Raw genomic sequence first — 115,343 nt, 5'->3', positions numbered from 1 at the left:
GTCTGTGTATCCAATTCTGGTGTCCAGACCGCTCAACCATATGTTGTCCAGAGACAGTTCACTGACCAACTACCATCGGTCCTGTTTCAAATCAGAAACTACTTCTTCTTCATGTTCATCATGATGCTCTGATTCATCATCTTCGTGTTCATCAGAGTGACCGTGCCCGGGAATACCATTAACTCGCTCCAGGCGTCCATAGGCAAGGCCGATAGATCCATTATCTAAAAACCAGTTGCCACCAATATTGAACCCGTTGCTTTCTGAATCGCTGTTCTCTAATACTCCTCTGGAATGTTCGTCATGGTCGCCCGAGGTGGGAATTTCATAGTCGTCACCTTTGCGCCAGAAACTGTCCACGTGGTATGCCAGCTGGTCATTACCGCCGGTATGAGCCAGTGAAGCTTCGCGCTCATTTGCAACAGTATTGCTTCCCAGCGAATAAGCAGTCCTGTTTTCACCAGAGGTGGGTATTCTCTCGTCTACCACATTGACTACACCACCGATGGCTCCGGACCCATAAAACAGGGTGGCAGGGCCTCGCAGGATTTCTATCTGCTCTGCGGTAATTGTCTCTGTGGCGACGATATGATCTGGGCCAACTCGGGAGGCATCAGCGCTGTCGAGTCCATTTTGGGTAATCAGAACACGGGGGCCGTTGAGCCCCCGGATGATTGGACTACTGGCTACTGGTCCAAAGTAGCTGGAATGAACTCCCACTTCATTTTTGAGGGTTTCTCCCAGAGTGGAGGCTTGTTTTCTACGTAGCTCTTCGCCAGCTACTACGGTTACAGGTTGTGCCGATTCAATAGTGGAGGCATGTAATGGTGTGGCTGTTACATCGATTTGCTCGATAACGGTGTGTTGCAGGGTAACCATGAGGGGCTCATCCTGACCGGCCTTTAGAATTATTGTCTTGTGGCTGTGCCCTGGGGCATTGATGTGGATTTCGCGGAGTTGCGAAGTATTCACCTCAAGTAAAAATCGGCCCTGGGCATCTGTTTGGGTCTGTTGTCGACTTCCCGCGACTTCAATACTGGCGCCATAGATGGGCTCTCCAGAAGTATCTAATACCTGTCCGGAAATTCCATGGGCCAAGTTTGAAAGAGTCATCAGTGCGAAAAGGTTCGCGGTAAGTTTCATGAGTTATTCCTAATAGAATTTTTACGTCCCAGTAAGCGCTCGTCATTCGTCGGCGGATCCGAAATCGAATGTGAGTAGCAGTCGCAGTTGGCCGGGCTCGACACTGGGCGAGCGGTGGATTAGGCCAAAACCTTTATTGCCCTCCCAGAGTTCGCCCTTGAGTAGAGCAACTGAGCCGCATGTCAGGTGATTGATGGAAGTTGAGGGGAATTCCTGGTTAGCCTTTAAGTCGAGCGTATTTGGGTCAATAGAGTCTGGAGTCAGCCACTCAGTCCCCGTGCCTAAATAAGTCGTAATCAATCGGCAGGGCACCCGATCTACATGAAACTTGGGGCACATTGCACCGTTCAGGGTTGTTAAACGAATACCGACTCCGCTTAGCTCGAATAGGTAACTGAACATATCTGCCAGTAACTGGATATCAGCACACAAGTGCGGGTAGGGACCAAGCTCTGGCAATGCTTCACCGAGACGCTCGATCTTGGCGGTAGGTAATAGAATCCTACGGTTGGGATGGACACCACTACTTAAGAGGGTGCGGCAATCACTGGCTATGCTACTGGACAGTTCCCGTTGCCAGATGGCCATATTGATATCAGCTTGGAAAATATCTGCTAAAACTTCTCCATTATCTGCAGATACGGCCCGACGGGTATTTGGCAGGTCTGCCACTGACAGTCCTTCCTCTTTCGGAGCCAGTTCAGCACTTGGAGCTTGTGTGATAAGTGTCTCATGGCTTCTTTCTGTAAAGTCGGTCAGGCTCAAGCTAATCTCCAATTAAGTAACTTCGGCTAATAAACACTATTTTCAGAGGCTTTAATTGCTTTGCTCTCTGCTGTGGCGGGCGGTGCAATACCTAAATTCCTCACTCACACTACCCATCCTTTAAGTTTGGCTATGATATAACATATCAGATTGAGGATGGTCGGCCTAGGCAACCTCCAATATTGGGGAGAATCAAGCTTGAAGCCCGAATTCATCGGGAGTTCTGATAGCTGGAGGGAGCCCTGGTGAGGCGTATTGACCAGTGCCTGGCGCAAGTAGGTTATTCGGCGATATTCTTTTTAGCTGCAAAACTGTTTATCGCAGATTTCTTTCTTGCTGTCGTCGTAATTCACATTTTGTTCAGATTTGATTGGATCAAAATGATACAGTGTATCAATTGTGTATTTATGGTTTATCCCATTTGAGTGGAAAAGCCAGGGAAATAATGGCAATGATTGGCAGGGTTTAGCTAGGGGTGCAGCTTCGTGCCGGCCTGCAGCCGGGGAGGGTATGTTACTCTGTCAGCCTGCCGTGTTTATATGTGAATTTTCGGTGTACCGGAAAAGACAGGGTTAGCGTTGGGAATTAACCAAAATTAACCTGTTATTTTTTAAATATTGCTGAGTAAATATGAAAATCAATAATTCTATTGTTTACGGAGTTGCAACTGCTGCATTATTTGCTGGAGCGAGCTGCGCCAGCCTTGCCGCAGAGAAAGAGAGCGTTTCGACTGAAGGCATGTGGCAACCTCACCAGTTGCCTGAGCTGTCCAAAGAGCTTCGGACTCATGGCCTGGAGCTGGACCCAGCCAGCATGACCAAGCTTACCGAATTTCCAATGAACGCGGTGATCAGCCTGGGGGGATGTTCCGCTTCCTTTGTCTCTCCCACGGGATTGGTGATTACCAACCACCACTGCGCCTACGGTTCAATTTCATACAATTCAACTGAATCCAAGGATTTACTGGCTGAAGGTTTCCTGGCCGGAGATTTGTCTGAAGAGCTGCCTGCTGCACCGGGCTCCCGCGTCTACGTCACCGTTGCAATGAACGAAGTAACGGACAAGGTTAACGAACGCCTGACAGATGAGATGGATGGTGCTGCACGTTTTGCCGCTATCGAAGAAGCGGAGAAGGCGCTGGTTTCCGAGTGTGAAAAAGATCCGGGCCATCGTTGTGAGGTCTATAGCTACTACGGCGGTTTGAACTACTACCTGGTTAAGCAGCTGGAAATCCGCGATGTGCGCTTGGTTCATGCGCCGGCGTCTTCGATTGGCAAATTCGGCGGCGATATCGATAACTGGATGTGGCCTCGCCATACCGGCGATTACGCTTTCTACCGCGCCTATGTTGGCAAAGATGGTAAACCGGCTGATTATTCCAAAGATAATGTCCCTTACGAGCCCAAGCACTATTTGCCTGTAGCGGCAAAAGGGCCTAAAGAAGGTGATTTCGTGATGGTTGCCGGTTATCCGGGGCGTACCAACCGTTATCGCACTGCCCAGGAAGTGGAAAGCAACTTCAACTGGTATTACCCAAACATGCAGCGGGTACTGGGTGAATGGTCGGAAACGATTGGTGCGGCAACTGCCGACAATAAAGATGCAGAGTTAAAGTATGCAAGCCTCGTGGCAGGTTTGAATAATTACTCTAAAAACTTTACCGGTATGATGGAGGGTTACCAGCGCAGTGATCTATTGCAGCGTAAAGAAAAGCTGGAAAAAGATTTGCAAGCTTGGGTGGATTCAGACAAGGCCCGCGAGAAAAAATACCAGTCGACGATCGATGATCTTGAGGCGCTGGTTGTAGAAAAAGAATCAACCCGTGAACAGGACCTGGCCATCGATTATATGGATCGTTCAGCCATGCTGGGTGCCGCGAGCAAACTGTATCGATTGGCCAAAGAGAACGAAAAACCCGATGTTGAGCGCAAGCCGGGTTATCAGGAACGGGATCTAACCCGATTCAAAGAGGGCATGCGTCGTATAGAGCGCAGCTATCACCCATCAGTCGACAAACAGATCTGGCTTTACTTCCTGGACCGTTACCAGGCGCTCCCGAAGGAGCAGCGTATAGCCAGCTTTGATCGTTACTTGAATATCGGCAAAGGCAATACTGACTTAGAGGCAACTCTCGACAAAATGTATAAGGAAACAGAGCTTTCCGATGTCGAGGTACGTGAAGCGTGGATCGGTAAAAAGCCTGAAGACTTTAAAGAGAGCAAGGATCCGTTTATCCAGCTGGCAATGGCCATGTACGATGACATGCTTGCCCGTGAAGAGCATGAGGAATCCATGAAAGGGCGTTTCGCCCAATTGCGCCCACAGTATATGGAGATGCTGATAGATTATTACCACTCCTTAGGTAAGCCGGTCTACCCGGATGCAAATAGCTCCCTCCGCGTGACCTATGGCCTGGTTAAAGGCTATGAGCCACCAGCCGGAACGATTAAAAAGGCTGCCGATGGTAATGACGGTAAGCAAGGTTTTGTACCTTTTACAACCTTGCGTGGTATTAAGGCGAAGTACACAGGTGAGGACCCCTTTGATGCCCCCAAAGCTTTGATGGAAGCTATCGATAAGAAGAACTTTGGCCGTTACTATGAAAAGCAGCTGGATTCAGTGCCGGTTAATTTCTTAAGTACCGTAGATATTACGGGCGGTAACTCAGGATCTCCGACAATGAATGGTCGCGGTGAGCTGGTGGGTGTTGTGTTCGATGGAACCTACGATAGCATCAATGCTGATTGGGACTTTACCGATAGTACCCGGGCGATACATGTGGATATCGCTTATATCCTCTGGGTAATGGAGAATATTGACGGTGCCGGATACCTGGTTCGGGAGATGGGTCAATAGCCGACAATAGTTGAAATAGCGTCCTCGGGTGAGCAGCACTCCCCGGGGCGTTATTCTTTATAGGGATGAATACTATCCACCTCCATACTGTAAGCTGCAGTACCGAACTCGCTTTCTTTTTTCAGCGTTCTTAGCTTCCCTTCTATAGTGAAGGGTTCGTACAGAGCCTCAATTTGAACTCCCTCAGGAAATCTGCCATGGATAACCTGGTTTGGCGGTGGGGGTGGCAGATGAATACAGGCTCCGAAATAGGGCACAAAAAGGAAACGGGAGATCGTTAATTCGTCATTGAATTCTATTGGGACTATAAATCCGGCAATACGTATCTGTTGATTGTCAAACTCTGGTTTTATTCGGGTAGAGGTCAAAGCGGCTTGGTAACGACTTTCGTCTTCGCTTATTTCGGAAATAGTCGATGTTGTAGGCATTGAGTCGGCAGCCGAGCCTTCAACAATATCATCTATGTATTCTGGTGGGTTGAGTAACGCATCCAGGTCATCTTTTGGGATTAACTCTTCCCAGCTGACTTCGCGATAATTGATATTTATTTGTTTGACTTGAGTATGTTCTTGAACTGGGGGTGAAACTTGACTGGTTTCAACCCTAGTATCACAGGCAGCAACCAATAGCGCAGCGGCCAGGGTACAGGCTGTTGAGAGGGGGCATCTGTTCATAGCTAGGGGTTATTTACTGTATAAAATGATGTGATATATCATTATATATCTGTTTGCAAGAATCCATGCTGCAAATGAGGTGCAAGATGAATACTCTCACAACAAAATTGAAACTTGCGATTGAAGTGGAGCAGTTGCGCTTTGCCTATAGAACAGGCCCAGCAGTTTTAGAAGTCCCTTATTGGTCGCTGCCTGTTGGTGAGCAGGTATTTTTACGTGGTCGCTCCGGCAGTGGAAAGTCAACCTTCTTAAACTTATTGGCAGGTATACTGGATACAAAAATTGGAAGCCTTAAGGTTCTAGGTCTACCTCTGGGTGCACTGAGTGAACGCAAACGGGATCGTTTCAGGGCGAAACATATTGGTGTAGTTTTCCAGCAATTTAACCTGATTCCCTATTTGAGTGTGGAGGATAATATTCGTGTAGCTACTCACTTTGCCGGCTTCCGTGGCGATTTACGGGGTAGGGCGCGAGAGCTATTAACTGGGCTTTGTTTGGGAGAGGAAGTTCTTCCCAAGAAAGTGGTCCACTTGAGTGTCGGGCAGCAACAGAGAGTGGCAATTGTGCGGGCATTGATCAATGAACCGGAATTGTTACTGGTTGATGAGCCTACATCAGCTTTAGACCCCGAAGCGAGAGATGCATTTGTCCAGCTGTTGATGAATGCTTGTGAGCAAAAGAAATGCACACTGGTTTTTGTCAGTCACGATAGCTCCCTGGAACGACACTTCCCTTTGGTTGCGGATATGCGCGAAATAAATATTGCCTGGAAACTCAGGCCCGATTGGGATACTGCACCGGAGGCGTTGGCCGATGTTTATTAAGCTTGCCTGGCATAGCCTGATGCAGCGTAAGGGAAGTGTATCCCTGGCCGTTTTGTCTGTGGCAGTGAGTTTGATATTAGTGTTGGGTATCGAGCAGTTGCGAAGCCATACTAAAAGCAGCTTTGGTCGTACGGTGTCAGGGGTAGATCTTATTGTTGGAGCGCCCACTGGACAGTTAAATCTATTACTGTACAGCATATTCCATATCGGGAATGCCAGTAACCGTATTTCATGGGAGAGTTACCAGGAATTTGCTAAGCTCACGCAAGTTAATTGGGCTATTCCCCTATCCTTAGGAGATTCACATCAAGGTTATAGAGTGGTGGGAACCTCAACTGGATTTCTCGATCACTATCGGTATCGGAATAAGAGGCCATTGGAGCTTTCAAGTGGCCAGAATTTTGTCGATGCTTTTAGTGTGATATTGGGGGCGGAGGTTGCTCGTGAGCTAGACTACCAACTCGATGACTCCCTAACATTAGCGCACGGCTTGGTTGGAACTCATTTTACTGAGCACGATGAAAATTCATTTGTTGTTAGGGGGATACTCAAACCCACAGGTACTCCAGTAGATCGAGTTCTGTACGTAAGCTTGGCAGGGTTGGAAGCGGTCCACGGCGCTGATGTGGAGCATGATGATCTGGTGCCAGATAACATTACTGCCTTTTTGCTGGGGCTTAATTCCCCAATGGCTACATTCCAGGTGCAGAGAAAAATTAACGAATATTCCAAGGAGCCTCTATTGGCAATATTGCCGGGCATTGCATTATCGGAGCTCTGGCAGATACTGGGAGGTATTGAAAAGATATTATTTTTTGTCTCTGCGATGGTTGTTTTAGCTGCATTACTTGGCTTGTGTATCTTGCTACTTTCTACGATGCGTGAGCGAAGATCAGAGATAGCATTGCTGAGGACTATAGGATCGGGCCCATTGTTTCTATTTTTATTGATCCAGGCTGAGGCACTATTGGTTTTGCTTTTAGGTGCTGTAATCGCAGTTGCAGGGCTTATATTAGGAGTCTGGCTGGTTGAGCCGCTGTTGGCAGATCAGTTTGGAGTTTATCTTGATGGATTTAGTATGGGCGAACATACAATCATGCTTTTGGGGGCAGTGCTTGTTAGTACTTTGATAGTAGCTGCAATACCCGCTATTAGTGCATGTCGGCAGGGTTTAAGAGATAGCCACTGGGTAGGTTGAGCGGATAATTAGGCGCGGTATGGAGTATTTGCCCTCGTGTTTATTTAAAAAGTACGTCCTTTTTTGGCCAGTAGCATCACTAAACTAATCGAAATTGATTGTTCAGTGATGCATTAGGGCTAATCTACTCCCTACTGATTTTCTTGCTCCAAAAGCTTCTTCTTATCAATTTTACCTACGGGGGTAACTGGAAGGCGAGATAATACTTTAAGATGTTCTGGTAGCTTAAAGGTGGCCAGGCCTCTTTCGGTCAGGAAGTTGCGTAACATTTTTAGGGTGGGCGCATTATCTGCACATACAATAGCTGCTCCAACTTGCTCTCCTAGCACTTTATCCGGCAAGGGCATAACAGCTGCTTGTTGAATGCTGGGGTGGGCGAGTAGGTGCTCTTCAATTTCGTCGCATACAAATGTTTCCCCGCCCCGATTCACAACATCTTTGAGTCGCCCGGTAACTACAATATTGCCATTGTCCAGAATGCGTACACGATCCCCGCTGCGATAGAAGCCATCTGGGGTAAAAGCGCGTCGGTTATGTTCTTCTGCACGGTAATAGCCTCTCAGTGTATAGGGGCCGCGAGTGAGCAGCTCTCCTTCTTCTCCGGCTTGCACTTCCTGTCCGTACTCATCGACCACTTTTAGAGTATCGAGGGAGCTCATAGGTCTGCCTTGAGTATTGGTGATGGTTTCATCGTTATCTTCGTAGTGGGTGTAACATATCAAGCCTTCGGCCATACCGAATACCTGCTGTAGTGCACCGGGAAAAGCATCTATTGCAGCATTGGCGTCAGTTGGACTCAGCTTTGAGCCACCGACTTGCAGTAAGCGGAGAGAGCTTAAATCAGCATCTTCCCACTCTGTCGCTGCAGTCCAGACCTGAGCCAGTGCTGGGACCAGGGCTGTGGCGGTTACGCCGTAGCGCTCTATCAGCTCGAAGCAGTAGTCCGGGCTTGCATCTTTGGTGAATATTACTTGCCCACCCATGGATAGCGTGCCCAGAATGCCGGGGCAACCCAGTGGAAAATTATGGGCGGCGGGGAGTACTGCCAGGTAGATTTCATCTTTTCCTAAATTACAAGCGGCGGTAGCGCAGGTAATGTTGTAACGATAGTCATTGTGGGTGCGTGGAATAAGTTTCGGAAGTCCTGTAGTGCCACCGGAAACGAGGAATAAGGCTGGGGCGTTGGGGTCTACGGGAACTGGGGTGAAGCCTTGGCATTCTCTTCTGGGCAGGGGAGGGAATGTGTCATTTTCATCAGAGCTGTATATGCCTCGCAAGGTCGGAGATTGCGAAGCAATTTGTTCTATCATGCTGTGACGGCTTTCACCACTTTCCGCTCCTGAAGTGATATAGATACTGGCACCCGAGACCTGTGCAAAATGGCATATTTCATTTTGGCGATGTGCAGGCAAAGCTAGTACAGGAACCAGTCCCGCTCGAAATAAGCCGAGCAGGGCTGTAATAAAACTGACCTGGTTGCTCCACTGGAGTATTGCCCGCTCCCCAGCTTTGTAGCCTTGTACCACCAGGCCTGCGGCAATACTATCGGCCTCGTTAACCAATTCTGTGTAAGTTAATTGATCCGATAGATCCCGAACTGCGCATCGGTTGGGAAAGTTTTTCGCATTACGCGTGATCAGCTCCCAAATAGGTTGGTTATCCCAAATTCCTTGTTGCTGATAGAAAGCCTCTAGTTCCTTCGGGTGAGGCGTGTAACCATTAAGTAAATTATTTTCCATGCTGGTCTCCTGAAATGTTTGGGTGGAGCAGGCGAGTGATTTTTTGAATCTTCTTTGGATTTCTAAATTAAGAATTAACAGTTAGTATTCACGGCTTCAAATTTCTTATTGAGATAAATTTATGTCCGGCGCTTGGCTACAGATTCCTCGCCCTCAACCTAAAGCGGCTATCCGACTTTTGTGTTTGCCTCATGCTGGTGGTTCAGCATCACTTTACCGGCCCTGGGCGAAATTATTGCCAGCTTCCATAGAGTTGGTTCTCGTATGTTTACCGGGTAGGGAGCAACGCTGTAATGAAGCTATGCCCGCAGATATGCAAACTTTAATTGCTTTGTTAAGTAGGGCTATCAAACCTGTCATCGATAAACCTTGGGCAGTATTTGGGCACAGTATGGGAGCTACAGTTGCTCATGAATTGGCTCTCTCCTTGTATCGCGAAAAATTGCGCGGTCCTGAACACATATTTGTCTCTGCGCGCGAAGCGCCACAATTTCAAAAGAGTGGAAACGTACACCAGTTGAGTGATGAGTCTCTCTGCCAACAACTTATTGAACTTGGTGGTACTGCCCCTGAATTATTAGAGATTCCTGAGTTAAGAGCCCTGCTGCTTCCCACTATACGCCAGGATTATCGATTGATCGAAACCAGCAAGATGTCCTCGGACCAACTTTTAGATTGCCCCATCACCGCGATGCTAGGACGGGATGATCCTGAGTTGAGCACCGATGAAGCTCGGGGTTGGCAGCAGTGGACCAATGGTGAGTTCCAATTGAAAGAATACGCAGGTAACCATTTTTATCTGTCAGATTGTCCCGATCTGGTGGTTGGCCATATTGTTCAGAAGCTCCGCTTGGCCTAACTGCATGTAAAGTTAAGTTGGCCGTATAAAATCTTTCTGTTTCTTGTAACACTATCGAAATTAATTGCCGGGAGAATAGGGCTGTTGAGCGGCCCTATATTCTCCATCGTTCAATAGATAGCGGATCTCTGCCTCGATTAATCCGGGATCATTATTTTTGATGATGTTCGAATTATTTCTCTTTAGTAACAAGTAGCACACTCTCTCTCCACCCTGACGCCCAAATCCAAAACAAACATCCCGTTGATTTCGCAAATGATATGTTATAACGTTTCATTGTTGATGGGAAGATGAACTGCTTAGGTGATGGAGTTTCTATGCAAGCAATGAAGCTGCCAATGGAATGTGAAAACCTGAATGAAATCCGCGAGGGTATCGACTCCATTGATCGCGAGATCATCAGGCTGTTGCAGCAGCGTATGGGTTATGTTCTGTCCGCAGCACAGTTCAAGCCGGATGAGTCCAGTATTCCCGCTCCGGATCGGGTTGCGTCTATGTTGATCGATCGTCGTCGTTGGGCTGAGGAAGATCAGTTATCGGCCGATTATATAGAGCAGCTTTTTAGCGGCATTATCCAGTGGTTTATCAATCAGCAGAAGCTGCACTGGCGAGCCGAGCATGGCTTGCCTGTAGAGGACGATGTATGAAAGGCCGCTCTAAATATGCCGGCCTGGAGGCGTGTCTGCAGGAAGCCAAATCCAGGTTGAGTCTGGTACAGCCAGAAGTTTTGGCATCATTTTCATTTCCGTGTCATAGGCAGAATCCGATTGGATTGTTCGCCACAAATTATCGACATGAGCGGATCGCTTCCCTGTGGGGAGCCCCCTCCAGTGATAATTATTCTGTGAGCTTTGGCTCTGCCTTTGAATTTAGTTGTGCTCCTGGAGAGTCTTGGTCTGAAATCCAAACTAGTTGGCAAAAATTATTGTCTTCCTCCGTTGTAAGTGGGGGGCACCAACCAATTTTGTGTGGTGGGTTTGCTTTTGATTGCCAAAAAGACTCCTCATCCCTGTGGCAAGACTTCCCTTCTGGGGTGCTCACGCTGCCTGAGTTGGCCCTTTACTGTGATGAGGATCGCAGTTATCTGGTAATGAATTTTATTGTGACGAGCCAAACAGACTGTAACCGCGTCGCTGAGCAAGTGAAGGCGAGGTGGCAAGCTATTTTATCCCGTAACTCTGGCTCTTCCGCGAACGACAATTTATTGCTGGGCGAGTCTGACTTTAACAGTAGTAATGAGCATCAAACGGCTTGGCAGCAGCGCGTCGTTGGTGCGGTTGAATCAATCAAGCGTAACGAGTTTCAGAAAGTGGTTCTCGCGCGTTCGGAATCTTTGGACGCGGAATGTTGTCCAGGAAGTATTCTTGGATATTTGCGAGAGGCTTATCCCGATGCCTATTTGTTTGCCTTTTCCCGAGAGCGTAGTTGCTTTGTCGGAGCTTCACCTGAGCGCTTAGCCGCAGTTAAAGAAGGGCGTGTCAGTACAGTTGCTCTGGCCGGCAGCGCACCTCGGGGAAAAGATCCGGCAAGTGATTATCATCTGGGATTATCTCTGCTTAATAGTGATAAAGACCGCTTCGAACACGACCTGGTTGTCCAACATCTCCTTTCTATTTTGCGCAAATACTGCCACAGCGTAGCGGAACCAGAACCGCCCCAACTCTGTAAATTAAAGCAAATTCAGCATTTGCTGACGCCTCTAGAGGGATTGGTGAAAGATGGCGTAAATCTATTGGATATCTTATCTGGTTTACACCCAAGTGCTGCGGTGGGGGGGCTGCCAAGGAAAAAAGCACTGAAGTACATCCGTGAAAATGAGGGGCTGGACCGCGGTTGGTACGCCGGACCCATTGGTTGGATCAATGCTGAGGGGGAGGGGGAGTTTGCTGTTGCTCTGCGTTCTGCGCTTTTTACCTCGGGCAAGGTGACACTATTTGCCGGTTGCGGCCTGGTTGAAGCCTCCCTTCCTACTCACGAGTATCGTGAAAGTTGCATCAAAATGCGTGTTATCCGAGACGCAATAAGGAGCGTATCTCTTGTCGCCGAAGCCGCAGAATAAATCAGAGCCAATCAGCCCGGCCAGTTTGTTAAAGGATTTAGTTTGTCAGGCTATTGATGCCGATATTAATGACATTAATCCGCAGGATGACTTAATTGCACTGGGGCTCAACTCAGTGCAAATCATGAGGATAGCTGGCCAATTAAGGCAGAAAAAGATCAAGGTAAAGTTTGCTGATCTTATCGCGGTGCCTCGATTGGAAGCCTGGCTTTCACTACCTCAGTTGGCTATTGGAACTGAAGAAAGTACCAGTGAACATTTATCTGTGCCGGGCGCTTTTGATGAAATCACTCCCTTTGATTTGGCACCGATGCAACATGCCTATTGGATTGGGCGAGACCCGAATCAATATCTAGGGGGCGTTGCCGCACATTTTTATCATGAGTTTGATGGCCAGGATGTAGTACCTGATCGATTGGAACAGGCTGTGCGCTCCCTGTTCGAGCGACATGGGATGCTGCGTGTTCAAATCCTCGATGATGGCCGACAGCAGATTCCCGCTGAAGTGAGCTGGCCCGGTTTAAAGGTTCACGATTTCAGGCACCAAACTGCTGCAGAAGCGGAGCAGAGTCTTATCGCTGTTAGGGAGCAACTCTCCCATCGGCAGCTGGATATATTGCAGGGTGAGGTTTTTGATGTTCAGCTCTCATTGTTACCTGCGGAATTAAAAGCTGGCGGCACACGCCTGCATATTAATCTGGATATGGTAGCCGCAGATGCCTTTAGCCTGCGCGTGTTACTGAATGACCTGGCCAAGCTCTACCTGAAACCAGAGCAGTCACTGGTACCGCTGAGTTACAGTTATCCGCGCTACCAGGCTGACCGCAGCGCTCTTCACTCAAAGGAAGAGCGGCAGGCTGAGAAGCAGCAGGCCAAAGAACACTGGCAGGATCGCCTGGCAGATTTGCCCGGCGCTCCTCAATTACCCACTGCAATAGGTATTGAGTCTAAAGACACTCGTCGCGTTGTTCGTCGCCACTATAGTCTGTCTGCTGATCGGAAAAACCAGCTGGCGGAATTTGCGAGCCGTCACGGTATTACTTTGTCCATGACCCTGGCAGCGGCGCTTGCCGAAGTGCTTACGGTCTATAGCGAAGAGTCAGATTTCCTGCTGAATCTCCCCCTGTTCGACCGGGAATCCCTGCACCGGGATGTCAACTCCCTGGTAGGAGACTTTACTTCTTCAATCTTGCTTGCCTGGCAGGGCAGCCTGAGTGGAACCTTCGTTGAGCGTGCACAGCGTTTACAACACAACTTCCGTCAGGATGTAGCGCACGGGAGTTATTCCGGCGTAGAGGTGCTGCGTGACCTCAGCAGACAACAGGGACAAACGGTGTTTGCGCCGGTCGTTTTTACCAGTGCGCTTGGGCTGGGAGAATTATTTGGCGAGTCAGTTCGCAGTGCCTTTGGAGATGTCAATTGGATTATCTCCCAAGGGCCACAAGTGTGGCTGGACGTACAGGTTATGGAGCTCAAAGGCGGCCTGTCCGTAAACTGGGATGCGAGGGAAGCTGCTTTTGCTCCCGGCGTCCTGGATGGCATGTTTGCGGCCTTTACGCAGTTACTGGAATGCCTGATCGGCAGCCCGGAATTCTGGGCCCAGCCGATACCATCGCTGCTGCCAGCGGAGCAAAAGCAGCAGCGCCAGGAGGTAAATTCCACAGCCAAACCATACCAGCCTCACCAATTACACGAACATTTTTTTAGCAATGCTAAAAACTGCCCTGAAGCAGTGGCTCTCTATTGGAACGGTGATCAAATCCGTTACGGGGAGTTGGCCCACAGAGCTTTGGCGATGGCTGCGTATTTACAGCTTCAAGGTGTTGAGACCGGTGATTTGGTCGGTATTTTATTACCCAAGGGGCCGGAGCAGATTATTACAGCCTTGGGCGTATTAGCGGCAGGAGCGGCTTATCTGCCGCTGGGTATAGACCAGCCACCGTTGCGTAGAGAGCGCGTGATAAAGCTTGCCGGAGCCAAGCTGGTTATAGATAACTTGTCTGTGCTCTCTGGTGTTGCGCCTTTATCCCAGCCTGTTGTGGGAGAGGTAAAAGATCTCGCCTATACCATTTTCACCTCTGGTTCTACCGGTGAACCCAAGGGCGTAGAAATTAGTCACGGTAGTGCCTGGAATACCATAGCGGACATTAACGCGCGCTTTTCGGTTAACGAAAATGATCGAGTGCTCGCCGTATCAGCATTGGATTTCGACCTTTCCGTTTACGATATTTTTGGGCTCTTGTCCGCCGGCGGTGCACTGGTATTGGTTGAAGAGGAATCCCGGCGGGATGCTGAGCGCTGGCATCAGCTGGTGTGTCAGTATGGCGTTACTGTTTGGAATACGGTGCCGGCGCTGTTGGATATGCTGCTGACCACGGGTGGTGATACTCCAGCTGGCGAGCTGCGCCTGGTTTTAAATTCTGGCGACTGGGTCAGCCTCGACCTGCCGGAACGGTTAAAACGAGTTAACCCGGATTGCCGCTTTATCGCTTTGGGTGGCGCCACTGAAGCTTCTATTTGGTCGAACAATTTTGAAGTCAAAGAAGTTGATTCCTCTTGGCGATCTATTCCCTATGGTTACCCTTTGGCCAACCAGCAATTCAGAGTGGTGGATGCCCTGGGGCGCGATTGCCCTGACTGGGTGACAGGGGAGTTGTGGATCGGTGGTGCTGGCGTTGCTTTAGGGTATCGCGGTGCTCCCGGTATCACTGCAGCCCGTTTTGTGACAGACGAAGGTGAGCGCTGGTACCGCACCGGAGACTTGGGCCGCTACTGGCCGAATGGGTGCCTGGAGTTTTTGGGCCGCGTCGATAATCAGGTCAAGGTGCGTGGACACCGCATTGAACTCGGCGAGATTGAAGCGGCACTGACTGCGCACAAAGGGATTGCGCAAGCGGTGGCACTGCTGACTCAGCGAGGTGTGGTTGCGGTTGTCGTTCTGGAATCCAAATTATCGCAAGGGAATATCAATCCAGAAAAGTGCTTTGTTGATTTGCAGCAGTTGCAGGAACCCTTGAACGACCTGCGGGAGTTCCTGAACCAACGATTGACCAGCGCCATGCTGCCCAGTGAGCTTTGCTGTCTCGCTGAAATACCCCTTACCGCCAATGGCAAAATTGATCGCGGCGGTTTACAGCAGTTTGCGGATGAATCCATAGCGCAACACCAGGCAAAGCAGAACCCACCGCAGGGTAAATTAGAGCAGCAGGTGGCTACCGTCTGGTGCAAATTCCTCGATGTTGCTGATATAGCCCGGGACGATAATTTCTTCGCACTCGGTGGTGACTCCCTGTTAGCAACCCGTGTTGTGCGAGACCTGCGCGAGTCTGGCTTTGAAGGTGTCACACTGTCGGAATTATTTAGCCAGCCCAGCTTGGCCGACTTTGCTGCGACATTAGTTCAAGATCCAACTGAGAACCCACAGCGAAATAAAGGCACTACCGAAATTACTGTTACACCCTGGCAATCGGATAAGGCCAATCGGTACGCCGATTTTGAACCTACCGATGTCCAGCGGGCCTATTGGCTGGGAAGGGACCCGGAATTTGTTTTGGGTGGTATCGGTTGTCATTTTTATCGCGAATACGACGTTGTTGATCTCGATCTGGAGCGTTTGGAGTCTGCACTAAACGCGATGATTGCCCGCCATGAAATGCTGCGGGCTGTATTCGACAGCGAAGGTCGACAGCGCATCCTTGCCGATGTGCCGAGATTTTCCATCGATGTTACAGAGGTAGACCGCGATCCAGCTTCTGCTTTTGCGCAACTGCGACAGGAGTGCGCGGAGCAGGTGTTTGAGCCCAGCCGATGGCCACTGTTTGATGTCCGTGCGGTGCGCTGTGGGCGCAATACCCGATTGGCTATCGGTTTGGATAATTTGATTCTCGATGCCTTCAGTATTCTGCTGTTTTATCGTGAGTTAAATATTCTTTATCAGAGCCCTGAAACTCATCTACCTTCTATCGAACTCTCTTTCCGCGACTATGTGCGCAATGTATTGCCGCAAACTACCGCAGTATTTGATAGTGATCTTCCCCAAGGTCCCCTGGCTGCCGCAAAAACTTTTTGGCAGCACAAATTATCGGAGCTGCCTCCCGCGCCCCAGCTACCCATTGTACGGGAGCCGGCATCCATTGAGCGCCCGCACTTTGTGCGTCATCAACAGCATATTGATAAAGGGACCTGGCAAAACCTGGTTGCGCGCGCGGCTGAGCAGGGAATCACGCCTTCGAGCCTCCTTTTAACGGCTTTTGCCGAAGTGCTTAGTCGTTGGAGCAGTCGCCCCGACCTGAGCTTGAACCTTACCCTGTTCGACCGTCGTGAAGTTCACCCGGATATCTATCGAGTGATGGGGGATTTCACCTCCCTGACCCTGGTGGGTTACCAGCCAGAGGCCGGTGACAGCTGGTTGGTGCGAGCGAAAAAAATACAAGGGGAAGTTGGCGCGGCCCTGGAACATCGCGATATTTCCAGTGTTAGCCTGATGCGGGAATTAGCCCGCCGGCAGAGCGACGCAGAAGCCACAATGCCCGTTGTCTTCACCAGTGCACTGGGTATTCCCGGTGGCACAGCGGCACCGGAAAATGGGCCTCTGCGGGACCCCATCTGGGCCCTGACACAAACGCCGCAAGTCTGGCTGGATCACCAGGTGGTCGAAGTCGAGGGTGGCGTTTTCTTAAATTGGGATGTTGTCGAAGCGCTTTTCCCTGAGGGGATGTGCGCGGAAATGTTCCAGGCCTATATCGGCTTGCTCCAATGGGCGGGTGACGCTGAATGGGATTCCACACCGCCTGATTTATTACCCAAGTCTCAACGGGAATTGAGAACCCAGCTTGAAAAGCGTACCGCAATTGACCCAACGGATAATTTGTCGCAGCGATTTTTCCAGCAAGCAAAAGCGAATCCCGACAATATCGCCTTATATTGGGGTGACGATAATTCCCTGAGTTATGGCGTCCTGGCAGAGCGTGCTTTGCGCATCGCTGCCAGGTTATTGGAAAGCCAGGTTTCACCTGCCGAGGTGGTGGCCGTCAACCTGCCGAAAGGACCCGACCAGATTGCCGCTGTTCTTGGAGTACTCGCAGCGGGAGCTGCTTATTTACCTGTTGGTATCGATCAACCGCAGGCAAGGTGCGAGTCAATGTTGCGCCGTGCCGAGGTAAAAGTGGTACTCGACCAAAGTGCAATTCAACAGGCCGAACAGTTCGCTCCTATTGGTGAACCGATTTCTGAGCCTATTGCAACAGAACCTGAGCAACTGGCTTATATCATTTTCACTTCCGGCTCCACAGGTGAACCCAAGGGCGTCGAAATCAGTCACGGTGCTGCCTGGAATACCATTGCGGATATCAACGAACGTTTCTCTGTTGATGAAAATGATCGTGTACTGGCCATTTCAGCCCTGGATTTTGACCTCTCTGTTTACGATATCTTCGGACTGCTATCGGTTGGTGGTGCGCTGGTATTGATTGAGGAGGAGGACCGGCGGGATGCCGAGCGCTGGCATCAATGGGTATGTCACTACGGCATCACCATCTGGAATACGGTACCGGCGCTACTGGATATGTTACTCACTGTCGGTGCCGGTACACCGCCTGGCAAATTGCGTTTGGTATTAAATTCCGGCGATTGGATTGGCCTGGATTTACCCCAGCGCTTAAAACAAGTACAGCCCGAATGCCGTTTTATCGCACTGGGTGGCGCCACGGAAGCTTCTATTTGGTCCAACAGTTTTGAAGTTATAGACGTTGACCCAAGCTGGCACTCGATCCCGTACGGATACCCCCTGGCTAACCAGAAATTCAGGGTAATGGATACCCAGGGGCGCGACTGCCCTGACTGGACAACGGGTGAGCTGTGGATCGGTGGTGATGGTGTCGCCATGGGCTATCGCGGGGCGCCCGAGTTGACCGAAGCGCGCTTTGTTACGGTCGATGGTGAGCGCTGGTATCGCACAGGGGACCTTGGGCGCTACTGGCCGAATGGATGCCTGGAATTTTTGGGGCGCGCCGATAGCCAGGTCAAGGTCCGTGGCCATCGCATAGAGCTGGGTGAAATCGAAACCGTATTTAATCGTCAGATGTTTGTGCAGCGCGCGCTGGTGCTGACCACAGAAGAACAACAGCTGGTCGCTGCCGTTGTGCTTAAACCTGAATGTCCACCAACTTTTAGTACTGATGACTTGCGCGAGTACCTTCGCCACCACCTGCCGTCTTATATGATCCCGGATTTCATAGTGACTTTGCCGGAAATGCCCCTAAGTGCAAACGGCAAATTGGATCGGGCTTCAGTATTAAAGCTCGTGCATGCGGTGGAAAAACCGCAACAGGAAAAAGCGGCTGAACTGGTGACGGATAACGAGCGCCTGGTAGCCCAGATTTGGCAAGAGCTTCTTAGCCTGCCCGTAATAAACCGCGATCAAAATTTCTTTGAATTGGGTGGCGATAGTTTATTGGCAACCCGGTTTATCGACCGCCTAAAACAGCAACACCATTTGCTGCTTCCCCTCAGACGTTTATTTGCCTCTCCGAGACTGGCAGATGTTGCCGGTGCCCTAAGCGCAATGGAACCGCTAGTGGATGTTGATCCCGATACGGTGGAAGAGGGCGTGATATGAGCTTGTTGGCAATTTTATTTTTCAGCGATTGGACGGAGTTTTAACCCCATGACGGCTATGGAACTGATCGACGAATTACAAGGGCTTGGGGTGGAACTATGGACCGAGTCTGAACAACTGCGCTTTCGCGCAGCTAAAGGCCTGCTGACGGAGCAGCACAAGCAGAGGCTGCGGGAACACAAGTTACAAATTATCGAAATACTGAGCGCGGCTCAAACAGCCGCTGGCAACGACCAGGATCTGGGAGTGGTGGTTGAGGCCGATAGAGAAAATCGGCATGAACCATTCCCTTTAAGCGATGTGCAGACCGCCTACCTGTTGGGTCGACAAAATGCATTTGGCTACGGCGGTGTTGCTTGTCACGGTTACCTGGAGCTGGAATACCCGGGATTAAATCCAAAAGGTTTACAGGAAGCCTGGAACCAACTCATTGAACGTCACCCGATGTTGCGGGCGGTTATCGAGCAGGAGGGATACCAGCGGGTTCTCCCCCAAGTGCCGCACTACGAAATGAAAAGCCAGGACCTCACCGGTTTGGACGAGGAGGTTCTGGAGCTTGCCTTGGAATCGGTGAGAGATGAACTGGGCCACCGCAACTACACCATTGGTGAGTGGCCCATGTTCGAGCTGCGCCATAGCCGCACAGATAAAGGCCATATAGTGCATTTCTCTATGGATGCACTGATCGCGGACTGGGCCAGTGCGGGCATTTTATTTAATGAGCTCGATCTTCTGCTGTCTCACCCCGGCGCAGCCCTGCCACCACTGGAGATTGATTTTCGCGATTATCTCCTGGCCGAACGAAGTCTATTGGACAGCCAGGGCTACCAAAACGATCGCCGCTATTGGTTGGACCGCCTCGATCAACTGCCGACAGCACCTGAGCTACCGGTATTGCCGCCAGCCTCAGAAGTGGAATCTGTGCGCTTTAATCGCCATCACTACCGCCTGGATATTACCCATTGGCAGAAACTGAAGCAGCGAGCTGGTGCTGCTGGACTGACCGCATCAGTTGCCGTTCTGGCTGCCTACGCCGCGGTATTGCAGCGTTGGAGTCGTCAGCCACGCTTCAGCCTGAGTCTTACTTTATTGAATCGATTGCCCTTACACCCTCAGGTTAATCAGCTGATCGGGGATTTTACTTCGGTCAGTGTATTGGCGATTGGTGATTCCACAGGAAAGTCCTTTCGCGATTGGGCGGCCAGTATCGGCGAGCAGCTGTTCAGTGATATTGATCACCGCTTGTTCTCCGGTGTGGAAGTGCTGCGGGAAATGTCCCGAGCGCGAGGACCCGAGGCCGCATTGATGCCGGTGGTATTTACCAGTGCTATTGGCCTGGGTGATACCGAAAAACCTGATAGCGGTAGAAAGTCCGGCAGGGGAATCACCCAGACACCGCAAGTCACCCTGGATTGCCAGGTGAGAGATGATGCCGATGGCCTGGAAATTAACTGGGACGTGCGCCAGGGCGTTTTCCCATCGGGCCTGGTAGAGGATATGTTCGCGGCCTTTACCGGCTTGTTGAATGAGCTTGCCGCTGGTGGCGATGGACAATGGCTTAGCAAATCTCCAGTCTCCTTACCCGAGTGGCAGCAACAGGAGAGGCATCAGGTCAATCAAACCGATGGACCAGTTCCCTCAGACTTATTGCATCAGGGCGTATTTGCCCAGGCAGCGGCAACGCCGGAAGCTACTGCCATTATTGATAGCAATGGCAGTGTGAGTTATGGCGACCTGGCAAAAAAAGCGGCGGGTATCGCCAAATCGCTGAGCAAAGAAGGTTTCCAGCTGGGTGGCCGCGTGGCCATTGCAATGCCGAAAGGGCGAGAGCAGATAGCGGCGACCCTCGGTGTGCTCCTGGCTGGTGGTATCTATTTGCCACTGGACGTGGCACAACCGGAAATACGGCTCAATAAATTGTTGCTCAGTGCAGAGGCGGAATACGTCCTGACACTCAGCGACCTCGCCAGCCAAATTAAGTGGCCATCAGAAGTGCAGGTGATCAGTGTAGATACCCTGGCACCTGAAACCGAGATTCCGGTAGCCAGTAATGGCGACCCGGAGCAGCTGGCTTATGTAATTTACACCTCCGGCTCTACCGGCGAGCCCAAGGGTGTGATGATTAATCATCGGGCCGCGTTAAATACGGTGATGGATATTAATCGCCGCTTCGACGTGAGCCCGGGCGATCGTATTTTGGGTTTGGCCCAACTCAGTTTTGATTTATCGGTCTACGATATTTTTGGCCCCTTAGCGGCCGGTGCGATTTTGGTGTTGCCCGATCCGGCCCGTGGTGCAGACCCGTCACACTGGGCGGAGGTCATGGATGAGTACCGGGTGACATTGTGGAACTCTGTCCCCGCACAGCTGCAAATGCTGGCCACCTATCTGGATACAGAGCCTCGGCCGCTGTCTGAATGGCGATTAGCAATGCTATCGGGAGATTGGATTCCGGTTACTTTACCGGAACATATCAGGCGCCATGTGCCCGCACTCGACCTGATCGGCATGGGTGGGGCTACAGAAGCTGCAATCTGGTCCAACTACCACCGTATTGAGCGAGTCGATCCCGCCTGGAGCAGTATTCCCTATGGCGTGCCGCTGACGAACCAGGGTTTCAGGGTGCTGGATAGCCAGTTGCGCGATGCCCCTGTGTGGGTGGCGGGCGAGCTGATGATTACTGGCCTGGGGTTGGCCGATGGTTACCTCGGTGATGCGACCCTCTCTGAACAGAAATTCTTCTTTCACCCGACGGATGGCCAGCGCCTTTACCGCACCGGCGATTTGGGCCGCTATTTGCCCGGTGGTGAACTCGAATTCCTGGGCCGTGAAGACGGGCAGGTAAAAATTCGCGGACACCGTATCGAACTGGGAGAAGTGGAGTCTGCATTATTGGTCCACCCCGCAGTATCAACAGCAGCGGCGGTAATTGAGAGGAAAGAGGGCGACTCGAGAGCGGATTTAAATCTGTTGGGCTTTGTGGAAAGTCGCCGCTTGGATGATGCCGAGCCGGCGGTTATCGATCCCGAGCTGGTAAATTCAGTGCGTCAGTTTGCGCACTACCAGGCCGGTGAGCCGGAAGCTGTCAGTGTCGGCGACTATGTGCAGGCACTTGAAGAAGCGGCCCTGTTGTCGATGCTTCATGGTTTGATGGGCCTGGGAGCATTCACAGATTGCGAGCAGGGATACAGTGCAGAAGAAATTATTTCACTAGCGGAAGTCCACGAAAAGCATCACTGGCTGGTGCGTCGTTGGTTGGACCTTCTCGTTCAGGCAAAGCTGCTCAGTTTATCCACTATCAGCGCCGCTGCTGAGGAAAAATATACGCGTACCCGGGCAGTCGACATCTCTGCTGTTGATAAAGCGTGGAAGCGCGTTGAACAGGGAATTGAAAGTGGTTTTTGTAATCGGGAATTCCTGCAATATCATCGGGATCATGTCGAGTTATTACCCCAGTTACTAGCGAATCAACAAAATCCGTTTGAATTATTGTTCCCCCAAGGCGACCAGCAGGTGGCCTTGTCCCTTTATCGGGAAGATCTTATCGCCCGCTATAACAATGCCGCCGTTGCCGCATTAATTAACCGCATTGCCGCCCAGAGCGATAGAGGGTTAACGGTTCTTGAGTTGGGTGCTGGCACAGGGGCTACCAGTGCGTCGGTTATCCCCATGTTGGATGGATATGACGTTGACTATCTATTTACCGACATGACCGCATTTTTCCTGACTGAGGCTCGCCGTCAATTTAAAGAGTGGCCTTGGGTGCGTTTCGGGTTAATGGATCTCAATACAGACTATCGCGCCCAGGGTTTGGCACCCAATAGTGCAGATGTCATTTTATGTGCCGGGATGCTCAACAGTACCCGAGATCCAGAGGCGGCAACTGCCCGTGCTGTCGAATTGCTGGCGCCCGGAGGCTGGTTAATCCTGACTGAGCCAACGGTGGATCACGCCCATATCCTGCTCACCCAGGGTTTTATGATGGACCCTGCTGGTGATGATCGCGCTTGTGGGGCGACCAAGTTCCTGTCTATCGAAAAATGGCAATCGCTGCTAAAAGCCCATGGTGCTGGCCAAGTGCTCTGCCTGCCGGAAGATGAGCATCCTTTGTCTGCTTTTGGTATGAACTTATTGGCCGCGCAGATGAAAACTGATCGGCAATATTTAAGTGCCGGGAAACTGCGGGACTTCTTAGCGAATAGATTGCCCGCGCATATGGTGCCTGCCCATTTACAAGTTCTCGACCAGCTGCCGCTCACCGCCAATGGCAAAGTCGATCGCAAAATGCTCGCCGGTTGGCGCCCTGCGACTGGCGATGCACAAGAGGCTGCCCACTCAGAGCAGATGGACCCTGTGGAAACGGCTCTCTGCAAGCTCTGGGCTAATGCACTGGGTCTCGATAATGTGGGTCGGCAGGACAGCTTTTTCGATCTCGGTGGTGACTCGCTGATTATGGCGCGGGTTGCAGGGCGCTTGTTGGAAGAGATTCCCGAGGCAAAATCGTTCACTTACGACGCCTTGTTGCGCCACATGCTCAATGGACCGACGGTTGCGGCATTGGCCAGAGCACTGAGAGTTGAGCCGGGTGCCGTTGCCGAGGAACAGGCAGACACTGATAGCGAAAACCTGGTTGCAACTACCCGCGAGGGCAGCAACTCCTTGATGGTTTCTTTCAGTCGTAAGGGCCAGGGTAAAGAGGCATCCAAAGAAGGGGCGCCGGTGCGGATTATGTTCCATGCGGCCCTGGGTACCCTGGATTATTTCCAGCACTTGGGCAAAGCGCTTGCGGCCCAGGATCTGGGCCCGGTCATCGGAATTGCCGTCGCCAATACAGAAACGTATCTGTCCATTGATGCCAAAGAGTTAATCGAGCGCACCGCTGATGATTACGCCCAAAGAATCATCGACGAGGGCTATCAGCGTTGCCAGTTAATTGGCTACTGCCTGGGCGGCCTGCTGGCAACGGAAGTTTCGCGCAGACTGCTGGAGCGCGGTGTCGATGTGATTGACCTGAGCCTGATCGACAGTATCCCAATGTTTGTCGATACCGATGAAGAGCTGGCTTTCGAAGCGATTTTTGCCCCCAACCTGAATCTCGACCCGGTAAAAGCGGTATTTGGTGAGCATATCGAGAGCGAAGATATTTCCCGCGCGATCGAGACCTTAATGCAGAAACACAACGGTCGTGTTCCTGCCGGTGCAATGGCAGAACTCGATGGTGATGCCGGGCTTAAAGCGGTAGCGGAAGCCGTGCGGCAACGCTCTCAACTCACCCAGGAACAGCGCCTTGCCGGTTATACCGAGATGGCCTCTGCCCAGGCGGGTGTGCCGGTTGAAGCCGCGATGATACCGGGGCTTTTCCGGGTGTGCCGACACAGTATGCGCGCTGCCTGTTTTGATCTGCCTCCCTATATTGGCGATATGACCTACTTGCGCTGCCAGGAAGAGCAATCCTTCGGTGTCACCGCCGGCGTAGGCCATATGGCTGCGCCTTATTGGCAGGATGTTTGTCTGGGTGATTTTGAATTAATTGATGTGCCGGGCAATCACTTCAGCGTGATGGAGCCGCCGCAGGTTGCCACGGTAGTTGAGCACTTGGCAAAACCATTACAGCGCGGTAAAGCGGGCAAATAAATGGCTGAGTACATTTCGCCAAAGTCCAACCTGCGGGAACTGATGCGTCCATTTCGTGGCCTCGTGTGGCTGGGGGTGGCGCTCGGTGCCTGTGGTGCGCTCACTTCTTTGATCCCTTTTATCGGTATCGTTGAGCTGGCTCGCCTGTTCCTGGCGCCCGATATCAGTGATATTGCCGAGGCGATTATTCCCGTTGTCTTCGCGATAGTTGCCGGGCTGGCGATGGGTTGGATCTGCACCGTGATCGGTTTGTGGTTTACCCATATTGCCGACCAGCGTATGCAGGCGGAATTGCGACGGGCCCTGGTGCGAAAATTGGGACAGGTGCCCCTGGGTTGGTACAGAGAACACACCTCCGGCGCGGTGCGCAAAGCGGTGCAAGACGACCTCGATGATCTTCACCATATGGTTGCGCACCACCAGGTGGAGTTGGCTGCAGCGTTTGTACTGCCACTGGCGGGCCTGGGTTATTTAACCTGGCTCGACTGGCGCTTGGCCCTGTTGGCAGTACTTACCCTGCCAGTTTATCTGCTGTCCTACGCCTGGATGATGCGCGGTTTTGGGGAAAAAATGCAGCAGCTGGATAGGGACTTTGCTCGGGTCAGTGCTGCGATTGTCGAATTTGTTCACGGTATTGCGGTGGTCAAGGTTTTCTCACAAACCGGCCGCGCCCACAGAAATTACCAACAGGCCGTCGAGGATTTCAGTCGCCGTTACACGGGCTGGGTGACACCGCTTGTCCGTTTGGAGGCTGTTACCTCTTTGGCCTTATCTGTGCCAGTCATTATGTTGGTGAGTTTGTCTGGGGGCGCCTGGCTGGTGGTGAATACAGGCATTCAGCCGATTGATGTTCTCGCAACAACGCTGATCGCCGTGATGATTCCCCAGACCATTCTCACCTTGAGCCAGGGACTGACCGCTCAGCAAAAAGCCAAAGCGGCCGCAGGCAGGATCGATCAATTATTGGAGGTTGCGCCCCTGGCTGTTACCTCTGAACCCAAAGAGCCCAAAGATGCAGGGCTGCTCTTTAAGCAGGTCAGCTTTGCCTATACCCAGGATCGGCCGGTATTAAGCGATATTACTTTGCGCTGTCGCCCCGGTTCGATCACAGCTTTGGTGGGGAGTTCCGGTGCCGGGAAATCCACCCTGGCCAAGCTGGTGCCCCGTTTTTATGACGTGACCCAAGGTGCTGTGCTCCTGGGGGACGTCGATATCCGTGATATTGCTCCAGACAATTTATATCGACATGTGGGTTTTGTACTTCAGGAGACCCAGCTGTTGGCAGGTACCGTAGCAGATAACCTGCGTCTTGGACGACCGGATGCCAGTGACCAGGAGCTGATTGAAGCTGCGCGCAGTGCCTGCATTCATGAGCGAATTTTGCAGTTCACCCAGGGATACCAGGCGGTATTTGGCAAGGATGCCTTTTTTTCTGGTGGTGAAGCTCAGCGTTTAAGTATTGCACGCACGCTTTTAGCAGATGCCCCTGTGCTGATTCTGGATGAAGCCACGGCTCATGCTGATCCGGAATCTGAAGCCCTGGTTCAGCAGGCATTATCGCGTTTGGTGAGGAATCGTACGGTACTGGTGATAGCCCATAAGCTGCACACGATTACCGATGTGGATCAGATTGCGGTCCTGGACGGCGGCCGCTTGGTTGAATGTGGAAGTCACCGGCAATTGTTGGCTGAGGGCAAGCACTACGCGGAATTATGGCGTTTGTACAACAGTGCCGAACAGAATGAAAAAGCAATGAGTGGTGAGGCTCAGGTTATTAGTGGAGTCTCATCATGATTCGCAGCTTGCTCGCCATTCTCGGACCTGTGCATCGCCGTGAAGTTGGCATTTATGCAGTATGGCTTCTCGCCTATGGGGTTTTGCAGGGAATTGCGGTGACACTTCTGGTGCCTCTGCTCAGTGTACTGTTGGCCTCTGAGATGGAGGCGGTTGGGTTCTGGCTGATTGCCCTGTTTTCAGTTGTCGCATTTGCCTGTGTTGCCCGTTACCAGCAGACCGTTAAAGGGGCTGCGCTGGCCATCCTGGTGTTGAAAACCCTGCACAATCGGTTGGGTGAACACCTCTCTCAACTTCCCCTGGGTTGGTTCAATCCCGAAAAAGTGGGTCGTTTATCCCGTAGCGCAACTGGGGGAACCTTGATGGTGACCAACGTCTTTGCGCATCTGTTACCCCCTGTTGTCAGCGGTGTTGTCACTCCATTGACAGTGGGGGTGGCAATGTTGTGGTTTGACTGGCGCTTGGGGCTGACCGCTTTGTTGTTCGTGCCCTTGATTTATATCGGCCACCGCTGGTCCGCCCAGTGGATAGGCGCCATGGAAACGGAAGTGGATGCTGCCGGTGCCCGCGCCAGTAACCGGGTAGTGGAGTTTGCCCGCAATCAAGCGGTACTCAGGTCTTTTGGCAAAAATGTCAGCGGTTATCCCCCACTGGAAGAGGCGATTGCCGGGCAAAGCAGAGCCGCTGGTTCCATGTTACGGCAGACCTTCCCCCGTTTGTTTGCAGGGGGATTAATGGTGCAACTCGCCTTTGCCGCAATTATTGCCGTGGGCATTTGGCTCACGCTCAATCAACAACTTCCCCCTATCGAATTGGTGGCTTTGCTAGCTTTGGCGGCCCGATTTACCGGTCCTCTGGCGGAACTCGCCGGGCGCAGTGGTCTGCTGCGCATGGCCGGTAATGATTTACACAGACTGGCCGCTATCTTTTTTGAGCAGCCATTACCTGAGCCATCTACATCACAGCCTTTTACTGCACATGGAGGACTGGTTGAGTTTTCAAATGTGAAATTCAGTTACGAGCCGGGACAATCAGTATTGAGGGATCTTTCCTTTAAGGTTTCTCCGGGCACCACCACAGCAATTGTCGGTGCTTCAGGCTCTGGAAAAACCACCGTCACCCGTTTGTTGCTGCGTTTCTTCGATACCGATCAGGGCCAGGTAAAAGTGGGCGGGGTGGATGTGCGACAACTGCGCACAGAAGACCTGATGCGGCAGATCTCTATCGTTATGCAGGATGTGTATCTGTTCAGCGACACCCTGGAAGCGAATATTCGTTTGAGCTGTCCCGAAGCCAGTGAGGAAGAGCTGGAGCGTGTGGCGAAACTGGCTGGAGTAGATGAGATTATCGAGCGTTTGCCGCAGGGGTGGCTGACCCAGGTAGGTGAGGGGGGCGCTGCACTTTCCGGTGGCGAACGCCAGCGGGTTTCTATCGCCCGTGCCCTATTAAAGGCTGCACCAATCGTTGTGCTGGATGAAGCGACAGCGGCGCTGGACCCACGCAATGAAAAATACCTGAACAGGTCCTTGAGGCAGTTACAACAGGGTTCCACTCTTATTGTTATCGCCCATCAATTGTCCACCGTGATGAATGCGGACCAAATTATCGTGCTTGATGCAGGTGCTGTGGCTGAGACTGGAAATCACTGTGAATTGTTATCAAAGCAAGGCCTTTATGCACATTTTTGGTACCAGCGTAGCCGGGCAACTGGCTGGAGCCTGGTTGAGCCCGATAAGGAGTTGAGCCTATGACAATTGCAATTTTAGGTGGTTATGGCGATGTGGGCGCAGCTGTTACGGGTTATTTACAGTCCCTGGAATTGGGCCCTTTGCATATCGGTGGTCGCAATGCACATAAACAGCCGCTATCAAGTAATTCAACAATTTCATATAAGACCGTGGACTACCTGGATGCAGCCTCTCTGGATCAGTTTGTATCTGGCTGTAAGGTTCTGATTAATTGCGCAGGACCTTCACATTTAATTGGCGACAGGGTTGCCAAGGCTGCAGCACAAGTGGGAGCAGCCTATATCGATGTTGCTGGCGATGAGGCTCTTTATGAGCAGCTCGATTCATCCTATTACCAGAGCCGTGGATTGATCGCAGTCTTATCTGCTGGCCTACAGCCGGGGCTGAGCAGCTTGCTACCGCGTTGGCTGGCGGAGCAGGAATTTTCACAAGTAGAGAAGCTGACCAGTTATTTCGGCCTGCGCGACCGGTTTACCGATGTCGCTGCCGATGATTATTTGCAAGGCGCCAACGAACAGCACAGCAAGCCCTTGGCGGCCTGGCGTAATGGTCGCCGTTTGAACGGTGTACTGAAACGCCGCTCCGATGTGGAGCTGCCTTTTTTCCCAGACACAGCCTCTGTACTCCCTTATTTAAATAGCGAAAGTGAGCGCTTGGCCAGGGGCTTATCCCTCTCTGAAGGCGATTGGTATAACGCGATTACCGGTTCTCATATTTTGTCGGCCTTTAATAGAGCCCATGGTTTGAGCCGCGATGAAGCGCGGGCAGCACTGTGTCGGGCCAGTGCTCTGGATCTGGCGGGGCGCCACCCTTACGTGGTCATGCTTTTGCAGCTTACCGGTAAATACAACGGGCAAGAGCGCACTCGCACGGCGGTGTTGCGGGGCACTGGCAATGCCGATCTAACAGCAGCGGTAGCCGCAGTTACCACTTTGGCTGTACTTCGCGATGAAATCCCAGCGGGTTGTCATTACTGCGCCCAAATATTGCCACCGGCGTCAGCGATGGAACGCATGTCGGAGATTGGGGCATTCAGTTTTTTAACCACCCTGGAAACAAGTATTGAAAATATGGAGTGCCTTGAGGAGGGAGCCATTTGAAAAACCTAACACCTCCAACTGTCAATACCGCCCATGAGGCTGGGCTGGCAGCTCTACCCGCTGAGCTGACGGTAGACAGTGGTTTGGCACAACTGCCTGCTGCAATGCAGAGGCTGGAATTCATCAGCCTGCAGGCGATTATGGAGTTGCTTTCTTCCAGCGGCGCGTTGACCGCCGAAAATGCCGGGCGCAGCAGTGACGAAATTATTAATACGCTGGATGCCGCCTGCCGACACCACTGGTTGGTTCGCCGTTGGCTGGTGGCCTTAGTTGAGCGAGAGTTTTTGAAGCTCAGTAATGGCTACTACTCCTGGGAGCAAATTCCCGAGAGTGCAGCTGGGGCAGATAAATTACCGGAGGCCTACGATGCGTTGGGATTTCCCCCCGAAATGGCTCAGTCTCACCAAAAGCTTTTGGCACATTTGGCTGAACTGATTCGTGATGAAGCCTCCATTAATCAACTGCTGTTCGAGAATGGAGAAATACTAACCGCATTGGCCGCCTACCAGAACAACTGGTTTACGACTTATCTCAATTATGCGGCGGCAAGCATTGTAAAACAGGCTGTTAAACCCGGCCCTATGTTAAGAGTGCTCGAATTAGGCGGTGGAGCGGGTCTAACCACTGCTGCAATTTTAGATACTCTGGCTGGCAGGCCGATTAATTATCGTTTTACGGATATATCGCCTCTATTCACCACCGCTGCCCAAAAGAAATTCCGCAATCACATCGGTTTGCGTTGCAGCCTGCTCGATATCAATGCGGATTTCATTGCGCAGTCAATCCCAGCAGCCGGCACCGACATTGTTGTGGCTGGCAATGTTTTGCACAACGCCGCTCATATTGGTCAGACACTACAGTGTATTCGTCGTTCTCTGGTCACTGGTGGCTGGCTGTTGTTTAGCGAATCCACTCGGGAAAACCATGCCATGTTAACGGCAATGCAGTTTCTTCTTTCCCCCGCAGAATCGGAGTCGTTGCTGGGGAGTGAAGACCGGAGAGGAGGAACCGACCAGGTGTTTATCGACAACACAGCATGGCAGGAAGAACTGGTTGTGGCCGGCTTTGAAGTTAAGTGCTTCTTACCTTCATCGACATCGCCATTATCGGTCGCGGGTCAGACTCTATTTTTTGCAAAAGCTGTTTAAGGGGCTGTGATGAAAATCGAGGTAATAACAGCAGAAATCTTAAGTGGGTTAGAGCAGTTGGGGGAAGCACCGGCATTATCCTTTGATGGCCATAAGTGGAGTGGTAACCAGGTACTGGCCTGGACAAAAGCTGTGGCAGAAAACCTGAGTGAGCAGCTGGATATTTTGCAAGGTAAAGCACTGCTGTTACCTGCCAATAGTTGCGAAGAAGCAGTTCGACTGCTTTTGCACTTGGTGGCGCTAAGGTTGGGGATCGGGTTTGAAACTGAAGCCCCGACTAATGCAGAGGTTGAGCCCCTGGCAATTAAGGAGCCTCTGAATAACTCCGTGATGCCTCTGGCTTGCAGAGCGGTTCACAATCAAGGCGCGGCTTCGCAGGAATGTCTAGACCTTTCAAGAAGTCGCAACGCGGAGTGTGAATCGCTCTGCAAGCCCCGAAGGGCGGGCCTTGAAGGCCGCACCTGCTGCGTTGCAGCTCTTGCCAAGGGCTACGGCCATTCGCGGCGAGCTGCGCCTAACATCTGCAGCCTTCAAGACCCGCAGAGGTATTACGGAGTTATTCAGAGGCTCCTTCAAGTACAAACCCCAGATTTATTGGGAGTCGTTCAAGAAGAACTTTCCCTGTTGTTAACAGACAAGGGGATGATAGAGGCTGACACCGCTGAAGCAAATTTCACACTGTATAAATCCCAACAAGAGTCGCTAAGGGCTCTTCAGGGCAGGGTAGGGGTATTTTCCCCTCTCAATAAATTTGCCCGATTTGCCATTTTTGCGGCATGGAGTTGTGGGCTTGCTGTCTACTTGCAGTCGCCTGAAATCAATCCCGCAAAAGCACTGGTTATTTTGGAGCGCTCGGGGTGTAGCGGAGTAATACTGCTGGCAACCTTATTAAAGGGGTTGGTAGCACATCCCGCAATTGCCCTGACAAACCTGAAAAATCTGCAATGTCTGCTCTATGAAACTGAAGTATTGCTGCCACAACCCCTGTTGCAGAATGCTCGGCGCCTATTAGCCAGTGAGATAGCAGGTTGGGTCTGTAGCGAGACGAGTATAGAACCTGTTGCAAAGGCGGAGCAGGCGTTAACCCAAAAGCTTGAGGCCATTACTGAGAGCGTTGCGACACACCCCGCCGTCGCCAACTCTTTCACTGTGCCCTTAACCGGGGGCGACCGCTGGGCTGTGTTTGCACAAGCTAAGGTACAGGAGAAGATACGGGACAAGCCTGGCATGCCCGATATGGCTGGGTTATTTGAAGGAATTAATACCGAGCTGGATACAGAATTTGCCCATATTGACTTGGAACATGCGGTAAAGGTTACCGAACAGCTTAACGCTACCGCTTTGCTATCTATGCTGAATGCCTTTAGTCACCTGGGACTGTTTTGTGAGCAGCACTCAGTACACAGTTTGGCAGAGATACTCGAAACCCCACCGGTTGCCCAACAGCACCAAGCCTTGATTAAACGTTGGATCAGGGTTTTGCAAGAGCAACAGTTACTTAGTGCTGACGGTGACAGCTGGCGTGTCGAGGTTGATTCAGATAGCTACAGTGATACCTCTCTTGCCCAGGCCTGGGATCAATTGGAACAGGATTGGCGAGCACTCTCTGGAGCTAGCAAAACGATCGATTACGCCCGCGCTAATGCGGAGCAATTACCAGATCTGATTCGAGGCAAAGTCCAGGCTGTGCACCTGCTGTTCCCCCGTGGTAGCACTGAGTTGGCGAGTGCGCTTTACCGGGAGGGTATAGCTGCCAGGTATCAACAGCATGCAGTCAGTGCTTTATTGAAGTCCATTTTAAATAGCTGGGAAGAGCAGCCACAGCCCCTGAAAATTTTAGAGGTTGGTGCAGGCACTGGCGCGACAACCCAGGCTCTCTTACCCGTGTTGGACGATGCCAGTGACCATATTCAGTTTGATTACCAGTTCACGGATATATCTTCGGCTTTTCTCGATAGCTTTTTTGCGCAACATGGTGATCAGGAGCAACGCCCCTGGTTACACCGTGATTTGTTTGATATTGACCGTCCGTTGCGCAGCCAGGGATTTTCTCCAAATAGCTTCGACGTAATTATTGCCGGTGGTGTTTTTAATGCCGCCCATAACACAGATGCCTCACTGCGAAGAGTGGCTGAGTTATTGCGCCCGGGAGGTTGGTTCATTATGACCGAGCCAACCAGTGAGGAGTTCTGGGTGATGGCATCACAGGCGTTTATGTTGGTGGATGCCGTCGACGAACGTACGGATTCCGGTGCAACATTTCTGTCACTTTCCCAGTGGCACAATGCCCTGGAGGCTGCCGGATTAGAGTTGGCTATGGATTTGCCTGTATCTGAACACCCCCTATCCAGGCAGGGACATCGCTTCTTTGCCTGTAGAGCCAAGCAACATCAAATGCGACTGTCAGCAGATTGCCTGGCCGAATATATCGATCATTTTGATTCAGAAATTTATATCCAGGTTTTGGACCAATTGCCTTTGACTCTTGAGGGGCAGATAGATAAGGACCAATTAGAGAAATGGGCCGTGTCCATGGCTGAAAACCGAGGAGAGTCAAATGGGAATTGATAACCGCAAGCGAGTTGTCGTTGCAGGGACAGGCTTTGGCCGTATTTATCTCGAAGCCCTGACATCCACTAAATTACCCGGTCGGGATTATTTTGAATTGGCCGGTTTATTGGCTCGGGGTAGTGACTATTCTCGAAGTTGTGCCGAGCAATATGGAGTACCGCTCTATACCGAGGCAGAGCAGGTCCCCGATGATATCGATATTGTGTGTGTTGTTGTGCGTTCTGGTGCAACCGGGGGCGAGGGTTCTGAAATAGCACAATCGTTTCTTAAACGAGGCATTCATGTATTGCAGGAGCATCCGGTCCACACCAAGGAAATTACCGCCAACCTGCTAGCTGCAAAGCAGGGAAATGCGGCCTATGCCGTTAACACCCTCTACCCCAATTTGCGTCCTACCAGGCAGTTCCTGGCTGCGGCAGAATACTTGCGTCGGCATCAGCGCCTGGAAATGATCGATGCTATTTGCAACAGCCAGATGGCCTATCCGCTTTTGGATGTTATTGGTCGTGCAGTGGGAGGGCTTCGCCCCTGGTCTTTTAGCGAGCCGGTGCAACCAGAGGGCCATCCTTTTCAAAGTCTGTCGGCTACCTGTGGTGGTGTGCCCATGACTTTGCGTATTCAGAATCAGGTTCATCCACAGGACCCTGATAATCATTCCCTGCTACTACATCGGCTTGCTATAGGTGGCGAGGCTGGGGTTTTGACTTTGGCTGATACTCACGGCCCTGTGCTCTGGAATCCCAGGTTGCATTCACCAAGGGACCAAACCGGCCGGCTGATTTTAGAGGGCGAGGGTACAGAGCGGCTGGCCGTTCCCAGCATGGTTACCCTGGGCGATACGGAAATGCGTAGTTACCACGATATTTTTGCCCTCACTTGGCCGGAGGCGGTTATTGAGGCTCTGCATTCCCTTTGTACTGATATCGCACAACCCGAGAAGCGCAAGCAAAGTGGTCAATGGGCATTGAGTGTCTCAATGGCGTGGAGTGATTTAACGGCCCGAATCGGTATGCCGACTTTGATCCAGCCAGGGGAACCGGAGCCGGTATCAGTTCAGGCACTCGCGGATATTGTCGGTCAGGCTTGCGACTAGAGTTTTAAGAAAACACGAACAGCACAAAAAAAGTGATTACGGAATTTTTACTTATAAAACGGGGTTAGGAGGAGAGATGCAAAATCAATCAGGGTTGATCATCGAAGGGCTCTTTAAGACATATAAAAACGGGGTGAAGGCGTTAAACGGCGTCAACTTGGAAGTTGGCCCCGGCATGTACGGATTACTTGGGCCTAATGGTGCCGGGAAAAGTAGTTTGATGCGTACCTTGGCTACCCTGCAAACCCCGGACAGTGGTCGGATCATGCTGGATGGTGTGGATGTGCTGGCAAACCCGGACTTTATGCGCAGTAAACTGGGCTATTTGCCGCAACATATCGGCGCCTATCCTGGAATTGCAGCGCGGTCATTGCTGGAGCGTTTTGCCTGGCTCAAAGGCTTCACCGAAACAAGCGCAAGGCGCCATGAAGTGGATAGGCTATTGGAGCAGGTCAATTTGGCCGATGTAGCCGATCGAGCCGTATCAACCTATTCCGGCGGTATGCTGCGTCGTTTTGGTATTGCCATTGCATTGATTGGCGAGCCGCGCCTGATCATCGTTGACGAGCCAACCGCTGGCCTGGACCCGGCTGAACGCAATCGCTTTCACTGTGTTTTGGCGGATGTCGCGGCGGATGCCATTGTATTGCTCTCTACTCATATTGTTGAAGATATCGAAAACCTGTGCCAGCGCCTGGCCATATTGGCTTCTGGGCGTATTGTTGTTGAGGGTACAGCCCCAGAGGTAACAGACCCTCATATAGGCAAGATGTGGCAAGCACTGATTCCCCGTGGCGAATCACTTCCCGCATCCCTGCACAATATTGCCAGACCCGATGGTACCCAGGTAATCGTACACGGGGAAAAACCCGCAGACTCTCGTTTTACTGCCCACACGCCTCGCCTGGAAGATATTTATCATCTGGCTATTGAGCAGGTAAAAGACCAGCGGGAGGCTGCATGAACAAGCTGGCGCTTATTGCCCATGAGGCAAAGCTGGAGATAAGAGCTGGATTTAGCAGCGGCATCGTGGCTTTGGCCTTCTGGGGGCTGGTGATCTACCTGCTTCTGAATTTGGTCAATGCCGACTATATGCAGAAAATGGGGGCCACAGATATTCCCCGGAACTCACCGTCACTCATTTACCTGATGGGTGCGGGATGTATGTTCTTTCAGTTTTTTGCCTGGGCCTGGGTATTTTCACAACCGATTCTGCGCGATCGCAAAGCCAGTTTGCACGAAGTCATTTACACAACACCGAATTCCCTGAGCGTAATGCTTTGGGGGCGGTTTCTTGGCGCTGCGGTAATAGGAGCCATATTAAGTGCATCTGCGCTGGTAGGGTTTTTGGTCTCGCCGGTATTGGTGTGGATGGGCTTGCTGCCCGAAACAGCGATTGGCCCAGCGCCCTGGAAAGCCCTTGGATTTGCATGGATCTGGTTACAGATTCCCGCGAGCATCGGTATTGGCGCTCTGTATTTTGTCGCTACGCTGCGAACCCGCAGCCTGGCCGGTCCTTTTGGACTCGCAGCGGCTTTAATGATGTTGTGGATGTTTGCTGTGATCGTTCTTCGGGGTGGCAATATTAATCCGCAGCTGGCTGCGGTAATGGACCCCTCGCTATTTACTTTCGTTTATACGGAGGTTACTTCCTGGACTCCTCTGCAAAAATCAACCTCGCTACTGCCGTTTACTTTGGGTTCGGTACTGAATCGAATTCTATGGTGTCTTGTTCCTTTGCTTGCCTTGGCGGCTTGCCTGAAATACTTGCGAAGGGAAACACTGGTACTGGAAGGGGCTGCCAAACCTGCCCGGGCTAAGGCCGCTAAAAAGGCAGCCACTCGCAAGGTTAAAGATTTCTCTCCATCTAAGCCCGATACCGCATCGGTTGGCCGCTCCCTGCGTCAACTCATGCTGGAAGCCCGCTGGAGATTATTTCACGTATGGAGTAGTCGCGCTTGGTGGGTCGGTGTTGCGGTCCTGGTAATAATGGGGGTGGCTAGCTCGTTTACCCAGATCATCTGGCACGCTGAAGGGCCTATGGCACCGCGCTTGGAAATGCTATTGCCGCTTCTCAAGGATGTTATTTTCCTGGTTATTGCTTTTGTAATCGCCGCATTGACTGGCTTGGTGTGCCGCAGGGATCAAGTGCCTGGGTTTGACGACATGCTGTCTGCAACCCCCGCGCCCGACTACACACGATTATTTGGCGTTGCCCTTACCGTATTCGCCATGACGGTGCTGTTGGCCCTGTTGCCGGGTCTATCGGGCATTATTGCTGTGCTTCTCACCGCTCCGGCATCTGTCGATATCGTACAGGCGTTCACTTATCAATTGCTGATAGTGACAGCTCCTTTATTGGAGTTGTCGATGATGGTGCTTTTGGTGCATGCATTGTTCCGCCATGCGGGCTTTGCCTATTCCATGTCAATGTTTGTGACCTTTATTCTGGTCCTCAATCATGAGCTGGAGCTGGTGCATTACCCGCCCTATGAAGTGGGTATCACTGCTCATATTCAACTGTCAGCACTCAGTGGTTGGGAACCCTGGATCGGTTATTTATTGGCCTTGGACGGATTTAAAGTTGCGCTTGCCCTATTGATGATCGGCCTGGCTGCTCTTCTGATTCCCCGTGGACTGGATAGCCGCATGTCTCAAGGTTTTGCCTTGATACGTTCACGCCTTATGGCTCCTCAGGGTGCCCTGGTGGCTTGTTCTGCTTTATTTCTTCTCGGTCTCGGTTCTGTATTGGAAGATAAGCTGGTAGTGCAGGGCGGGTATCAATCACCAGAGCAACTCAAACAAGAAGATGCCCTCTGGGAATCTTACTGGCTGCCGAAAGCGAGTGGGTTTGGGGTGTCCGGTGGTGAACTGAATATCAATATCGACCCGGATAACCAAATACTAGAAGGTGAGTGGTTATTGCATAAAGTCTATGTCGAAGGGCAGGGCTTGCAGTTTGAATTACCCCACGGATTTGTATTGGTTAAGGCCTTAGTGGGCGGGCGTGAAGTCACACCGGATCAACGTTACGACCATATGTCGCTGCCAGTATCAGGCTGCTCTGATCAGAGTTGTAATATCAAACTGTTGTGGCAAATGAAGGCGCCGGGTTGGTCCGCAGAGGGAGAACCCTCAGGGCTGACTGCCAGTGGAGTCTGGTTACAAGCGAGCGATATTGTTCCGCGTATCGGTGTTGACCCCGAGCGTATTTTGCGGGTGCCAGCAGAGCGCGAAGCACTGAGTTTAAGCCGTGAGTTTACGCTGCCAACCGCACAGCTGGCCGCAACCCTTGAGGGCGCGGCCCCATCGGGGGACTGGCGCTGGCAGATCCAAATCCAAAGAGATAATAAAAATGTCTTTAGTGAGCAGGGCAGCACCCATGGCCCCTTGGATTTCTCCATTCAATGGGCACCCAATACGAAACTAGCGGTATTCGATGGGTTTGATATTTCCTATGATTCCGATCGCTCAAATATGGTTTCCGCCATTGCTAAAGACGTTGGCCAGATGCAGGCCTGTGTCAGCCAGCGGCTGGGTACTGATATCGAAATTAAACGGATTGCCCAATGGCCGAGAGGACTTGGAGAGACACGGGCCAGCGGTAATTTGCTGCAACTGTCCGAGGGGCCTCATTGGGATATCGCCGATGAAGGTACAGGGCGCTGGCTGCGACGGGTCGATATCGCCCGAGCCTTGGCCCGCCAGCATTTACTTGAAAGTTCGGACTTACGGCGTATTGCCGGCTCCGCGTGGCTCAGCGATGGAGTTTCTGGAGCGATTGGCCTGCTGTGTGTAGCGGAAATCGACGGCATCGAAGTGCTTGATGATGTGCTGGTTCGATACTCCGATAAGACGACTAGAGACTTGGCTGGAAGTGAGGTACCTGTTGAGCGCTTGAGCACCGCACCTATTTCCGGTTGGACTCGCTACTATGCGCCGGTGGCCGCACTGGAATGGACACTTCTGCAATCTCCAGAGTCCCTGTCCGCGTTACTCGATGACATCAAGCAGCAGAGAAATATTGAGAATGTACTGAGCGCTTATGTCGGTGCGTTACGGACACAAAATATGCTCGGGGCTCCTCTTTCATCAGCTCTGACGGTCGAGTACCTGGAGTCCGGTCAAATACGCTTGGACGGACAGCGTTGGCGCTGGGAGAAGGGTGGATGGCAACCGGTCGCACAAACTGCCAGCTACCGTTTGCTAGCCGATATCAATGAGTTAGATTCTGAGGTCATCAATGGAAAAACGCTGATCGAACGTCTGCCCTCAGAGAAAGTTCTAGCGCTGGATATCTGGCCTTCCTATCAGCGGGACCCTGCACAGAATTTACTGGCTGAGAGTTCTGAAGTATCGAATATCAATTAATAGCCTAAGTAATAGAAAGGAAATTTAATTTATGCTCAGCTTAAACCTAGATAAGAAAATACTTGCGAAACAAATTTCGCTAATATCGGCAAGTCTGCTATATGCTTCCGGAGCCTATTCTGCGGTTGAAAATACAGATAAGGAGAGTTCTTCCGACCGTGAGATGGAGGTCGTCGAAGTTACTGCTCGGCTTACTAAAGAGAGAGCCAAGGATGTTCCCTTCAGCCTAAGCGTTGTTGACGAAGAGGATTTGAAAAACCGATTGCTGCTCAATTTTGAAGATGCATTGCGCAGTGCACCTGGAGTAGATGTTTACTCTTCCAGTGGTGCGGTGGATGCAAATATCCGTATTCGCGGGGTTGGTTCACTGACTCAGGTAAATAAGGATGATGGCTCCGTTGTAGTGAACCTTGATGGCGTATCTATGCCTGCGGGAAATGTGTCACTTGGGACTCTGGATATCGAAAGATTGGAAATATTAAAGGGTCCTCAAGGGACCTTATTCGGGCGCAACAGTGAAGCTGGCGCTATTAATATTACCACTAACAAGCCAACCGAAGAGTTTGAAGCTTACGGACGTGTAGAGCTCGGAGAGGATAACCAGAGTTTATATCAAACTGTTATCAGCGGCCCATTCTCTGAATCACTCCGTGGCCGAGTAGCCATCCGACATATCAGTGAGGACCATTGGGTTGAGAATACGACTAACGGCGATCCAATGACTGAACCCAAAGACCTGGCTTTCAGAGGTAGTCTGGAATGGGATTTGGGTGCGAAAACATCAGCCTTATTTATTGCTGAGAAGCAACAACAGGAAGGCTTTCTGAACCTTCAGTTATTACAACCTTTCGGTGATGACCCTGGCAGTGAACACACACCAGGAGCTTTTGACGATAATGAAAAAACCGTTGAGCGATTTTCCACTGAAATCAATCACCAATGGGCTAATACTCAACTGACTTCTATCACTGCATTGGTCAACACGGATTTTAGTTACCTAACCGGTTTTGACCCGGAGACTATGACAGCTTTCTTTGGCTTCCCAATGGAGTATCTTCGCGGCGATAGCCAGGATGAGCAGACGATCAGCCAGGATTTACGCTTGTCCTCGCTATCTGATGCATCGACTTTCTGGGTGATTGGAATCAACTTACACGATACTGAGAGAAGCTTTGACTCTGTTAATCTGGTCTCTTACGCCAACCAATACCGGGATTATGAAACTGATAGCCAGGCTATTTATGGTGAGACCACGCTTCCTATAACTGAAGCCATTAAATTTACAGCAGGATTACGTTACACCCAAGAGAGTAAGGACTACGCCGGTGAATACGCCAGCTATGGTATGGATGGCAATTACTACATCTCGCAAGACCAGAGAGATTTGGATGATAACTATGCAACCGGGCGATTGGCTTTCAGCTACTCTCTGAGTGAGTCCACTAACCTATACACAATGGTCGCACGAGGCCATAAGTCCGGTGGCTTCAATGACTTTGCTACTCAATCAGCTGATAGCTTGGCATACCGGCCGGCAACAGTTGACAGCATTGAAGTCGGTATCAAGAGTGAAGCAGATAGTTTGAATGTAAGCGGTGCGATATTCTTTAACGTAGTGGAAGATGACCATTTGCTCGGTTTTGATCTTGTTACTGCTTCATCAGCTGCGGTGAATGCGGATACGGAGACCTTTGGTGCAGAGATTGAAGCCGATTGGTTTATTACTGAGAGATTTAGTATTGCCGGGGGCTTGAGCTTCCTTGATACAGAAATTACCAAAGATGTTTACGGCGTTTCCGGTGGTGATGTTATGGCGGGTAATGAAGTGCCCGATGTACCCAGCTGGAGTGCTAACCTGGCATTAAATTACTATCAGCCACTATCAGACTTTATGGGATTAAATGCTCCGGCTCTCAATACCAATTTGACTGTTCGCCACGTGGATGAGCGCCCGGCAGATGCGCAAAATCATTTTAACCTGGATGCTTACAGTAAGGTAGATTTACGTGTTGCACTGCAAACGGACTCTATGGAGCTCTACCTGTTTGCTGATAACCTGCTGGATGAGCAGTATCAGTTATATGGTTACACCAATGCGACATATGCGCCTGATGTCAGAATAGGGGCGCCGGCAAAAGGACGTCGTGCGGGAGTTGGGGTTCTATACCGTCTGTAATGAGGTTTCGACAGTTTAGTTAACGACTGTTTTATCTATCTTGATGGTGAGTGGATCAATCTCTGTAGAGATTGATCCACTAAATAGCTCAGAGGCTCCTTAGCTTGTTGGGTTGATTGTACTCCCATGCAATAGAGTCGGGTCCAAATTTTCTCTCAGACCACTAACCTCTATACCCGTAACTTTGGTTGTAGGCCCGGGTTTGATATTAAATATGGAATCTTGATCGGTTAAACGTCGCACAGACTGCCAGTCCTGCTCACTGACTTCCATATGCACTTTACTCAGGCCAGTAGCACCATTTTTATGATTTGTTTTTTGGGGGTATTGAGGTGGGTTGTACGGACTCACTAAAAATGGCAGTCGCTCAGAGCGAGGATAAACAAAGCGAAAACTGGTTTTTTGTCCGTTTGGTTTGGTGCGTCGCCAGGGAATTGCTCGCCCAGTTTGAACCCCTTCACGGTTCATTACTGAAAGATCATTATCAAAATCGTCACTGACTAAGGCAACATCACAAAAACCTTCCCCCTCTTGCGACCAACGTATCATTCTACGTCCCGCGCCCCGGCCAGCAAAGACATCAATCAGCCATTTGAAATAGCGAGCATTAGATGGAGATGTCAACAACTCAATAATTGCCCCTTCACTGAACCAAATGTGCGCATGCTGGGCATTTTTTTCTTTTGTGGCGTAATCCACGGTAAAACCAAGCTGGCGAAAATCCTGTACAGCTTGATGAATATCCTTAACCCAGAGTAAAACATGGCTACAGCGTGTTTTCATAATAGTGCCTAGTTGTGTGGATTAGTTTAGGGGTAATATTACAATCAAGGGAATCCTAATTTAAGGGTTGGGTCATCATTTTCTGGTAATTAATAATAAAAATAATTTATCGTGCATTCTTATTGTTAGGTAACTGATGCCAGTTGTGGAATATGCATAATATTTCTAAGTGACTTGACGATAAAAGGGTTTTACTTAATCGGTACTCCAGAGAGGGCTAAGATTTAATATTCAAGTGTGAAATGAAATGCCGAAACAAGGTGGTCGCATTGTTAGCCTCACAGAAAAAATAGCGAATCTAGATCATAATATGCTCCCCCATTTCTACTGTGCGGTTTGCCGGTATTCGGAAGTATGCTATCGCACTACTTGAGTTACGTACCATGGCTGAAAATAGTCTTTCCCGCCAGGGAGGCATATTACTGTAACCATGTTTTACTGGGATTATATTTGTTCTACAAAGGAAGAAGGATGCTTTACTTGGATCGATATCCAATAAATGGGTATTGTATAATCGCCGTAGGGCTCGCTCAACATCCGGATGCTCCATATATCCATACCGAAGAATTAAGCGGTAGCACCCCTCCCTCAGCTTGCTAATGATAAACCGGTTCCGTGGTGCAACAAGGGGTGTGTTGGCAACTGTTACGATGAGAAATAATAATTTTTCGTGAAGGACCTTATTGTGCTTAAGATTGTAAATTAGGGCATGGGGAGTATAAATTTTGTTCGTGGTCACAAATACTGCTGTACCAGGAACACGGGTTGGTGGATCTTTAAATAGGGAAGTTAAAAATGGCTCGAGTTCATAGTCTTTGCTTTTTTGATAGCGCTCTATAGCCTTTTTGCCTTCCCGCCATGTCGTCATCAGTAGCCCAATTACGGCTCCTAAGGTAATTGAAAACCATCCGCCATGGCTGATTTTGGCAATATTGGAGGTGAAGAAAGATAGATCAATGAGGATAAAGAAAATTGCACCAAGGATACAGATAGGCAGGCTGTACTTCAGGTGGTGTCGATAGACAATGGCCGCAATACAGGTTGTAGTCAGCATTGTACCACTGACAGAGACACCATAGGCTCCTGCCAGGTTAGTCGAAGATCCAAACCCCAGAACCACAATAATTACCAGAGCCATCAATATAAAATTTACGCCGGGTATATAAAATTGGCCAGCAAGATCCGAGGATGTATAACGTATTGCCAAGCGAGGCAGAAAGCCAAGTTGGATTGCCTGCTTGGTAAGAGAAAATGTACCGGAAATACAAGCTTGTGATGCGATACATGTGGCTGCAGTGGCTAAGGCGATCATCGGGAAAAGCGCCCAGGCCGGGTACATACGAAAGAATGGGTTGTCGGAAGAAGAGGGGTCTACCATCAGAAGGGCGCCTTGCCCCATATAGTTCAGTGTCAGGGCCGGGAAGACCAGCCCTAGCCACGCGATACGTACTGGGGTGCGACCAAAGTGCCCCATATCGGTGTAGAGTGCCTCACCACCGGTGAATACCAGCAGTACAGCTCCAAGAATCCAAAATGAGGCTACACCGTGCCCGGTAAGGAATTTGAAAGCATGGATTGGGTTTAATGCATGAATTATTTCGGGTTTTTGCACGACCCAGGTGATACCGATAGTTAATAAAGACAGAAACCAAAGAGCGGTAATGGGGCCAAATAGTTTTCCGACGGTCTCTGTTCCAAATCGCTGTAGAAAGAAGAGTCCCAGTAGAATTCCAATCGCAATAGGTAATACCATCGGCTTAAAAATATCCCCACCAATCTCAAGGCCCTCTATTGCAGAAAGGACGGAGATCGCTGGAGTTAAAACGGCGTCACCAAAGAATAGTGCAGCGCCACAAAGGCCAGCCAAAATAACGAACTTCCGTAGATACCTCCGATCTTGTATTGAGGAAAGAGCAAGCGTCAAAAGCGCCATAATCCCGCCTTCACCACGATTGTCCAGGCGCATCACCAGGATGACGTACTTGACAGTGACAATAATCACTAGAGCCCAAAAAACTGCCGAAACGCCTCCAATGATATTCTCATGGGTAAGTGGAATACCATGTCTTTGGTGGAAGATCAGCTTAAAGGCATAAAGAGGGCTAGTGCCAATATCACCGAAAACTACGCCAAGAGCAGCAAGGGAAAGCACCCAGTGCTTTTTTACGCCTTCCGAGCGTTTTTTCATTTGCAACTCTTACAATCCGGTGTCATACAGAGGCAGGGATCAACAATGTATTGATGGAAAGGACTCCCGTTATTAATAGTTCATTCCTTTGCCCTGATGTTAGCAACCATGTAGACCGAGCGGCCTGGTCCGCTACTGGGATCCTAAGAAGATGATTATTTTGAAGCCAATTTAATTTGGAAATTTTCGTCGCTCACTGGCAGTTCTGATTTAGAAAAATACTGGCAGTCATGTTGTAGGTCAGGAGCATCTGGTGCCCCACATCCTTTGGCGTCATCCAAGTAAGTGCTGGCAAAAGTGCCAGCGATCATAGGAGCCGTATCAATGAAAGCATCCGATCTATTTATTCATGCCCTGGAGGCTGAAGGCGTCGAATATATTTTCGGTATCCCCGGGGAGGAGAACCTGGATGTACTCGAGTCTTTACGTGGCTCCAAGATCAAGCTGGTTCTAACCCGTCACGAGCAGGGTGCCGGATTTATGGCTGCTACATATGGTCGTCTGACCGGTAGATCGGGCGTGTGTTTGGCGACTTTAGGGCCAGGCGCTACAAACTTGGTGACGGCAGCGGCCTATGCCCAGTTGGGTGGCATGCCAATGGTACTTGTCACTGGCCAAAAACCCATTAAGAGTTCCAAGCAAGGCCAATTCCAGATTATCAATATCGTGGATATGATGCGTCCGCTCACCAAGTACACCAAAACGATCGTTGGTGGGGACTATGTGCCATCTTATGTCAGGGAGGCATTCAGGCGTTCAGAAGAAGAGCGTCCAGGAGCAACACACCTTGAAATTCCTGAAGATATAGCTCGTGAGCACTCCACAATGCCAGTGCTGGAAGCAAGCTATACCCGCAGGCCCATCGCTGAAGAGAAAGCTATACGCCATGCTGCAGAAGCTATCTCAGGATCACGCAAGCCGTTATTGTTAATTGGTGCCGGTGCAAATCGAAAGCTCACGGCAAAGATGTTGCGTAAGTTCGTCGATAAGCTGGGGATTCCTGCGGTAACAACACAAATGGGTAAGGGGGTCATTGATGAATCCGGCCCACACTTTATTGGTAATACGGCGTTATCTGATGGAGATTTTGTACATCGGGCGATTGAGCAGGCAGACTTGATTATCAACGTAGGTCACGATGTAGTAGAAAAACCGCCATTCTTTATGCGTCCTGGGGGAGCGGAAGTTGTACATATCAACTTCAACTCTGCCCAGGTAGATCCGGTTTACTTCCCCCAAATCGAGGTTATAGGGGACATTGCCAACAGCCTTTGGCAATTAACTGAGCATCTGAAGCCACAGGAACACTGGAGCTTTACCGATGCCCACCGTATTCGCGCTGCATTGTTAAAGCAGATTGATGAAGCTTCCAAGATTGACACCTTCCCAATCCGCCCGCAGCGATTGGTCAGGGATGTGCGGGAAGTAATGCCAGAGAAGGGCATCATTGCCCTTGATAATGGCATGTTCAAAATCTGGTTTGCTCGTAATTACCCAGCACGATGCCCAAACACGGTACTTCTGGATAATGCGCTGGCCACTATGGGGGCTGGGTTGCCCTCGGCTATGGCAGCCAAACTGGTTAACCCTGATCGTCGTGTAGTCGCAATTTGTGGTGACGGTGGCTTTATGATGAACTCCCAGGAAATAGAGACGGCAGTTCGTTTAAAGATGGACCTGATCGTACTGATTTTGCGGGATGACGCCTACGGAATGATCAAGTGGAAGCAGGCTATGATGGAGTTCAGCGATTTCGGTCTGGACTTTGGCAACCCGGATTTTGTTGCCTATGCGCACTCCTATGGTGCTCATGGTCATCGTATCGAGGCAACAGGAGAACTAAAACCAATGATCGAGAAGTGCTGTAAAGAGGGTGGGGTACATCTGATTGATGTTCCTATGGACTACAGCCATAACGATCGCATCCTCAACCATGAGATTCGTGAGTTATCCAGCAAGCTGTAATATGGGGGCGCCAGGAGGGGCTAGTTGACTTTTAGCCTCTTCTTACACTCTTATACCGCTTTTGCGTTCTATCTATTGGTCTTTTTCCTGTTATTCCTACCCCATTTTTTTGATCAAGATTAAAAGTGGGTGTCTACTGATTGCTGGAGCTTTGCCATCGGCTCGATATGAGAGAAGTTATAGTGGGAAAGTAATCACCTTCAAAAAACCAAGTGTCAAGTTTCCGAGAATTATGATAGAAGAAACTCCTTAGGGTGATGAAATCGAGCGATCAGTAATAAAGTTATGAAAATTGTTTCCATCAATGTTTCCAAGAAGAGGGTTGTTGAATACAAAGGTGAGCCGGTCACCACCGGTATTTTTAAGAAACCGGTGAAAGGTAAAGTGCTTGTTAGTAAAGGCAATCTGGAAGGGGATGAACAGGCCGACCTAAAGCATCACGGCGGCGTTGATATGGCCGTTTATGCATTTGCCAGTAACCACTATGAATATTGGAAAGGAATTCTGGACAGAAGCGAATTACCTTATGGAGCTTTCGGTGAAAATTTAACGGTGACCGGGCTTATCGAAGAAAAGATTTTTATTGGTGACCGGTTTCGTGTGGGGGATTGCCTTCTGGAGGTGAGCCAGCCAAGAATCCCTTGCTTTAAGCTCAATATGGCATTAGACAGTGATAAGGCCGTTAAACTATTCAAAGAGTACTTCAACACAGGTGTATACTTCAGGGTACTTAAAGAAGGCTATATCGGGCAGGGAGATGAACTCAGGAAAGTAAAGGAGTTAACAGGCTCTATTAGCGTAAAGTCTGTGTTTAGGGCTCTATTTGACAAAGAGTATACGCGTAGTAAGCAGATTCTTGAAACTGCTTATCAATTACAATCCCTTTCTCAGGAGTGGCGAGAAAAAGCGAAAAAACGTTTAAAGCGGGTTAGTTAGCCCAATGCCCAGATTTTTTTAAATAATCCTCTTGTAAAATATCCTGGACCGGCAGCCGCTTTGCAGCAGTATTTTTACTTGCTTTACCAGGAGACTTGCTTATCTAACTGTTGCAGGTTTTCCTTTCCTATATCGCATCATTAGTTGCAATTTTTTAAATAAGTTCCCTGGGTAATATGGCTAATTAGGCTTGAGGTATGGCCAAGTGGATCGTGAAAGATTGTAAAGGGATCTTTCCACAGCAGTAGGAACCGTGTAACTTTTTTCATATCGACATAAAAAATAAATAGAAAATTATTACAGTTAGGCTGTGTGAAGAAGGTGTTGTAAATGGTTGAGCTGGTAATATTTAGTTCAATGATCAATCAGAAATTTAGCCTAAAGCCCTTTTGCCTATATATTCCTTATTTTCACTGCAGAGTTATTCCAGCTTGCTTGATTAAAAGATAAAACTATGGCGCAAGAACAGTAGATTTCACTTAATAATGGTGTTTGTATCACTTTGTGCGATACGTCATTCGTGATTTTTAATTAATTATTACCCTTTAGTTTGTGGATTTGGGTTTAGAGGAGGTGTTTCTAAAAATTAGGAAATTTATGACCAAATTTGAAAGACATTAAATTGAATTGAAAGTTAATTTCCAGATATTTAATAAAGATATAAAGGTAAGATTCTGTGAGTAGTCCAGTTAAAAATTCCAAAATACAGCCCCAAACCGATATTTCAGTCTGCAGTTTGATCGCACAGCAAATGCTGGAGGCCCCTGATCGATTAGCCATTATCGATGGGAGAGCCAGTGTGAGTTTTAAGCGTCTGCTTCAACGGGCCAGTGCGATCTCAGCTGAACTTGAGATTCGTGGTATTAAGCCCGGATCTTTGGTCGGGGTTTGCATGAGCCGCTCCTGGGAGCTTGTGGCAACTTTAATTGGCGTAATGCGAGCGGGGTGTGCCTATGTACCTTTAGACCCCGCTTACCCTCAAGGTCGCATTCGTTACATGCTGGAACACTCACGTGCTTTGGCGGCTATCGTGGATAACGATAGCTCTGCTGACCTATGTCGCGAAGTGGGTGAGTTAATCTGGCTCGACAAAGTGAGCGACCAAGGGGAGGAGATTTTAGATAGTCATGCCAGGCCATCAGCAAATGACTTGGCCTATGTTATCTATACCTCTGGTTCTACTGGCAAACCAAAAGGTGTTGCAGTTGAGCATCGGTGTATTGTGGCAATGTGTCACTCTATGGGTGAGTTGTTCAGTGAGAAGGAACTCCAGGGAGTATTCGCAGGGGCCTCAGTCTGTTTCGATACTTCTGTAATGGAAATATTTGGCACCTTGTCACTCGGGGGCACGGTAATACTGGGTAAGAATATACTTGATTTGCCAAACCATCCGGCAGCGGATCAAGTAAGAACCTGTGTATCTGTGGCATCGGCAATGCAGACATTACTAGCCACTGAAAAGTTACCCGAGGGGCTTCAGTGCCTGGTATTTGGTGGTGAGGCGTTAAAGCGATCCCTGGTTGAACAGGTTTATTCATTGAAACCTGGGCTGCGGGTGTTCAATGCCTATGGCCCTACTGAGGATACGGTTTACTCAACAATTACCGAAGTTGAACCAGGCATCAAGGCGATTACGATTGGAAAATCAGTGCCAGGTTCCCGTGCGTATATTTTGAATGAGTCCATGCAACCGGTTTCTTCGGGTGAAGCCGGTGAGTTGTATCTGGCTGGAAGCAAACTGGCAAGAGGGTACTTATATGATGAAATTCTCACTAAGGAGCGTTTTATCGAGAGGGAATCTAGTGACCTTATCCCGGATCGCCGCTTGTACAGAACGGGAGACCTGTGTCAGTGGACGGAAAATGGTGAGATAGAATTTCTTGGTAGAGTTGATCAGCAGGTTAAGGTCAGGGGGTTCCGTATTGAGCTTGAGGAGATAGAGTCGACGCTTGAGACTATGCCGGGTATTGAATCTGCTGCAGCGGCCGCCGTAGATGGTGGCATTGGTCAGAAAATGCTTGCAGTCTACATTGTAAGCCGGGACAAGACGATAACAGATACAGCCGTTAAAGATTTCCTGGCGCAGCGGCTTCCGAAATATATGATCCCCCAAATCGTGAGGCACTTAGAAGCATTACCTGTGTTACCCAACGATAAGCTCGATCGCAAAAAGCTGATGAAACTAGAGGAGAGCTATGCTGGGTTGGGATCAAGTGTTGATACTGAGAACAGTACCAGTGACTTGATGCAACGCCTGATCGGTTCCAGCTCAGAACAGCAAGCAATTTTACTGTCGATTATTCAAAGAGAGGTGGCCGTACTCCTTAATTTTGCAGATCCAGAAGAAGTATTACCGGAACAATCTTTTTCTGGCCTCGGTCTCGACTCTCTCACAACCTTGGAATTGGCTCGGCGTTTGAGCAATAACCTGGGCCGTTCGGTTGCTTCCCAGGCGATTATGACTTACGCAACCCCAAATGCCCTGGCAAACCACATCCTTGGTGGTTTGAGTGATAATTCAGCTAAGGATTCGAATGAAAAAGTGAATCGTGCAGCATCGGATTCACTTGCCAGCTTCCAATCGCATATACAGTCTAGCCATCCGACTTTCCAGGCTGCAAAAGCACCGTCCTGGTCTGCACTGGATAAGAGTAAGCTGGTGCAAGAAGTCATGTATATGGTGAACGACCAGCGCCGAAACCCTTACAGTAAAGTGCTGCGCACAGGTAGTGCTACTCGGGGCACAGTGAGTGATGTTTACAATGATGAAGAGCAGGAAGCAATAATCTGGACAACCAATCTATATCTTGGTCTGAACCGGGATAAGGAAGTTATGGAGGAAGCCGCTTCCGCGGTAGCGAAGTTTGGCACTGGGATGGGTACTTCTGCCGCTGCGTCAGGTCTCACAGATCTCCACCTGGAGTTCGAGACTGAGTTTGCAGAGCTGGTAGGAAAACCGAGTGCATGCTTGTTCCCTACAGGGTATACCGCCAATGTTGGAGTGGTTGCAGGTCTTCTTGGTGAAGACGATGTGGTGGTTATAGACCAGCTTTGCCATGCATCTATTGTTGATGGTGCCCGTCTCTGTGGCGCAACAATCCGGACATTCAAGCATAATGATGCCGCCGACCTGGAGTCTGTGCTTGAGTCAGAAGTATCCCCATACCGTACAGTCCTCGTTGTTTTGGAAGGCGTATACAGCATGGGGGAGGGCGCCGCACCGGTAGCCAAAATTGTTCGTACAGCAAAGAAATATGATGCGCTCGTTTTGGTGGATGAGGCGCATTCCTTCGGATTCTATGGTGAACGTGGAGCGGGCATTTGTGCCGCGCAGGGAGTTACCGACCAGGTGGATTTCATTATGACGACGCTCAGTAAGGCGCTGGGCAGTCTTGGTGGCGTTATTGCCGCGAAGGAAGAGTATGTAGATCTTTTGAGGTCATCATCAAGAGCTTATATTTTCCAGGCTTCGATCAGCCCTGCAGATATTGCCGCGGCACTGACGGCTTTGCGGAGGCTTAGCACCGATGATGGCTTACGGGAGCGGCTCTGGGATACGACACGCTATATGCGGCAGCGGTTCGAACAAGCCGGCTATGATCTGGGGACAGGAGATGGGCCTATTGTTACGCCGCACTTTAGTAACAAAGATAAGCTGTTTGCAATAGTGCAGGAGTTATATAAACGCGGTGTCCAGACATCGGCGGTTACCTATCCCATAGTGGAGAGTGGGCGTGGCCGGCTCAGGCTTATTTGCTCAGCAGCCCATACGAAAGGGGATGTGGACAAGACCGTTGAAGCCCTGATTGAGGCGGAGCGGGAAGTTGATAACTTATTGGTTGCCACAAAAGAAAAAGCTATGGACCCGAGCATAGCGCAGTCCGAAGTGGAAGATTGGGCGAATAATTTCTCCAGCTATCTTAAACGATCATTAGCAGGAGGCTCAGCCCCAACTCCAAACCTGGCTATGTCTGTAAGTGTCACTGACCAGTCTGAGCCGGTAAGGATTTTGTACTACGACGGAAATGTAACCTTAAGTGATCATAAAATATCCGGTCTGCCTTCCTGCTCAATGCTCCTAAAAAGTAGCGATGCAGTTTCCGCCTTGCACTCCTCCGATGTACAAGGGTTACTGAAAAGCATCTGTGCAGGGAGTTGTATTTTAAATGGTCAGGTGGAGGCATTTATTTGGTTTATCGCGCGCATGGTTGATCTGCGGCGGGGCTCAAACGAGTCAGCAGCTAGCCGGCTGCCTCATGAGCAAGTTGTCTGCTAGTTGAGTCGAAAATTAATCTGGATGATTGGCCCTAGCAAATACTGCAGGGCCTCTTTTGGATGCGTTATTGGCATCCATGCCCCATACGGCTCCAGGTGCAGTTGTAGCTTTGACATCTCACTCTTGAGGAAGCTTTCATGAGACGTAAGTTACTGATTTCTCACTTCTCCACTCTGGCTAAGTTTCGCCAACCCAGCTGAATTAGTAACAGGACCAATATTGCTGCGGCAGCAGTGATAAAAAATGGCAACCGAATATTCAATTCCATCGCTCCCCCACCGACCAGGGAAATCAGACTTGCTACCAGCGTAAAGCCCGCGGTGGCTATTCCCATTACCCAGCCCTGTTCAGTTTCATCGACGCTATTGGCAAATGTCTTCAAGAGGGCGGGGTAGGCGAGCCCAAAGCAGAGATAGGCAAAAAAAATGCTCAAGTAACAAAGCCAAATATGATTACTGAATGCAAAGACTAAAGCGCTGCCTCCCATAACCAAGGCAGATAATTTGATAACCAATGGCTTGCTCCAGCGTGATAAGACTGGCTTAACCATAAACAGGCTGGATATCGCCACAGCAATGCCCATAGTCAGCATGGCCATGCTGGTCACCAGCAAGCCTGCCTGGAACCGGCTACTCAAGTAATTGGCGATAAAGATATAAAAGCTGAGATGTACCAGCATAAAGCAGAGGTAGGCGGGGCAAAGCCTGATTACCCCTGGGCGGTCTTTTAAATGTATGAACTGTGTAAAGAGATCCAGGAATCGCAGCTTGAGCTGCATCGGCGCCTTTCGGCTGTCATGGAAGAAGAGCAAGATTAGGCATAGGGTGATGGCGACAAGCACTAGCGCAAAGTAGAAGGGCAGTTGAATGCTGGCGATATTCCCCAGTAGTTCTCTATCTGCCAACAAGCCAGCCATGATAGGGCCGGCAACCGCGCCGGCACTCATGCCGGCCACTAGAAGACCCAGGTTCCTGGAGGCTTCCAGTTCTGTCTTGCTGGCATCAATCATTGCCGCCTGCGCTATAGGCTGGTTGCCTGCAGTGAATCCGCTGACCACTCGCCCCAGGATCAGGAGCCAGAGGCTGCTGTTAACCAGAGAGAGGATAGTTATTGCATAACCAACAAGAGCACCTATCAGGCATAGCACCATAGCATTCTTGCGCCCAATACTATCGGATAGCTTTGCGATATACACAGAGCCGACAAACCAAGCCAGAAAGAAACTACAGATAACGACGCCATAATATAGATGCCGTGTCGCCTGGGGCGTATCTGTAGGTAAGAACTGGAATTTTGTCGACATAACCAGTTCATTGATAATTGGAAAAAGGAGTCCCTGGCCCATTAGGTCAACAAATACCACAGCCAGCAGGGCTAAGCGGCACATTGAAGACATGATGGGGGCCTCGCTTCTTGTTCGGTTATCAATTCCAATAACTGAATCAAGATAGCAGTTGGGGTGCTTTGACAGGAGTATCTACTGGAGCGGTAGGGCGATTGCTACTTTGCTTTTTTCGGGTGTCGGTATGGTGGAATTACGCTCCCTTGCGTATTTTACTGTCTGGATTATCGATCAGCAGAGTTGTCGCTGGTTTTGGCGGATTTCGATCATCCAGCTTTCGGATACACCAGCGCTTTCAGCGAAGCCCTCCCATTTATTCACGGCTGCTGCTACCTCTTCAACAATATCCATTGGCCGCTTGATGCTGATTGCCCTCCCTACGGCAAGCAAATCTTCTAATTGGAAATTGTCGCGCTTACCATTGATACTCATCTGATGTTGACTGGTCCACGCGCCCCCCGGATTGTGGGCGTAGGTTACATCGAATGCGGGCGACAGAGACCATTCGCCTTCGGGGCCCATCAGGAATGCAATGTTCTTTGTGTGATCATCTTGGTTCCTGGCTAAAACATTGAATACCATTCGGCGATATTGTTGAATCGCTTCATTCTTGGGCAAGTAGAGTTCACGCATAACGCTGAAGGCCTGCTCGTAAGAGTGGGCGCCAGCCATATTGAAATCCAGGTGCGCGATGCCGCAGAGAGATTGCATATGTAGCTTCTTGCCATTCACGCGATCGAAGCGCCGCGTCATGAAATGTGCCCGGCCGTTTTCTTCGAGAAGCTGGCAGTCTGTCATGTTAATACCAGCCTCCAAGGCCATAAGATGGTATGCGTACTCAATCCTCCCGTACCCATCGGTGGCGCCGAGTTCCAGATCCCCGGCACCATCAAATTTCAGCAGCCAGTAGTCGTAATCTTTCGGCGCGGGAACTTGGCCCGAACGTATATCCCCCTCGCTATTCATAGCAATCACCGCTTTTGCTCTGGCGCCTCCAGCGCTGGTACCCACTCTTAATATGTCCAGCAATGCCCCGGATTTCTCGGTATCACTCTTTCCAAGTTGGGCGTTCAGGTCAGTTTGCCTGTGGGTAATGGCTGCAGCTAGTTTTACCAGCTCCTCAATATTGAGATCGACAGAATCCTTAAAGCTGCCATCCACCGCGGGCTGAAATTCCAGCGCTCCCATACCACGGGTACCGGTATAGCAAAGCCGCTCAATGGGGTTAAAGCTTTCCGGAGTCCGCCCCTGCCGAGCGAGCCAGGCATCAATAACGGCATTACCGAATTTGTCGGGCAGACAGTCTGCAAGTAGCCCCGGCAGTCCCTTAAAGGTGTCCCGATTGAGTGTGCGGAACATATAGGGTTCTAATGGAGACTCGATAGGCATGGTAATAGGGGCAATATCCAGCCTGCGCTGTAAAAACTCTGGGGCATATTCAAAAGCACCATACCCGCTGTCGTCCCAATGGACAGCGCCAACTATTTCCCCCCACAGATGCACTACTGCAGTATTTGTTCGATTTACCATTCTGGCTTATCCCTCTTTTTAATGTTTCTTGCCGGGGTCTTGGGGGTGCCTTCATCAGCCCCCTCTTTAAGGGCTTTAGTGGCGCCAGAGGCTCTGGCTCTTTGCCGCTGCTTGCCATGCATAGCAAGTTGCATGGGACTAACAGTTGGAGCTGGGAGGAAAGCTTCCAGTGCATCCAGCCGTCGAAGCACTCTCAGTGCCGCAACCAGGCTGTCGAGCCTGCCGCGACCAGCCTCTAACCCTTTGATGGTGGAGGTAGATAAGCCGGCACGCTCAGCCATATCATCCTGGGTGAGGTTCATCCGCAAGCGGTACTCTCTGAGCCTGTTGCCCAGCGTATAGAGTATCTGTTTATCAGACTGTCCGTGGAAGGCCATTGTAGCTGTTATTCCATCTGTAAGTTACTAATCAGCTGTTTAATAGCTGCTTTTTGATCTATTAACACAAGTTAAAGTTATATGCTATTAGTAGTTAAAAATCCACCTTTTAACTAGCTTAAAATTAAATTATAGGTGGAAAAGCGGCTTTTATTCAGGGTAAAGGTCAATGCCAGGGGTAAAATCGATCTCGATACCTATGTTCATAATTAAAAGTCGGGGCAGCCTCTATCTATGGTTCTCCGAAGATCCTCGTGCAGGTGAAGGTGCTTGGGGCTACTTCAAGCTGTAGATCCTGGAAAGGGCTTTGAGCCTTACGAGATGCGTAAACAATGATGTCAAGGAGCTTAGTCTGTTCGCGCATTGTTCACCTGCAGCAACTCCTTCCTAAGAAGCGTTTAAGCTTAGAGGGTTTAACTATAACCTGACCTGGATGGTACTTGTGCACCGTATGAAAATTCAATCTGGAGTCAGCCAGGCAATATGTATCGATAAATAAATATTTAATTTTTAACTTAGAAGCCAATATTATTCGTGGGTAGGTTATTCATCTGTAGAAGAAAATATTCTTCGAGTATAAAAATTCGAAGTTCCCAAGGCTATGAATAGCTTAGAAGATAATAAATAGATAGTTATTTTTATATATCAACTTGTGAACAATTTGTACTAAGTATGGTGGGTTCCCAGTCAAGTGGAGTTGGTTATAAAAATTTAGGGAAAAGAGTGAGTCTTCGAGTAAGCTTAATAGCCGCCTTGATAGAGACGAAGTAGAAAATATGGATGTGAAAAAAATGAAGTACGTACAGGAATACATTTTTTTAGTTTTGTTTTCCCTGTCATCCACTGTCAGTGCCATTGTTATCCGTGATGATATTGAAGATGAGAATTACCAAGTACCCACCTCAATACTGCCAGCATTGGCCGACTTTCCAGGAGAAGGGCACGGGGTCCTGATTTTTCCTCAGTGGGTTGTTACCGCGGCACATGTGACCTGTTCGAAACACCCTAAGGAGATCAATATTAATAGCCGGCCGCGTAAAATTGCGTCCGTATTCGTTCATTCTGGGCACAAAATGCTACCCGAAGCCCTTATCAAAGAGGCATTAGCTACAGGTGAAGGCATTAAGTTACAGGAATTCCTCGCAATGTCAGATGATATTGCGTTAATCAAGTTGGAAGAGCCAATCAATGATGTGGAGCCAATCCCTCTCTATCGTGGCAATGACGAACTTGGTAAGACTATCCAGTTAATCGGCAAGGGAAGCACGGGTAATGGTAAAGAGGGGCCAAAACCCAATAGCCCACATCGAACTTCTTTGCGTAGAGCCTTCAATGTTATCTCCAGTGTTGATATGCGCTGGATTTCCTACACATTTGATTCGCCAGCATCTGCTGTTTCACTTGAGGGTATGGCTGGCAATGGCGATAGTGGCAGCCCGGTTCTTATCGAGGAAGAACAAGGATGGCAGCTTGCTGGTCTTGTTGCTTGGGTTTCCAGCAACAGGGATTTGCGCACGTATCACGGTGGGCGTTATGGCGATAGAGGAAATAACGTTCGCATCTCTCACTATATAGACTGGATCGATAGTACTATATCTGCCGATGAGCAGGAGCGGAGTTTAGAGTCGGCCGAAGATAAATGATTGGTTCCTATGATAATGGGAAAAGGCCTGACGGTGATCTGAGGTTAGATTTGGAGTAAGTATAATGTATGAGATGTTAGTAGGCCTGGAAGTAAGTAATGATGATATTTACCAAGCGTATCGCGATGCGATGACGCCTATATTAGAAGCGTATGATGGCTCATTTGGATATGATTTCAGGGTGTCAGAGGTGTTGAAGTCTGAAAGCAGTTTGGAGATTAATCGCGTATTTACGATCAGGTTTCCAACTGAAGAGATGATGAGCAAATTCTTCTCCGACCCTGAATACCGAACTATAAAGGAAAAGTACTTCGAGTTATCAGTGCAGAGCACTACGATTATAGCCGGTTATGAGAAGCATATTTAAAAGAGCAAAATAATTAATTTTACCTCGCAACACTTGGTATAGCTCAGTATATTAATGATTAAAGGATTAGCAATATAAGAGAGTTGGTCTTCAATGGATAAATAGACCAGCAAGCTGGAGATGCGGATAACTAGTAATTGTTCTGGTTGGAATAGTGCCATACAATTTTGGTGTTTGTTTAGTAATGTTGTTATTAAGTAAATGATAAATTTGTGAATTAGAGGATGGCCGGAGAGATCATGGAAGCAAATATTCAGTTAATTCAGCCGATAATAGCGCTAGTGATTTGGTCTCTGGTAATGTGGCTATGGATGTACGCTACGAGATTGCCAGCTATTGCCGCTATGAAAATGAAGTTAGATCCCGAGGCACCAGCTGGCACTCAAATGTCGAAACTTCCGCCAAGAGTTCGCTGGAAAGCGGATAATTACAATCATCTACTGGAGCAGCCTACTGTCTTCTATGCCATTGTGCTTTCTCTAACTTTCCTTGATGGAGCTACAGAGGTGAATGTTATTGCTTCTTGGCTGTATGTTGGATTGCGGATACTTCATAGTCTTGTCCAGGTCTTGTGGAATAAGATTGAAATTCGTTTTGTTATTTTCTTTTTATCCAATATTCCGTTATTCATTTTAGCTTTCAGCGCGGCAAAAATAGCATTCTAAAGGGAAAAGAAAAATAGGTGATTTGAACAACCCTTTTACTAAAGCCGTTTGCCGCTTCCGTTAGGTCATTATTTTTTCTGGTTGTATATAAAATGATCTATTTGGGTTGTGCTTACACTTTGGATAAACCATTTTAACCAATGAAGTGGTAAATAGTGTCAAAGGATATACTTAATTGAATTTTTCCGGTTAACTGTGGTGCTAAATATATACAGGTAAATTATATGATCGATGATAATGCAATTTCAGTCGGTGGTTGTTTATGTGGAGCTGTACGATACGAGGTGAAAGGGCCGCTGCGAAACGTAGTAAACTGTCATTGTAATATGTGTCAAAAGCTACATGGAAACTTTGGTCCCCACACAAAAGCTCGCAAAGTTAATATTAAGATAACAAAAGATGACGGGTTAGCTTGGTATAAAACATCAGACATTGCTCGCAGGGGGTTTTGCCGGGAGTGTGGCTCAGGGCTTTTTTGGGAGCCGTATGAGCTTGATGCAACTGGAATTATTGCTGGATCACTGGATGGCCCGACCGGGTTGAAAACCATGGGGCATATATTTGTCAGCGAAAAGTCTGATTTTTACGATATTGAGGATAAACATCCTCAGTTTCAACAGTCATCAAATGGCCAATTAGTTAACGACTATAAGTAGGCAGATATTGTAACTATGAATGATGTGGTTTAGTACTTTTACCGCACTACAAACTTTGTAGGATTATGCAAGGAAGCATTGGACTCCATAGAATACTTAATAGCAAACCTAATATAAGGGAGCTGCTACTATGACGACAGTAATTGATGTATGGGCTCAGCATCCAACAAAGCGTTTTCTTTCTGAGCCCTTTTTAGATACATTGAAGAGGTGGACACGACAAGACTTTGAAGAGTTGCCTCTGGAGTGGACATTGCTGGCGATGGAATCAGCGAATGTCTCCAAGGCGCTTATCTCTGCTTGGTATGGTCCTAGCGGAGCATTGATTAGTAATGAAGAAGTTCTTGCAATAACCTCGACTCACCCAGACAAATTTTCTGGGCTTGCCTCAGTTGATTTGAGAAACCCCATAGAGGCAGTTCAAGAGTTACGTAAATATGTCTGTGAGCATGACTTTAAGGGCTTGCGCATCGTGCAGTGGCTGTGGGAGCTTCCATGTACGCATCCCCTTTATTATCCACTGTATGCCGCTTGCGTTGAGCTGGATGTACCTGTTTGTTTGCAAGTTGGGCTCGCAGGCCCCTTACGCAGTTCTGAATCCGGTCGCCCTATTCATATCGAAAGAGTAGCGCTTGACTTCCCAGATTTGAAGATAGTTTGTGGTCATATAGGTTATCCTTGGCATAACGAGATGATCGCTTTCGCCACCAAGTTTCCAAATGTGTATATAGATACTTCTGCATATAAACCTAAGCGATACCCCAAAGAGTTGGTTTCATTTATGAAGGCCCATGGCAAGAATAAAGTGATGTTTGGCACTAACTACCCGATGCTGACACCGGAAGCCTGCATGAAAGAGATGCATCTGTTGGAGCTAGATGAAGAGGTATCGGAGTTTTTTTTGTATAAGAATGCTGAGAGAGTTTTTAAGCTTTAGTCTGTCCGCTCTAATGACGTCGGCTTTTCAAGACTTCACCTGGCGGTAGCCTGCCTGGTTAGCGAGTCCCAACAGATGAAGCCATTGTAAGCAATCGTATAGTTTAGAATGCAAAAGTGATTTTATACTTTACTTTTATTTTCTATATATCACTATGCGGACCAAACACTTCATAAAATATCCTACCGGAATCAACTCCTAGTTCCATAAGTTGTTCCTTAATATTCTTCATGAAACCTGTTGGGCCGCATAAATAGAAATCGCCCTGGGTAATGGGCAGCTGTTCCCGGATAAAATCCAGATGCATAAGTCCGGAAAAGCTGTCTCCTTTAGCGCCTGAAGCATACCAGTAGTAGTGTTTTATGTTTGAATTGACTGAAGATAGTTCCGCAAGTCGTTCCTTGAACGAGTGTTGCTCTTCTTTCTCGCAGGCATGCAAGAACGTAATTTTCCTGCCTGGCTCTTTTTCATGTATGGATTCCAGCATGGAGAACAAAGGAGTTAGGCCAACACCTGCAGAAATCAATACAATTGGCTTTATTGAATCTTTTAGAAAAAATGCGCCGCTTGGTGGGTAGGCCTCCAGGATATCCCCAACCTCCACAGTTTCATGTAAGTAAGAGGAGACAATACCATCTCTAGGCTGGCTTTCTCTTTTTACGCTGATTCTATAGGTTGCACTATTGGGTTTATCGGAGAGTGAATATTGACGGATCTCAAGGTATTCATGTTTTGGAGGTTTTACCCGAATTCCCAGGTATTGGCCAGGTTGATAATCAATTACACCATTTCCATCCTCTGGTCTTAAGAGAAAGCTGGTAACCAGCTCAGACTCTACGGTTTTATCCTCTACAATAAACTGCCTGGGGCCATGCCAGCCTCCGAAGGTATTTCTTGAGAAGTCATAGAGTTCATATTCTCGCTCTATTAATAACTTCGCAAATAGGTTATAAGCTCTTTGCCAAGCATCAATAACTTCTGAGGTGAATGTATCCGGCATAACCTCCACGAGAGTGGCAAGCAGATGGTCTCCTACGATTTCGTATTGCTCAGGCTGAATAAAATAGCTGGTATGCTTTTGAGCAACCCTCTCAATTAACGGATCCAGGACTGGGAGGTTGTCAATATTCCTTGAGAAAGTTGATATGGCACTGAAGAGGGCAAATGGCTGTTTACCACTTTCCTGATTGCTCATATTGAATATATTTTTTAACTCAGGATTGCAGGAGAACATTCTATTGTAGAAATACTTTGTGATATCTACGCCTGCACTATCGAGTACTGGACTTGTGGCTTTAACAATTTTGATTTCTCTAGATGTCAACATGATTTGCTCCTATATACATCTAACGGAAAATTTATCGTGGACAATCCGAAACAGAGGCATTAGTCCAATGCCTGTAAAAATTGCTGATAGTTGCGTTCAGCCAATAAGTGAGAAAGCGGCTACTTATTTCACCTCTAAAGAGAGGCTATATTGTGCGACGCAGCGGCTTATGTATCCGATTTTTATTAGTGTCGCGCTGATCACCATAAAGATATGGCCAGCGACTTGTGCCGGAAGGGAGAAATAGTGGGACATGGGGTAGCAGATAACGACAGTTACTATCAAAAAAGGAACTGACAGTAGAAGGGTCAGATTGCCAGCTTTGAGCAGAAGTTCGAAGCGTCTGCGCAGGACAGGGTTTTCAGTGTCGAGCATTTTTAACCTCTATGGCAATTTTGGTTTCGCTATATAACTAGCAAGCCCCATGCCAAAAATAAAAATGCTTATAAATCAATAAGTTGAAGATTTTTTTCGGTTTTAACATGTCATTATGACTTGATAACTTTATGTGTCATAATGACCTCAATAGATCATATGGACCTATGCATGTATGACAGATATCAACGCCAATCTCCTGTTGGAAGTAGCATTGGATCTGGCTAATAGCCTGAACAACAGCGACCGCTTTGAACGCCTGCTCTCTACTATCCGCAAAGCCATCAAGTGTGATGCCGTGGCCCTATTGGGGTTAAATGAGAATGTACTTACCCCCCTGGCGGTACAAGGGCTTGCCAGAAGAACGCTTGGCCGCCGTTTTGTAGTCAATGAACATCCGCGCCTTGCCCAGATCTGTGCCTCAGAAAATCCAGTTCGCTTCCCATCAGATTGTGATTTGCCAGACCCTTTTGATGGCTTACTACTGGATAGGGAAGGGGACTTGCCGGTGCACTCTTGCATGGGTTTGCCCCTGTATTCTGATAACCACTTGGTGGGCTTGCTAACTCTCGATAGCATGGCTTCAGATGCTTATGGCCAAATTAGTGACAGAACCCTTGAGTTGATAGCAGCCCTTTCTGCAGCAACACTAAAAACAGCTTTGGAGTTAAAAGAGCTTTCCCTTTCTGCAGAACATGCAGAACAGTTGGTAAAAGAACTGACACAGGAGGCTTTTCTACGAGATGGTGGGGAGCTCATTGGAGAGAGCCAAGTCATGAAAGCCCTGCGCAGTGATATTGAGCTGGTAGCAGGTTCTGACTACAACGTCCTGATCCTTGGAGAGACAGGTGTCGGCAAGGAGTTAGTGGCTCGCACTGTACATAGGCTCTCTTCTCGCAGGGAAAAACCACTTGTTTACCTCAATTGCGCATCCTTAACGGAGACTCTGGCTGAGGCAGAGCTTTTTGGACATGCAAAGGGCGCTTTCACGGGGGCGGATCGCGAGCGGCCAGGTAAATTCCTTCTGGCGAACGGTGGAACTATTTTCCTTGATGAGGTGGGCGAGCTACCTTTAGCTGTACAGAGTAAATTGCTGAGGGTGCTGCAAAGCGGTGAAATCCAGCCGGTTGGTAAAGATACAGTCCAGCATGTCGATGTCAGGATAGTTGCCGCAACAAACCGGGAGCTGTTGAAGGAAATAGAAGACGGAGGTTTCAGGGCCGACTTGTATCACCGTCTTTCTGTATATCCACTGGAAGTTCCACCCTTATCACAAAGAGAGAATGATGTTCTGTTACTGGCGGATTACTTCCTGGAAAAGTCCCGTAGAAAAGCTGGGCTTTCGTCAACTCAGATTGTCGGCAGAGGCCTCACGTAAATTAAAGCGTTATGGTTGGCCGGGGAATGTAAGGGAGTTGGAGCATATCATTAGTCGTGCAGCCTTGAAGGCCAGAAAGGGCTCCTCTCCGTCAGAGATTGTATCGTTAACCGCTGCGCATATAGAGATTCCTGACGATATCATGGCACAGCCAGAGTTTGAGAAACCGGCTCAACCACCGCTGGAAGTTGTGAATCTCAGGTCTGCGACCGAGGATTATCAGCGCGATCTTATAAAGCATACGCTGACTAACTGTGATGGGAATTGGAGTCGAGCTGCAAAATTGCTTTCTATGGATAGAGGAAATTTGGTTCGTCTTGCAAAACGATTGGGCGTCTATATCAAGAAAGAGGTTGTGGGCGGAAAGTGATGTTATGATTGCGTAATATAAATCTCACTTTTTTACAGTTAAGAGAAAGGCATGAATAAGGATATTACGTTTTCAATGGCTATTGGATTGCTAGCTTTATTAGTTGGCGTGGTGACCTTCATGTATAACTGGCTTATTGTCGGTGGTGGTTGGGAGTATTTGGGAGTCTTCCTATTTCCAGGAAATCTAGTCTTATCTCTGTTCACAGAAGAAATAGATTTTTGGCCAAAGTTTGCTTTACAAATGAGTGGCCAGTTTTCAGTAATTTTTTCTGTTGCTTACTTGGCGAGGCGGGCTTTGAAGGAAGTCGTCAGCTAATAGAGTGCTCATAAGTTCTTTTTAAAGTTGAGTTGTTAGTGCTGCTAATTAAATAACGGTTTGAATTTTAACAGAATCTTTATTGTCTAATAGGATTGGGTGAGAGCAAGTAAGTTACTCACTTTTTGCGAGTGATTATAAATCAATCCTATTCGGCGACACACAATATATCAAATAAGTGCCAGCTAAATCAAAAGATGGAAAGGGGTTGGTCTCTACATCTTTTATTAAGCTAGATGGTATTGTTGGCTTTCAAAAAGCGGGTATTTCTTGAGGAAAGCGTATCTGGGCATGATAAATTAAATATTTTGTGAATTCTTTTAAAGATATACTCCTATACGCTCAAGTTAAAAAGACAATTACATTTTTAATGAGGATGAATGGCTGCAATGCTGTAGAGCTTTTGCTCCGCGAAGAGACGATTAACCCAAGTCATTGTAGTGCACACGCTCGACGCAAATTTGCACCAATTTCCAAGTCTACACAGAACAGGCGGACTGGCCAAGCAGGTTATGTACTTTTATAGGAAACTATATCGGATAGATTCAAAAGCCGGAGGTGATAGCTAACTGCAAAGCAGTGATGTGATTTACGGCAGGAGGAGTCCAGGCCGATTGCGGCTATCAGTAAAACAGGCTAGATGAAAAGTAATCAAAGCTACTACACAAGTCTCCACTCAGTAAAGCCATAGAATACTGCCTAAAGCACTGGAAAGGACTTTATGAGCTTTTGAAGGGTGGCCGCACCGAAATCGAAACCAATTTGACTGAATAAAAAATCAAACCCTTCGTAAGGTATCGAAAAAACTACCTGTAAGTATCTTCACTCGAAGGGGTTGATTCAACTGTACTTACACTTTAGCTATTTTGCAAATAGCCAAGATCTACGGTATTGCTACATATAAGTATTATGTGGAAGTACTTGGAAAGTTCCACGCAATCAGTCTGTAGAGAGCTATGAAACATTACTACCCTGGAATTCTAGCCTAACAAAGTTGGGCTGGGAGAGTCGGATTGATATTTTCTGCTAGCTATATAAACTATTGGCGACCCCCTTTCTTGCTAGGCATCCTTTGAATGTACCCTCAATCTTGTAATTCCTGAACTTCAAATACAATCTTATCCTGCGAGATGGTAAGATTGCTTGCAATACATTGTATAGCCGCACTCAAGTTTGTACGAATTTCACTCATAAGTGATTTCTACTACTTGAGTAACAACTAGTTAAATACAACTAAAATAGAGAACTAAGTATGAACATCAAACTAATGCCAGCTATTACTACTGCTATTTTGCTGGCTGGCTGCTCTGCTACACAAAATACAGAGGATTCAAAGCCTAATGGGAATGATAAAACGGGTAGTTCATGGGGAATTTTAAGTTTAGATAATCTTCCATCTTGGATTCAAGATGAGATGCTGAAAGATAAAATTGTTGATAATAAGTCTTCACTTGAAGTTGAAGGTCTTAATTTCAAAAGAGAAATTTTAGGTAAGGTTGCGGCTTCAAAAAATAGTGATGGAACCTGGTATTACCTAATTGATATTGATACCTCTGTCCCAATTGAGTGTTATATTTTTAATGAATATGATGGCCCAGCAAATTCTCTTTATGGGTTGATTGATAGCAGTTTGGCTCAGGCTGAAGAGCTTAATAATAAATCACTTTCAGCCCGTTTTAACTATGCTGTTGATGTCGGCATTACCGAGAATACACCTTATCTATCACTAGATACCCTTTATTTTCTTGGCGAAAAAAGTGAAGCTGTAGCAGGGTTAATGAAGGGCTTGTCAGCGGAAGTTGATGGGAACCTACAGGTCTGTCTGCATAATCAAATGGGATACCACCAGGCTTTTGTTGATGTTTTTGAATCATTTATAGGCGTATCCACAGTAAACAATCAAAGTGCGGAGTTCTTTGAGTCTGTTCATCAGATGAAGCTTAATGATATATCTGTTGGATATAGCTATGAAAAATATACTACAGATGATGAAGGTGATATCAATATTCAAAGCAGAGCCGCCTTTATTTTCCCAGTTGATGCCAGCTCTATATCCGCTTCAGACTTTGTATCTTCTTCCTGGAGTAGGCCGGATGGTTATTTAATTAATGCTTCAGAATATTCAATTGATAATGGTGAGCTGACTTCACATTATTCAATTAAGAACCAAAATGATAAGTGGCTGGTAGGAGGTGAATTCCAGGGCAAAAAGATCAATTCTGAACTGGATTATACCGGTATGTTATTGTCAAACTTTGGTAGTTATCTTCAAACAGCCCACTTAAACGTGTCAGATCAGGATTCTGCTGAATTTTATATGTGGCTATCTGATGCGGACCCTACATCAGCACAAAAAGTCCTGGTAAGCAAGCTGGCTGATAACCCCAGTGCAAACTTTAAAATGGATATAGGCCCGATTGTTATGAAATTTACCGCTGAAGACAGTGGGATTTTCAAGCAGGGAACTATGAAGCAAGGGCCGCTTGTGCTGGATATGGAATTATTGCATGTAAAAGGTGAGCCTAAACTGCCATGAAGCAGTTTTTTCCGCTCCTATTAACTTTGTTGGCACTTGATGTAAATGCACAGAGTGTTCCATTCTTTGCTGAATTGAGCACAGAGCTTGCAACTGATCAGCCTCTGCCTCTTGCTGATACTATTCACTTTGAGCTAGTTTCACCAGAGGCACAAAGGATTGCTACAGCTTTGTTGGATTGGAAGGGCATCACTGTTGAGCACATTAAAGGTGAGTCCTTGTTTATTACCATGAGAACTAAGCCGAACTTTTTTGGTGAAGTTCATGCAAAATATAGAGAGAATAGTTTTGTAATTGACCTGGATGAGGAGAGTACAAAGGATTTTACTTCCGGCTTTACAAGTGGAGTCAGTGAAAATTGGACATTAACAGAGCTGGAATCATATGTAGATGATTATATTGAATATCCTACATATATCCATGGCTTTAATATAGCTTCAGTGGTGGCTACCCAACGTAGCGGCGACTGTACGGAGTATGCGGTGCTTACTACTGCACTTGCTCGATCATTAAATCTTCCTGCAAGAGTTGTTTTAGGCACCGTAATACTTGAAGATAAAGAACAGGTAACGTCTTTTGGCCATGCCTGGGCGGAAGTATGGCATAAAGGCCAATGGCATATTCTTGATTCAGCCTTATACCGCTCTAATGCAGTTCGGCATTTTTATTTGCCGGCAAGTGAGCTGGATAAAGAAGGGCCAGGGTTTTCTTTATCATTGATGAGATCAATTCAATTGTTTCCACAGAGAATAGAGAATATTAAGGCAGTTAAAATTAATTAAATGTTATCTGTTAGCTTATCTATAAGATTTATTTCATGGTAAAATGGCCTGATCAGTGAGCTTTGCTGATCAGGCTTTTTTATATGTACTCCAGGTTTTTCTGTCACTGCGAGAGAATACCCAGTATAGCTTTTGGACTAGTGCGAAGTTACCATTCGCGGTCCAAATTTATAGGTTCCATTAGTGTCCCGCCTGCTGATACAACGGATGCTCTGAGCGGCAGGCTGATAGCTGTATAGTTCTGATTTGTTGATATTCAGTTCCATAGCAAGGTTGTAAGTCGGTTACTTCGAGATTGCCATGGGTAATGGTACTGGCCGTACACTTCAACACAGAAGATGAACTTGCCGAGATCGACGGCGTGCTTAATCTTATTACAAATTGCTGGCGTTAGGCTGCTAACAACGAATACCGGTTTAGATAAATAAGAACTTTGGGCTTGCTTTATTTAATTGTCGAATGCCGAGCTATCTCTAGACAGCCAGTATCGATATCCTCCAAAAATTTTATTGTCTGTTATAGTGATTTTAATGGCACGATAATTTCAACGGGCGATATTTAATACATTAGTAAAACCACTGGGAATAAAAATTGATAAGGGGGCAGTTGTTAAGTAATCAAGATGCTTATACTAAGCTTCAGTGATTTGAATCCTTGGTAAAAAGATACACGATTATATTTTGGTTATCCTGAGCGGTGATCCAAATTTTACTATCTTGAAGTCAAAGCTGTCTTGTTTTGAGTGCTCCCTAATTCTTAGAGGCATAAGCGCTGTATTTTTTGATGTAAATAAAAATTTTTGAGTCCATTATTGAAATGCGGCCTTACTTCTCTATATTCATACTGTCAATTATATGCCTACTGTTCTGGAGAATATTCGATGAGTAAGAAATATAGAGGTGGCGCTAATATATTTATTTTATTGTTTGTCTTATTGCTATCCTTTGATGTCTTATCAGGCGAAGCTAAATCGTTTTATTCAAAGTTTGATTTTGGTCAAAGTTCTGAGGGTATCCTGGCTTCATATAAATTGGGGCATTCAGTATCTGGTCAAGAAATTATATATATTGATTATATTTGTGTTCCCGGTGATGAAAGTAAGCCTTGTATACTGGACCTGAATGGTAACTTTCCAACTGTCGAGTATGTAATTGAAGAGGGAGCTTATTTGCATGAAGTTCGCCTCTCTGGGCAAACAACAGTTGTGACCATGGGAGGAGGCCAGATTACCAGCTCTATTCAGGTATTTAACAATTCAGAATTATTTCTGCTGGGTGGAGAGATAGTATCGGTCAATGCTAGGAATACCAGTCGCGTAGTATTAGATGGCGGACAGGCATCAATTGCTCATGCATATGATAGCTCAACGATTTATAGCACTAGTAACTCACCCACAAGATCTCTATTGTCCTACCAGAATGCGTCAATCTATATCTTTGGAGCAGACTACGCGGAGGGTGAGCAGGTTCAACTGTTCTCTTTTGATAATTCAAATTTAAACCTATATGGCGAGAGATTTATCTATATATTAAGCACTAACGGTTGTGAATGGTCTGATAATAATCCTCCGGAAGGTGACCCGGGCATTTATACCAATATCTCTGGACAATGTCTTTCTGTAGGAAGGATAAGTGGAAGCCAGGTATTTATTACATCCACAGCAACAGAGAATGGGGAGGTAAGGTTTATTGACGTTGAGTCATAAACTAACTCCTGAAGGGTAAACTTCATCCGTCCCTAAGCTTTTGGGATGGATGAAGTTTAAAGCATATTACTAAGCCGAGTTTGTATATCGGATTCTACAGCAGGTCACTTCCGCATCAATCGCAATCCATTGAATACCACCAGCAGACTGGTACCCATATCCGCAAACACTGCCATCCACATGGTAGCTTCTCCAGCAAAGGCGAGGATAAGAAATATCGCTTTGATGCCGAGAGCAAGGACAATATTTTGCCAAAGTATATGGGCCGTGGTGCGTGACAAGCGGATAAAACCAGCAATTTTGCCAAGATTGTCATCCATTAAGGCAACATCGGCGGTTTCTATAGCGGTATCTGTACCTGTAGCTCCCATTGCAAAGCCGATATCGGCTCGCGCCAGTGCTGGTGCATCATTGATTCCGTCCCCAACCATACCAACTCTGCCATGACCGGCCAGGGACTCCACCTGCTGCAGTTTATCCTCTGGAAGAAGGTTGCCTTCGGCTCGATCGATGCCTACTTCGCGGGCGATGGCGTCGGCAGTATGTTGATTATCACCGGTTAACATTAGGGTTTTCACCCCTAATTCGTGGAGTTCTTCAATGGCTTTCCGACTGGACTCTTTGACGGTGTCCGCAACTGCGAACAAAGCCATTACTCCGGATTCTCCCACCAGCATAACGACTGTTTTGCCCTGGGATTCAAGTTTGCTAAGCAGCTGTTCAAGATCCGGACTACAGACCCCAAGCTCTTCTACCAAGCGGTGATTCCCCAGATAGTACCCCATATTAGCTATTTCGCCGCGAACACCCCGGCCGGCCAGGGCTTCAAAAGCCTCAACTTCATGTAGCTCTGCGTTTTCTGCGCTGAGATATTCTGCGACGGCTTTTGAGACAGGATGATCAGAACGTGAGGCCAGGCTGGCAGCTATAGTTCTGATTTCGTCAGGTTCAGCACCTGACCAGGGTTCGAAGTCGGTTACTTCGGGCTTGCCATGGGTAATGGTGCCGGTCTTATCTAGTGCAATCCAGCGCAGGCGACGACCCTGCTCGAGATAGGCACCGCCCTTAATCAGGGTGCCGTGACGGGTTGCTGCCGCTAGGCCGCTGACAATGGTGACCGGTGTCGCAATTACCAGAGCACAGGGGCAGGCGATTACCAGCAATACCAGAGACCTGTATATCCACTCCATCCAAGCGCCGCCGAAAAAGAGTGGGGGTATTAACGCTGTGGCTAAGGCTACGGCAAACACGAGGGGTGTGTACCAGCGGGCAAATTGGTCGACAAAGCGCTGCGTCGGCGCGCGGCTTCCTTGGGCCTCCTCTACCGCATGAATAATCCGGGCCAGGACAGCATCATTAGCGGCAGCGGTTACTTTGTATTCGAGCGCGCCAGATTCATTAATGGTCCCCGCAAAAAGTTCATTGCCGGCCGTCTTGTCTACAGGCAAGCTTTCCCCGGTAATTGGGGCCTGGTTAACTGCAGAGTTGCCTTTTACAACCTCCCCATCAAGGGCGATACGCTCGCCAGGTCTTACCCTGACAATGGCTCCTAAAGGTACCTCTTTTGCGCCGATCTCACGCCAACTTCCATCATCCTGCCGTACAGTGGCTGTTTCCGGGGTTAGGCTCAGTAGCTCCCGGATGGCATTTCGAGCGCGGTCCAAAGATTTTGCTTCAATCAGTTCTGCCAGGGTAAATAACACCATTACCATGGCCGCTTCTGGCCAGTGTCCAATTAATATGGCGCCAGTGACCGCAATTGACATGAGCGCATTCATGTTCAGATTGAGGTTCTTAAGCGCTATCCATCCTTTTTTGTAGGTGGAGAGGCCACCGCCAGCAATGGCAGCCAGAGCCAATACAAATACTAACCAGGTATTACCGCCTTGCAGCCAATACGCCAATTCTGATGCCAGAGCTGCAACGGCTGCGGCACCAAGCAACCACCAATTGGCCTTAGCGGCTGGAGGGGCACCCTCGGTATCTTCCTCGGTAGCCAGCCTGGCATCCAGGTCGAGTGGCGTTAATACATCCAGGATCGTCTGCTCCATGCCAGGTGCATGGCCGACCGTCAGGATTCGCTGTACCAGATTGAAGTCGAGGCTGTAGATCCCCTGAATACTGGAAAGCTTGGCGCGTATCAGGCTTTCCTCGGTTGGGCAGTCCATCTTGCCAATGGAGAACAGGGAAGATTCTCCTTCTTTATTGACTGTACTATTGCCGGGTCTTTCGAGTGGCTCTGTGGGCTTTTCACAACCGCAGCCAGTATCGCGCTTTTCCATAGTCAACTCTCGGATAGCTCAAAAGGTGAGCCATTATTACTATCCCTCTAGTAACTATAGAGTCAAGGGGACACCTGCATGCCCTATATGATTGGCGAAGCCAGCTGTGAAGTGGAGGCAGTGCGTTACTACGATCAGGTGGACTCGTTACCGGAACCTGTGCGGACCAGGGATAATTTATAACTTTATTCTGGAGCTCATTTAAAGCAATTTCACTGCATTCGCCACTGCCGTTCATTGGGCATGCCATTGGAAGATACTCGAAATCTGCTCGAACTCAAAGTGCAGCCAATTGAGAATTGCCTGGAAATCAATGAGCTGGTTGATAAAACCTATCCGCCATATTGAGGATCAAATGGATCTGTAGGTACAACTTCGGCAAAGTTTGTAGTAACTACGAGATCAATGTATCGACCTGGAAGCTGCAGGCACCTGTAAAGTCATGCGTATGCTTAGCGATCTCGAATTCTATGCTAAAACAGATTCCCAAGTTTGAAGGGTTTAATTTCGGAAAACTAAGCTACAGAGGTTCATGACTAAGATCTCTTAATTAAAATTCCCTAAGGTGCTCCAAGTGCTCCTGATTTTTTTAGGGAGGCCAGTGATATTAACCAGGTTATAAGGTGGGGCTAAGGGCAATGAGACCGTTCCAGTTAATCACAAATTTACCCAGCGAATAGATGGGCTTTTCTTCGATAATATCGATGCCTACAGGTTTAGAAGGTGCATGGTTCTGCATACGTCTAGATGATGGAAAAACCGTTAAAGCCCCTATTAATCAGATGCTGATAGCGCTTCAGAATGGTATCGCAATGAGGGAAGCTCAGCGTTACCGCCTAGCCTAGTCTGCTACTTCTCTTGCCTTTACCCTACATAGAGGCAGTATAGCCTTTTGTCGTGATTAGTAAGCGCTCGTGATCAATCTTTCCAGTTCGATCAAGTGCTGTTTTTTTAGTGTCTTGAAGGTTTTTGCAGAGTAGAGCTTTTTCAAGGTGGGTTCAGATATCAAAAAATATTGAACGGCCCCAAGTAATTGGTAGATAAAGGCAAGCGGCTTTATCTCTTGAAAGTGTCCCTGTTTCTGGCTCGCTTTCACCAGTCCCTCTAGATGATCGAGAACGGGCTTTAGAAACCACTGATGGGCGTGTTCGGAGCGCTCTTTATTATCTAACAGCTCTCGCATCAGAAGAAGAATAACGCGGTGGGTTCTTTTGTCGGGTGCTGCCAGTACGTTTAATAAGTTCAACAGCTGTTCTCTGGGAGCTAGCTCATGCTCAATGTTGGGTTTCAGGTTCTCAACCAGATGGGTAACAGCGGATTCAAGTACCGCAGCATAGAGTTTTTCTTTGCTGGGGAAGTGGTGCAGCAGCCCTTGTTTGCTGATAGTCAGTTCGGCGGCGACATCATTGATGCTGGTTCCGTAAAAACCTCTCTCAGAAAAGAGAATTTCGGCCTTGAGAAGTAACTTTTCTCGTGTCTTCATTGAGCTTCAATATGGTCTGGCTAGACAGCTTGACACCTTACCGATTGGTAGGTAGCCTGTCAATAAACTTACCGATTGGTAGGTTCTGATTGCCATAACGCAAGGGATGGAGTATGGACAGACAAACAGAACTCGATCTTATCCAGCGATGCTGGGGACTGGTACAAGATAAAACCACAACCCTGGCGGATGAGACGGCCAACGCTGATACACGACGATATCGCAGCAAAGAGGTGTTCGAGCTTGAGATGGAGCATATTCATCGTCGTTGGCCATGGCCTCTGGTACATACTTCTGAACTGATTGAAGCGAATAGCCTCAAAGCGGTCGAGACGCCACTCGGCTCTTTGATTGTCAGTCGCGATGCCTCAGGCCAATGGCATGCCTTTCACAACAGCTGTCGTCATCGCGGTGCCACACTACTAGGGGAGGGAGAATGCCGGCAGGCAAAACGCATTCACTGCCCCTATCATGCCTGGTCATATACCACAGATGGCGCGTTGGCCTCGGTTCCTGGTAAGCAACAGTGCTTTCCTGATCTTGATAAGTCAGACAATGGCCTACTCGAACTGCCTGTTAAAGAAAAGCATGGATTCATTTGGCTTTGCCCTGATGGGGCTTCGGCTCCAGACCTGGATGAAGCTCTGGAGGGTATGTCGCAGCCGCTAGCGGCCCTGCAGCTCGATCAGCTCTCTGTGTTTGCGCAATATCGCAAGGTTTGGAACACAAACTGGAAAATAGTGGCAGAGGGCGGTATTGAAACCTACCACTTTTCCTATGCCCACAGCGAGAGTATTGGCCCTTATTTTTATAACAACACCGCGGTCATCGATGCCCTGGGGGCCCATCTACGGGTAGTAATGCCGACCAAGGCTTTAGCTACGGTGGTGGAGAAACCCGTCGAGCAACAATCCCTGCGAGAATGCAGTCATACATTGTATTCATTGTTTCCTACCTCGGCCTTGCTGATTCAGCATCAGCATATTGACTGGGTGCAGTTCAGGCCCCTGGCCCTCGATAAAACGGCCATCGCTGTTACCACACTGGTTCCGACTGAGTTGCGGGATACCATGCGGGATCATTGGCAGCGTAACCATGATATTACTGTAGCGGTGTTGAATGAGGACTTTGAGCTAGGGGAGGGTGTTCAGCGCTCCATGAATAACGGTGCGCTGGAGCGTATCAATTACGGGAGGAACGAATGGGCCCTAAAGCGGATGAATGGTTTTATTGACGACCTGTTAACGGAGAAATAGTAGGGTTATATAGCGTTTTAGAGAGTGTATTGCCTGGTTTTACAGTCATGTGTAAAACTCGGGAAAACTATAATAATTAGGCGCTCTCAGGTGCTGTAATTCTCAGGGGTTGTTGATTTGACCAATAAATGAGGCCCTTTCTCGTCCATTCGTCAGTAGAAGCGTCGACAAAGGATTTTATCCGTTGCTAGCGCTGCACTGGAAAGCCATGACCCTTCAGAGCTGATCATGGAGAAGATCGTCAAGGTCAGTCAAGTTTCTAGCAAAACCCTGTATAACTATTTTAATAACCGGGATCTGTTATTGCTTAAGCGGCTGTGAATGGTTGCTGGATATCGAGAGTAGTGAGCAGGTGCAGCAAGCTGAACCTGGGCTGGTTAGCCTTTGACCTATAGACTTAGTGGGATTGAGCAGTTTAATCTCAAGCTCGATCGAATTTGTCTTTTCTTTTCCATTTTGATTCAGTGTGACAAGGCTAATGATGGAGCGAATCAGCTGAGTACAACTCTAGTTAGGGAAATCAATATCCATCTTGCTGAGAATGGTATGGTGCTGCGTGAAGGCACCATTATAGATGCCACTACTATCTCCGCTCCAACTTCGACAAGTCCGCTAAATGCGGATCTAGGGCAGTAAAAATGGAGATAACTGTATATAGAAAGCGCGATTTCGAGTAAAAAGTAGCTATTTTTAGTTATGTGAAGCGTGATGTAACGCTAAAGGCTGGTTTTTCAAAGTATCTCTAAATAGTAGATACCGTACTGTAGCCTGAAGTGTTGTAGGTTTGGGTCATTGAGTGAGTCTATTTCTTGAGCAAATGTCGTAACATTTCCGCAATACTTTTTATCATTGGTCTAACCATCTCTATTTGGGCTTTCTTTGCAGAGCCAAATAGTTTCAGAATCCGAGAGCAGACGATAACGATTGATTCCTGGCCAGAAGCCTGTAATAACAAGAAGGTGGCCATCCTTGCTGATTTACATGTGGGCTCTCCGTATAAAGGGGTTGATAGCCTTCGGTGGTTAGTTGATGAAGTAAATGCGAGTTTGCCTGATTTGATTTTGTTACCAGGTGATTTTGTTATCCAGGGCGTTGCAGGTGGCTCTTTTGTTTCTCCCGAAGAGGTTGCCGAGATACTGGAGGAATTGAAAGCGCCCATGGGCGTTTTCGCAGTGTTGGGAAATCACGACTGGTGGCTTGATGCCAAGCGGGTAGAGAAGGCATTCGCTGATCGAGGGATTACGGTACTTGAAGACCGATCAGCAAAGCTGAATAGTGGCGCTTGTAAGTTACGCCTGGTGGGTCTCAGTGATTTTTGGGAGGGGCCACATGATATCGCACAAGCGATGGATGGCATTGATACCGCTGAGAGCATTTTGGCTTTCACGCACAATCCCGATATATTTCCAGAATTACCGAAGCAAATCTCACTGACTATTGCTGGGCACACCCACGGAGGACAGGTTTACCTGCCATTTATTGGGCGCCCGATAGTTCCCTCTCGTTACGGGCAACGTTATGCGATAGGTCATATCGAGGAAGGTGGAAAAAACCTGTATGTAAGCCCTGGAGTAGGGACCAGTATTTTACCTGTGCGATTCCTAGTTCCGCCGGAAGTAACGCTCTTGTCTATCTCTAGTAACTAAGCGTAAGCAAGTGGGGCGTGCAGGATGATGGATTTGGTAATTCTGTTTGATCGGAATAGAGCAGGTACCTTGCCATACAATAGCAATGCTGCTTTGGACTTTCAGGATTGGCCAGATGATAACCGTTAAACGCAAGGTATTGTTCGGTGATTGTGACCCTGCGGGTATTGTATATACCCCAAGATTTTCCGACTTTGCCCTGGAGGCAACTCACGAAGCGATGTCTGTCCTGTTTGACGGCCCAGCCATTAGAAGGATGAAGCAGCTGGGCTTTATAACTCCGGTAAGAGCATTCAACTTGGAATTCCTGACCCCTGTGACTTGGGATCAGGAGTTAAAAATTCAGGTTTCTATCTCAGATATTGGCAACCACTCTTTTAGCTTCCAGCTTGAGGCTTATCTGGAGAGTGGGGCACCGGCTTTTACGGCGAACATTACCTATGTCACTTTATCTGCCTCCGACAGGGTCAAAATCCCTCTGCCAGGTCACCTTAGGGATACTTTGGCTCAAGCGAACCAAGCAAATGCACCATAAAGTAAATGGACTATAAAGGTGGTAGGTGGCGATGAAATCTGCAACTACACACTCCACTCGAAGAGGCCCTTCTCCTCGTTAAGGAAATCGAGCAAGGCCGCGAGTTTCTTCGGTTTGTTCAATCCAGTTCGGTATACGGCATGAATGTTCATTGGTGGTACATGCCATTCTGGAAGCACTTTTACCAACTGCCCGCCAGCCAATTCCTCAACAATATTGTTAATTGGCAATTGGGCGATGCCGAGCCCATTCAACGTTGCATTTTTTAATGCCTGGATGTTAGCGCAAAAGAAATTTCCGCTTACGGATAAGTTGATGGTTGAGTTAGCAGATGTCAGTGTCCATTCCGATTCCCCCGGATTGAATTGAAATCGAAGGCAGTTGTGACCCGCCAGCTCTTCAGGAAGTTGGGGCGCCCCATGCACTGCCAGATATTCTGGATTGGCCACAAGAACCCTGGTGGAGTAGCCGAGCTTGCGGCTTATTAGGCGGTCGTCCTGAATTTCTCCTACTCGGAAAGCCAAGTCGATACCCTGGGCAAATAGATCCTCGAAGTCATAGGTAAGGTTGAGAGAAACCGTAATTTTGGGCCAGCGTTTCAAAAATGGGGGCAAGACCTTTTGTGAGAGAAACTCGCCAAGAGCGGGTGGGGCAGAAACTTTAAGGAGCCCTTGTACCTGTTGCTCCATAACCAGCACATCGTGCTGAAGGGCTTTAAAATCTTCCACCAATTGAAGTGCTCGCTCATAAGCAATAGCACCGACTTCAGTTAACTCAACCCGACGGGTTGAGCGGTCCAGTAACTTTGCTTTCAGATGGGACTCCAACCGGGATATTTCCTTGCTGACTGTGGATTTCGGTAGGCCCAACTGCTCAGCCACAAGTGTGAGATTCAGGGTTTTACTGACCTGGACAAATACCGATAGGGTTCTCAAGCTTACTGTTTCTAAATCGCGAACATTTATTTTCAAATTGGGTAATTGTTCATTTATGGGTGGATAATAGAATGGCTTCGTCTTCGAAACAACATGATTCACAGGAGATTCAACCATGTCGAATGAACGAATTGCACTAGTTACTGGCTCTAATCGCGGTATTGGTCTCGAAGTTGCCAAGCAGCTCTCTGACCAGGGGGTCAAGGTAATTCTGTCTGGCCGCAACCAGGAGAAGCTTCAAGAGGTTAAAGCGGCCTGGACAGGCAAGGTAGCCCCACTGGACACCATAGAATTGGATATCACCAAGGCAAACGACAGGGCGCGAGCAGCTCAAAAAATTGCTGAGCAGTATGGCCGACTGGATATTCTAGTAAACAATGCCGGTGTGATTGTGGAAGGAGAATGGGCGCAGAATAACAGTGAGACTGTTTCCCAAGCTGATCTGCAAACCACCTTCGATATCAACTTGTTTGCTCAAATTGGCCTCACGCAGGAACTACTGCCACTACTCAAGAAGAGTAAGGCTGGACGTATTGTAAACGTTAGTAGCATCTTGGGTTCCCTGGCAGTAAATGCCGATGTTGAATCTGGCTGGAGTGCGGTAAAACCGTTTGCTTACAACGCATCTAAAGCCGCATTAAATATGTTTACAGTTTCCCTGAGCCAGAGCCTTGCAGAGACCAATATCAAGGTCAATAGTGCGCACCCCGGTTGGGTTAAAACCGACCTGGGCACCAGCGCGGCGCCAATGGAAGTTACCGACGGAGCTTCAACGGTTGTAGACCTGGCCCTGATCGATAGCGATGGCCCCAACGGACAATTTGTCCACCTCGGTGAAGAGCAACCTTGGTAAGCACCTTTCGCAATATCAATAGCCTATTTGCTAGCTACCCCTTCACATAGTGAAGGGGTAGCTAGGTGTATGCTCCATTTAAGTGGGGAAGGCTATCTGCGATCAATGATTTTTTTAACCTTGCCAGCTTTTTTACTGATTTCCCCAGGTTGTAAAATTTCTATATTGATTCTTGAGGCCGCTTCGAGCCCCAGGAAAATCATACGAAGGGTTACATCTGAACTGGTGAGGTTGCTATAAAATAGTCGTGCTAAACGCTCTTTCTCCTGCTGATTGGCAGCTTCTCTTGCTTCAATTTCGAAGGTCAAATGATCATGCCCATCGACTTTTTCGATAATGCAGTGGTAAAAGGAGCTGAGACCAGCGATAGCAGTGATGGCGTTTTCCAGCGTAATCGGATAGATATTGCCGCCATTGATTGTGAACATATTATCGAGGCGCCCCTTGATGGGCCCCAAATAGGTTCCGGGATGGCCACACTCGCAAGGGCCTCTGTGCATCTCCACCAGATCATGTGTGTTATAGCGAATCAGCGGAAGGGCTTCACGCTGCAGAGCGGTTATCACTAATTCCCCAGTGACACCATCTTTACATGGTTCTCCTGTATCGGGGTCAATAACTTCTGCATGAAAGAAATCTTCCCACACATGTAAGTTATGATGCTGGCATTCACTCGCTATTAGCCCAAGCTCAGTATTCGCATACATATTAATCAGCTTGGAGTTGAACAACTGCTCATAGCGAGCCCGAAAGTCTTCAGAGAACAGTTCACCCACCATAAATATATTGCGTATGTTTAAGGATGCCGGTGATATATCTTTCTCCAGGCAGTGGCGTTCCAGCCGAGGTAATAAAGAGGGAAGGCAGACCATATAATCCAGCTGATCCCTTTGCAGGCTCTGAAGCTGATGGTCAATCCCCAGAAATGAATCTGCGGGAATGGTGAGGCCAAATATTTCAGCGGCAGCATGACAAATCATACCACTGGGCCAGGGACCATAGGTCATTGCACACAAACATTTATCGAATGGTTCAACACCTGCAAATAAGTAGCTGCGCGCTTGAGAGATTACCGCGTTCTCAATATCTTTGCGGGTATAGGGCACTCGCTTGGGAGTGCCGGTGCTGCCTGAGGTGTGGCAATAGCGAACAATATCGTTAAAAGCCATACTCACTGTCGGCATAGGCTTTAAAAATACTTCAGAGCTTATAATCGGCAGTTGGTGTAAATCTGTACAGGTTTGTATTGCCTCTATATCAACATTGTTTTGCGCAAGTAATTCACGATAGTAGTTGGACTTTGCAACAGCCTCACTGAGCAGCTTCTTGATTTGATTATCTTTAAATGCCTGCTGTTCATTTCTAGACCGGCTATTAATGTGCAGAAAATCTGTCAGTAGTTCGTTATAGTTCATAAATACACTAACTATCTATTTATAGATATTTAACTGGTCGTTCTGCAGAGAAATGCACACGGTGTAATTCCCGCCGTTGATTGTAGTCATTTACCGCATAGTGTAAGACCTGGTGATTGTTCCAAAGCACCAGGGTGCCAGGGCGCCATTGCACTCGGCAATTAAATTCCGGTTTTTCGACGTGCTGAAACAGGTAATTTAGCAGGCCCAAGCTTTCATCAGCTGTCATACCCTCAAACTGCGAGGTAGTAGTTCGGTTCAGGTAAAGAAAAGGCTTGCCAGTTACGGGGTTTTTACAAACTGCTGGGTGTATTGCAGATTTCAACGGCATTAATTTTAGCGCCCGCTCTATACCGGACCCATCCGCATCCGAACTTTCCATTAATTTTGTTAATGGTTGCTTTTTGAGCATTAGTTCTGTGGTGTGTATCACATTGAGAGAGTTAACTACTTGCTGCATTGCAGTTGAAAGGCTCTCATAAGCAAGTGTTGAGCTAGTAAAGAGGGTATCGCCCCCCCTGGGGGGAATATCTATACCATACAAAGCGATACCTTTTACCGGATTCGAATAATAGCCCTGGTCATGATGCCAGATTCCCCCAGTATTTTTCTTTTCACCGGCCTCTTTAATGATTCTAGCAACTTGTGGATACTCCTCTGAGTGACCCTGAAAAAAGAAATAATTTTTTTGAAGTTCCCCAAATAAACTGCAGAAGTTGACAAATGCTTGAGTATCCAGGTCCATATCCCTGATAACCAATAGCTCGTGCTCATGCCATAAGTTTTGCAGTGTTAGCCCTGTGCTTTGGTCCATATCGGCTAGTTCATTCGCTGGAATCTCAATGCCGAAATTGCCTGTTAAATAGTTAAAATTCATAAAATGCTCTCTACCTGGGCTGTTGTAAATTGTGACCAGTTCGCCAATTTTAATGCTTCGGGTAAACCACCTGTTGAGCGCATCATTGCGGCTCTAGCTGAGCAAAAAGTTGCTGCGCGGACAATTTCTCTTAACGTATCCAGCTGGTCGTTGACATTGTTAAGTGCGGCCATTCCACAGGGTACAAGGTCCTGATTGTTGCCTTCACACGAGAAACTCATCTGACGCACGGGTGTTGACCTGGCTTTTATTTCCTGGAACAGAGCTGACGTCAGCTGGTGAATTCCTTTACAGTGGTTGAATGATTCAACACTCAAATTGTCCGGCAGTCCTCCATTTAAGCGATGGTCCATTAAAATCAATATTTGTCGATCAAGCATCTCGGCCAGGCGATGAATAATTTCCTGCATAAATTCAGCAGAAGCCGCCAGCCCAATCGCATAAAAGAGTCCGCCATGCCAGGGGCCAGACTCAAGAATTAGGGGATTGTCGGCAACGGCAAGCGCTTCGGAACGAATTTTGGCTTCGGAGTAATCCAATAAGTCAAGACAGTGTCCCAGTATCTGGGGAGCGCAGCGAACTGAATAACGAGCTTGTAATAGACTTTTCTCACCTTCGACAATATTCGGCGATTGTAAATAGTCATGTCGGAGTTGTGTTAGCAAGTTGCCTGCTCGAGCGTAGCTGGTATGTACCTCTCCATAGTGTAAACCTTCCGAGAAATGTTCATCTCCAGCACCTATGGCCAAGGACATCAGCGCTACAGATTTAAAACAGTCCCTTAATAACTTCCTTAATTGATAATCATGCTCGATAGCCCATGAAGCCATCATGGCATTGGTATTTACCAGGCCAATTACGTCGCGGGGGCCTTTTGGCCCATGCTCAAATAGTGGAGATATGGCATGGGCCATAGAAATTAAGTCACCACTGGCACCCAGGCTGCCTTTTCGGGGGACTCTGGGAAGAGTTTCACTGTTTGCCAGCTTAAGAAGTGCTTGGTAAGTGGAAGGGTGGATACCTGACAGGCCGTGAGCTGTTTTTCGAGCTTGTAGTTTTAACGCGCGCCTGACGACCGATTTGGGTAGCGGAGCACCGATACCAACTTGTAAATATTCCAAGAGGTTGACTTGGGTATTTTTCCATTGGTCTGGGTCTAGGCGATTTCGCTCATTCTCACCATAGCTGGTGTGTAGTCCATAGATAGGGTTGTTAGTATCGCCGATCTGATCTTGTAGTAATGCATAGGAGTGTTTAACTCTGGAAATGTCTTTATCACTCGCGATGATTGGGTTGTGTAGGTATCCCCATTCATACCAAGTCTGCAAAGGAAAAGTTAAAGCCATACTGAAATTAGTTTCAGAGGATACTGCATTACTATTCGCTGCTGAGGGATAGCTGAGAGATGATGTAGACACTCTGGCTCCGGAAATTTTTTTGAATAAATAGGAAGCAAAGAAATTAACATGAGTGTAAAAACATGAAAAATAGAAGTCGGCGCTGGTTGCCATAGCCAATATCTATGGCAACCAAGAGTATGTCGATGTAGACTCGACAACTGTTTTTTAAGTTAAGTAGCTAAATAAGTTGCGCTCTATGTTCCCACACGCTGATGAACTTAATTATTTTATTGAGGTTGCAAAAACAAAAAATATATCCAGGGCAGCAGAAAGATTGGGGATTCGGCAGCCTAGTTTGAGTGCTGCTATCAAAAGGCTGGAAAGACAGCTGGGTACTGAAGTAATAATACGGGAAAAAACCGGCGTTCAACTTTCACGCGCGGGTCTTAGGCTATTAAAAAGCGCTCAGCAGCTACTAGATGATTGGGATGAGGTTAAATACTCTGCGCTGCGAGAAAATAAAGAGGCCGTTGGCCACTTCACTATCGGTTGTCACAGCTCCATTTCACTACATATGCTGCCTGATGGTCTGCCTGCTTTTATCGCACAAAACCCAGGTATTGAATTAAGCTTTCAGCATGCACTTTCTCGTGAGATTGTAGAAGCAGTGATCAGTTGGAAAATTGATATCGGTATTGTCGTAAACCCTGTATCTCATCCTGATCTGGTGATCAAGCATCTTTGTCATGATGTGGTGAGTTTTTGGCATAATCCTGAGAAAATTCAATCTAGAGACGTACTGATATATGATCCAGCACTGATGCAGACGGATTGGCTACTGAAAACCATTGCTGAAAGAAATAAATATAAACAATATATAAGGTCTTCTAGTCACGAGCTGATCACAAAAATGACATTAGAAGGAGCTGGCGTTGGTATTATTCCTGGTCGTGTTGCGCAGACACTCGGAAGAAACCAGCTTGAATGGGTGAGTGAAGACCAACCAGGTTTTAAAGATGAAATATGCCTAGTGTATCGACGTGAGATAACACATAGCCTGGGTGCTGAAAAGTTAATTGAAGAATTTAAACTTTCTAATTATAAAAAAAATTTCTATTAGGTGTAATTAAAATGAATACACTCAATTCGTAATTTTATTGGTAATATTTTGATGTGTAAGCGGCTGATGATCAATATCCATGAAGTTTGAGTGGTTTTAAATTGCATGTGATTTTGAATTGAAAAAAACATCGAGAATTCTAATTATTTAATTAAGAACGGCTCCGAAAAGGGATTGTAGCGAATGCCATGCGCTCGCCCTTGTGAGGTGGTAAATTCATCAGCCCAGCCAATGATTAGCCTGACGCTATTCGCGGCATCCTCCAGAAGCTCTGACTGTTCCGGGTTCAGCCTTAGCCAGGCACTTTGATCTCTATTGGGTGTTACGTAGGCTGAGAGAACTTTGTCAAACTCCGCACCAGTAACAATATGTGAGGCAACCCTGACCCTCAGTGCTTCTGACATTGCTTTGCGGAAATGGACAGCTCTGGTTGGGTGCAGCTTTCCCATTTCTTCCAGTTTGGAAAGTTGAGCTAGGGAACTGACTTCATCTATATCATAGAACCACGCGAGGCCTTTCAATATGAACTGAGGAGCTCGATAAAACTCTCTTTTAACTCGCTTAATGTCAGAATAGGGGGCTGGCGGTTGGAAATTTTTATCATTAATCGCAACTTCCATAGCTTGCAGCCCCTGCTTTCTCTTCCTTGTTAGAAGCGAATTAGAGCCAAACTCAATAGCTTGCTTACCTAAAACAAATTTAACTTCATCCACTAGTTCTCTATGCAGCTTCGGGTTGCCAAAAGCGTGAGCACATTCTTGAAGTCCGCTAACAATATGTTTCCGGAGGTAACGTTTAGGATCACTTGGGTATTGGTAGTACTCTTCAAGAAGCCCCGTTAGAGCAGCTGCGGTATTGGTTAGGTCAAAAATAACTCGATCTTTTTTAATTAGGCCATCTTTGTTATTCCTTTCCATCCATTTCTTTGTCACCATTCCCAGTGGATTTAACCCTCCAGTACAGAAAACAAAACCTTTTCCCGGGCGCAGTGTTTTTATACGACTGTCATTGATATTATCTAGTCGCTTTTGAACGGCGAGATTAATCTTCCTCCATGTTTCCCTTTGATTTTGGGTAATCTTGGGTACTACGATAAAAGCATCTAAGTCTGATTGAGGGCAAGCCTCGCCTCTCGCACCGGAGCCAGTTATGCAGAAAGAAAAATCGGAGGGGCGGCTATGAATTGTAAATTGATCCTTATATAGCCTTTCGATAAAGCCAACTAATTTCTTTGTCCATGATGACATCATTTGCCATGCTGTTTTTTCGTTGTCAAGCATATCTTTGATGTCAGATCTTTGCCCGTCTAAAAAATCTGCAAGACAAAGTGTGCATGTATTTATTAAAGGGCCACTTAGGGATGGGCCTGGGCATAGCTGGCTACTGTATTTGCAAGACATAGATAACCCTAAGTAAAAAAAAGACTTTATGAGTAAAATTTGTAAAGATTGGTTTTTTAAAGAACCATATTCTTACAAGAACATACTCCCATGGATGAGAACAAACTCTCAACTAGGTGAAATTTGAGAGAGGGATGTACTAAGCCTGATTGAGAACTTACTTTATCGTGGTGTTTTTTAGTTTTTCTCCTGGCCATTCTTAATAACCGTAGTGGGAACTCCCTTTACCCCTGAGTAGAAGATAATAAGGTTAGCAGGCCCATTGCCTTCATTGCGCCCATAGTGCCACTTGTCAGTTACCTCGGCATAAGCCTTAGCCTCACCCAGGGGTTTCAATCTAAAAGGGTAACCTCATTGAAGGCGGGGGTGGTAGTCTGAGTAATCAGTGGAGATTTCTATTAACTTCACTAGCGCTCCAGGTAGGCCGCAGTTGCCATACCTCCTGCAGTACAGACACCAATAACTGCTTTATGCTTATCCCTTCTTCCTAACTCCAATAGGGTGGAACCCAGATAACGGATTCCCGACATTCCATAGGGGTGGCCAAGGGCAATGGCTCCTCCGTTGACATTGGTTATTTCCCATGGAGTATCCAGTTCAGCCTGGTTATAGAGTGTAGTTACGGCAAAGGCTTCATGGAGCTCCCATAAGTCGATATCTGCCATAGCCAGGCTGTGATGCTTCATTAGCTTTTTGATAGCGGGTGCCACAGCAATACTCATTTCCTTTGGTGCAACTGCAGATAGTTGCATGCCGCGGAACAGACCAAGGATTGGTAGATTTCTCTGTGCGGCTAATTCTGCATCCATCATTACCACAGCCGCTGCGCCATCGGAGAGCTGGGAAGCGTTGCCTGCTGTAATTGTGCCGCCTGTGTTCACGGGCTCTAATGCCGTTAGGCCTTCCAGGGTGGTGTCAGGGCGAGGGCCTTCATCTTCACTCAAGGTAACGTGTTTATTACTTGTTTCACCGGTTTCCTTGCTTTTTACCGACATTACCGTCTTGAAAGGAACAATTTCCTCGGCAAATTTCCCTTCCTTGAGTGCCGTAGCCACTCGCTTTTGAGAGTCCACAACGTAGCGGTCCTGGGTCTCACGGCTAATTGAAAACTTATCGGCAACAAAGTCCGCTGTTTGAATCATGGTCCACCAGACAGCGGGAATTTTCTTCTGTAGGGGTTCGTAAACGAAATGATCAAGGTTTAAGTGAAACTGAACCAGACTAATGCTTTCTACGCCACCAGCAATACCAATTTGCATCTCTCCAGCAGCTATTCGGTTTGCTACAACCGAGGCGGCATTCAGCCCGGAACCACAATAGCGGTTGATCGTAATCCCCGGTGCCTGGGTCCCGCAGCCGGCAAATAGTGCGGCATTGCGTGCGATATTGTGCCCGGTGGCCCCCTCAGGTAAACCGCATCCCAGCACTACATCTTCAATCTCGTGAGGATCTAACTGTGCTCTATCAATGGCTTCCCTTATTACATGGGCCGCCATCGGAATACCGTGAGTCTGATTGAGTGCACCACGTCTTGCTTTGGCGATAGCAGTTCTGCAATAGGCGACGACGGCGACATCTTTCATAAGAAGCCTCGGGGTAGTGGGATGAGTTGTATTTAAAGTAGATTAGACAATGAAAAGAGGGCGGTTTTGTTATTTGTGCTTGCGGGAATCCCACGAGTGATCATTCCGTCTATGTGTGATTACGCGACTATGGGTCGTCACATGGATTTTAGTCCTACCCTTTCTCAATCGATTTGGTGGAATTTTGCTCATCCTGTTTGATTGAGATCAGTATTGCGAGCTTTATCACGAGCACTGACAGGAGGCTACTCCATTAGTTGCGATATTGTGTGAATCTAGGTCCAACTTCCAGAGTTAACTTTTCCATCAATTAGTGAAAATCCAGCTTAATTGAGTATGAGGACTTTTTAATAAAGGGCATAGCGGAGAGAATGTGGGCCCAAATCATACCAAGCCCATCAAAGTGTCTGGTATTAGCTGGTAGAGTTTAAGTTTCTTTTAAATTGACTGATATGCAGTTTAAGAGAAGTATATTTAAAGCTTGATTGAGATATTAAATATTCAAAGGGGGATTCATGAATAAAATTTTCACTTTAATCTGTTTGCTGGTTGTTGGTTGTTGGTTCAAATGCTGCCTCAGAGCCGACATGGTATCGTGGCGAAATCAATAGGATATGGACGTATGGCTAAGGAGATTTTATCGTCACTTTTGTTGGAAACACAGGGCTTAGTGATTGTAGGCATAATTACGCTTATTTTACTTCAGCGGACCTTCACCCTGAAATGCTTAAAAGTTCTCTATCGGTGGCGCTGTCAGCATATCATACAGGTGAGACGGTCGGTATTGTCATTGATAAGGACCTAAATGATGATGCTTGCCATGCGGCAGGCATTGACCTTAGAAAATAAATAATAGATGTAGTAGTCAAGTCTGTATCACAGTATGTTGCAACCAAGCCTAACCGGATACAGAGGTAAGCAGATTTCTCAAATCCAATCTTATTATTGTATGTATCCAACGTGAACTGTAATAAATGACATGGGTTCTCACGTCTCTTGCAATACCTCTCCGTAATAAGTAGGGGGTTTCTCGTTAACCTCCTACTTTTTAGGATACAAAAAACTCAAACTGTGTATTTCCCCAACTGAAAGATAGTCACACTTGACAGGTTGCATCGATCTCTTTTGTTTTACTTCTAGTTGCCCTTTATTCGATTTCCTTTAAACTCTCGCATGATTTTCTATTCGACTTGATGTGAATAGAGCTACTTTTAATGTTGCTACTTGGTAGGTAAACGGATGCGCTTCGGGGTTGCTTTATATTTCTTCCTAATATTTATTGTGAGTGTATCTGGCTATGCATCGGATGCAGCCGCCAATATCTCGGGTCCTACAACTAGCGCTACTGGTAGATACACATTAACTCACACAACCAAAGCCGAATACCTGAAAACTGGAATATTTTTTGCTGGCGGAGGGTCTAGTTACGGGTCTATTCCAGTTGGAAATGGCTCGACGGATATCTATACCAATGATAGTGGGATGTATACCTACAGCGCCCAAGCTGATGGGCCTTGTCTCTTGTATGACCCAACGACCCGTCGCTGTGAAGAGTATGGTGAACCACTTGTATATGGCAGCCATACTGTATATGTCACCATAACCCCAAATAAGCCTGCAAGTATCGGCTTTCAGTCTGATCTTTCCGGGCCAACGGGTTTCATTGATACTGATGGTAAATATACTTTGGTCTGGGGCACATCCAAACAAGACTCCCAAGACCCCTATGTAAGTGGTTATCAGTGGTGTCAAGAGAAAGATGGTGTGTGGCAGGCAGAAAGTTCTTGCCTTACTGTCGAGAATAATCAGCTCTCAATAGATTTTCCAACCACTACGGGTGCAATGCCATCTGGCAACTATAGATACAAGGTCCGAGCATTTGTAAGTGTTGGCCCTTATTATCAATATAGTGATTGGATAGTTTCCGATTCACTTGAGGTTAAACATTACCCTGACGAACCTTATTGGCAAGAGCCTGGCGGTAATACTCTTCCCAGTACTAACTTTGCTTTAGGCTGGGGTATGGAAGACTCAGACTCCATTGATCACTATGAATTACGGTGGAGTGGGGATGGTATCAATTATTGGGAGATTCCTCTCAATAATGGATTGAATAGCGGAAACCCGGCTAAATTAACCTCCACGGAAGTTGATCTTGCCAATCTTATAAATCCAACAGTGCCTGAGACCCCTGATACTTTAGTACCCATCCTTGTGGATGATATTACAGTTTTTGTTCCAAAAAGTAGGGATGTAGAATACTTGGATTCCTACTGGTTCCAGGTAAGGGGTTGCAATACTGCAGGTTGCGGAAATTGGTCAACAAAGCAGTTGTCTGTGCCTGCAGCACCAGAACCCCAATTCTCATCAGATCTTCCCGACGAATTTTTCAAGACTGATCAAACCATTACCTGGGAGGACGTTGGGGCTAAAAGCTATCGGCTCAGACGTATGAAGAAGGGATGTGTTGAGAGTGAGCCCGGAAATAGCTGCTGGGAAATTGTATATTACACAACTTCCGTTTTTGAGTATTTCGTCGGAGGAGGAACACCGGGCACCTATCTTTATGAGCTAGAGGCTTGTAATGAGTTTGGAAAGTGTAGTTCTGTATCTAGTACCTGGATTAAGGTCCATAACCTCGCAAATGTAGATGGGGATCCGGCGGTGACCACTGAAGTTGTGGATACTCCGGGAAGCTTGGCCTACAGTGCAGATGTCAGTGCAACGGGTAATGCGATAGTTAAGGTTCCCCTGCAAGCCGCCCCCGGTGTTAATGGATTACAGCCAAACCTGTCTCTACATTACACCAGTGCCCGCTTCCAGAAGCGGATGACTGAAGCTCTACCGGAGGATTTTCTCGGCTATGGCTGGCGCCTGGGTGGTTTAAGTAAAATTCGTCGTTGTACAGTGAATAGGCCAAAGTACACCAAGATTCTTCTTGATGATACGGACTCACTGTGCCTGGATGGGGAGCCTCTGGTACTTGTCAGCGGTAATCACTGGCAAGAGGGAGCACAGTATCGCACATTACGCGATGGCTTCCGCTTAATTGAATTGCAAAAGACTGATAATGGGAAAGTCTGGTTTACGGTCAAGAGTCCTAATGGCTCCACTAGCGAGTACGGAGCTACACAAGACAGTCGCCTCAGAGGTGAGGAAACGACACATTTTGGCTGGACTTTAAACAAGATTACTGATGCGTTCGGCAATACGATGGAGTACAAATACCATCGCGATATTATTGAAGGCATTAACTACCCATTAGAAATTACCTACGGTAACCAGGGCGATGCAAAAATAGAGTTCCAGTACGGAACCCGAACAGATGCACCACCAGTTCCATTACAGGAGATTCCTCAAAAACAGCTGGTGCTGTTACACCATATCCGTGTGCATCTGGATGGTGTACTGCAGCGGGAATACAAGCTGATTTCAGAAGAAGAGCTTGCTGGAGAGCATTTCCGCCGCTTAAAGCAAGTGCAGTTATGCGCCTATAGTGAAGATGGTGATCGTCAGTGTTTAAAACCACTGGATTTCAAATGGGCCTTTGATGACTTGGCCCACTATGAAGATTTTGAAACTGGTATTGAACGCATCACTAACGGCCTTGACGCTCAAACTGAGTTTACCCTAAAAAGAATTTCCTCTAGTGCAGGGGAAAGAACAGTGGCTCCTTTTAACGAAGGTTCAGCCCTGTTTGGCCCTGACGGCTCTATTCCTGATGTAAGTCCAGTTACACCTAATGAGGATGAAAACTACCGTACCGTCGTTACCGAGGTAAAGCGCTCTAATGGTCATAACGGGGGTTGGCATACTACTGAGTATGCTTACCAAGGCTACGGTCTGAGTAGTGACAAAGGTTGGGGTTTTCTTGGTTATAGGGCTCAACGAATTTACGACACTGCGGCTGATATTGTTACTTACCGTCAGTACCGACAGGACTTCCCTTTCTTTGGAAAAATTGCACGCCAAATCCAGTATAAGACGGACTATCAGTTTGGTGAGATGCTGACCAATCAGCGCTTTAGTTACGATGCACTGGAGTTGAATTCTGGGGGTAATACTACTTACTTCCCTTATATCGCACAGAGAATCGATACCCTGCTGGAAGGTGATCAGCCACCGCTTGGATATGTGGTGAGTGACAGCGTTCCACAAGCCATGTCTTATGGTAATGCTGGCGACTTGTTGAGCGGAGCTGTAAATACGACTCGGGTGATCGAAACTACCCAAATCAATGATAGCCAGAGTATTTGGGGAGAGGCTCTGCCGATTTCGCAATACGGCAATGTCCGCCGCAGTGTAGAGAGCACTACCGTACTGGATAACCGTGTTAACGGAAGTTGGTTGATAGGTTTCCCCAGTGCCAAAGAGCAACGTTATTTTAGTGGGGATACCTCTGGTACTCCCGACCAGCAATCCAGCAGCAGTATGACACCCTATGGTAATACCAATAGGGTGAAAACGGCAGTCCAATACCCCGGCGATGCTAAATATCAGATGGAGGTGACTTATACCTACGATACTTACGGCAATGTGGCCAGTGAAAGCGCCAAAGGTAATGTAGATGCATCTACTAACAATGTGGGCACACAAACCCGCAGTACTTCAGTAGTTGGCGACTTCCTTGATGGTCGCTATGCCACCAAACTGACCAATGCACTGCAGCACACGATTGAATTGAAGTATGACCCACGTTTTGGCAGCGTAAGCAAGATAACAGACCACAATGACCAGTCTACAAGGATTCAGTACGACCCCTTTGGTCGTGAGTCTTCGCGCACCAATACTGATAGGCTGAATACAGACAAGGTTAAGTTCGACAGCAAATACGACTTTTGCCATGGCAACTGTCCCGTAGTGAGCGAAGTGCAAGCGTCTTACTACGTGGAGACAACTTCGGACATTACCCCTGTAACAAAATATTACTATGATCAACTGGGCCGCTTGATACAGCAGGATACCAAGGCATTTTCCGGTGACTTCGTATCTCGCCGTGCAATTACGTATGACCCCCTAGGGCGTATGGATACTGAAACAGCCCCTTTCTTGGCTCCAGCTGAGGGAGGCTTTAGTGGAAGTAAGCCGATCACTCGTTACGAGTACGACCTGCGTAATCGCCTCGATTATATACACAAGGCCGGTGGAGGCAGCGTAGATATAAACTACAGCGTGGTTAATGGCAGCAGTGGCAAAGAGATTAAAGTTGAAGTCACTGAATCAGTGGTTGGAAATAGTGGTACAAATACGCAGGTGCAAGAGAGCTATTATGACCTCACCGGCGATCTGGCCCGTACTGTAGACGATGCCACCGGCACTGCCGTAACCACCGACTACACCTACTATGGCAGCGGTCTACCAAAAACTGTGCTGGTTAGCGGAGATACCCACGATATCGAGTCTAGCTTTGTATTTGACTATGCTGGCTTCCGTACCAGTCTCACCGATCCCAACATGGGCACAGTAACCAGTCGATATAATGCCTTTGGTGAGCTTGACCAGCAATCAGACAATAAGAATCAGAGCATTACCTATTTGTACGATAAGCTCGGTCGCTTGCTGGAACAGCGAGATGATGATGGTCTTGCTAAGTGGGATTACGATGCTACTAATTCGGTAGGTAGCTTGGCGAGCCGCAGTTATACCGAAAATGGCTCTCAGGTGTTTTTTGAGTCCTACACCTACAGGTATTCAGATGGCGAGCTGGATACTATCAATACTCAGCTGTTGGCTGGGGGAGTAAGCCGCAGCTACCAGCATCAATACGGCTACGATAGTTATGGCCGTATGAATAAAATGGTTTACCCCAGCGAGGTTGAAGCCCATTACCATTATAATGATCGCGGCTATGTACAGAGCCTCAGTAGAGATGCTGCCGGCAACAACCCCCTGCAAACCTTTGACAGCATCAACGCCTGGGGACAGGTAGAGCGGGAGAGTTACGGCAACGGTCTGGTTACTAACCGCACTTACAATCCTAATACTGGGCGCTTGGAAACCATTAAAACCGGTGGCGGACAGGTTCAAAACAACGAGTACCGCTGGCGCACCAATGGCACCCTGGAAAGTCGCCTCAGTTACAGCGCCTCCCAGGCACTGCAGAAGCAGGAAGACTTTAGCTACGACGGCCTCAATCGCCTGCGCTACGCCACGATGCAAGTCGGTAGCGATCGCCAGCTCAGTACCCAGTACGATAAGCTGGGCAATATTCTGTCCAAGACCTCCAGTGTCAGCAACGACACCCAGGTAAGCGGCTACCAATACGGCGAGTTCGGCAATGCAGGTCCCAATGCGGTCAGCAGTGTCACCATTAACGGCATCTCCCACAGCCTGCACTACGATGCCAACGGCGCAATCGAACGCTACGACGCCGCCAGCGGCGACGACAAATGGATCCGCTGGAACGCGCGGCAGCTGCCCACGGAAATTGTACTGGGCAGCAGTCAAGGCGATAGTACACCGACTGCCAGGGACCGTTTCCAATATGGCCCTAATGGCCAACGCTTCTATCGCGAAAGCAGCTGGATGGAAGATGGCCAGCTCAAAACCGAGAAAGCCTTTATTGTGGGCAGCTACGAGGAGCAGATCCCCGCAGATGCCAGCATTCTCGCCATTGAAAAAACCACACTGGCCGGCAGTGTTCAACATATCGCCATTACGGATCTCACCGGCACCAGCGGCGAATATCAATACCTGCACCGGGACCACCTGGGCTCCATTGAGAAAATCACCGATGAAGCCGGCCTGGAGATCTTAAATCTCGCCTTTAACCCGGACGGCAGCCGCCGCCAGGGGGACTGGAGTGGGGACCTGGACCAGCAGCAACTCCTGGAGCTGCTGGCAACACAGGGCCTCACCACCAAGCGCGGCTATACCGGCCACGAGCACCTGGACAGAACCGGCCTGATCCATATGAATGGGCGTATCTATGACCCCACATTGGGCCGCTTTCTCAGCCCTGACCCACTTGTGCAGGCACCGACCTATAGCCAGAGCTGGAACCGCTATAGTTATGTGTTTAATAATCCATTGAGTTTTACCGATCCCAGTGGCTATGCGGCAAGCGAGCAGGATGAGAGGCCTAAAGTAGTTGATGAGCCAAATGATTCTTCAGGGCAGGGGTCGCAACCACCTGCACCTATACCTGAGGTTACAACATATGGTGATCCCTCAAGTAGCCCTACGGATCTTATTATTCCGTATGTGTTTGATAGTAATGGAAGATTAGTATTGGCTAATCCGTTTAATAGATTAGGTGGCCTGCCATCATCATTTCTGGAAGATGATGTTGAGGAAGAGCAAGAGGAAAGGGAGCAGGATGATTCTGAATGTACTCAAAATGGCGGTTGTGTTTCTGTTACGGTTGATAAAAATGGCCATAATGCACAAAAGGGAGATGGGTTCTTTAAAGGGCTATGGAAAAAGGCAACCGGTTGGCATTTTGAAGGGCGTGATACTCGCAACGGCAATTTACCCTCTTATGGACAAGCTACAGGCCAAGGCTCCGAGTGGACGTTACTTTCTCCAGAGCAATCTATTTTTCACGATAACAGTGTGGGTAAGCCGGAATTGAAGTTTATTCATCCAGATGGCCGTGAAGCTGTTTTTAACGGTGATACGTTAAATTTGGTGACTGATCCAAAATATGTTGGCACGTATAATTATGTAAATCCTGCTCCCGTCCCTGATAAGTGGTATGACGTAGGTGGGTGGAGTGTATATGCTGGCAAAGGTTTGGGGCACCTTGTTTTAGATGTTGCTCCATATGCTGCGGGTGGCAACGTAAGGGGAGAAAATTAGTGTATATCAGTGCAAAAATAGTGTTTGGAGTCGTTCTGTTGGCACTGGCCATTTTTGGATTGTCAGCTTGTAAGACAGCAAAAATTATTAAGTACGAACATGAACAGTCAGTAGAATTTTATAAGAACTTTGACTTTGGAGCTGGCGCCCTAAATGATTTCAAAGTTGATGATATTTTGCTTGTCGTTGATATAAATAAGGCGACCCACAGCAGCTATGTGGTCTGGCTAGGTTTATATTCGGACAAGGCTGGAAAATCTATAAATATTGAGCGCGCTGTGATTGTTGGTGATGGTTGGGAAAAGAGCCAAAAATTTAACCGAGAATTGGTTTTAGAGACCCATGTTCCAGATCACGAACTGTTTGAGTTTGATAAAGGCTTGAAGCTTTTTGAAGTGGGCGAGAGTGACTTGAAGTCGGTTGTAAATACTGGCGGAGAGCTGTCTTTAACTGTTTTCTATGATGCTGGTAGTGGTACTGAAAGTACAACTTTTATTATCAAGAAAAAAGTTGAAAAGCAGGCAGTCTTTTCAACTTAGGTGCACAAAAGGGGAATAAGGATGACTCTGACCTGAAATTTACTAATGGGCTGCAAGCCGGAGCAAAGGTTGGCCTTACGAAATTGTTGGGGGCCAAGATTGATCTTGATGTTGCCTCAAAAGAAATTAGTGTAATTACAGGTAAAGAGTATGCAAATCAGAGTTTTGCTATCTCAGTAGATATTGCTGGATTTTCACTGGGGCTCGATGCGTCTAGAAATCAAGAGTTTTCAACGTTCGTTTACGGAAATGACAGTGTGATGAGCATTTTGTCAGGTAAACCTTTTGAGTTTAAACCGGTGTTCTCTACGCCTTGGAATGTGTCTTCAAAAGAGTTTTGGAAGTTAGAGTTTGGGGCTTCAGCAGTGCTTGGACTTGAAGGAACTTTAGACTTTGAATAGTGATAATTCTGGATTTGTAATGAAAAAGAATTTTGCAATTGTTTCATTGGCGTTGTTTGTTTTTACGCTATTAAGATTTTCCTTTTCTGGGTATGTGTCTTTTCAGTTCTCTAATTTGATGTTGTTTGATCAACTTCTATTGGTTGCTGGGATTTTAGGTGCGTTTTCTTTTTGGTTTTTAATTCTTGCTGACTTTTTTGACAATACAGAGATAAAGCATAAATTTGTTTGGGGTTTTTGTTTGATATTCTTCTCCTGGGTGGCTTCGCTTATTTATTTCTTCAAGTATTTTTTGCCCAAAAATAACCGTAATGCCTAGTTTGACCAATATTTTATTTGCTGGTTGTGATTACATTTTGTGCAGCTCCATTGCTCGCTGACCTTTTTAGGTCCCTGATAGAGTGAGAGGGTGATTCTTTTTGATAAGTTTTTCCCTGTAGGATCACTAATTCTAGAGAGCGCTAATCGGCCCCTGCAGAGGGGGCATCTTCTTTTTTTGTACTCTCTGATTAAGCGGACGGCGGGAATGTAGCTAGCTAAGGCTAGAATTAAGATAAAGAGAGCTTGTTTCATTCTGCTGTCTCTTGATGCTCACGAGTGAAGAAGGTTGCGGCGGTTCATGATTGTGGTCAGAGCCAATCTTAATCACCTATGCGGTAAGAAAAGTAGAGCGCTAACTATCAGTAGTTAGCGCTCTAATGGCCGCATGGCATGTTCCACCTGACGCTGAGCGATAATCGCATCGATCACCCGAATCACCGTGTCCTTGTCTTGATCATCAAAAGTCTCCAGCAGCTTGAAGCGCTTAAATAGCACTTCGTTGCGGATGGGGCTTTCCTCCATCGGCTGGCCCATTACCAGATAGTCCAGCGACACCTCAAAAATGTCCGCCAGCTGGATCAGCTTCTCCAAAGGCCGCGGCAAGCCGCGAAAACGCTTTACCTTGAGACCGTGCCAACCCCAACCCCCGTGTCTGCTGTGTGTCTCCTCAGCATAACCCCGTGCTCGCCCCCTCAAGGCCAAGGCGCTGTGCGGTGCTCCGCAAACAACGCTACGCAGCCTTGACCGGCCTGCGCGCAGGGTTCTGCACGTTCGCCACACAACATCCACTCAAGGAGGCATGGCCATGCCATCGCAAAAAGAGATCCAAGAACAAATAAACCAACTGTCGTATCCACTCGACAAAATCCTCAACACCGCCAACAACCTGCTCAAAACCGGCACCACCGGTGCCAGCACCAGCGAACAGATCGCCGCTGCGTTCGTACTGGAGCGCATGGAATACCTACCGCAAGGCTGGAGCGTTATCGAAGCCTGGGAGCGGCTTGATACCGAATGGCAGTACTACGTGAAGCTGCTGCAACAGGAATGCCGGCACCTGATCGAAGCCATCGAAGAAGCCGCACCACCGTTCTAGCCAAGCACCAAGAGGGGCAAACACCCCTCGGCTTTAGCCGCCTGTCGGCGGTCAGGCGCTGGCGCGCCTGCGCGGCTAACCAGAAGGGGCCGTTGCCTCTGGAAAAACATCCAGCTAAGGTAAAACCCGCGTCGGGGCAAAAAAATGGTGAGGAGCCAGTGGCGCCGGCAAAAATGGTTTTTAACTCGTTGATTGCGCTGGGAAAAATGGAAAGTTAAGGTACGACTGGCCTCGGGGTGATGTCTTTGCACGAAAGAATGGGGTTTCTAGAGAGTGGGCGAAAAAAGAGCTGGCTTTAATACATTCATGGCTAGAAAGGAATTATGGAAAATTTCCTAATACGAGAAATATCCTTGTAAGAATTAACTCATCAGCTGATATGGCGTTACCACCAAATATCATTATTCTTGAGTTGAATCTCACCGAGAAGATATTCCAGGATTTAGCATTTCATGAGAAGCTTCATGTTTACATCTTTGAAGAAATGGGGGCGAGTACCTATTTACTATCATCAAATGTAGATCAAATCCATAGTTGGATCACTAATACCGCAGCGCAGTTAGGAATGCATTATCGTGGAACGACTGTTAGAGGAGCGACCATGCCAGATCTAAACTCCTATCCAAAGCCTGAATTTAGTTATTTCCCCGAGGATTAGTAAATGCTGATCGGCATAAAAAAAATTTCCATATGCATATTTTTTATCGTTATTTTTATATCGCTCTTGTTTTTCTATTTTTCTGATCCAGTTGATGAGGTGGTTGAGGCTAGTGTAAGAAATGATTTGAAGAGACTCAAGGAAGCAACGTTTCAATTCAAAAAAGACAAGGGGTCATTTCCTCAAAATTTAGAGCAGTTGAAGCCCTATTTTAATATTATGCCCAGTGACCCCTGGGGAGATACATATATATATGCAGTTGGTGATGGCTGGGTAGAAATAGAATGCTGCAAAACACAGAAAATACTGGTGGAAAGATTTGAGTCAAAGTAAAAATCATGATGTGATTTTCTACTACTCTTTCGCTATGACAACATAGATTGCTCTCAACAGTCTGATTTTACTGTTGTACAAAAGGGGCGAGCTCTAGGAAGTTATTTACCAGGAACCGAAGCGGGTGATAGAGCTGCGAGGTATTGGGCCGACCGCTTAGTTGCTGCTGGGGGAGGGTTTAGAGACGATCCAATTGCATCTGCGGGGCTATTTTTATCGGTACTTTGGACCGGTGAGACTGCAACAAATACAGCTATTACACTAGGTGCGGAGGGTTTTGGCGCAGTTTCATATTTTGCTAGATTAGGCTATTTTCGGTACGTTGGCCCTAATTCTAATCCGGCAAGTAAATGGCTTTTAGTGAGTACTAGTAGCAAACCTCCCTATGCTAGCATGAGTGCTGCAAAGCAAGCTTTACAATTACCTTCTATGCCTACTGCGTATCAAACTGTAAAAGTACCCTTTTGGAAACCAGTTGTTGGGCCTAGATCTGTTTGGCGAAATCCTCAATGGGGTACTGGTGGCGGAAAAGAGTGGTATCAGGGATGGCGCTTTCCGGACTAAGTAAGGAATTTAAGTGTGAAATATAATGCTGGGGCCTCTTATCTAAAAGAAATCGAATGGGATTCTATTTCGATTTATTTAGAGCCTTTTATTAATGATTTAATAGGGGTGTCTAAAGAGCAATCTCTTAAGTTTGAGCATGGAAAAAGGTGGCCCTATTTAGAGATGTCAAGAGAAAGAAGGGGTGTGGTAGAGTCTTTTAAATTTTCTTTGAATAGTAATTACCTTGAGGATAAGAAAATTTTCTTTGAATTTTTTTATAATAAATTTTCCAAAAAAATATTTGGCGAAGTTTCTGTTGAAAAAACAGAAATTTTAGATGTCTATAGCTTGCAAGAAATGAATGATTATAAGTCTGTATTAAATGATATCAAAAATAATTTGGGTAAAGTTTTGCTGGGAGCATCAAAATAAGAATGATCTAAGTACTGTAAATTCAAAGCCCCAATAGATAGATCTGTGGAGGCTTTTTTTAACAACATACTTACTCTGCGGTTATCCCCTCCATCACCTGATCGAAGCCATCGAAGAAGCGGCACCACTATTCTAGCCAGCCACCAAAAGGGGCAAACGCCCCTCGGCTCTAGCCGCCTGTCGGCGGTCAGGCGCTGGTGCGCCTAAACAGAAGGGGCCGTTGCCTCAGGAAAAACATCCGGCTAAGGTAAAACCCGCGTCGGGGCAAAAAAATATTGAAGAGCTAGTGGCACCGGGAAAAATGGTTGTTAACTCGTTGATTGCGCTAGGGAAAATGGAAAGCTAAGGTACGACTGACCTCGGGGTGATGTCAATGTGGGTATCAGTGGCGATATTCCTGGAGTAGGGAAAGCTTCTGCTGATACAGCTATTGGAACTATTGCGTTTATGGGTAGTCCTCCAGGGTGGATTGACGGTGCTAGTTATTTTATTTTTGATACAATAGTCGGTATTGAGTCTTTAAGTAAGCCTCTAACTGATGCAATGTGCTCAACCTTCGGTAACTGCTAGGTTTCCATGATTTTTTTAAAGAAAATATACATCGATTTATTTTTGGCGTGCTATATATCAATTGCTAAAAAGAGTCCACACGATGAGAATAATAAAGTAAATGCTATTTGTTTTATGTCATTTTTATTGAGTCTAAATATTTCGTGTATACCAGCGCTCATGTCTATATTATTTGAAATAAATGTAGCTAGTATATATTCGAGTTGGACTGTTCCTGCAATAGTGATAGCGTTTACTGTAATGCTGTTTAACTTTGTGTGTATACGTTTTTTGAGAAATGATATCCAAGAGAGTTTAAGGACGGCCTCTGTTGAGTTAGGTGATAAAAACAAGGTTTTTGTAAAGTATGTGGCTTTTTCGGTACTATTACCTACTGCCTTGGCGATTTTTTTTCTAGCTCAACAAAGCTGGTAAATTCAGGATAACCATAGATGGCTTTAAGGAGATTTTTTTGGATGCTAAAATTTCTTATGTTCCCCAAATAGGCAACACGATAACTACAATCGTGACCGCAGATGCGGTTAATGCTTTTCATTCTGAAAGTGGGACGGCCAATGTTGGTATTTCTGTTACGGTAAAAAATAGCGAGGGGGCGGTTATTTCTCATCAGGAGGGAGGGCCAACCTTTTGGTGAGCAAGGCTATGTTTTGTTTTATTCGGGATTTATTTAAAAATGGACTTTTCTTAACGAGTTTTTGGGGGTTGATAATTTATTCCACTTACTTCTTTAAGCGCGATTTGGGAGGGCTTGGCTGGATACCGTTAATTGTCTTGATTCTCTATTGGCTATATGCGTTAGGTTTATTTATTAAGAGACGGAGAGTGAAAGATTAAAATGGTTTGGGAGATGGTAAATTCAGGACTCTCATAAATTAAATTCAGAAAACCCATAAATTGAGGGGGAAGGTGCTAGCTGAGGCGCAGATGCCATCTTGGCGGCTGTTTCTTCTTAGATTGATACTAAGACGTAATGAAAGGGGTACGAATTAGGTTTTGGGTTCGAAAGTTGGGGTTTTCGGTAAAAACCAAGAGGAATACAGGCAGCTAGGGAGGGTGCAGAATCAGCAGGGCGTGGTAGAAAGGAAACGCCGGCAATCCCGATGCCGTGTACCCAGCGTTTATTAAGCCGGGTACAGGCTTGTTGTACTGCTTCCACTGATCCCACCAAGCCTTTAAAGCGGCTTTCAAAATTTCGGCTGAGATAGAGCCAGTGTTTGGGTGAAATACCCAGCCGTTCAAGGATAGGAGACGTGTTTTCGGCAATACACTCTCGCTTCCTGGGGTCAAAGTGTCGACCGCTCCAATCCACTAGCTCCAAATGGTGACCCAGCTGAAAGGGCAACCCTTTTGGCATATTCAGTTATCCGCCTCCAGCTCCTTCTTAATGCGCCTATAAATCTCTTCACGGTGAACAGGCAGGGATTTAGGGGCGTTTATTCCTATCTTTACTTGATTCCCCTTAACTTCCAAGACTGTGACCGAGACATTTGCTCCAATCCTTAAGTTTTCTCCAGTGCGGCGCTTTAAAATCAACATGCTCATTTCCTATTGATACTTAAACAAGGGGTGGTCTTTCTACGGTGGGAAAGATTGGGAAGTAACGTCTGAAGGAAATGAGAGGAGGTGCACGAGAACGGTAGGCGTAGAAGAAGAAAAGGCGGGCGCAACGCTCCCAGAGCTTGAGGACACACTCCAAGCTGCTGAATCTACTCGACTTTATTGAAGACGAGCGGGTTTCTAGCGTATTATCCACTGAGCCACTTTGATAGGTTAGTTATCAATTTGGTTAGCTGGCCCCAGGTGTGTCCGCACCTTGGGTCAGCGCCTTTTACTTACTCTTATGTCACGCTACCGTTCTCCTATGAGGGATTGGGCTTTTAAAAAACTCTTGGATCTCTTGAGTGTTGACTTATACAGCTCAACTTAATTGCGATCCAAATACCGATAAATCTCTACCAATTCTACGGAGCTTTGACATTAAAACAATCTTAATAAAATCCAATAAGATAATTTCCGCGCCTATATTTGTTGCGCTGTCGTTTAGAGTTAATTTTATTTCCCTCTAAAAATTGCGGGCTAAATTGACTCTTTTTTCTAGCTCCCAGGCTTGAGCTCAATAGAGAAAACATCGGTAATACAGCGACTTGAAACTGTTTCCTTATGTCGATAGAAAGCATTTGATTGGCTTTGGAGATACGGCCTTCTGAGTGATAACACGCTTAAAATTTATGAGCATACTCTTCAAGGAAGTATCTCAAATCTAATAATATTGATCGATTTTCCTGGAGTTATATAAGAAACTATTTGTTTTCTCCACGGATTAAAGTACTTGTTTCCTTTCTGGGAATACCTGTCGTTACCGCATAACTAATGTTAGTGACTGTTTAAGAGGTTTAGTATCTGTAAGCGATTTTCAATTAAGGCTAAATAAATTGACATTACTGTCATTTTATTATTTTTATCTTCAATAATCCGTTTGCCCGGACTTTATAGGCCGTCAAATCTTCTTTGCTGGTACGTTCTTCTATAGAATCCGCCCCCTTTCACATTTTGCAACTCATAACTAACAGGAAGTGGGGTTTATGACTGTCTCTCGTCGTACGTTTGTCCAAGCTATGGGGCTTGCACTGTTAACACCGTTTACCGTTCGCTCTTTGGCTGCCAGCAACAGCGAAACCTATGCGCGCTTTAATCTCGGTAGTAGCCCATTCAATTCTGAAATTGATAATGACGGCCTTGTCTTTGATCTATCCGTTGCCTCTGGAGATCCTAGCCAAACTGGTGTTGTACTTTGGACTCATATCAATCCGGCAGCGTACGTATCTGGCCAAACTCTCTATATTGACGTGGCATTAGATGAAGGCTTTACCCAGCCGATTCTAAGTGCTGAGGTCAGTGCCGATGACATCACCGCCGATCGTGATTACACGGTGAATATTGACCTGGAAGGTTACTTATCACCCAACCAGCGATACTACTACCGCTTTAAGTACGGCAACCTTTGCAGCCGTACTGGTCGTTGCCACACGTTGCCAACTGGCAGCCTGGAAAGTATCAAGATGGCAGTGGTGACCTGTCAGGATTACACCACCGGTTATTACAACGCCTACAGCCACTTGGCGGATGAGGATGTCCACTGCGTGTTGCACCTGGGAGACTTTATCTATGAGTATGCGGAGTATGAAGGCTTCGAAGATTCTATTGTCCACTCCTTAGCCTTGCCTTCCGGTGGATCAGTGGCGATGAATCTGGAAGATTACCGCCATATTTATAAGGAATACCGTAAAGACAAGAACCTGCAGCGCGCAATGGAAATGCACTCGTTCATCATCACCTGGGATGATCACGAAACTGCGGATAATGCCTACTGGGACTACGACCGCGATACCCTGGGCGTACCATCTCACCCATACCAAACGGGGAATAATAACCCGGACCAGTTGCGCCAACTTCGCCGCGATGCTCAGCAGGCCTGGATTGAGTATGTCCCTGCGCGGGTAAAAGTGAATGAGGCAGCCAGCCACGCTTTTGATTACCTGCAGATTTATCGCTCTTTCCAGTTTGGTGATCTGGTCGATCTCTATATGACCGACAGCCGTACTTACCGAACCAAGGAGCCTTGTAAAGATGGCACCGCCTGGGAAAATTACTGGTGCACAGACTATGAAAATGAATCCCAAACCATGCTTGGGAAAACACAGCGCGATTGGCTTATTGATGGCATTGTGAATTCATCTGCACGCTGGAAAGTTTGGGGCAACCAGACCTTGCTGGCTCAACTTGCCGGTACTGCATTGGGTCGTCCACTGGTGTTTGCCAATTATGATGCCTGGGATGGGTACCAGTGGGAGCGCGAGAAAATTCTCTCCAGCATCAAGGACAGCAGTATCGATAACTTTGTTGTACTGACTGGCGATCTGCATTCCAGTATTACGTCTTACCTAAAAGTAAACTTCAATAATATCAACAATTGGAATTACGATAACCTGGTAGGTGTTGAGTTGATGACTCCCTCCATCTCTTCGCCAAATATGAACGATACGGTGGAGAAGGGCATTGATGTAGGTAGTGTGTTTACCTCCTTGCTAAACGGCGGAGTGCAGCTAAACAACCCCCATATCAAGGACTTCGTCAGTAACATCTATGGATATGCGGTAATTGAGTTCAATCATAGTGAGCTGAACTGGACGGTGTATAACATCGACAAGAAATCCGATAACCCAAGCGCTGCAAAGAAGATCTATAAAGAGTTCAACTACGAACCTGTAGGAATGTGGTTGACTGAGAAGTAACCCTGCCCATTTGTCGCTCTGACTTAGAATCGCCACTATCGTGGAGTGGCGATTCTTTTGCGCAAACCCTGTTTCAATTCTCCTCACTTTTTCAGATTGTCTTTCCTTAATCTCGCCGGCCTTCAGGCAGGTGGATAGGTGCGCCTTGGTTGATTATTGGCCAGCCGTAACCTATACACTCGGAAGGCCTAAAGCCGGCACAGTGCTTTGGCATGCCTGAAATTTTAGAGCCACCGGTTAAAAGGAAAGAGCCGTGCTACAAAAAGCATACCCATACTATCTCGCCAATGAAGCCGTATACGCAAACACAGAGCTTGATGTCACCGATAAGTATTCTGGCGAGGTAGCAACCCGGGTGGCTATGGCGGATGCCACTACTATCGATAGTGCAATCGATTGGGCGCTTTTGGCGGAAAAGCCAATGGCAAAATTTCCGCCTTACCGACGACAGGAAGTGCTCAATCATTGTGTGCAGCGCTTTCATGAGCGCTTTGAGGAGCTGGCGCAGTCACTATGTATTGAGGCTGGCAAGCCAATTCATGACTCCCGTGGGGAAGTAACCCGCTTGATCGATACTTTTCGGGTTGCCGCTGAAGAATCTGTGCGTATCAATGGCGAGATTATCAACCTGGAGATTTCCAAGAACACCAGGGGCTACCGTGGTTTTGTCAAACGTGTACCGGTGGGCGCCTGCTCCTTTATCTCTCCCTTTAACTTCCCACTCAACCTGGCGGCCCATAAGGTTGCACCGGCAATTGCTGCAGGTTGCCCCTTTGTATTGAAACCGGCGAGCCGAACACCGATAGGCGCACTGATAATTGCAGAAATCCTGGCCGAGACCGACCTGCCCAAAGGGGCTTTTTCTGTGCTGCCCTGCCATCGGGAAGGAGCGGATCTTTTCACCGTGGATGATCGCTTCAAGCTGCTTAGTTTTACAGGTTCACCCGCTGTGGGCTGGGACCTAAAGGCCAGGGCAGGGCGTAAGAAGGTGGTGCTGGAGCTGGGTGGCAACGCCGCCTGTGTGATTGATGAGAATACCGACCTGGAAGATGCCCTGGAGCGTTTGATCTTTGGCGCTTTCTACCAGTCAGGCCAGAGCTGTATCGGCGTACAGCGAATCTATGGCCATAAGAGCTTGTATGAAGAGCTAAAGCGGCGCCTAGTTGAAAAGACGCGCAAGCTCAAGAAAGGGGACCCGAAGGATGAAGGGACTTTTATTGGCCCGATGATCTCCGAGGGGGAGGCAAAGAGACTGCACGGATGGGTTGAAGAGGCGATTAATGAAGGCGCCACACTTTTGTGTGGCGGTAGCCGTGATGGCGCAATGCTCGATCCAACTCTATTGGAAGGTGTGCCTCACGAATGCTCAATAGTCCAACAGGAAGCCTTTGGCCCTGTAGCAGTACTGGAGCCCTTTGATGATTTCGATGAGGTCCTTGAACGAGTCAACGATAGTGCCTTTGGTTTGCAGGCGGGGATCTTCACCAAAGACTTATATCGAGCACAGAAGGCCTGGGATACCTTGGAAGTAGGGGGCGTTGTTATTGGTGATGTGCCCAGCTGGCGTGTGGACAACATGCCTTATGGCGGAGTAAAGGACTCAGGCCTCGGCCGTGAGGGTGTACGTTGGGCAATCGCCGATATGACAGAAGAGCGCTTGATGGTGGTGCGAACGCCTTAAGAGGGCTCAAAACTATTAACTTTGCGATTCTGAATTTTGAAGATTGTATATAACTGGGTTTCTCCTTGTAAAAACATTCCCTGAGTGCCTTTGTGCTTCGATAAATACGTTGCTATCGAGCGTGTTTGTCTATTCACGACTAAAAGACTCTTTGATCGATTTGATTATTTCTTTGGTCTGCACCCTATACAGAACAGTTTTATTGTATTTGAAGAAACATATAGGAAATTCACAGTAATTGCAGTAGCTGCAGTTCTCGAAACTGTATTTACTTAAACAAAATTGGAAATATCTCTATGCCAAAAAATCTAAAATCAAGAAGGCGCAGTGGAATATATTTTATAGCCTGGAGCACAGCCTTGATCTTGGTAGTCGGTTATGTTTCTCCCTCATTTGCCAAAACCGAGGTAACACTCAATGATTTTTATCGTCCGTTTGATCTTTCTGAAATCAATCAGAATAATATGCAAAGTTGGCCTTACTATAGATATACGTCCATGCATTGGGATGAGTATGGTATTTTCGGTACAGTACATATCATGGAGGCAGAAAAACCAGCCAAGCTGGAAGTCGTTAAAGAGCCCTTTAATATAAGTTTGGATATTCGTAAGGGATGGCCTTTCGTTGAGTCACTAACTGCGACTCAAACCAAAGGTTTCCTGATTATGAAGGATAATCAAATTATTGGAGAATTTTATGATAATGGGCTAGATCACAATCAAACTCAGCTTTTGCAGTCTTCTTCTAAAACTTACGCAGGGGTCATTATTTCAAAGCTGATTGATGAAGGTAAGATCGACCCTAATCAGTCGATTGAAAGCTATTTACCTGATTTTGTCGGTTCAAAAATTGGCAAAGCCAAAGTCCAAGAAGTACTTGATATGACCTCCGGCCTGTTGCCCGCTACGGATTATCATGTGCCCGGAGGTGAAGCCTTCTTATTTGAGATCGAACAAGGATTAAAGCCAGGCAAACCAACGGGGCATCGTAATGCTATTAAGAATGCTAAGGTCCAGAATAAACCGGGTGAAGTATATACTTACAATGATAAAAATACCGACCTACTGGCCATACTAGCAGAGGAAGTTTCGGGGCACCCATTCAACAGGCTTCTTTCGGATCTCTTTAATGACTTTGGAGCAAATAGTTCTGGCTCCATTGCCTTAACGGTTGATGGAACTGCTAGCCCTTCCTATGGTATCAGTACCACCCTGCGCGACTATGCACTTTTTCATCAGTGGATCGCCCAGGGAAAGGCTCCAAAGAGCTTCTATGATTCTGTAAAGAATCTTGACAAAGACCTTCTTGGAAAATCAGAAAGTGGCAAGTCGCTTGCTAATGCACTGGGAACGCCTGTGGCATATGGTTCTCAAGCCTGGTATTTACCTGAATATAATGTCATCTACACTGCGGGTTCCTATGGGCAGTATGGGTTTAGTGATCTCAATAGTGGAATGTCTGTGGTCTTTATGCAGGACTGGGAAGACAATGCTGTACCCCAAAAATTAGTTGAAACAGTGGATCGTGCTAAATTCCTTATTAATAAGCTTGGAAAACAAAATGATTCTTAGCACAAGATTCATGTATGAACAATGCTTCACGCTTCAATTGATAATAATCTTGGAAAGATTGACAGGGCTCGTTGAGAGTATATCTAACTCTATTTTTTTAAGAATAGGTCAGGTTAAAATCAGTACTTCAACTGGACTGCTTAATATTAATTTAAATATAAAGTTATCAGTGTAAATCAAAATGAGATTGTAATTGTTAAATTATGTGGTGTTTGTAGTGGTTTGGTTTTAGTGCTTCAGACTTGATCTGACAGTTATCATTTTTCATGTGATGGTCCGCCAGCTCAAGTCTGAATTAATCCAACTTAGGGATACGAGATGCAGTCAGGCTATAAGATGAGTCATCCTATCAGTTGTCACACGCGCCTCTCCTCGCTTAGCTATTTATGCTAATCCTTATTCTCAAGTTGGTAGAGGAGCAGATTCATCGACAAGTTTTTCTTGACGTAGTTCTTGCCATAGTGCCTCTGGAATATTGGTTTCGAGAGCCTCAACATCCTCTTTGATCCTGCTAGGTTTACTCGCACCTGGTATAACTGCAGCTATAGCCGGATTAGCCAGAACAAACTGCAATCCAATAGCCTTAGTGCTGACTCCATACCTATCACCAATTGCTTTGATTTTAGAAACTTTCTGAACTATGTGCTTTGGTGCTGGCGCGTACTCAAAATTTGGTCCCCCAACCAAGGCTCCTGAACTATAAGGACCTCCGGCCACGATACTGAGGTCGCGCTCTATAACCTGGGGTATAACTCTCTGAAGAGCTCGAGAATGATCCAACAGGCTGTAGCGGCCAGCTAGTAAGAAGCCATCGGGGCGAGGTTCCTCAAGATCAAGACGTATCTCAATCGGCTCCACTCGGTTTACTCCCAGGCCCCAGGCTTGAAGTACGCCTTCATCACGCAGTTTATCAAGAGCCCTGAAAGCACCTTTTCTCGCGCTTTCAAATATGCCAAGCCATTCGTCACCATAGAAATCCTGGGCTACATCGTGAACCCATGCAATCTCAATATGATCGGTTTTTAAGCGCTTGAGGCTATCTTCTATCGAGCGCATTGTTGCATCGTATGAATAGTCATTAACTATCTTATTGGGGCGGCCATACTTGAAAATATCACGCTTATCTCCAAGTTCTCTGCCGCCACTATCTTCAACTTCATCCAATATCAAGCGGCCAACTTTGGTGCTGATTACATAGTCTTCGCGTGGGAATCCAGATAGCGCCTCACCCATGCGAATCTCGGCGAGTCCGGCCCCATAGAAAGGGGCATTGTCAAAGTATCTGATGCCGCAATCCCAGGCTGACTCTACAGTTGCCAAGGCCTCAGATTCTGGAATCTGGCGAAACATATTGCCAAGAGGTGCAGTACCAAAACCGAGTTTACTGGGTAAAAGATTTCTCAATTTCACTTTGAACTCCCATCAATCAAATTCATAAATTTTGAAGGTTTTGACTAATTGGCCAGCCTGTTAAGAGTCCCAGACTAACCTGCTACTCCGCTTAACCATGCAATCTGTAAAGCGCTTCTGATTACTAGCACTTGTGCGACAGCAGTCAACGGCAGTGGCTTGAGGGGCTAGTCTGCTCTAGTTGCTTTTGATGAAAAAGCCGTCTATAAGCAATAGACTATTGATTTGGAGTCAACAATGAAGATCACCCTTCAAGAATTACAGGTATTTACCACTGTGGTAGATACGGCTTCGATCACTTCGGCTGCCGATAGGCTAGAGCAGACTGTATCTGGGGTAAGCCGTGCACTCGCCCGCTTGGAGAGTAAACTGGAATCGACATTGCTTCAGCGCACTACACGGCGTTTGAAACTCACTGAAGAAGGGCAGGCTTTCCTTAAATATGCTCGGGATATTCTCATCTCAGTGGAGGAGGCTGAGGAGCAAATGGCGGCTCGTCAAAAGCAACCCTCAGGTCTTCTGCGTATAGACGCTGCCACACCATTTATGCTGCATGTAATAGCACCATTGATAAATAGCTTCCGTGCTAAATTTCCCCAGATAGAGCTGGAGCTAAACAGTAATGAGGGAATAACTGATTTGATAGAGAAGCGAACTGATGTGGCATTTCGTATTGGGAAACTTCAGGACTCAACATTACATGCCCGCTCAATAGGGACTAGCAAAGTCCGAATACTTGCTAGCCCTGGCTATTTACAACAGCATGGTACTCCAGAGAGTGCAGAAGAACTTGGCCAACACGTATTACTTGGTTTTACAAAGCCTGAATCCCTTAACAAATGGCCGCTTTATGAACGAAGCGGAGATAAACTGCAGATTAAGCCAACGATGGCTTCATCTAGTGGGGAAACTTTACGGCACTTAGCCCTCTCAGGTGCAGGGATCGTTTGCTTATCTGATTTTATGACTCAGAGGGATCGTCATGCTGGGCGATTGGTGCAGCTATTCTCAGATCAAACTGTAGAAGTCAAACAATCCATTAATGCAGTTTATTACCGTAACACCGCGCTTTCATTACGAATTACCAGTTTTATCAACCATATTGTTGAAGAACTGGGTAAGCAACCATTTGATAAGGTTTAACCGCAGACATCCTTACTTAACACTCAAATAATCCACGGATTCCCAAAATACATAGTCCACAGGGTATTATCTATAGTTGTTAACAGTAATTAGACTTCTGCTATTGGTGGTTGCTTGTTAGAGTGACATATTGCTACGTTACCGTTGGCGACTATTTTTTGTACGACAAAGATTGGTTTGAAGATTGAGCCATTGGCATGGCTCATTAAAAGCCAAAATTCAGAATTCCATTATAGTCTGCTAGGTAATTTTGATGACTATGTATGGCGTGTTGAACCAGTCCTCTATTGTCTATTTGATAAATAGCTGCACCACATTGATTACAAAAACCATATTCTTTTACTGGTCCAGACTCAAAAGAGTAAGTATTGAGCCGCTTTGATGGATCTTCAATCATTGCTGGATTTGAAGCCTCAACAAAGCTTATTCCACGACCTGTCTTTGGAGAGATTGAGCTATTGAAAAGTTTGTAATGGATGGCCCCACAGTGACAAGTTAAGTTGTTCATCGATTTATCTCCGGAGTGGATTGGTATGGGTTTAGAGTTTACTATTTGGCAGGTCTCGATAAAGATTATCAGCAGAAAGTCATAATTAGCTTTAAGGAAACAGTCGGTGCGGCGGGAATATGATAAGTACCACTTGATTAGTGTCTTTTGTGCCGTAGTGGATCATGGCTCCCTAAGTAAAGCTGCTAGCCACTTGGGATTATCAGCGCCAACTGTGAGCAAGACTTTGGTACAATTGGAGAAAGTGTTGGGCCAGGTATTGTTGAACCGAACTACCAGAGCACTTTCTCTTACAGAAGCGGGCAGGCTTGTATACCAGAGCGGCCAGAAGATACTCAGTGCATTTACTGACCTGGAAGATCAGGTCGCTGAGGTTGGTAGTCTTGATCGTGGTAAGTTACGCATTACTTTCCCTGAAACCATAGGGAAAACTGTGTTTAGCAAGATCTGCAATGATTTCCAAAAAGAGTACCCTGACTTTAGTCTCGAGTTAATTTTTACTCCCTTTCTCATGGATATGATTGAGGATGATATTGATATAGCCTTTCGCGTATCTGAATCATTACCAGATAGTCAGTTTTTTTCTCTACCACTGCTCAATATATATCCTGTATTCGTGGCATCACCCGAATATTTAGCGAAAAATGGGTGCCCGCATTCAATAGGCGAACTCAGTCAACATAACATGTTGCTGACGAGGCTAAATGGCCTTGAGGATGGATGGTTGATTGATGGGAAATATTACCAATTCAAAGGCAACTTAATTTCCAATGAAACTTACCATACCCGCTCTGCGGCATTGAATGGTAATGGTATAGCTATTTTACCCTCTTATTTCTGTAAGAAAGATATTCAAAGAGGCAGATTAATAGAGTTACTCCCTGAACTGGAAAGAAAAGATAAAACGGTAGGAGCCCTGTACAAAGTGAAACGTAAAGGTTCTAAGAAAATTGATATTTTTTTGAGTTTTGTGGAATCCAAACTGCAAGAGTCAGATGTAACCATGTGTTAAAAATAGTAAACCTGGTAGTATATTAGACCGATGTTGCTTCTTGTTTAACTGTTATCAGGAGCTGGCTTTTTGAGTGGGTATGCGATTTACATCTGTTTCAGGGAAGAAATTTTGCCAGACAACCCAGTAAGCTTCAGATTTCATCGTTTCAACGCGTTCTAACTTCCCCACGTTACTCTCTCCGCCGAACTGTACATTAGAGATCTGGCTACCACTGTCATTATAATATGCACCAACGCTATCGAGGTCTGAATGGTAAACGATAACAATATCCCGGCCACCGATTTCTACGTTTAATAGTCCACCATGATCCTTAATGAAATCTTTTGTATAAGCTACATAGTCTTCGCCGATATTAACACCGTAAATTTTAGTTTTATTCGGCAACCTATTATCAAATTTCTTAATGGTAGGGAACGCAGGTTCCTCTTTTTTAGCTTGATCTGAGATTGCGTGAGTGAAGATCATATGCATCAGGCGATCGAAGATGGCTAAAAAGGGGTTGTCGGTAAAATTTGGTATTGGGTTCAGAAATATTTTCCCATTGGGAAACGCTTTCTCAAAAGCCCACAACGGCATCCGATAGCTGGGCCATTCGGGCATCCTCGGCCCTTTAGGGCCTGCATCTTCACGGGTGCCCCAAAACTGCTGAATTGGCTGCCCGGTTTTTTTATCCCACATCACCAAATTATTCTCGATCTGGGTCATAACACCTAAATCCAGGGCTTCCCCATCAATTTCGGGTGTGTAGGCAATTCCCATATTGGTCAGGCCACAATAGGTCATTACCACATTTTCACCAGCTAGCCCTTCCTTTGTACCGGCCACATGTGGCCGAAGAATGTGGTCATCAGGGTGACCTCTAGCTTCGCCGTTAGCGTCAATTACTATCAGGCTGGTACCGGGGGATAGGCTCTCTTGGGCCTCAGCTATGGAAAAATAGCGCGCATTATGTTGTTGCGCGCGCATCATAATAGAGGGGTTGATATACCCAGAGTAGAAGGCGAAAGCAGACAGGGCACTGATGATCCAGAAAATGACAACAGAGCCAGCGCCAGAAAACCATAGCGTCAGTGCTGATACCAACCATAATATCCCTGCGGCAGTAGCAATCTTGTGCCTCCGATAGAAGGTCCACATTGTCGCTTTACGAGGAGTTTGCACAATCCACTGGCTAAGATCTGCGAGGTCGCGAAACAGACGTAGGCTTAGATAAAGGCAACCCAGTAATGATAACCAGTGGATACACTGAATAAGAAAGGCCATGGATAAAGTCCCTGACTAAACCTAAACCATCAGAATACCTGGCAGAACACCTCGTCGAAAAACAGGATGACTCTGCCTGACAATCCCTGAATCACTAGGGTAGTAGAGGAGCAGGCATTAAGCGCGGGGCTTTGTGGGCACTGGTGTTCTCGCAGTACCCTGCGATTATGATCGCTCCAGTTGATTGAATGCAATGCCTGGTAAAAAGACCTATCGTGGAGGTGAATTGCATCTTCCTTCGTGAGATTTCCATTGCCAAAATACCTGGGACATCTCCAGCAGCACCAGCGACCGTAGTTTTAGTGCCTGCTACCATCGGTGTAGCAATGCGTTCTTCTACTTATGTTGACTAGTAACGTGCCGCCGGCCTATAAAAGCATCATTCAATTATATTAAATGAATTATCCTCGAATACGCCGTACCCGGAATTTACGCCCCTTCAGCTTTCCGTTTTCAATTTTCTTTAGTGCTTGTGCTGCCACATTGCGTTTAATCGCAATATAAGCCGTCTGATCCAGCACGTTTATCTTGCCAACATCTTTTCCATTTATCGGACGATCGCCGCCGGTCAGCGCACCCAGGATATCGCCGGGGCGAACTTTCTGTTTCTTGCCGCCATCGATCTGCAGGGTAGCCATCGGTGCCTGGAAAGGAGGTTCACTCAATATGCTGGCTGGTGGTGGTGTATCTGGGTCGGATAGTGGGTCCTGGGTTAGTTCCATACGAACCAGTTTGTGGCCTTCCTTCTCGGCAAAAAAGGAGTAAGCGCAACCGCGCTCACCGGCACGGCCGGTTCGTCCGATGCGGTGGGTGTGCACTTCCGGATCTTTGGCGATATGAAAGTTGATAACGGCATCCAGCTTGTCGATATCCAGGCCGCGTGCCGCCACATCGGTAGCTACTAGGATTGAGGCGCTGCCATTGGCGAAACGAATCAGCGTTTCGTTACGTTGGCGCTGTTCCATATCACCATGGAGGGCAAGGACATTAAAACCTGCCTGTTTCAGGTTATCGGCCACCTCATCGGTTTCACGTTTGGTATTACAGAAAACCAGAGTATTGATCGGCCGATCATTCAGTAGAATACGGCGGGTCATCTCCAGCCGATCGTCGAAACTCTCAGTTCGGTAAAAACGTTGCTCGATTACCTCATCACTGTGCGCAGAATCAACTTTAACCATCACTGGTTTTTGCATCACACGCGCGCTGAGCCGTTCGATTTCATCGGGATAGGTGGCGCTGAATAGTAACGACTGCCGTCCAGTAGGCACCTGCGCCAGAATAGTATCGATAACTTCCTGAAATCCCATATCGAGCATCCGGTCAGCCTCGTCAAAGACCAGCGTATCGACATTCTCAAGGGACAACGTTCCTTTGCGTAAGTGTTCTTCGATACGCCCGGGGGTGCCAACGATGATATGTGCACCATGTGCCAGGGAGCCGATTTGAGGGCCGAAGGGCATGCCGCCGCAGAGAGTGAGAATCTTAATGTTGTGAATTGCCCTCGCCAGTCGGCGCAGTTCATGGGCAACCTGGTCTGCCAGCTCACGTGTCGGACACAGAATCAGCGATTGAACCCGAAACCGGCCGACATTGAGCCGTTGCAACACCCCCAAACCGAAAGCCGCAGTTTTTCCGGAACCGGTTTTTGCCTGGGCGATAACATCTTTGCCATCCAGCATGATCGGGAGCGTCTTGGCCTGAACCTCGGTCATGGATTTGTAGTTGAGTGACGCCAGGTTTTTCAGCAGGGCGGGGTTTAGGGGGAGGTCGGAAAAAGGTGTGGTCAAGGTAAATCCTGGAGTCGTTAAATGTCAAATAGGCGCATTACACAAGCAGCCAGTAAAGTGAATTTCACTTTCTTAGCATTTGTTGTCGCTGCAATTTTACAGTCTGGGCAATATAAATTTTGTAAGGAATTTTAACAGTTAACCCTGGGGAAACCTATGAATCACCTTTTTCCAGTCTAAGGAACTCCCATCCAGATTACCTTCCTACGAGAGGAGTATTGGGGCACCGCATAAACCCGGTCCCCCAATTTACTAGCGTCGATTTTGCTTACCTTCGCGAGCCTTCCATTGGTAGAACACTCCGGGCATTACTAACAGCACAAATAGCAGTGTGGTTATGGTGCCGCCCACCATGGGCGCTGCAATCCGTTTCATAGCGTCTGCGCCGGTGCCATCGGAAATCATCACTGGTATCAATGAAATTAACAGTGTCAGGCTGGTCATTAGCATCGGGCGAATACGTCCGGCTGCTGCTTGGGCAACAGTCGCAGTATTGCCGCGCTCAGAGTTATTTCCGGCGGCAGATAAGTAGTGCAGCATTAATAACCCCATCTCAGCGGCGAGACCAGCCATGGCAATCATGCCGACCCATACAGCAACGCTCAGTTTGTAGTCGAGCAGGTACAGCAGCCAGAAGGCGCCGATCAGTGCCATTGGCATGGCAGTGAGCACAAACAGGGTGTCGGACAGCCGGCCGCGATGCAGGTATAAAAGGAAGCATACAGCCAACAAAGTCAGGGGTACCAACCATTGCAGGCGGGACTTGGCGCGCTCCAGGTATTGGTATTGGCCGGCCCAGGCGATACGTTGGCCTGGAACCAAGTTAACCTGGTCGGCGACAACCTGCTTTGCGCGATTGACATAATCTGCGACGCCGATATCGCTTTTCAGGTCGACAAAAACCAAGCCAACTAGTTGCCCATCCTCATTGCGAATCATGGGTGGGCCGGTTCGGAAATCCAAATCAGCCAGTTGGTTCAGGGGCACCTGGGAGCCATCAGAGGCGGGGACCAGGATTTGTTCCAGCTGTTCGGGAGTATCCCGATAGTCGCGGGCATAGCGCACCAGTACATCGTAACGTTCGCGGCCTTCAATGGTTTGGGTTGCGGCCAGGCCGCCCGCTGCTGCGGCAATCACATCCTCGATATCCTGCACATTTAGGCCGTGGCGGGACGCCCGCGCGCGATCAATATCAAAGTCCAGGAAGTATCCGCCGGTTAGGCGCTCGGCGAAAACACTACGGGATTGTTCCGCAGTGCGCTGGTCGCTGCGCAAAGCCTCTTCGATGGCCAAAGCAGTCTGCTCAATTTCCTCCAGGTTATCTCCAAAGACTTTAATCCCCAGCTGGCTGCGAATCCCTGTGGCGAGCATTTCAGTACGGGTTTGGATTGGCATCCACCAGATATTGGGCATGCCCGGATAGCGCAGCTTTTCATCCATTTCCGCCAGCAGCTGGTCCCAGGTCATACCGGGGCGCCATTCATTCTTGGGTTTTAGGGTAATCACTGTCTCCACCATGGATAGTGGTGCAGAGTCAGTAGCACTATTGGAGCGGCCAATTTTGCCAAAGACACGCTCGACTTCCGGAAAGGTTTTCAGTTCTTCATCCATTTGCTGCAAAACTTTTCCCGCTTCGGTAACGGACATTCCGGGTAGCGCGGTAGGCATATACAGGATACTGCCTTCATTGAGCGGTGGCATAAATTCACCGCTCAACTTGCTGATGGGGTAGGTCACGGAAACCAAAGCTAATACTGCGAGAGTGGCTACAACTTTGCGTTGCCGTATGCAGAAGTGAATCACTGGCTGCAGTGTATGAACTAAGGCGCGGGAAATTGGGTTTTCCCTGGTGCGAATTTTCCCGCGCATTAGCAGTACAGCGAGGGCTGGGATCAAGGTGATTGCCAATAGGGCGGCGAAAGCCATGCTGTAGGTTTTGGTGTAGGCGAGGGGTTTGAATAATCGGCCCTCAGTAGCTTCCAGCGCGAATACCGGCAGGAATGAAACCGTGATAATAATCAGGGAGAAGAAAATACTCGGTCCGACTTCCTGCATTGCCTGAACGATTAGCGTTCTTTTCTCGCCTGGAGACAATTCTTTATCGCCATTGATTGCCAGCTTTTTGTGGATGTTATCCACCATTACCACTGCCGCATCCACCATGGCACCGATGGCTACGGCAATGCCTCCCAGTGACATAATGTTGGCGGTAAGCCCTTGTAGGGACAGTGGAATAAAGGCCAGTAAAACTGCAATCGGCAGAGTGATTACAGCTACCAATGCGGAGCGGGCGTGGAGTAGGAAAATAGCGATCACAGCGGCGACCACTAGCATTTCTTCAATCAGGGTATTTTTGAGATTGTCGATCGCGCTATTAATTAATTGTGAGCGATCGTAAGTTACTACCAGCTCAACGCCTTCGGGTAAGCCCGCACGGATTTGCTCGATACGCTCTTTAACTCTCTCAATAACCTTTAGGGCATTTTCACCGTAGCGCATCACTACGATGCCACCTACGGTCTGGCCCTCGCCGTCCAGTTCGGCAATGCCGCGCTGCATTGCGGGCCCCAGGGTAATATCCGCTACTTGATCCAAGGTTACCGGAATCTTTGCCGCATTGACCCCGATCACTACCTCTTTGAGATCATCGATGCTGCGGATATAGCCGCGCCCTCGCACCATGTGCTCGTGGCCTGCGATCTCCAATACCCGCCCTCCGGTATCGTTGTTACTGCGGCGAATAGCTTCGACCACTTTGCCAAGTGGGACCTTGAACATCTGCAAGCGATGGGGGTCGATTTGGACCTGGTACTCCTTTTCGTAGCCGCCAATCGAGGCGACCTCGGCAACGCCCTCGACAGAAGTGAGCCAATAGCGCAATTTGAAATCCTGCAGCGCGCGCAGCTCTTGCAGGTCGTTGTTACCGCTTCGATCAACCAGTGCGTACTGGAACACCCAGCCGACTCCAGTGGCATCGGGGCCTAGAGTAGGCTGAACATCCTCTGGGAGTTGGTCGGCTACCTGGTTGAGGTACTCCAGAACCCGTGAACGGGCCCAGTAAATATCCGTGCCATCTTCAAAGATGGCATAGACAAAACTGAGACCGAAAAAGCTCTGGCCCCGCACATATTTGACCTTGGGCAGCCCTAGCATTGCGGTGGAAAGCGGGTAGGTGATTTGATCCTCCACCAGATCCGGGCTGCGACCTGGCCAGTCTGTCATCACAATCACCTGGGCGTCAGACAGGTCCGGAATAGCATCCAGGGGAACACTGGTTAGCGCCCGATATCCGGCCAGGGCGGCGATAGCAACAAGCATCAGAGTGATCCCGGGCTTACCGGCACAGGCCCCAATAATTCGGGCAATCAGCCCTTTGGGTTCGGAATTTACCATTGTTGTACCCCTGATTTGAGGCGGCTTTCTGCCGCGATCAGGAATACCCCAGAGGTGACAATTTTATCCCCAGCCTGGAGGCCAGAACGAATCACAATTCGTTCGCTGTCACCGTAACCAGTGCGTACCTGTACGGGCTCCAGACGGCCCTGGCCCAGGTCCCGAAAGACGATACGCTTCTTACCGGAAATCAGCACTGAATCTCTGGGCACAACCAGAAGATTTCCCAGCTCGGCACTCAACATGATGTCCGCAAACAGCCCTGGCCGAAGTTCACCGTCGGTATTGGGCAGGGTCACACGTAACCGTGCACTGCGGTTGCTGTGATTCAGGAAAGGGTCAATTTGAGTGAGAGTGGCTGGGATTTCTTCATGGTAGACGTTGGTTAGACGCACCTTGGCCGGCATCCCTTTTTCTATCAGCGGCAGCTGATCTTCGTAGGCGTGGGCTTCGATCCAAACCTGGCTGAGGTCGGCAATACGAAGGAGGTTGTCCCCCTTTTTGAATGCAGAACCCGCAACAATGTTCCTCTCAATAATGACACCACCGGCAGGTGCGAAGATCGGGATATAGTCCTGAGCTTTTTGCTGTTCAACCAGCCAGTCGATTTGCTCTTCTGATAGTCCCCACAGAAGCAGGCGCCTTCGCGCCGCTTTCTCCAAGGCATCGCCACGGCGGCGCGCTTTCAGATATTCATCCTGGACGGCGAGTAGCTCCGGGCTGTAAACAGAGAACAGTACTTCGCCACGCTCAACCTGCTTGCCTTCAAAATCCGCATCCAACTCACCAATCCAGCCGTCGAAGCGCAGGCTGATATCCCGCAAACGGGTTTCGTCATAGGTCACCTGGCCGTGCAGGTGGATGGGCAGGGTGAAAGGCTGTCGTTCGACGATGCCGGTTTTGATGCCAATAGCTTGGCGCCGACCGCTATCTACCACGATGCTGCCACTTTCGAGTTCATCGTGGCTAACTGGCTGCAGGTCCATACCGCAGATGGGGCAGGTACCGGGCTCTGCAGCGCGCACAGAAGGA

The 115,343-nt window shown here is 47.7% G+C and carries 80 protein-coding genes and 2 pseudogenes (2 of these 82 only partly in view); 55 read left to right on the top strand and 27 right to left on the bottom strand.

Features of this window, described 5'->3' with window-relative positions; genetic code table 11:
- The 3 genes in view from ACJJIP_RS10490 to ACJJIP_RS10480 are tightly spaced (at most 42 nt apart) and all read right to left on the bottom strand, a layout consistent with a single transcriptional unit that may run on beyond the window.
- Positions 1–69, bottom strand: the beginning of a protein-coding gene (locus tag ACJJIP_RS10490; RefSeq protein ID WP_444946874.1) for a TonB-dependent receptor domain-containing protein. It extends 1,167 nt beyond the left edge of the window; 69 of the gene's 1,236 nt are visible here — the first part of the coding sequence; the start codon lies at positions 67–69; its stop codon lies beyond the left edge, outside the window.
- Positions 70–1,143, bottom strand: a complete 1,074-nt coding sequence (locus ACJJIP_RS10485) for a TonB-dependent receptor (RefSeq protein ID WP_444946873.1) — start codon at positions 1,141–1,143, stop codon at positions 70–72.
- Between the two features lie 42 nt (positions 1,144–1,185).
- A complete protein-coding gene (locus ACJJIP_RS10480; protein ID WP_444946872.1) occupies positions 1,186–1,908 on the bottom strand; it encodes a DUF1826 domain-containing protein in 723 nt (240 codons plus the stop codon).
- 630 nt (positions 1,909–2,538) lie between these two features.
- On the opposite strand from ACJJIP_RS10480, the gene ACJJIP_RS10475 reads away from it, so the two are divergent.
- Positions 2,539–4,764 (top strand): S46 family peptidase, encoded by a 2,226-nt coding sequence (locus ACJJIP_RS10475; RefSeq protein ID WP_444946871.1) that lies wholly within the window; start codon positions 2,539–2,541, stop codon positions 4,762–4,764.
- 50 nt (positions 4,765–4,814) lie between these two features.
- On the opposite strand, the gene ACJJIP_RS10470 is transcribed toward ACJJIP_RS10475, so the two are convergent.
- Positions 4,815–5,438 (bottom strand): DUF3299 domain-containing protein, encoded by a 624-nt coding sequence (locus ACJJIP_RS10470; RefSeq protein WP_444946870.1) that lies wholly within the window; start codon positions 5,436–5,438, stop codon positions 4,815–4,817.
- Between the two features lie 86 nt (positions 5,439–5,524).
- Here ACJJIP_RS10470 and ACJJIP_RS10465 point away from each other — a divergent pair, with 86 nt between their 5' ends.
- Both ACJJIP_RS10465 and ACJJIP_RS10460 read left to right on the top strand, forming a co-directional pair.
- The gene (locus ACJJIP_RS10465; RefSeq protein ID WP_444946869.1) at positions 5,525–6,262 is read left to right on the top strand and encodes an ABC transporter ATP-binding protein; all 738 of its coding nucleotides are present in this window, start codon (positions 5,525–5,527) and stop codon (positions 6,260–6,262) included.
- A complete protein-coding gene (locus ACJJIP_RS10460; protein WP_020415347.1) occupies positions 6,252–7,460 on the top strand; it encodes an ABC transporter permease in 1,209 nt (402 codons plus the stop codon). Before ACJJIP_RS10465 ends, ACJJIP_RS10460 begins: the two co-directional genes overlap by 11 nt.
- A gap of 131 nt (positions 7,461–7,591) precedes the next feature.
- Here ACJJIP_RS10460 and ACJJIP_RS10455 read toward each other — a convergent pair whose 3' ends face one another.
- Positions 7,592–9,199 carry a (2,3-dihydroxybenzoyl)adenylate synthase gene (locus tag ACJJIP_RS10455; RefSeq protein WP_444946868.1) on the bottom strand — a complete coding sequence of 536 codons (1,608 nt, stop codon included), beginning with the start codon at positions 9,197–9,199 and terminating at the stop codon, positions 7,592–7,594.
- A gap of 121 nt (positions 9,200–9,320) precedes the next feature.
- On the opposite strand from ACJJIP_RS10455, the gene ACJJIP_RS10450 reads away from it, so the two are divergent.
- From ACJJIP_RS10450 to ACJJIP_RS10385, 14 genes are all read left to right on the top strand, one after another.
- Complete coding sequence (locus ACJJIP_RS10450; RefSeq protein WP_444946867.1) at positions 9,321–10,058, top strand: thioesterase II family protein; 738 nt, start codon at positions 9,321–9,323, stop codon at positions 10,056–10,058.
- Positions 10,059–10,375: 317 nt separating this feature from the next.
- Positions 10,376–10,705 (top strand): isochorismate lyase, encoded by a 330-nt coding sequence (locus ACJJIP_RS10445; RefSeq protein WP_444935834.1) that lies wholly within the window; start codon positions 10,376–10,378, stop codon positions 10,703–10,705.
- Entirely contained in the window at positions 10,702–12,117 is a 1,416-nt protein-coding gene (locus ACJJIP_RS10440; protein WP_444946866.1) for an isochorismate synthase, read from the top strand. The genes ACJJIP_RS10445 and ACJJIP_RS10440 overlap by 4 nt, the downstream gene beginning before the upstream one ends.
- On the top strand, positions 12,095–18,733 hold the full coding sequence (locus ACJJIP_RS10435) for a non-ribosomal peptide synthetase (RefSeq protein ID WP_444946865.1): 6,639 nt from the start codon (positions 12,095–12,097) through the stop codon (positions 18,731–18,733). The genes ACJJIP_RS10440 and ACJJIP_RS10435 overlap by 23 nt, the downstream gene beginning before the upstream one ends.
- A gap of 48 nt (positions 18,734–18,781) precedes the next feature.
- A complete protein-coding gene (locus ACJJIP_RS10430) occupies positions 18,782–24,367 on the top strand; it encodes a non-ribosomal peptide synthetase (RefSeq protein ID WP_444946864.1) in 5,586 nt (1,861 codons plus the stop codon).
- Positions 24,368–26,161 carry an ABC transporter ATP-binding protein gene (locus tag ACJJIP_RS10425; RefSeq protein WP_444946863.1) on the top strand — a complete coding sequence of 598 codons (1,794 nt, stop codon included), beginning with the start codon at positions 24,368–24,370 and terminating at the stop codon, positions 26,159–26,161.
- On the top strand, positions 26,158–27,912 hold the full coding sequence (locus tag ACJJIP_RS10420; protein ID WP_444946862.1) for an ABC transporter ATP-binding protein: 1,755 nt from the start codon (positions 26,158–26,160) through the stop codon (positions 27,910–27,912). The genes ACJJIP_RS10425 and ACJJIP_RS10420 overlap by 4 nt, the downstream gene beginning before the upstream one ends.
- Complete coding sequence (locus tag ACJJIP_RS10415; RefSeq protein WP_444946861.1) at positions 27,909–29,009, top strand: saccharopine dehydrogenase NADP-binding domain-containing protein; 1,101 nt, start codon at positions 27,909–27,911, stop codon at positions 29,007–29,009. Before ACJJIP_RS10420 ends, ACJJIP_RS10415 begins: the two co-directional genes overlap by 4 nt.
- A complete protein-coding gene (locus ACJJIP_RS10410; protein ID WP_444946860.1) occupies positions 29,006–30,157 on the top strand; it encodes a class I SAM-dependent methyltransferase in 1,152 nt (383 codons plus the stop codon). The genes ACJJIP_RS10415 and ACJJIP_RS10410 overlap by 4 nt, the downstream gene beginning before the upstream one ends.
- A 9-nt stretch (positions 30,158–30,166) precedes the next feature.
- Positions 30,167–32,725 (top strand): class I SAM-dependent methyltransferase, encoded by a 2,559-nt coding sequence (locus tag ACJJIP_RS10405; RefSeq protein ID WP_444946859.1) that lies wholly within the window; start codon positions 30,167–30,169, stop codon positions 32,723–32,725.
- A complete protein-coding gene (locus ACJJIP_RS10400) occupies positions 32,715–33,821 on the top strand; it encodes a Gfo/Idh/MocA family oxidoreductase (protein ID WP_444946858.1) in 1,107 nt (368 codons plus the stop codon). Before ACJJIP_RS10405 ends, ACJJIP_RS10400 begins: the two co-directional genes overlap by 11 nt.
- 76 nt (positions 33,822–33,897) lie before the next feature.
- A complete protein-coding gene (locus tag ACJJIP_RS10395; RefSeq protein WP_444944300.1) occupies positions 33,898–34,785 on the top strand; it encodes an ABC transporter ATP-binding protein in 888 nt (295 codons plus the stop codon).
- Entirely contained in the window at positions 34,782–38,192 is a 3,411-nt protein-coding gene (locus ACJJIP_RS10390; RefSeq protein ID WP_444946857.1) for an ABC transporter permease, read from the top strand. Before ACJJIP_RS10395 ends, ACJJIP_RS10390 begins: the two co-directional genes overlap by 4 nt.
- A gap of 31 nt (positions 38,193–38,223) precedes the next feature.
- On the top strand, positions 38,224–40,368 hold the full coding sequence (locus tag ACJJIP_RS10385) for a TonB-dependent receptor (RefSeq protein WP_444946856.1): 2,145 nt from the start codon (positions 38,224–38,226) through the stop codon (positions 40,366–40,368).
- Between the two features lie 99 nt (positions 40,369–40,467).
- Here the strand turns inward: ACJJIP_RS10385 and ACJJIP_RS10380 are convergent, their stop codons facing one another.
- Positions 40,468–41,151 (bottom strand): VOC family protein, encoded by a 684-nt coding sequence (locus ACJJIP_RS10380; protein WP_444946855.1) that lies wholly within the window; start codon positions 41,149–41,151, stop codon positions 40,468–40,470.
- A 298-nt stretch (positions 41,152–41,449) separates the two neighbouring features.
- On the bottom strand, positions 41,450–43,339 hold the full coding sequence (locus ACJJIP_RS10375; protein WP_444946854.1) for a potassium transporter Kup: 1,890 nt from the start codon (positions 43,337–43,339) through the stop codon (positions 41,450–41,452).
- 324 nt (positions 43,340–43,663) lie between these two features.
- On the opposite strand from ACJJIP_RS10375, the gene ACJJIP_RS10370 reads away from it, so the two are divergent.
- The 3 genes from ACJJIP_RS10370 (at position 43,664) to ACJJIP_RS10360 (ending at position 50,516) form a co-directional block, all read left to right on the top strand.
- Positions 43,664–45,304 carry an acetolactate synthase large subunit gene (locus tag ACJJIP_RS10370; RefSeq protein WP_282950633.1) on the top strand — a complete coding sequence of 547 codons (1,641 nt, stop codon included), beginning with the start codon at positions 43,664–43,666 and terminating at the stop codon, positions 45,302–45,304.
- A gap of 285 nt (positions 45,305–45,589) precedes the next feature.
- On the top strand, positions 45,590–46,240 hold the full coding sequence (locus ACJJIP_RS10365) for an MOSC domain-containing protein (RefSeq protein WP_444946853.1): 651 nt from the start codon (positions 45,590–45,592) through the stop codon (positions 46,238–46,240).
- Positions 46,241–46,916: 676 nt separating this feature from the next.
- Entirely contained in the window at positions 46,917–50,516 is a 3,600-nt protein-coding gene (locus tag ACJJIP_RS10360; RefSeq protein WP_444946852.1) for an amino acid adenylation domain-containing protein, read from the top strand.
- Between the two features lie 160 nt (positions 50,517–50,676).
- Here the strand turns inward: ACJJIP_RS10360 and ACJJIP_RS10355 are convergent, their stop codons facing one another.
- The 3 genes from ACJJIP_RS10355 to ACJJIP_RS10345 all read right to left on the bottom strand — a co-directional run bounded on the left by ACJJIP_RS10355 (position 50,677) and on the right by ACJJIP_RS10345 (position 53,765).
- On the bottom strand, positions 50,677–51,912 hold the full coding sequence (locus tag ACJJIP_RS10355) for an MFS transporter (RefSeq protein ID WP_444946851.1): 1,236 nt from the start codon (positions 51,910–51,912) through the stop codon (positions 50,677–50,679).
- Between the two features lie 177 nt (positions 51,913–52,089).
- Entirely contained in the window at positions 52,090–53,388 is a 1,299-nt protein-coding gene (locus ACJJIP_RS10350) for a type II toxin-antitoxin system HipA family toxin (protein ID WP_020415370.1), read from the bottom strand.
- The gene (locus ACJJIP_RS10345) at positions 53,382–53,765 is read right to left on the bottom strand and encodes a helix-turn-helix transcriptional regulator (protein WP_353375402.1); all 384 of its coding nucleotides are present in this window, start codon (positions 53,763–53,765) and stop codon (positions 53,382–53,384) included. The genes ACJJIP_RS10350 and ACJJIP_RS10345 overlap by 7 nt, the downstream gene beginning before the upstream one ends.
- A gap of 791 nt (positions 53,766–54,556) precedes the next feature.
- Here ACJJIP_RS10345 and ACJJIP_RS10340 point away from each other — a divergent pair.
- The 5 genes from ACJJIP_RS10340 to ACJJIP_RS10320 all read left to right on the top strand — a co-directional run bounded on the left by ACJJIP_RS10340 (position 54,557) and on the right by ACJJIP_RS10320 (position 58,033).
- On the top strand, positions 54,557–55,408 hold the full coding sequence (locus tag ACJJIP_RS10340; protein WP_040629505.1) for a S1 family peptidase: 852 nt from the start codon (positions 54,557–54,559) through the stop codon (positions 55,406–55,408).
- A gap of 64 nt (positions 55,409–55,472) precedes the next feature.
- Positions 55,473–55,775, top strand: coding sequence for a DUF1330 domain-containing protein (locus ACJJIP_RS10335; RefSeq protein WP_353375403.1), 303 nt, complete (start codon positions 55,473–55,475; stop codon positions 55,773–55,775).
- Between the two features lie 239 nt (positions 55,776–56,014).
- Positions 56,015–56,440, top strand: coding sequence for an MAPEG family protein (locus ACJJIP_RS10330; protein ID WP_444946850.1), 426 nt, complete (start codon positions 56,015–56,017; stop codon positions 56,438–56,440).
- A gap of 224 nt (positions 56,441–56,664) precedes the next feature.
- The gene (locus ACJJIP_RS10325; RefSeq protein ID WP_020415376.1) at positions 56,665–57,096 is read left to right on the top strand and encodes a GFA family protein; all 432 of its coding nucleotides are present in this window, start codon (positions 56,665–56,667) and stop codon (positions 57,094–57,096) included.
- Positions 57,097–57,226: 130 nt separating this feature from the next.
- On the top strand, positions 57,227–58,033 hold the full coding sequence (locus ACJJIP_RS10320; protein ID WP_444946849.1) for an amidohydrolase family protein: 807 nt from the start codon (positions 57,227–57,229) through the stop codon (positions 58,031–58,033).
- Between the two features lie 142 nt (positions 58,034–58,175).
- On the opposite strand, the gene hmpA is transcribed toward ACJJIP_RS10320, so the two are convergent.
- Positions 58,176–59,360, bottom strand: coding sequence for an NO-inducible flavohemoprotein (hmpA, locus tag ACJJIP_RS10315; protein WP_444946848.1), 1,185 nt, complete (start codon positions 59,358–59,360; stop codon positions 58,176–58,178).
- A gap of 550 nt (positions 59,361–59,910) precedes the next feature.
- Here hmpA and norR point away from each other — a divergent pair.
- The 8 genes and pseudogenes from norR (at position 59,911) to ACJJIP_RS10275 (ending at position 66,824) form a co-directional block, all read left to right on the top strand.
- Positions 59,911–61,113 carry a nitric oxide reductase transcriptional regulator NorR gene (gene norR / locus ACJJIP_RS10310; protein WP_444946847.1) on the top strand — a complete coding sequence of 401 codons (1,203 nt, stop codon included), beginning with the start codon at positions 59,911–59,913 and terminating at the stop codon, positions 61,111–61,113.
- Positions 61,091–61,138: pseudogene (locus tag ACJJIP_RS10305) on the top strand (hypothetical protein); the annotation flags it as partial. The gene norR and the pseudogene ACJJIP_RS10305, both read left to right, overlap by 23 nt.
- Before the next feature lie 12 nt (positions 61,139–61,150).
- Complete coding sequence (locus ACJJIP_RS10300; protein WP_444946922.1) at positions 61,151–61,483, top strand: helix-turn-helix domain-containing protein; 333 nt, start codon at positions 61,151–61,153, stop codon at positions 61,481–61,483.
- A gap of 51 nt (positions 61,484–61,534) precedes the next feature.
- Entirely contained in the window at positions 61,535–61,801 is a 267-nt protein-coding gene (locus ACJJIP_RS10295; RefSeq protein ID WP_444946846.1) for a hypothetical protein, read from the top strand.
- Positions 61,802–62,467: 666 nt separating this feature from the next.
- Positions 62,468–62,575: pseudogene (locus tag ACJJIP_RS10290) on the top strand (IS66 family transposase); the annotation flags it as partial.
- 478 nt (positions 62,576–63,053) lie between these two features.
- A complete protein-coding gene (locus ACJJIP_RS10285) occupies positions 63,054–64,337 on the top strand; it encodes a hypothetical protein (protein ID WP_444946845.1) in 1,284 nt (427 codons plus the stop codon).
- A complete protein-coding gene (locus ACJJIP_RS10280) occupies positions 64,334–65,119 on the top strand; it encodes a transglutaminase-like domain-containing protein (protein ID WP_444946844.1) in 786 nt (261 codons plus the stop codon). Before ACJJIP_RS10285 ends, ACJJIP_RS10280 begins: the two co-directional genes overlap by 4 nt.
- An 880-nt stretch (positions 65,120–65,999) precedes the next feature.
- A complete protein-coding gene (locus ACJJIP_RS10275) occupies positions 66,000–66,824 on the top strand; it encodes a hypothetical protein (protein ID WP_020415384.1) in 825 nt (274 codons plus the stop codon).
- Between the two features lie 104 nt (positions 66,825–66,928).
- Here ACJJIP_RS10275 and ACJJIP_RS10270 read toward each other — a convergent pair whose 3' ends face one another.
- A complete protein-coding gene (locus tag ACJJIP_RS10270) occupies positions 66,929–69,106 on the bottom strand; it encodes a heavy metal translocating P-type ATPase (protein ID WP_353375409.1) in 2,178 nt (725 codons plus the stop codon).
- Positions 69,107–69,325: 219 nt separating this feature from the next.
- On the opposite strand from ACJJIP_RS10270, the gene ACJJIP_RS10265 reads away from it, so the two are divergent.
- A complete protein-coding gene (locus ACJJIP_RS10265) occupies positions 69,326–69,454 on the top strand; it encodes a MerR family transcriptional regulator (protein WP_353056927.1) in 129 nt (42 codons plus the stop codon).
- Between the two features lie 553 nt (positions 69,455–70,007).
- Here ACJJIP_RS10265 and ACJJIP_RS10260 read toward each other — a convergent pair.
- Positions 70,008–70,589 carry a TetR/AcrR family transcriptional regulator gene (locus ACJJIP_RS10260; protein ID WP_444901621.1) on the bottom strand — a complete coding sequence of 194 codons (582 nt, stop codon included), beginning with the start codon at positions 70,587–70,589 and terminating at the stop codon, positions 70,008–70,010.
- A 113-nt stretch (positions 70,590–70,702) separates the two neighbouring features.
- Here ACJJIP_RS10260 and ACJJIP_RS10255 point away from each other — a divergent pair, with 113 nt between their 5' ends.
- The 5 genes from ACJJIP_RS10255 (at position 70,703) to ACJJIP_RS10235 (ending at position 74,026) form a co-directional block, all read left to right on the top strand.
- A complete protein-coding gene (locus ACJJIP_RS10255) occupies positions 70,703–71,845 on the top strand; it encodes an aromatic ring-hydroxylating oxygenase subunit alpha (RefSeq protein ID WP_444946843.1) in 1,143 nt (380 codons plus the stop codon).
- Between the two features lie 174 nt (positions 71,846–72,019).
- A complete protein-coding gene (locus tag ACJJIP_RS10250) occupies positions 72,020–72,166 on the top strand; it encodes a TetR family transcriptional regulator (RefSeq protein ID WP_083922857.1) in 147 nt (48 codons plus the stop codon).
- 63 nt (positions 72,167–72,229) lie between these two features.
- The gene (locus ACJJIP_RS10245; RefSeq protein WP_444946842.1) at positions 72,230–72,481 is read left to right on the top strand and encodes a hypothetical protein; all 252 of its coding nucleotides are present in this window, start codon (positions 72,230–72,232) and stop codon (positions 72,479–72,481) included.
- Between the two features lie 173 nt (positions 72,482–72,654).
- Positions 72,655–73,491 carry a metallophosphoesterase gene (locus ACJJIP_RS10240; RefSeq protein WP_353375412.1) on the top strand — a complete coding sequence of 279 codons (837 nt, stop codon included), beginning with the start codon at positions 72,655–72,657 and terminating at the stop codon, positions 73,489–73,491.
- Positions 73,492–73,606: 115 nt separating this feature from the next.
- Complete coding sequence (locus tag ACJJIP_RS10235) at positions 73,607–74,026, top strand: acyl-CoA thioesterase (RefSeq protein ID WP_040629508.1); 420 nt, start codon at positions 73,607–73,609, stop codon at positions 74,024–74,026.
- 44 nt (positions 74,027–74,070) lie between these two features.
- Here ACJJIP_RS10235 and ACJJIP_RS10230 read toward each other — a convergent pair whose 3' ends face one another.
- Positions 74,071–74,961, bottom strand: a complete 891-nt coding sequence (locus ACJJIP_RS10230; protein WP_169337149.1) for a LysR family transcriptional regulator — start codon at positions 74,959–74,961, stop codon at positions 74,071–74,073.
- 115 nt (positions 74,962–75,076) lie between these two features.
- Here ACJJIP_RS10230 and ACJJIP_RS10225 point away from each other — a divergent pair, with 115 nt between their 5' ends.
- A complete protein-coding gene (locus ACJJIP_RS10225; protein WP_444946841.1) occupies positions 75,077–75,814 on the top strand; it encodes an SDR family oxidoreductase in 738 nt (245 codons plus the stop codon).
- 92 nt (positions 75,815–75,906) lie between these two features.
- Here ACJJIP_RS10225 and ACJJIP_RS10220 read toward each other — a convergent pair whose 3' ends face one another.
- The 3 genes from ACJJIP_RS10220 to ACJJIP_RS10210 are packed head-to-tail and all read right to left on the bottom strand — an operon-like array spanning position 75,907 to position 79,524.
- Positions 75,907–77,229, bottom strand: coding sequence for a phenylacetate--CoA ligase family protein (locus ACJJIP_RS10220; RefSeq protein WP_444946840.1), 1,323 nt, complete (start codon positions 77,227–77,229; stop codon positions 75,907–75,909).
- A 19-nt stretch (positions 77,230–77,248) separates the two neighbouring features.
- Positions 77,249–78,106 carry a TauD/TfdA dioxygenase family protein gene (locus ACJJIP_RS10215; protein WP_444946839.1) on the bottom strand — a complete coding sequence of 286 codons (858 nt, stop codon included), beginning with the start codon at positions 78,104–78,106 and terminating at the stop codon, positions 77,249–77,251.
- Positions 78,103–79,524 (bottom strand): aromatic amino acid ammonia-lyase, encoded by a 1,422-nt coding sequence (locus ACJJIP_RS10210; RefSeq protein WP_169337150.1) that lies wholly within the window; start codon positions 79,522–79,524, stop codon positions 78,103–78,105. Before ACJJIP_RS10210 ends, ACJJIP_RS10215 begins: the two co-directional genes overlap by 4 nt.
- 178 nt (positions 79,525–79,702) lie before the next feature.
- On the opposite strand from ACJJIP_RS10210, the gene ACJJIP_RS10205 reads away from it, so the two are divergent.
- Positions 79,703–80,566 carry a LysR family transcriptional regulator gene (locus ACJJIP_RS10205; protein ID WP_020415399.1) on the top strand — a complete coding sequence of 288 codons (864 nt, stop codon included), beginning with the start codon at positions 79,703–79,705 and terminating at the stop codon, positions 80,564–80,566.
- 143 nt (positions 80,567–80,709) lie between these two features.
- Here ACJJIP_RS10205 and ACJJIP_RS10200 read toward each other — a convergent pair whose 3' ends face one another.
- On the bottom strand, positions 80,710–81,846 hold the full coding sequence (locus tag ACJJIP_RS10200) for a DUF294 nucleotidyltransferase-like domain-containing protein (RefSeq protein WP_020415400.1): 1,137 nt from the start codon (positions 81,844–81,846) through the stop codon (positions 80,710–80,712).
- Positions 81,847–82,373: 527 nt separating this feature from the next.
- The gene (locus tag ACJJIP_RS10195; protein ID WP_282950611.1) at positions 82,374–83,549 is read right to left on the bottom strand and encodes a thiolase family protein; all 1,176 of its coding nucleotides are present in this window, start codon (positions 83,547–83,549) and stop codon (positions 82,374–82,376) included.
- A gap of 1,239 nt (positions 83,550–84,788) precedes the next feature.
- Here ACJJIP_RS10195 and ACJJIP_RS10190 point away from each other — a divergent pair.
- The 4 genes from ACJJIP_RS10190 to ACJJIP_RS10175 all read left to right on the top strand — a co-directional run bounded on the left by ACJJIP_RS10190 (position 84,789) and on the right by ACJJIP_RS10175 (position 92,608).
- Positions 84,789–91,349, top strand: a complete 6,561-nt coding sequence (locus ACJJIP_RS10190; RefSeq protein WP_444946838.1) for an RHS repeat-associated core domain-containing protein — start codon at positions 84,789–84,791, stop codon at positions 91,347–91,349.
- On the top strand, positions 91,349–91,888 hold the full coding sequence (locus ACJJIP_RS10185; RefSeq protein ID WP_282950608.1) for a hypothetical protein: 540 nt from the start codon (positions 91,349–91,351) through the stop codon (positions 91,886–91,888). The genes ACJJIP_RS10190 and ACJJIP_RS10185 overlap by 1 nt, the downstream gene beginning before the upstream one ends.
- Before the next feature lie 83 nt (positions 91,889–91,971).
- Positions 91,972–92,289, top strand: a complete 318-nt coding sequence (locus tag ACJJIP_RS10180; RefSeq protein ID WP_444946837.1) for a hypothetical protein — start codon at positions 91,972–91,974, stop codon at positions 92,287–92,289.
- A gap of 19 nt (positions 92,290–92,308) precedes the next feature.
- Positions 92,309–92,608, top strand: coding sequence for a hypothetical protein (locus ACJJIP_RS10175; protein WP_157533722.1), 300 nt, complete (start codon positions 92,309–92,311; stop codon positions 92,606–92,608).
- Positions 92,609–92,976: 368 nt separating this feature from the next.
- Here ACJJIP_RS10175 and ACJJIP_RS10170 read toward each other — a convergent pair whose 3' ends face one another.
- A complete protein-coding gene (locus tag ACJJIP_RS10170; RefSeq protein WP_444946836.1) occupies positions 92,977–93,390 on the bottom strand; it encodes a hypothetical protein in 414 nt (137 codons plus the stop codon).
- 25 nt (positions 93,391–93,415) lie between these two features.
- Between ACJJIP_RS10170 and ACJJIP_RS10165 the strand changes: the two genes are divergently transcribed.
- From ACJJIP_RS10165 to ACJJIP_RS10145, 5 genes are all read left to right on the top strand, one after another.
- Positions 93,416–93,706, top strand: coding sequence for a hypothetical protein (locus tag ACJJIP_RS10165; protein ID WP_282950605.1), 291 nt, complete (start codon positions 93,416–93,418; stop codon positions 93,704–93,706).
- A complete protein-coding gene (locus ACJJIP_RS10160; RefSeq protein WP_444946835.1) occupies positions 93,625–93,924 on the top strand; it encodes a hypothetical protein in 300 nt (99 codons plus the stop codon). The genes ACJJIP_RS10165 and ACJJIP_RS10160 overlap by 82 nt, the downstream gene beginning before the upstream one ends.
- 443 nt (positions 93,925–94,367) lie before the next feature.
- Positions 94,368–94,697, top strand: coding sequence for a hypothetical protein (locus ACJJIP_RS10155; RefSeq protein WP_444946834.1), 330 nt, complete (start codon positions 94,368–94,370; stop codon positions 94,695–94,697).
- A 579-nt stretch (positions 94,698–95,276) separates the two neighbouring features.
- Entirely contained in the window at positions 95,277–95,675 is a 399-nt protein-coding gene (locus ACJJIP_RS10150; protein ID WP_282950602.1) for a hypothetical protein, read from the top strand.
- A gap of 1,021 nt (positions 95,676–96,696) precedes the next feature.
- Complete coding sequence (locus tag ACJJIP_RS10145) at positions 96,697–96,879, top strand: hypothetical protein (protein ID WP_444946833.1); 183 nt, start codon at positions 96,697–96,699, stop codon at positions 96,877–96,879.
- Positions 96,880–97,601: 722 nt separating this feature from the next.
- Here the strand turns inward: ACJJIP_RS10145 and csrA are convergent.
- Complete coding sequence (gene csrA / locus ACJJIP_RS10140) at positions 97,602–97,781, bottom strand: carbon storage regulator CsrA (protein ID WP_444946832.1); 180 nt, start codon at positions 97,779–97,781, stop codon at positions 97,602–97,604.
- A 1,046-nt stretch (positions 97,782–98,827) separates the two neighbouring features.
- On the opposite strand from csrA, the gene ACJJIP_RS10135 reads away from it, so the two are divergent.
- The 3 genes from ACJJIP_RS10135 to ACJJIP_RS10125 all read left to right on the top strand — a co-directional run bounded on the left by ACJJIP_RS10135 (position 98,828) and on the right by ACJJIP_RS10125 (position 103,789).
- Positions 98,828–100,537: an alkaline phosphatase D family protein gene (locus ACJJIP_RS10135; protein ID WP_444946831.1), complete on the top strand. Its 1,710-nt coding sequence runs from the start codon at positions 98,828–98,830 to the stop codon at positions 100,535–100,537.
- A gap of 253 nt (positions 100,538–100,790) precedes the next feature.
- A complete protein-coding gene (locus tag ACJJIP_RS10130; RefSeq protein ID WP_444946830.1) occupies positions 100,791–102,218 on the top strand; it encodes an aldehyde dehydrogenase family protein in 1,428 nt (475 codons plus the stop codon).
- A gap of 296 nt (positions 102,219–102,514) precedes the next feature.
- On the top strand, positions 102,515–103,789 hold the full coding sequence (locus ACJJIP_RS10125; RefSeq protein WP_444946829.1) for a serine hydrolase domain-containing protein: 1,275 nt from the start codon (positions 102,515–102,517) through the stop codon (positions 103,787–103,789).
- A 402-nt stretch (positions 103,790–104,191) separates the two neighbouring features.
- Here the strand turns inward: ACJJIP_RS10125 and ACJJIP_RS10120 are convergent, their stop codons facing one another.
- Positions 104,192–105,199: an aldo/keto reductase gene (locus ACJJIP_RS10120; RefSeq protein ID WP_444946828.1), complete on the bottom strand. Its 1,008-nt coding sequence runs from the start codon at positions 105,197–105,199 to the stop codon at positions 104,192–104,194.
- Positions 105,200–105,436: 237 nt separating this feature from the next.
- Between ACJJIP_RS10120 and ACJJIP_RS10115 the strand changes: the two genes are divergently transcribed.
- Positions 105,437–106,342 carry a LysR family transcriptional regulator gene (locus tag ACJJIP_RS10115; RefSeq protein ID WP_282950594.1) on the top strand — a complete coding sequence of 302 codons (906 nt, stop codon included), beginning with the start codon at positions 105,437–105,439 and terminating at the stop codon, positions 106,340–106,342.
- A 205-nt stretch (positions 106,343–106,547) separates the two neighbouring features.
- On the opposite strand, the gene ACJJIP_RS10110 is transcribed toward ACJJIP_RS10115, so the two are convergent.
- On the bottom strand, positions 106,548–106,850 hold the full coding sequence (locus tag ACJJIP_RS10110; protein ID WP_282950593.1) for a hypothetical protein: 303 nt from the start codon (positions 106,848–106,850) through the stop codon (positions 106,548–106,550).
- Positions 106,851–106,956: 106 nt separating this feature from the next.
- Here ACJJIP_RS10110 and ACJJIP_RS10105 point away from each other — a divergent pair, with 106 nt between their 5' ends.
- Positions 106,957–107,862: a LysR family transcriptional regulator gene (locus tag ACJJIP_RS10105; protein WP_353375430.1), complete on the top strand. Its 906-nt coding sequence runs from the start codon at positions 106,957–106,959 to the stop codon at positions 107,860–107,862.
- Between the two features lie 54 nt (positions 107,863–107,916).
- On the opposite strand, the gene ACJJIP_RS10100 is transcribed toward ACJJIP_RS10105, so the two are convergent.
- The 4 genes from ACJJIP_RS10100 to ACJJIP_RS10085 form a co-directional block, all read right to left on the bottom strand.
- Entirely contained in the window at positions 107,917–109,128 is a 1,212-nt protein-coding gene (locus tag ACJJIP_RS10100; RefSeq protein ID WP_444946827.1) for a DUF3179 domain-containing (seleno)protein, read from the bottom strand.
- A gap of 401 nt (positions 109,129–109,529) precedes the next feature.
- Complete coding sequence (dbpA, locus tag ACJJIP_RS10095; protein WP_444901601.1) at positions 109,530–110,918, bottom strand: ATP-dependent RNA helicase DbpA; 1,389 nt, start codon at positions 110,916–110,918, stop codon at positions 109,530–109,532.
- A 252-nt stretch (positions 110,919–111,170) separates the two neighbouring features.
- Positions 111,171–114,311, bottom strand: coding sequence for an efflux RND transporter permease subunit (locus tag ACJJIP_RS10090; protein ID WP_444946826.1), 3,141 nt, complete (start codon positions 114,309–114,311; stop codon positions 111,171–111,173).
- Positions 114,305–115,343: the 3' portion of an efflux RND transporter periplasmic adaptor subunit gene (locus ACJJIP_RS10085; protein ID WP_444946825.1), read on the bottom strand. The gene runs 497 nt beyond the window's last position; 1,039 of the gene's 1,536 nt are visible here — the last part of the coding sequence; the start codon falls outside the window, past its right edge; its stop codon occupies positions 114,305–114,307. Before ACJJIP_RS10085 ends, ACJJIP_RS10090 begins: the two co-directional genes overlap by 7 nt.

The organism is Microbulbifer variabilis (assembly GCF_052467165.1).
The sequence above is the reverse complement of the archived record's forward strand: the minus strand, read 5'-3'. Positions and strand labels throughout refer to the sequence as shown.

Bases quoted from the DNA above. Each gene is read 5' to 3' on its own strand.
- ACJJIP_RS10485 (WP_444946873.1), bottom strand. From the start codon at position 1,143: ATGAAACTTACCGCGAACCTTTTCGCACTGATGACTCTTTCAAACTTG.
- ACJJIP_RS10475 (WP_444946871.1), top strand. From the start codon at position 2,539: ATGAAAATCAATAATTCTATTGTTTACGGAGTTGCAACTGCTGCATTA.
- ACJJIP_RS10470 (WP_444946870.1), bottom strand. From the start codon at position 5,438: ATGAACAGATGCCCCCTCTCAACAGCCTGTACCCTGGCCGCTGCGCTA.
- ACJJIP_RS10465 (WP_444946869.1), top strand. From the start codon at position 5,525: ATGAATACTCTCACAACAAAATTGAAACTTGCGATTGAAGTGGAGCAG.
- ACJJIP_RS10460 (WP_020415347.1), top strand. From the start codon at position 6,252: ATGTTTATTAAGCTTGCCTGGCATAGCCTGATGCAGCGTAAGGGAAGT.
- ACJJIP_RS10455 (WP_444946868.1), bottom strand. From the start codon at position 9,199: ATGGAAAATAATTTACTTAATGGTTACACGCCTCACCCGAAGGAACTA.
- ACJJIP_RS10450 (WP_444946867.1), top strand. From the start codon at position 9,321: ATGTCCGGCGCTTGGCTACAGATTCCTCGCCCTCAACCTAAAGCGGCT.
- ACJJIP_RS10445 (WP_444935834.1), top strand. From the start codon at position 10,376: ATGCAAGCAATGAAGCTGCCAATGGAATGTGAAAACCTGAATGAAATC.
- ACJJIP_RS10440 (WP_444946866.1), top strand. From the start codon at position 10,702: ATGAAAGGCCGCTCTAAATATGCCGGCCTGGAGGCGTGTCTGCAGGAA.
- ACJJIP_RS10430 (WP_444946864.1), top strand. From the start codon at position 18,782: ATGACGGCTATGGAACTGATCGACGAATTACAAGGGCTTGGGGTGGAA.
- ACJJIP_RS10425 (WP_444946863.1), top strand. From the start codon at position 24,368: ATGGCTGAGTACATTTCGCCAAAGTCCAACCTGCGGGAACTGATGCGT.
- ACJJIP_RS10420 (WP_444946862.1), top strand. From the start codon at position 26,158: ATGATTCGCAGCTTGCTCGCCATTCTCGGACCTGTGCATCGCCGTGAA.
- ACJJIP_RS10415 (WP_444946861.1), top strand. From the start codon at position 27,909: ATGACAATTGCAATTTTAGGTGGTTATGGCGATGTGGGCGCAGCTGTT.
- ACJJIP_RS10405 (WP_444946859.1), top strand. From the start codon at position 30,167: ATGAAAATCGAGGTAATAACAGCAGAAATCTTAAGTGGGTTAGAGCAG.
- ACJJIP_RS10400 (WP_444946858.1), top strand. From the start codon at position 32,715: ATGGGAATTGATAACCGCAAGCGAGTTGTCGTTGCAGGGACAGGCTTT.
- ACJJIP_RS10395 (WP_444944300.1), top strand. From the start codon at position 33,898: ATGCAAAATCAATCAGGGTTGATCATCGAAGGGCTCTTTAAGACATAT.
- ACJJIP_RS10390 (WP_444946857.1), top strand. From the start codon at position 34,782: ATGAACAAGCTGGCGCTTATTGCCCATGAGGCAAAGCTGGAGATAAGA.
- ACJJIP_RS10385 (WP_444946856.1), top strand. From the start codon at position 38,224: ATGCTCAGCTTAAACCTAGATAAGAAAATACTTGCGAAACAAATTTCG.
- ACJJIP_RS10380 (WP_444946855.1), bottom strand. From the start codon at position 41,151: ATGAAAACACGCTGTAGCCATGTTTTACTCTGGGTTAAGGATATTCAT.
- ACJJIP_RS10375 (WP_444946854.1), bottom strand. From the start codon at position 43,339: ATGAAAAAACGCTCGGAAGGCGTAAAAAAGCACTGGGTGCTTTCCCTT.
- ACJJIP_RS10370 (WP_282950633.1), top strand. From the start codon at position 43,664: ATGAAAGCATCCGATCTATTTATTCATGCCCTGGAGGCTGAAGGCGTC.
- ACJJIP_RS10365 (WP_444946853.1), top strand. From the start codon at position 45,590: ATGAAAATTGTTTCCATCAATGTTTCCAAGAAGAGGGTTGTTGAATAC.
- ACJJIP_RS10355 (WP_444946851.1), bottom strand. From the start codon at position 51,912: ATGTCTTCAATGTGCCGCTTAGCCCTGCTGGCTGTGGTATTTGTTGAC.
- ACJJIP_RS10350 (WP_020415370.1), bottom strand. From the start codon at position 53,388: ATGGTAAATCGAACAAATACTGCAGTAGTGCATCTGTGGGGGGAAATA.
- ACJJIP_RS10345 (WP_353375402.1), bottom strand. From the start codon at position 53,765: ATGGCCTTCCACGGACAGTCTGATAAACAGATACTCTATACGCTGGGC.
- ACJJIP_RS10340 (WP_040629505.1), top strand. From the start codon at position 54,557: ATGAAGTACGTACAGGAATACATTTTTTTAGTTTTGTTTTCCCTGTCA.
- ACJJIP_RS10335 (WP_353375403.1), top strand. From the start codon at position 55,473: ATGTATGAGATGTTAGTAGGCCTGGAAGTAAGTAATGATGATATTTAC.
- ACJJIP_RS10330 (WP_444946850.1), top strand. From the start codon at position 56,015: ATGGAAGCAAATATTCAGTTAATTCAGCCGATAATAGCGCTAGTGATT.
- ACJJIP_RS10325 (WP_020415376.1), top strand. From the start codon at position 56,665: ATGATCGATGATAATGCAATTTCAGTCGGTGGTTGTTTATGTGGAGCT.
- ACJJIP_RS10320 (WP_444946849.1), top strand. From the start codon at position 57,227: ATGACGACAGTAATTGATGTATGGGCTCAGCATCCAACAAAGCGTTTT.
- hmpA (WP_444946848.1), bottom strand. From the start codon at position 59,360: ATGTTGACATCTAGAGAAATCAAAATTGTTAAAGCCACAAGTCCAGTA.
- norR (WP_444946847.1), top strand. From the start codon at position 59,911: ATGACAGATATCAACGCCAATCTCCTGTTGGAAGTAGCATTGGATCTG.
- ACJJIP_RS10295 (WP_444946846.1), top strand. From the start codon at position 61,535: ATGAATAAGGATATTACGTTTTCAATGGCTATTGGATTGCTAGCTTTA.
- ACJJIP_RS10285 (WP_444946845.1), top strand. From the start codon at position 63,054: ATGAACATCAAACTAATGCCAGCTATTACTACTGCTATTTTGCTGGCT.
- ACJJIP_RS10280 (WP_444946844.1), top strand. From the start codon at position 64,334: ATGAAGCAGTTTTTTCCGCTCCTATTAACTTTGTTGGCACTTGATGTA.
- ACJJIP_RS10275 (WP_020415384.1), top strand. From the start codon at position 66,000: ATGAGTAAGAAATATAGAGGTGGCGCTAATATATTTATTTTATTGTTT.
- ACJJIP_RS10270 (WP_353375409.1), bottom strand. From the start codon at position 69,106: ATGGAAAAGCGCGATACTGGCTGCGGTTGTGAAAAGCCCACAGAGCCA.
- ACJJIP_RS10260 (WP_444901621.1), bottom strand. From the start codon at position 70,589: ATGAAGACACGAGAAAAGTTACTTCTCAAGGCCGAAATTCTCTTTTCT.
- ACJJIP_RS10255 (WP_444946843.1), top strand. From the start codon at position 70,703: ATGGACAGACAAACAGAACTCGATCTTATCCAGCGATGCTGGGGACTG.
- ACJJIP_RS10235 (WP_040629508.1), top strand. From the start codon at position 73,607: ATGATAACCGTTAAACGCAAGGTATTGTTCGGTGATTGTGACCCTGCG.
- ACJJIP_RS10225 (WP_444946841.1), top strand. From the start codon at position 75,077: ATGTCGAATGAACGAATTGCACTAGTTACTGGCTCTAATCGCGGTATT.
- ACJJIP_RS10220 (WP_444946840.1), bottom strand. From the start codon at position 77,229: ATGAACTATAACGAACTACTGACAGATTTTCTGCACATTAATAGCCGG.
- ACJJIP_RS10215 (WP_444946839.1), bottom strand. From the start codon at position 78,106: ATGAATTTTAACTATTTAACAGGCAATTTCGGCATTGAGATTCCAGCG.
- ACJJIP_RS10205 (WP_020415399.1), top strand. From the start codon at position 79,703: ATGTTCCCACACGCTGATGAACTTAATTATTTTATTGAGGTTGCAAAA.
- ACJJIP_RS10200 (WP_020415400.1), bottom strand. From the start codon at position 81,846: ATGCTTGACAACGAAAAAACAGCATGGCAAATGATGTCATCATGGACA.
- ACJJIP_RS10195 (WP_282950611.1), bottom strand. From the start codon at position 83,549: ATGAAAGATGTCGCCGTCGTCGCCTATTGCAGAACTGCTATCGCCAAA.
- ACJJIP_RS10190 (WP_444946838.1), top strand. From the start codon at position 84,789: ATGCGCTTCGGGGTTGCTTTATATTTCTTCCTAATATTTATTGTGAGT.
- ACJJIP_RS10175 (WP_157533722.1), top strand. From the start codon at position 92,309: ATGAAAAAGAATTTTGCAATTGTTTCATTGGCGTTGTTTGTTTTTACG.
- ACJJIP_RS10165 (WP_282950605.1), top strand. From the start codon at position 93,416: ATGCCATCGCAAAAAGAGATCCAAGAACAAATAAACCAACTGTCGTAT.
- ACJJIP_RS10160 (WP_444946835.1), top strand. From the start codon at position 93,625: ATGGCAGTACTACGTGAAGCTGCTGCAACAGGAATGCCGGCACCTGAT.
- ACJJIP_RS10155 (WP_444946834.1), top strand. From the start codon at position 94,368: ATGCTGATCGGCATAAAAAAAATTTCCATATGCATATTTTTTATCGTT.
- csrA (WP_444946832.1), bottom strand. From the start codon at position 97,781: ATGTTGATTTTAAAGCGCCGCACTGGAGAAAACTTAAGGATTGGAGCA.
- ACJJIP_RS10135 (WP_444946831.1), top strand. From the start codon at position 98,828: ATGACTGTCTCTCGTCGTACGTTTGTCCAAGCTATGGGGCTTGCACTG.
- ACJJIP_RS10125 (WP_444946829.1), top strand. From the start codon at position 102,515: ATGCCAAAAAATCTAAAATCAAGAAGGCGCAGTGGAATATATTTTATA.
- ACJJIP_RS10115 (WP_282950594.1), top strand. From the start codon at position 105,437: ATGAAGATCACCCTTCAAGAATTACAGGTATTTACCACTGTGGTAGAT.
- ACJJIP_RS10110 (WP_282950593.1), bottom strand. From the start codon at position 106,850: ATGAACAACTTAACTTGTCACTGTGGGGCCATCCATTACAAACTTTTC.
- ACJJIP_RS10100 (WP_444946827.1), bottom strand. From the start codon at position 109,128: ATGGCCTTTCTTATTCAGTGTATCCACTGGTTATCATTACTGGGTTGC.
- ACJJIP_RS10090 (WP_444946826.1), bottom strand. From the start codon at position 114,311: ATGGTAAATTCCGAACCCAAAGGGCTGATTGCCCGAATTATTGGGGCC.